We start from the raw sequence: 113449 nt of genomic DNA, 5'->3' as shown, positions 1-113449 counted from the left end.
GCTATAAACCGCGTAAACACAACAAAACCCGCTATTTAAGCGGGTTTATTAGCAGAGAGGATGGGATTCGAACCCACGATACGGTTACCCGTATACTACCTTTCCAGGGTAGCCTCTTCAACCACTCGAGCACCTCTCTGTTTAGTAGAGCGCAAATATAGAAATATTTTTAAATTGAACCAACTATAATATAATCTTTATTAAAATTAAGTTTTATCGGGATGAACGTTTAAATTTATATTTCATTAAGAAATTAATAATATAGATATAAAACTATAATCGGATCAATACTCTGTTTCTTCTTATACTAATTATAAACAAAAAACAACTAAGATAATCTTAGTTGTTTTTTTATAATAATAAGAATTTATTTACTGTTAACTATACATATCATCGATTAGAAATTTAAATTTTTCCAATACAATTTTACGTCTAACTTTTAAAGTAGGAGTGATCTCACCGGAATCCATGTTAAAATCCATAGGAAGCAATTGAAATTTTTTAATTTTTTCAAATCCTGCTAAATGTTGCTGAATATGATTGATTCTCGCAGTGAATAAATCTTTAATTTTTTGATGAGATATAAGCTCCTCAAAAGAATTAAAATGAATATTTAAATTTTCTGCAAAATGTTTTAAAGCCTCAAAGTTAGGTACTAATAAGGCCGTTACATATGGTTTATTATCACCCACAACCACAGCTTTCTCAATATAATTATCATTGGTTAAAAGATTTTCAATCGGCTGCGGACAAATATATTTACCGTTAGACGTTTTCATTAAATCTTTAATGCGATCAATAATAATTAAATTTCCGTTTTCATCAAATTTTCCTGCATCACCGGTTTTGAACCATCCATCGGCAGTAAAAGCATCTTTAGTCTCTTTTTCCTTCTTATAATAACCTTTAAAAACACCGTATCCTTTAATTAAAATTTCATTCTCATCGCCTATACGTATTTGTACTCCTGTCATGGGTTTACCAACCGAATTATACTCATAGTTTTTCAGAGGAAAAGCTGCCACAGTCGCAGTGGTTTCAGTTAAGCCATATCCCACGCATAAATGAATTCCAATACAATCCAAAAATTCTGTTATTTCAGGACTAATCGAAGCTCCTCCCACAGGAATAAATCTAAGATTACCTCCCAATTGTTTCTTAACTTTTTTGAAAAACAGTGTATCAACGATTTTATACTTAAGGGCAAAAAACCAAGGGATTTTTTTGTCGTTTCTTTTTAGATTGGAGTATTTTTGACCAATTTTTAAAGAAGATGTAAATAATTTCTTTAAAAATTTGGGACTGTTTTGGATCTTTTCATTAACAGAAATATAAATCTTTTGGAAAAGGCGAGGAACCGAACACATGGTTGTCGGTTTCACTTCTAAAAGAAATTGTGATATTTCTCTAGGATTTTCACAAAAGCTAAGCTGCCCACCACTTGACAGTACAAAAGAACTCCAACATTTTTCGAATACATGACTTAATGGTAAAAACACTAATGAATTTTCATTTTTAGGAGTAAAACCAAAGAAACTTTCATGAGCTTTACAAGCTTCGATAAAATTTCCGTGAGAAAGCATTACGCCTTTAGGTTCTCCGGTTGTTCCGGAAGTATATATTATAGAAGCGATATCGTCTTTATCTTTAGAAACCACTTCACAGTCTGTTGACTGATCTTTAATCAAATCATAAAAATGATAGGAATATTTACTTTGTAATTCAATAAAATTCTTAGCAACTAAAATATGTTCAAGAGAAGTTCCTTTAGAATAGATCTTTAAACAATTCGTATATTGTTTTTCATTTCCGGCAAGAATAATTTTTACATTAGCATCATCTATGATGTATTCAGCTTGTTCAGAAGTTAGAGTAGCAAAAATCGGTACAGTAACAGCACCAATAGTAAGAATCGCTAAATCTAAAATCATCCATTGCGGCATATTATCAGCATATATGGCAATCTTGTCATCAGGTTTAGCACCTAAAGACTTTAGAGCATTGGCTGTTTGTTTAACTAAATTAGTAAACTCTAACCAAGTATACGATTTCCATTCATGATTTTCTTTAAAATTTAAGGCTACTTTAGAAGATAATACTTTATTATCAAGTATGATTTGCGAAAAATTCATATATAATTTTTTTTATCGAAATTTAGAATAAGATAAGCCTAAATCTCGAAATGTAAAGTTAAGAATAATATAATTCTTATGAAATTAAGGTATGTTAATTATTTCAAAAATTAGTTAATTTTTGGCTAGATTTAGTAATATATGTACTTTTATATCCTAAAATTAGTAAAGAAATGGTATCAGGAATTGTAAATACCTTTATCCAGTGGTATGTAAAGAAAAGGGTTAAGCAAATGGAAGTGTTCATTAATAATCCTGAAGATACCCAAAATGCCGTATTAACAGCTCTTTTATATAAGGCAAAAGATACCGAATACGGGAAAAAATATAAGTTTAATCAAATAACTTCATATAAGGATTTCAAAAATCAAGTTCCATTAGTACAATATGAAGATGTCGAACCTTATATAACGAGAGCAAGAAAAGGCGAAAAAAATGTTATATGGCCCGGAATAATTCAATGGTTTGCTAAATCATCCGGTACAACCAATGCTAAAAGTAAATTTATTCCAATTACAGAAGATAGCTTACAAGAATGTCATTATAAGGCAGGAAAAGATTTATTTTCAATGTATGCTTTCCATAATCCAAATACAAAAATTTTTCAATGTAAAAATTTAAGGTTGGGAGGAACCCGAGAAAATTACGCCGGTTTTGATTCGAAATATGGAGATTTATCTGCCGTTTTAATAGATAATCTACCCTTTTGGGCAGAATGGAAAAGCACTCCAAATAAAGAAGTATCTCTTTTAAAAGATTGGGAAATCAAATTACCTGCAATTGTGGAACAAGTCATTACGCAAGATGTGGGAAGTTTTACCGGAGTTCCTTCCTGGATGATGGTATTATTACGAAAAGTATTGGAAGCTACTGATAAAAAATGCATTGATGAAGTATGGCCGAATGTTGAATGTTTCTTTCATGGGGGAATAAGTTTTACTCCTTATATTGAGCAGTATGCATCCATATTTTCCAAACCGATTAATTATTATGAAATTTATAATGCTTCCGAAGGGTATTTTGCCATGCAAGATACGAATGAAAGTAAAGATATGCTCTTAATGCTCGATTATGGTATATTTTATGAGTTTATACCTATGGATGAATTTTATTCGGATAATCCGACAGTTATATCCATTGAAGATGTAAAGTTAGACACCAATTATGCATTGGTTATAACAACTAATGGCGGATTGTGGAGATACATTATAGGAGATACGGTAAAGTTTGTTTCTAAAAATCCGTATCGAATAAGAGTTACGGGAAGAACCAAATTTTATATTAATGCATTTGGTGAAGAATTAATGGTTGAAAATGCTGAAAAAGCCTTAAAAGAGGCGGAAAAAGAAACCCAAGCGATAATATCCGAATATACGGCCGGGCCGATATTTATGAAAGGAAAAGAAAAAGGTTCGCATGAGTGGATTATAGAATTTGCACGACAACCGAATTCTCTGGAAAAATTTACGGAAATTTTAGATAATGAATTGCAGAAATTAAATTCTGATTACGAAGCCAAAAGATATAATAATATGACATTAACAATGCCCAAAGTACATTCAGCAAGACCTCATCTTTTCTATGACTGGATGAAGCAAAGAGGTAAATTGGGTGGTCAAAATAAAATACCCCGTTTAGCTAATGACAGGGAATATTTGGATTCATTGCTGAACTTAAACCATAAATAATCTAAAAACTTTAATAATGAAACAATTTTTTTTAATTTTAGGAACTACTTTAAGCTTAATTGCCTGTTCATCTAAAAATAACACCCATTCGGTCATTGTAGGAAATGATGCAGACGAACACGGGTGTAAAAGATCTACCGGTTCTCAATGGTCGCAAATTAAAAGAGATTGCGTTCAACCGTTTAGTGTAGGAATTAAATTAAAACCTGTTTCTACAACCTCTACTCAAGCAGCTTATATACTTGTAGATAAAGATCGTATAGAAATATTTTCATCAGAGATACCCGGTTCAGTGATCGCACAAAAGATAAATGATACTGAATGGAAAAATGGAAATTGGGTAGTAAAAAAAATTAATGATATCTATGAATTAGAAAAAGACGGTAAAACGCTTTACAAAAATAACTAATAAGGATTTCTATTCAATATAATATTAGTTTACTAAAGATTATATGGTAAAACTATACAAACTTTAGGTAACTCTATTTTTAATAAAGTAGGATTTTTTAAAAGTTTTAATTTCAAAACTATAAAGCATATATATACTAGAAAATGTGAAAATTTATTGCCTTTGATCCATAAAATTTGAAAATAAATAATTACATTTAGAAACAGTATTAATACATAAGAGGATGATCCAGTCACCTTTAGCAGAAAGAATGCGTCCGAAAACCCTTGAGGACTATCAATATCAAAATCATTTAATTGGAAAAGACGGTCCCATTAAACGAATGGTGGAAAGTGGAAATCTGGCTTCCATGATTTTTTGGGGTCCTCCGGGAACAGGAAAAACAACTCTGGCAGAAATAATAGCCCATGAATCTCAAAGAGACTATTATACACTTAGTGCCGTAAGCTCCGGAGTTAAAGAAGTAAGAGAAGTAATAGAAAAGGCTAAAAATCAAAATTTATTTACCGGAAAAAGTCCTATTTTGTTTATTGATGAAATCCACCGATTCAACAAGTCGCAGCAAGACAGTTTATTACAAGCCGTTGAGAAAGGATGGGTCGTATTAATTGGAGCAACCACGGAAAATCCAAGTTTTGAAGTAGTATCAGCACTATTATCCAGGTGTCAGGTATATACCCTTTATCACTTAGATAAAAAAGCGTTGTCTAATTTATTGCACAGAGCTATAACAGAAGATGAAATTTTGTCCCAAAAGAAAATAATCATAGATGAAGAAGAGGCCTTATTGCAATATTCAGGAGGCGATGCCAGAAAACTGTTAAACAGCTTGGATTTAGTAGTACAACAATTCAGTGATCAGGATGAAATCCATATCAATAATGAAGAAATAAAAAAAGTCATTCAACAAAATATGGCTTTGTATGATAAAGGAGGAGAACAACATTACGATATCATTTCCGCCTTTATAAAGTCGATTCGAGGTTCAGATCCCAATGCAGCCGTATATTGGTTAGCTCGAATGCTGGATGGGGGAGAAGACATTAAATTTATAGCCCGAAGGATGGTTATTTCCGCTTCAGAAGATATAGGTATGGCCAATCCTACAGCTTTAATATTAGCAAATAATACCTTTCAAGCGGTAAATGTCATTGGAAATCCCGAAGCAAGAATTTTATTAAGTCAGTGTGCCATTTATTTAGCAACCTCTCCTAAATCAAATGCTTCCTATTTAGCAATAAATTCAGCCTTAGCATATGTTAAAGAAACAGGAAATTTGCCCGTTCCTCTACCAATAAGAAATGCACCCACTCAATTAATGAAAGAGCTGAATTACGGTTCAGGATATAAATATGCCCATGATTATCCGGGAAATTTTGTATATCAAGAATTTTTACCCGATCAAGCTTCTCATCAAAGTTTTTATCAACCCGGAAATAATCCGAGAGAAAACAAACTCAGAGATTATCTTAAAAATTTGTGGATGGATAAATACAATTTTTAATATGTTCACAGAATTAACTAAAATTCAGTTATATTAAAGATGTAGTAAAAATATAATAAATCTCCCTTTTAGTCCAATTTTAATTTTTCCAACCTTACCATTCAATGGTTGCAACTAAGATAAGAATCTTAGTTCGTCTCTATTTTTGAATCATTAATTAATTTAGTTATACGTATTTTTGTATAGGAAATTTCAGTAACAGATATGTCATTAGAACTTCAGTTAAAAACATTACCTAACAAACCGGGAATTTATCAGTTTTTTGATGAAAACCAGAAAATTTTATATGTTGGAAAAGCTAAAAACTTAAAAAAAAGGGTTTCATCCTATTTCAACAAAGAACATGTAGGTAAAACTAAAGTTTTAGTTTCAAAAATTAAAAATTTAAAAATTACGATTGTTGATACTGAATACGATGCCTTATTGTTGGAAAATAATCTGATTAAAGAATTTCAGCCGCGATATAATATTCGTTTAAAGGATGATAAAACCTATCCTTGCATATGCATTAAAAATGAACCCTTTCCAAGAGTTTTTTTAACCAGAAAACTAATAAAAGACGGTTCTGAATACTATGGACCCTATAGTTCCGTAGTAGTTGCCAAAGCACTGTTAGAGTTAATAAAAAGTATCTATCCCTTACGAAGTTGTAATTTAGATTTAACTCAAGAAAAAATTGAATCACATAAATTTTCCGTTTGTCTGGAATATCATATCCATAATTGTTTAGGTCCCTGTGAGGAATATCAAACGCTTGAAGATTATTTAGAAAATATCAAAGAAATACGGGATATTATCAAAGGTAATATATCCGAACCTTTAGCATCCTTACGAAAAAAAATGATGCAGTATTCTGATAAAATGGAATACGAAAAAGCACAGCAAATAAAAGAAAAATTAGATATTTTAGAAAAATATCAAGCGAAATCAACTGTTATTTCACCCACTATATCCAATGTGGATGTATTCGGTATTACTTCCGATGAATCGGCTGCTTATGTTAATTATTTTAAAATTGTAAAAGGTAGAATTATTCAATCCTATACAACTGAAATAAAAAAACAGTTGGATGAATCGGATGAAGAAATATTACAAAAAAGTATAATTGAAATACGAGAAAAATTTAATTCAGTATCTAAAATCATTTATATTCCTTTTCCTGTAGATATAAAAATACCGGATGTAAAATTATATATTCCTAAAATAGGGGATAAAAAGAAAATATTAGATTTATCTGAAAGAAATGCCAAAGAGTATAGGTTAGAAATGCTAAAACAGGTTAAAATTGTAGATCCCGAACGACATTCCAACCGAATTATGGCTGAAATGAAAACGCTTTTACATTTACCGGAAGAACCACGATTAATTGAAGGTTTTGATAATTCCAATATACAAGGAACCAATCCGGTTTCTGCCTGTGTTGTCTTCCGCAACGGCAGACCGAGTAAAAAAGAGTATCGTATTTTTAATGTTAAAACGGTAGAAGGACCTAATGACTTTGCTACTATGGAGGAGGTAATATATCGCAGATACAAAAGGCAATTAGAAGAAAATAACGAATTACCTCAACTTATATTAATCGACGGAGGAAAAGGTCAGTTAAGCTCTGCCTATAAATCATTGGAATTACTGGGATTGGCGGGAAAAATACCTATTATAGGGATCGCCAAAAGGTTGGAAGAACTCTATTTTCCCCATGATTCCATCCCTTTATATTTGGATAAAACTTCAGAAACCCTAAAAGTGCTGCAAAAAGTTCGAGATGAGGCGCACAGGTATGGAATAACGAGGCACAGAAATAAAAGAAGTAAAAAAACATTCACGACTGAACTGGAAACAATACCCGGAATTGGAAAAAAAACCATTGAAATACTTTTAAATCACTTTAAATCCGTATCAGCCATAAGACAGGCTAGCGAAGACGAAATTCAAAAGCTTATTGGTGATAAAAGAACTTCAATAATCGTAAATTATTTTAAAACGGATAAATAAGTTTTATTAAACCTCTTAAACTCGATAAAAAAGTTAATCGGATAAAATCGTTACTATAATTAAAAGATAATAGTATTTTTGCTTGTTATTTTTAATTATAAAAATTTATGAATTATACATTTTATTCTAAAATTGGATTGCTTTTTATTTTTATATTGAGTTTTCAACTATGTATCTGTCAAAAAAGATCATCCAATCATTTAGCCGCCTTACATGCCGTAAAAAAAATTTTAACTGCAAGTACCAATGAAAGTTTTTCCGTACTAAAAGATACAGGATCATTTCTGATCAATACGAAAATGGAAGAAGCTTTACCCGATGAACTTAAGGATATTAATACGAAACTCGAAACCTTAGGCTTATCCAGTATCGTTGAAAGTGAAAAGCAAAACATCGGAAAAGCAGCTCAATCTTCGGTTAATTTATTTAAGCCTATCATTAATTCTGCAATTAAAGACATCACGCCTTTAGAAGCTGCTAAAATTATTGCAGGAGGAAAGGGAGCAGCCACTCAATTTTTGAAAAAGAAAACGGAAGCGAAACTTTTTGAAGCAATACAACCTGAGGTTGAAAATGAATTAAACAGCAGTGGAGTAAGCGCATTGGTTAATTCTGCATTAAACAACAAAACAATTCAAAATGCCTTAGCCATGATTACGGGAAACCCTGCTTCAACAACTGAAAACGGAGCTAATTCGATTGCAAAGTACGCAACTAGTCAAATTGTTAATGGATTTTTTCAAGTAGCAGAAGAATATGAAGTAAAAAATTCCAATCTTTCTACAGATCTTATTAAATCGTTAGTTAAATAAGCTAAAAAGAAAGTTATTTTTGAATTAAACAGTATCTATCACTTAATTTTAGTCATCCGGAAAAAAGTAAAGAAATGGTTAAAATAGAGGATTAGATAACTAAAATAAGTTTTATTAAAATAAAATTAAAAAAAGCCATTCTGATTAGAATGGCTTTTAATGTATCAAAGATAATTTATTACTTTATCATTTCGTAACTTCTCTTAATAAAATCAGTAAGATCTTTACCTTTTAGTATATTTTGAGAAAGTTTAGCTAAGTCTAAAGCTTGTTTAATAATGGAAGCTTTTTCGTCTTTGTTTTCCTTCTTTAATATCTCGGAAGCAATAGGATTATTGGTATTAACGACAAGATTATAAGATTCAGGGAAATTACCCATCATGCCGTACATTCCACCGCCCACTTGTTGCATATCTTTCATTCTTCTCATAAATTCCGGCTGAGTCAAAATAAAAGGAGCGTCATCCTTGCTTAAATTTTCTAACGAAATGGTATACGTTTTAGAATCTACATTTTCCTCAATCTCTTTTTTAAGGGTTTCTCTTTCTTCATCGGTTAAAACAGATACGGTGTTTTCGTCTTTCTTGATAAGATTATTAATATGATCTGCATCTACTCGAACAAAAGAAATATTTTCTTTAGAAGTTTCCAATTTTTGAATTAAATGAGGAACTATCGGAGAATCCAATAATAAAACTTCATAGCCTTTTTGTTTAGCCGTTTGAATGTATTGATCTTGCTCATCTAAATTGGAAGCATATAGGATCACTAATTTTCCATCTTTGTCGGTTTGGTGATCTTTAATCTTATCTTTTAACTCGTCAAACGTATAATATACATGATCTACCGTAGGATAAAGCGCGAATTTATCTGATTTTTCATAGAATTTTTCTTCGGAAATCATTCCGTATTCTATTACTATTTTAATATCATTCCATTTCTTTTCAAAATCCTCGCGGTTTTCATTAATTAAAGAAATCATCTTATCAGCCACTTTTTTAGTGATGTAAGAAGAAATTTTCTTAACAGCGCCGTCAGCTTGTAAATAAGAACGAGAAACGTTTAACGGAATATCGGGAGAATCAATAACCCCTCTCAATAACATTAAGAAATCGGGAACGATGCCTTTAACCTCATCGGTAACAAAAACTTGATTTTGATATAATTGGATTTTGTCTTTATCTAAATTCAGGTTATTGGCTAATTTAGGAAAAAATAAAATTCCGGTTAAATGAAACGGGTAATCTACATTCAAATGAATGTAAAATAAAGGTTCATCAAATTGCATTGGATAAAGCTCATGGTAAAATGCTTTGTAATCCTCATCTTTCAATTCAGAAGGAGACTTTGTCCATGCCGGATTAGGATTATTGATGATATCATCAACGATTACTTTTTCAGGTTTGGCATCTTTATCAGCACCATCAGGTAGCGGTAACATTTCTTCCTTAGTTCCGAATTTAATCGGAATAGGCATGAATCGATTGTATTTTAACAGCAGCTCGCGAATTTTGTATTCTTCTAAAAATTCAGAAGAATCTTCGGCAATGTGTAAAATAATTTCAGTACCGCGATCTTTTTTATCCGCAGGACCTAAATCGAATTGAGGACTTCCGTCGCAAACCCATTGCACGGCCGGAGCATCTGTATAAGATTTAGTTATGATTTCCACTTTATCGGCAACCATAAAAGCAGAATAGAAGCCTAAACCGAAATGACCTATAATACCTTCTTTTTCAGCATCTTTGTGTTTAGAAATAAAGTCTTCAGCTCCAGAAAACGCTACTTCATTAATATATTTCTGTACTTCTTCTTCTGTCATACCGATCCCTTGATCGATAATATGAAGAGTTTTATCTTCTTTGTTTATTTTAATTTCAATAATTGGACTGCCGTATTCAACGTTAGCTTCTCCAATATTCGATAAATGTTTAAGTTTTAAAGTAGCATCGGTAGCATTAGATACCAGCTCACGTAAAAATATTTCGTGATCGTTATATAAAAACTTTTTAATCAGTGGAAAAATATTTTCAACCGATACATTAATATTTCCTTTTGCCATATATTTTTTTGTTTTTTACGATTAATTAATGAAAATTAATTTTCAAAAGTCAAAAAAAGTACCAATGAAAATCTTATGACAAAATGACGGGAAACAAAGGTAAAAGGCTTATTAGCATTAGATAATTTTTATTTCCATTATTAAAAAAGCATTTACAATTGAATTTACTATATTCTATCCAATTTTATTTTCTAAAATAAGATAAATTTATTTTAATTTTTTATCTTTAATAGTTTAAATTAAAAATTATTATAAACTTAATTTTAAGTGTAAACACAATGATAAGAAAAGCTGTTAAAGGAGATTGTAAAAGATTAATGGAATTAGTACAAGAATTAGCCGATTTTGAAAAAGCACCGGATGAAGTTACCGTAAATCTATCCCATTTTGAAGAAAGCGGATTTGGAGATCATCCCTTTTGGTGGGCGTTGGTCGCTGAAGATGAAATCTAAAATCCTTATAGGTTTTGCTTTATACTATGTGCGATATTCGACATGGAAGGGGCAACGCCTGTATCTTGAAGATCTGTATGTATGCCCCGATTGGAGAGGAAAGGGAATAGGAAGTCAACTTTTTGAGGCTGTGATTAAGGAAACTAAAGATAAACAATTAAACGGGATGGTGTGGCAGGTATTGGAATGGAACGAAACGGCGATAGAATTTTATAAAAAGTATAATGCAAAATTTGATGCAGAATGGATCAATTGCAGTATCGATTTATAGTTTCAAGCGTTAAAAAAATGTATCAATTGGTTTATTTTATACAGTAAAGTTTATAATTTACATTTTTTAGTATTGAATTTTTATTTTTAGTTATGAATTAGTAAAAAATCATGGTTAATTTAGGAATAGATTTATCGAAAATGTAAGATTTTAACAGATATATATAATTAAAAAAACAGTTATTTTTCGAATTTCATTATATTTGTAAAATTTATTAAATTCCGTATAAAATAAGATAAATTTTATCTGAAATTATGTATTATTTGAAAATAGAGCAAAAATAATTACAATTTCTTATACTAATACTAAATTACTAACTGTAAAGAATTAATTTTGAAGAATTTAAAGTCTGATAGAACAAAGAAAGATTTAAAAAGAGGATTATCTAATCGACATATACAACTTATCGCTTTAGGCGGCTCCATAGGTACCGGTTTATTTTTAGGAATCGGACCGGCTGCTGTCATGGCAGGACCATCCGTTATTTTAGGTTATACCATTGCCGGATTTATAGCATTTATGATTATGAGGCAACTGGGAGAAATGGTAGTTGAAGAACCGGTATCGGGAAGTTTTAGTCATTTTGCCAACAAATACTGGGGACCTTTTGCAGGTTTTGCTTCCGGTTGGAACTATTGGTTGTTATACACGTTAGTAAGCATGACGGAATTAACCGCCATAGGAACCTATGTACATTTTTGGTGGCCGGAAATTCCATTATGGGTATCGAGTTTATTCTTTTTTGTGGTTATTAATTTAATTAACCTGGCTAATGTAAAGATTTACGGAGAAGCAGAATTTTGGTTTTCTATCATAAAAGTTATTGCAATCATTGCTATGATTGTTTTTGGAAGCTATCTTTTGATAAGTGGTTCGGGAGGCCCCAAAGCTTCCATAACTAATTTGTGGAACGACGGTGGTTTTTTTCCTAAGGGCTTATTTAATTCAGATGGAGCAGGAGGTTATCAAGGGTTACTTGCCGCAATGGCTTTCATTATGTTTTCTTTCGGAGGGTTGGAGCTGATCGGGATCACTGCTTCGGAAGCAGAAAATCCTGAAGTAACTATCCCTAAAGCAACGAATCAGGTAATATACAGAATCCTTATTTTTTATACCGGAGCTTTACTGATCTTATTTTCACTTTCTCCGTGGAGAGAAATAACAACAGGAAGCAGTCCGTTTGTAACCGTTTTTGATACCCTTAACGGTTTTAGTTTTACATTATTAGGTCATACTTTCTATTTTACAAGCATCATTGCAAATGTTCTGAATGTGGTGGTTTTAACTGCAGCCCTATCTGTTTATAATAGCAGCGTGTACAGTAACAGCAGGATGTTATATGGTTTGTCCGTACAAGGAAATGCTCCTAAATTTTTATCGAAACTGAATGCCAATCATGTACCGATAATGGCCATATTGGTTTCCGCCTTATTTGCTGCTGTTTGTGTTATTGTAAACAAAGTAATGCCGAAAGAAGCTCTCAATTATTTAATGTCGTTAGTAGTTTCTTCTTTAATCATCAATTGGATAATCATCAGTTTAACCCATTTTTATTTTAAAAGAAGTAAAAATAAAGAAGGAGTGTTTAAAACTAAATTTCCTTCTTTATGGTTTCCGCTGGGAAATATTATTTGTTTGATTTTCTTAGTTGGAATTTTACCCATTATGTGGTTTACCGGTATGGAATTATCTATTGAGCTGATTCCTGTATGGTTGTTTGTTCTGTATTTCTGCTATAGATTTCCTAAATATAAATGGATCTTATTAATTATATTTTTAGCCTATTTTCTCTGGAGAATTTACTGCTTAATTTAGTGGGTTATTATATTTTCAAACATACAATGATTAAGAAATAGATTAGGGTTCTAATTAATTTAAAAAAATTAATTAGAACTTGTAAGCTTTTCTAAAGCATATTGTATCATTTTATCTATAGAGGAATAAGGATCTTTACTAAAAGTACCTGCATAACGGTTAGCTACAATAGTGTTTAATGATAAAGCACGATGCCCCATCAATTGAGATAAACCGTAAATGGCTGAAGTTTCCATTTCAAAATTGGTAATTCTGTGATTTTTATATTCGAATCGATTAAGTTTTTCGTTCATCTTTTCATCATCTAAGTCCAAACGTAAAATTCTTCCCTGAGGACCGTAAAAACCAATAGCGGTTGCAGTGATACCGGTTCTGACGGCTGAATTTACACACATAAGGTCCAATAATTCTTGAGAGCCGTCTACAACATAAGGAGCTGCTCTTTTTTTATTCCAGTTGGTTTGCGATGTAAACGCTTCTGCAATTTCATTGGTGTAAAAATTTTCAGTATTTGCGTAAAAGCTCATTAAACCGTCAAATCCTAATCCTTTAGATGAGGCAACCATCGTATCTACCGGAATATCGGACTGTAAAGAACCGGAAGTTCCTAATCGAACAAAAGTAAGTCGGGTAGGGGTAGATTTAATTTTCTTATTAACTAAGTCAATATTGGCAAGAGCATCCAACTCATTCAAAACGATATCAATATTATCGGTACCCATACCTGTGGATATTACAGTGAGCCTTTTTCCGTTAAGTGTTCCCGTATGAGTAACAATTTCTCGTTTTTGAGACGCAACTTCAACGGAATCGAAATATTGTGACACTTTAGGTACACGTCCCGGATCACCAACCAGTATAATGGTATCTGCCAGCTCTTCGGGTTTGATATTGCAATGATAAATACTCCCGTCGGGATTTAATACTAATTCTGAATTTGATAATTTAGAAGCCATAGTTTGTAAAGCTAATTTTTTTAAATTTTATATCTTTAATTTATCCGCCCACTCGTTTTACGGAAAATCCTTTTTCTTTTAAAATATCCATTATTTTATCTCGATAATTTCCCTGAATAACAATAATTCCGTCTTTGGCAGATCCGCCCACACCTAATTGGGATTTTAGTTGTTTGGCAAGTTGTTTTAAATCTTCATCTGCTCCGTTATAATTTTCCAAGATAGTAACGGGCTTTCCATTTCTTCCTTTTTTTTCATATTTACAAATAATAGGGTCCTCCTGCATAAATAATTCTTTTTCAGGGGTGGAAGATGATTCTTCAGGTTCTTCAAAATGATGATTCGGAAATAATTTCTTAAGCTGATCTTGCAAATCCATGGTGTTGCTTTATATATACAATTACGAAATTAGTAATTTTTTATTGTAAGAAATTGATTTTACTTATCTATAGTTTGAAATTATTATAAGGAATTGTTTCAATTGATAAAAAATTTATACGATCGTGTATGAATAGTAATTTTAGTTTAATTTTGAATTTAAAAGAATTCAGGTAAAATGCTTGAGATACGAAAAATAAGTGAAAGAGATATAGAATCATTGGTTCATATAAGTTATAAAACTTTTGTTGAAACTTTTGGAAGTTCAAATACCCAAGAAAATATGGATCGTTATTTGGAGGAACATGTAAATTCAGATCAATTGAAATCCGAGTTAGCTGATTCCAATTCTGAATTTTATTTTGCCGAAATCGATCAAAATCCTGTAGGTTATTTTAAAATTAATTTTGGAGAAGCTCAAACGGAAATTAAAGAAAATGAGGGAATGGAAATTGAACGGATATATGTTCTTAGGGATTTTCAAAAACAATTTATAGGACAACAATTATTTAATCAAGCCATTGCCATAGCTAAAAAAAGAAATTGCACTTATGTTTGGTTAGGAGTTTGGGAGAAAAATATTAAGGCCATAAAATTTTATCAGAAAAATGGACTCAAGGTTTTTGATACGCATTTTTTTGTATTAGGAGAAGACAAGCAAACGGATCTTATGATGAAATTGGAATTTTAATATACGTATTTGATCAATTATAATTTATTTGAATACGTTGAAGCATATAAACAAAAAAATACTATTTAAACATTAAATAGTATTTTTTTATACTTTTTAATCTATTATTATATTGATTTTATAATCTTGTCCATTTCCAATCTGGATTTTGGAGTTTTAGAAGGTTGATTGTTGTCATCCGGATTTCTATATCCAATGGCTACAGCGAAAAGGGTTGTATAATCGTTGAGTTTCAATATTTCATTATATTTTTTAGGTTCAATTCCTTCCATAGGAGTACTGTCAATACCTAAGGCGGTACAGGCACTTAAAAAGAACCCTAAGGATAGATATACTTGTTTTTGAAACCAAGATTTTATTTCAAATTCTGATTGCGGTTTTAGTACTTGATTATAATAAACCATGCTTCCTTCAGGTAAATAGTTTGGCATTTCCTCTTCAAATTTTTTAACATTATCCAGAGCAGTAAACACTATGATATGGCTGCAATCTTTTATTTTTTGTGAATTAAATTCAGAAGCTTCCGCTAATTGATCTTTAAATGACGGATCTGATATAAAATAAAATTTCCAAGGTTGGCTGTCGATGGAAGAGGGACTAAGCCTCAATATTTCTTTTAATTTTTGAATATTCTCTTCAGATACTTTTTTAGTGGGATCGTATAATTTAGTAGTATACCTGGTTTTTGCTAATTCCAAAAAATCCATATTTTCTAATTTTAAAATTTAAATAATTATTTATTCTGTTACTAAGTTATGAAGATATGACGAATTAATAAAATTATAGGGTTAATACAGAGATATTTTTTACTATTTGTAAAAAATCTTACAATAACAAAAAATTTTATTTAGCATTATTTTAAATGCTTTTTAAAAAATCGTTCCAACGTATCAAAAGGGATGATTGTTACGTTATCATATAAATCCACGTGAACAGCATTTGGAATTAGTAGTAATTCTTTAGGTTCTGAAGCCGATTGATAGGCATCTTCACTGAAATATCGTGAATGTGCATTTTCTCCGGCAATTAATAATATCGGACGAGGAGAGATTTCTTTAATATAGGTTAAGATTGGCATATTCATAAAGGAAAGGGGATTGGTAGCATTCCAAGCTCCCGTTGAATTCAAAGACCGTTCATGAAATCCTCTGGGTGTACGATAGTAATCGTAATAATCTTTTACAAATTGCGGTTCATCGCCATTCAATTTCACAGGATTTAATAAAGGGCCTGCATGAAAAATGCCATCTTCTGCATCTTTCCATCGTTGCTCACTCAATTGCTTTAAAATGTTGGTTCGTTCTTCTAAAGTCATTTTATCAAAATATCCTTTGGACATCACCCGGGACATATCATACATACTCGTTGTGGCAACAGCTTTTACTCTTTTGTCTACTGCCACAGCATTTAGGGCAAATCCCGCCCATCCGCAAATACCAATAATTCCAATTTTATTTTTATCTACATTTTTTTGAATTCCCAGAAAATCAACGGCTGCACTAAAATCTTCAGTATTAATATCAGGAGATGCTACATTGCGAGGTTCCCCGCCGCTTTCTCCTGTATAAGAAGGATCAAAAGCCAATACAATAAAACCTCTTTCTGCCATTTGATTGGCATACAATCCCGAAGCTTGTTCTTTAACTGCTCCAAAAGGTCCACACACAGCAAGTGCGGGTAGGGGGATGTTAGTGTGTTTTTTAGGGATATATAAATCTCCGATAAGAGTAATTCCGTAACGATTTTTAAATGTAACTTTCTGTCTTGTGACCCTATCGCTTAACGTAAACGTGTAATGTTCGGTTTGTTTTGTCTGATTCATTTCTACTTGATGTTTATTTTGCTGACCTGCTGCCCAAATAACTAGGTTCATAGTCAGTAACAGGATTATTTTTTTCATTCGTTGAGGATTAATGGTATTAATAAAATCATTATTTCAACCTTATTAATGATATAATTGTATGGTTTGAATGATATTTATTTTATCAAGTAAAAATATAATGGGATTTCTTTTTTTATTTTGTTGTACGGATCATTTTACTATTCTGTAAGGCTCAATTCTTTTTATTTGCCTTGAAATAAAAAATTCCTAAGAAATCATCAATATGCACGTTTTCTGAAATACGTTCAACTTAAACTTAAATTTGTAAAGTAACGAAACAAAAGTTAAAGAATTATAAAATTCATATTATATCTAACTGTTTAAATTATGTTTATATTGGATAAAATATAAAAAATTTATTACATTTGTAAATAAAAATATTTAATCATGAAAAAGATCATTATTGCTTGCCTGGTATCAATTTTTCTGGTATCGTGTTCAAATCCTTTAAATAAAAAATTTGATCCCAAAACATTTGATACAGATTATGAAGCTATTTTAAAAAGTAAAAAACTAGATAAAGAAGATGAAGAATTACTTGCAGCAATGGCATTTTTTGGAAATCGATCTTCAATAGGCAAAACATATAAGCAAATTTTAAAGGAAGCTAAAGAAAAAGAAAAAGAAAGAAAAGAATTAGCAGAAAAATCTGCAAGAGAAAAAGCAGAAAAGGAAGAAAAGATTAATAATGCTATAACTATTTCGTTTTATGATTATTATTTTAAACCTACGGATGTTGATCATTTATTTACCTCTTATCATGTTTTTAAATATGCTGTTCAAAATAAAACAGATAAAGAAATTGTTGGAGTTAAATTTACTTACACAATTTATAATACTTTAGGTGAAATGATTGGTTTATCTAATACGGTTAGTTTGACCGACAAAAGAATACCTCCCAAAGAATCTATTCAAGCTGAAACTGAGATTGCTAAAGGACGTAGTGAAAAAGAAAAAGATATTAATGAGTCCAATTTTCGAAATTTAAAATTTAAAATTACTATAGAAAAAATTGTTTTTGCCGATGGTACTCAAATAGAAAATTAAAGATATATTACCTAATGTTAAAAGCCTGATAATTAATACTATCGGGCTTTTAATTTTGTATTTTATAATGTTCTTGTATTAGTTACAAGCTTTGAGATATTTAATTTTTAAAGAGAGGAATTAAAAATTTTTTAAATATTCTCTAATTGATACCAAGGTAGAATTTAATATGGAAGAGTCTTGATTATTTATTATTTTATCATAACTTACAATATTCAAATTTCTAACATCAACCGAAGTACAGAATTCAGAACTAATTTTATAATCATTAGAATAATGATGCTCCAAATATCTGAATAATGCCTCGGCAAAAATACCTAATTCAGCAGTATTATATTCTTTAAGTTTTGAAACAAACCAAATAGCACCAATTTTATTTATATTATTATCTTCATAAGTAAATACGTGATTGGGTAGGATTTGAATAGGTATTCCCTTTATTGGTATAATAGATTTATCTTTAGGTTTAGGTAAATACTGTAATTTAAATTTTGGTTTTAAATTTGAAAAATTGAAATCTTCAAAATTATGAAGTATTTCAATATTTCTTTGAAACATATCTTTAGATATTTTAGCAGTAGCTTTATCTATTTTTTCATTTAAGATATACAATTTATTTTTGATTAGATCTTTATTCTCAGAAACAAAGGTTTTTCTTATTTCACTTAAGGAATGAATCCAATAATCTCCACCACCTTTATCATGTTTCTGTTCAGGTTTTAATTTAGGTTTAAATATCTTATTAATAAATTTTGATTTAGATTCTTGGGGTTTTCTTTTAAACTCTATTACATTACTTATAGAAATTTTTTCCATAATATTTATGTTTCTATAAAGATAGCAAAAATATATTTATATTTTATCTTAATTAAATTTATAATTTATTATAATATTTTCTCTTGATTCTTGTTGCTACTTTTTCTGCGATTTCTTCAATGAAGAAATCGGTAGTGTTTATTTCAAACATATCTGCATTTGCAATGGTTGAGCTTTAGCTCATACCTTATTTTTGAAATTTTGTGCCAAATGGAAACAAAACTCGGTTTTAAGAACTAGGGACTAGATAGTTATTAAACAGTAATAAAAATTGTGTAATTAATATAGTTGAAATAGTGATATTATGTTAAATAGAAAAAGAAAAAGTAATGGAAATAGTAAAGAGGTTTAACAATCTTTCTTTTTAAAATATTCTTTTATCTAGATACAAAAGCTTTGTATACTTGAACTCCATATAATTTATTGAAAAAGAATCAAAAATTTTAGTAAATAAAAATTCGCTAGTGCTCAAACATTTATTTTTCTTCATGTATGGAAATCATAGTTTTTCACATACATAAATTCAAAGACATTAAAGACATAAAAATAATATTTCTTTTCACAGATGTTAGAAAAAAAACTAAATAATACAATCACAATCTGCCGATTTAGGATTTTTTTAAATAATTTACAAAATAATATTAAAGCCACAGCTCGAAGCTTTAACAGAGACATAAAATAACATTATAGAAAATGTATGAAAAACATCTTTAATTTAGAAATATTTAATTTTCCTATAATTTATATTATGTTAAATAGAATATTTAATACTGTTATTTAAGTGTATCGATTCTATCTCCAATTTTCTTTTTTAAGTTCATACACATAATTAATATAGTAACTCTTTCCATCAGTAACTGTGATTTCTCTAGACGTTTTGATTGCATTTATTTTAGCTATAGCTTTTTGTGATCTAAAGTTTGTAGAACCTATATGAAAATAAATCTTGTCAACATATTGGAAAATATAATCAATCATCAATTTTTTAATTGAAGAATTTATACCTGTTCCCCAATAATTCACTGCTATAAAAGTATATCCGATTACGATGCTTTTGTCATTTTCCGAATAATCATAAAACCGAGTACTTCCGATTAATTCTCCGGTTACTTTATCAATAATTTTAAAAGCTCCTTTACTTTCAACTGCTTCTTTAAAAAATACTTTGAATACGTCTTCTTTCCAACGATTATGACAAGGATGTTGTTCCCAGATTTTTTTATCTTTTGCTACTTGATACAAACTCTCAAAATCGTTGATTTCTAAGGGTAATATTTGTACATAATCATTTTCTAAATTGGGTTGAATTGAAAAATTCATTGTATTAATTCTTAAGGTTTAGTTTTTTATAAATTTTTTTAGGAATGGCTTTTTTGTTTACTAAAATTGCGGTGGTTTTAAATTGAACGTAATTTTTTGTGACGTATAAATATCCTTGATAATCATTACTAATTCCCCAAGAATTTTTAACTAAATAATATTCCTTTCCGTTTTGGTCTTTAGCCAAGCCCACTATATGCATGGCATGATCATCTGTTGTAGTTTTATTGTTAAAGGCTTCCTGACGTAATTCTTCAGTGATAACCTTTTCCGGCTTGGGATAATTGAATAAATTTGCTTTTTCTTCGGAAGAAATGGAATAAATATTCGTATCGGGAACATAAGCGATACCATTTTTCCAACTGAAATACGGCTCGCTAACATCGCTGGCCCATCCAATCGTATATCCCGTTGATAAAGCATGATCTATAATTTCAGTCAATTCCTTCATGGGAACATTGTACATCTTATCTCCACTCCAATTATCAGGTAATGGCGGATAAAATGGTGTATAATATTCGTAATCTTTAAAAGATGAAATTTCTATATAATCCTTTGGATTTAAATCAACAATTTCTTCTGCAAATGTTTTAGGTGTATATTCTTTACCCTTATAAATAAATGTTTCAGGAACTTTTCCAATGTATTTATCTAAAATAGATGAAAAATTTTGCGTCCATTGGGTATTAATAGGTGCTTTTTGAGATTTTACCGTATCTAGATACTCTTTAAGTTCTTGCTGCATTTTACTGAAATTATTCTTTATAGCACCATTAATTAGTCCGGTATAGGCTTCCTGAGGAACCATTCCATATTTTTTGTACATATTAATAACATCGTGTAAAGAACCGCCATCACCATAATTAACGAAACCGTCCATTAAAATATAATTTTTGGCTTTATCCTCATAGGTTTTTCTGGCAGTGTATATTTCTGCTATATCTAATACCCGATGATGTTTTTTATATATTTCAGATTCTAAAAAAGAATTTCCTGCATAACTCCAGCAAGTCCCTGAAGATCCTTGATTTTTTACGGAAGTATTATCCAGTTGTTTTATGATGGTAAAACGAAAATCGGTATAGGTTGACTTATTATCTTTAATTTTATTGATTAAATCATCTTGAGCATAACTTATTGAAGGTAAGATCCATAATGCTATTACAAAAAAGATGGTTTTCTTCATAATTTGATAATTATTTTTTATCGCTTGCTTTCTTTTTCTTTTTATTAAAGTAATCGTATGCAAAATATCCTCCTAACAATAAGATAAATACAGGTATATAATTAGTTTTATCTTTAAGCGGAACATTTGTGTTAACGGTACGAAACATTCTATTCCATCTTATTTTAAATTTGGCAGGATGCCCGAAAGGATCATTTTCGAATAAACCTTGAATGCTTAACCAGGTAAAAATAGGAGTTCCAATAATATGATCTTCCGGTACGTATCCGAAATAACGGCTGTCTAAAGAATTATCTCGGTTGTCCCCCATCATCCAATAATAATTTTGTTGGATGGTATAGGTATTAGTTTCCTTACCGTTTATGTAAAATTTTCCTTCCTTTTCCTTCAAATCATTATATTCATAATTTTTAATGATTCTTCTATATTGATCTATATTTTGACGGGTCAACGTAATAACATCCCCTTTTTTAGGTATCATGAGAGGTCCATATTGAGAGCCGTTCCAACCACTATGAAGGGGAAAAATGGAATTAGTTGTATCAATTTTCGTTTTAGCTATATCTCTATAATGGATGCCCTCCTCTCCTTTGTTTGCATATAAAATCTGAATAGAATCTACTGTATCAAAATTTTTTATTTTGTTTGCATTTTCTTGGGTAAGCCCTTTGAAATAATAAATAGTATTACCCTGTTCGTTCATTCCTTCTTGATAGGTGGCATATCCCAATAGATCTTCAATTTTTCTTTGACTGATTCCGGCTTGGGTTGTATATACTAAATAGTCTCTTTGTTGTTCTTCATCTTTTTTTATTTCTTCAGGTTTTCCATTGATAAATAAATTTCCATCAATCAATTGAATTTTGTCTCCCGGTAAACCCACACAGCGCTTAACATAAGGATCTTTCCTATCTATGGCAGTATGCAAAGAATCTGTAGGATAATTAAAAACAACGATATCATATCTGTTAACCTTTGTCCAACCGGGAAGTCTCATATACGGCAAACGAATTTTATCAACATAAGAATTTATTTGATTTTGAGGTTGTTGATTGTTTCCCAACGGAATTTTATTTTGTAAAAAAGGCAACGCTACCGGAGTCATTGGAATTCTTATTCCATAATTTAACTTACTGACAAAAAGGAAATCTCCTACCAGCAAGGTTCTTTCCATAGAAGCTGTTGGAATGGTAAACGGTTGAATGACAAATGCATGGATGACTGTGGCAAATATAACGGCAAACAATACGGCAGATATAAATGTTTCTTTTCGTTCTTGTTTACCACTGTATTGTGTTTCAGGTGAATAGTTTATATATGCTAAAAAAATAAATGAGAAGAATAAAACTAAAACGGCATCTAAATATGAACGACGATTGTAATGTCTTATAAAATCTACTAGTATAATAGCTCCCATAATTGGACCGACAATCGGGATAAATACTATAATAAGCCACCACCAAGGTCGATGAATAATTTTTAAAGTAACTAAAATATTATAAAAAGGAACTAAGGATTCCCATGCTTTTCTACCTGCTTTTTGAAATAGTTTCCAAGCAGTCAGGAAATAAAATATATTTGAAAGTAAAGCGAATAGTAAATAATAAGTTAAATAATGCATGAGATAATCTTTAAATCTTTTTAATATTTAGTTATTTAGTAGCCTAAAATAAAATAGTTTTTATCTAAAAGCCTAATACATCTTTCATGGTGAATACCCCTTTTTTTCCGATAAGCCATTGGGCTGCAATTAATGCTCCCATAGCAAATCCTTTTCTAGAATGGGCTACGTGTTTCAGTTCAATATCGTCTATAGGCGAATTATAAATCACAGTATGTGTTCCGGGAACATCATGAACTCTCTTAGCTTCAATTCCCAATAAATTATTATTGGTTTTATAGGATAAATTCCATCCGTCAAAACCATAAATCGGTATGATTTCATCGGCAAGCGTTATGGCAGTACCACTCGGTGCATCTTTTTTTTCTGTATGATGAATTTCTTCAATGTGAACCGTATATTCTTGGTACTTCTGCATTATTTCAGCCGCTCTTTTATTTATTTCGAAAAATAAATTAACGCCTAAACTGTAATTGGAAGAATATATAAATCCCCCGTTATGCTTTGCGCAATATTCTTTTACTTGAGGAAGCTTATCTAACCAGGCAGTTGTTCCACAAACAACAGGTATACCCAATTCTAAACAAGCAATTACATTTTCATAAGCAGTAGAAGGAGTTGAAAATTCAATAGCTACATCCGCACCATTTAAATTTTTTTGAGTTGGTTTTTCTTCTAATCGGGCTACAATTTCGTGATTATGATTTTTAGCTATTTCTTCAATGGCTTTACCCATTTTACCATAACCTACTAAAGCTATTTTCATAAGAATATATATTATTTTTTATAAACATTAATCATTTTAAAAAGACAAGCAAAATGAAAGTCCTACTTTTTGATTAGTAAACCAGGTATCGGCGTCTTCCATAATAACGGGTCGTACGGCAAGATCTTTATCTTTGTCGAATATTGAAAGATGGGCGTCAACGGTGGCATCAACAATATTTAAAAGATAAGCCAGAGAAGTCAGCACAATCGCATAATCTCTGTTTCTCCTTTCCGAATCTTGAGCGTTAGCTAAAACTTTAGGACTGATTCCTGCTACATCTGAAAATTGATGCTTTTGTCCGCTAAGTTCCGCTAAATAGGCTTTGTGATATTTATTATATCGATTGTCGTAATATTTTATAAAACCAATCCCCGCACCAATAACTCCTAACACAATAGGAGCTTTAATATATTTTTTATTGTACAATTGTCCTAAACCGGGAAGTATGGCAGAGTATAAAGAAGCTTTCAGAGGGCTTCTTAACATCGTTTGAGTCAGAGAATCTGTATGATTAATATTGCGTATTATAACGCCATCATCACTAATGGTGGCATGGTTTGTTTCTTGATTTTGCGCTAAAATAAAACAAGTAAGAAATAATGAAAGTATAACCAATATTTTCTTTCGTATCATTCTAATAATTTCTGAATTCTTTCAAATTCTTCCGTGGAATCAAAATTAATGATAATTTTTCCTTTTCCTTTTTCTGTAGCCTTTATTTCAATAGTTGTTTCGAAATAATCCTCAAAATTTTTCAAACCCTTTTTTAAATGATTGGGTAATTCTTTTTCTTTGGAAACTTTTTTACTTTTAGGATTTTTAAAGGTTCGAATGAAACTTTCGGTTTGTCTTACGGATAATTGTTCACGTACAATTTTTTCATAAACAAATAATTGTTTCTCTTGCTCTTCCAAGGATATGAGCGCTCTTCCATGTCCCATGGAAATTATCCCGTCTCGGATTCCTGTTTGGATAATCGGAGAAAGTTTTAAAAGTCTTAAATAATTGGTTATGGTGCTTCTGTCCTTCCCTACTCTGTTACTCAAGTTTTCTTGAGTTATATTGATTTCTTCAATTAATTTTTCAAAGCTTAAGGCAATTTCAATAGGATCCAGATCTTTTCGTTGAATATTTTCAACTAAAGCCATTTCTAAAAGTTCCTGATCGTTAGCTAATCGAACAAATGCAGGTAATTTTTTTAAACCGGCCTGTTTGGAAGCGCGATATCTCCTTTCTCCCGAAATTAAATCGAATTTGTCTCCATTTTTACGAACGGTTATTGGTTGTATTAATCCTAACTGTTTAATAGAAATAGATAATTCATCTAATGCTTTTTGATCAAAATTAGTTCTGGGTTGATTGGGATTGGTTATGATATCATCAAGTGAAATTTCCAAAATGTTACCTACTAATTCTTCTGCTCCTTTTTCTTCTGCAGAATTAACTTTTTTAGAATTCTCACTTAAGATTGCGGATAGACCTCTACCCATAGCTCTTTTTTTGTCTATAGCCATAATTTATTTAACTTCAGCCTTGTTTTTATTTAATACTTCTTCAGCAAGTAAGATATAGTTTATAGCACCTTTGCTTTCTGCATCATATTTTAGTATGGATTCTCCAAAACTCGGAGCTTCACTTAATCGCACATTTCTTTGTATGAGACTGTCAAACACCATATCCGGAAAATGAGTTTTGACTTCTTCCACCACTTGGTTCGATAAACGTAAACGGGCATCATACATAGTTAATAATAACCCTTCAATAGTTAGATCCGGATTGTGCAGTTTTTGCACGCTGTTTATCGTATTAAGGAGTTTTCCTAAACCTTCTAAGGCGAAATATTCACATTGGATGGGAATTATTACAGAATCGGCAGCAGTTAAAGCATTTAAAGTAATTAATCCTAATGACGGGGCACAATCAATGATTATGAAGTCATATTCATCTTTTATATCTTTTAAAGCTTCTTTTAACATGTATTCTCTATTGACCTTGTCAACCAATTCAATTTCAGCAGCAACAAGATCTATATGAGCCGGTATTAATTCCACATTTGGGGAAGTAGAAGGTTGTATGGCATCTTTGGCAGAAGCACTGTGTTCCAACACTTCATATGTACCATATTCTACTTCTTCGATATTAATACCTAATCCGGAACTGGCATTTGCCTGAGGGTCTGCATCGATGAGTAAAACTTTTTTTTCAAGCACCCCTATGGCCGCAGCCAAATTTACGGCTGTGGTGGTCTTTCCAACTCCTCCTTTTTGATTAGCTATAGCAATAATTTTTCCCATCAGTATAATAAAATTTCAAGCTGTAAAAATACAATTTTTAAACGGTATATTCAGAAAAAATTATCAACATTAGAGGGATTTATAGCAGGTTATTGACTATTTTTTTGGTATTATTATGCTGTTTTTTCTCTCTAATTTAATTATTTTACTTTGAACTTTATTTTAATTTTATTTGGTTTTAAACATTCATCGCAAAAGTATTACAAGTTAAAAAGTTTGCTCTTTATTATATATTAAAAAAATAGTTTAGAATATATAACTTTAAATTAAACCTTTTAAAATATGCTTTGTCAATAAAGTTGTAAATCTAAAGTTATATGAAAAAAATAATTTTTGTAGGAGCATTAGTATTTTCCTCTACTTTTGCTTTTACACAATCTAAATGTGAGGATCCTAAGGATCATGATAAAAAAGAAGAAAAAGTGAAAGAGATGAGGGATAGGATGGCTAAAGAACTTAATTTAACGGAAGATCAAATTAAAAAGATTAATTTAATTGAGGATAAATATAAAAGCCGTGAAGATGAGTTGAGGAAAAAATCAGAAGAATTGCGTCAACAAATTCATCAATTAAAAGAAGATAAAAAATCTGAAATAAATAAAGTTTTTACTGAAGAACAAAGACAAAAGCTTAAGAAAATTAAAGAGGATATGCATAATAAAAAGCATTTACATAAACAGGGTAAAAAATTTCATTCCTAGAGAAAATAGTATATAATACAATTCTTATTTCAATTAAAAAGAGCTTCTATCTAATAGAAGCTCTTTTTAATTTTATAGTATATATATTATTATCAAAAAGTTAAGAAAAATTTTGCATGTCAATTAATTTTTTATAAATACCATTTTTCTCCAATAATTCAGCATGAGTTCCTTGTTCCATTATTTTTCCTTTATCCATCACCACAATCATATCTGCATTGACAATGGTTGATAATCTATGAGCTATAACCAGGGATGTTCTGTTAGACATAAGATTATCTAAAGCATCTTGTACCAATCGTTCACTTTGAGTATCTAATGCAGAAGTTGCTTCATCTAAAATCATGATAGGTGGATTTTTCAATATAGCTCTGGCAATAGCAATTCTTTGTTTTTGTCCACCCGATAATTTTCCGCCTCCTTCACCAATGGTTGTTTCGAAACCTTCCGGCATTTGCTCAATGAATTCCAGTGCATTGGCAACTTTAGCAGCTTCTATAACTTCTTGCATGGATGCATTTGGATTGCTTAATTTAATATTATTGGCAATGGTATCATTGAATAATATGGATTCTTGGGTAACCATGCCCAGTAATTTACGGTAAACTTTTAAATTTAAATCTCTTAAATCATGACCATCCACATAAATCACGCCGCTGTCTACGTCATAAAATCGTGCAATTAAATTGGCTAAAGTAGTTTTACCGCTACCGCTTTGTCCCACTACTGCTATTGTTTTGCCTTTAGGTATAAATAAATTTACATCTTGAAGAATGGGATGTCCGTCAACATATTGGAAATTAATATTTTTCAGTTGAATTCCTTCTTTTATTTCGGATAATTCTATGGCATGTTCCGGTTCGTAAATCTGTATGCTGGTTTCTAATGTTTCCACCAAGCGATCTGTAGAGGCCGTACCTTTATGTAAATTCGTAATGGAAGTTGATAAGGTTTTGGCCGGTTCCAATAATTGAAAAAATAGAGCTATATAGACTAAAAAGGAAGGAAGATTTAAACCTTCACCGTCTAAAATAAGAACTCCGCCGTACCAGGTTATAAAAATCATGGCAACAGAACCTAAAAATTCAGAAGAGGGCGAAGCAAGTTCATATTTTTTCATCATATTTATAGATAGCCTTCTGAGATTAAGAACGCTATTCATAAATCTGTTTTTCATGGATTCTTCGGCATTGAAAATTTTGATTATTTTAGTTCCGTTTAGCGTTTCATCAATTACTGAAAGTACATTACCCGATTCGGCTAATCCCTTTTTAGCATCTTTTTTCAAACTTTTTCCAATTGCGGAAATAATCCACGCCATAAAAGGCAGAACAATAAATGCTATTAAAGTTAACGAAGGGCTGATGGTGATCAAAGCAATAAGAGTAAAAAGAATGGAAAAAGGCGTTCTCCAAAGCTCTAAAATAGAAGTTAAAATATTGCCTTCCACCTCTCCTACATCTCCGGAAAGTCGTATCATAATATCCCCTTTTTTTCGATCAGTGAAATAAGAAACCGGAAGCGTAAGGATTTTATCATACATAGCAACCCGCAAATCTTTGGAAACTCCGCTACGTAGCAGTACAATAAAATATTGAGCTAAATATCTGAAAATATTTCTAAATAAAAATAAAACTATAACAGTAACACAAAGATAAGCTAAAATCGTTTTAGGATTGGTTCCTTCAAGGGAATGATCTAAAAATACATAAAATTTATATTTCAGCTCAGCCATCATACCCGTTGAGGCTTGCATTTCTTTTTTCGTTTGTTCAATTAAAATTTGATTTTTTCCTCCTAAAAGCATTTCCAAAATAGGCATAATGGAAAAAACGGAAACTATTGAAAATAAAGAATATAAAACGTTAAATAGAATTCCTAATATAAATTCTTTTTTGTAGGGAGAGGCAAATTTTTTTAGTATTTTTTTTAATGATTTCATGCTACCTTGAGATTAATACAAAGGTAAACAAAAATTCGATTCTATTTTGTCAAAAAGTAGCTTGTATTCCAATATGAATTTTAGAATCTGAAAAATTTACAGGTTCAGAATCGTATTTACCAACGGCATAGTTCAATGAAAAAATTCCGAAACGTGTTAAAAAGCTAATTCCTACTCCGGTTCCCAATAAAAAGGGGCTTGTATTTTGATTTTTATTCTCAATCCATGCAACATCTGTAAATAAACTTAAATACAGTTCTTCAAACGGAACGTATCTGTATTCTAAACTTCCGATGATATACGCATTGGCATAAATGGATTGTTCATTGAATCCGCGAATAGTTTTCAAACCACCGATTTTAAATAATTCATTTACTGTCAACGTATCCGAAAGTAAGGTTGAAGCATTTATTTTCGGTTTTAGATAATGAGAAGCAGATAATTTTATTAGTTTCTCTAGGGAAGCACTTACATTATACTCAGTTAAATTTTTTCGATTTTCCGGTATATTCCTATATGCAATTCCTTTTATAGAGTATAAATTTTTAGGACCTAAAATTTCGTTTTCATTTCTTTCTTTGTATTGATAACTTATGCCTAATCCTGTTTTGGAAAAGTTGTTATTATTATCTAATTCCGATACATATCGTGAGTTTTCATATAATCCTTCTATACCTAACCGTTGATTTACGGTATATTGATAATATATATGTTCATTCAGTCGAATGGTTGCATACGTGCTGTCTTGTTTAAGTATAGTTAACGATGTTTCCGATCCGAATTTAGATTTAAAAAGATAGGGCACGTTTACTTGAACTTCAAAGTTTTGAGATTTATCCGGTGTAGATAACCAATTTAAGTTAATGGTTTCAAATGAATTCAATACATTACCCAATGAAAGCTGAAGCTGGCCGTTGACTTTGAATTTACCTTTTTCGTCATTACCAAAGCCTACCATGCCGTCCAATGAACTGGCTTTTCTTTTTTTCAAATATAAATAAATTTTGGTGGAATCGGGGGTGAATAATACTTGCGGATTTTTTTCTTCAGCTATAAATGCTGTTCCTTGTAACATTGCTGAAATTTCTTTAAGTCGCTCGTCTGTATAGGTTTTACCAAGAAATCCATATTCTAATTCTTTTATTATTCCTCGAGGGATTTTGGTATATCCGTTTAAAACAAATGAATTGATGAGCCTTTTTTGATGAAGTTCAACATGTATGGATGCTTCTAATGGTTCATTTGCAAGGAATAATTGTGTGTGGACTTGGTTAAATGCATATCCTTTTTTTATATAATAATAATGGATTACTCCTGCTAAAGAATCAATATTATCTGTTTGAAAATAATTTTTGTTAGTAATTGCCGCTTGTGAAAGAGAGTCTAATTGTACCCATACTTTTTTGTAAAATTTTCCTCTGTTAATATAAACTAAGGTTTCTTTTTTATCTTTTTTTAAAGAATCCAGTTTTAAGGTATAAAAACCTAGATCTACTAAAGAATCCAAAATTGAACCTACTTTATTTTCTGAATAGGTTTTTGAAAACCAAAGTTTTTGATTATTATATATCTTAATGAAATTTTTTTCTACTTGGCCATGAAGCAAAATGGGAAAAATAATTATATAAATATAGAGCAGCTTAAATTTCATAAGTTGTACTAACAAAAAAGCTCAATGGTAAGGTACAAATTTAAAACTAAATTATTTTATATTTTTATTTAATAAAGTTCTTTAGTTTTTTGTAGGCTTCAATATAAATGATGCTATTAATGGGAAAATAACAGATATTTTACTATAATCGTCTTATAATGAATTATATAAATAAATATATACTATCTATTTAATTATGGATATGCATGCATTTCCTCTAATTAAATCTAAAATATTTTGTGAATTTTTTATTAACTAAAATTTGAAAGAAAATATAAGAGGTTATATATCAAAATTTTAAGATTTAAGGTTATTTGAGTTAATAATTTCTAACATATGCTCTTTACCTATAGTATGGGCTGCTTTAAGTGACAGAATCCATTGGATGGTATGATCCAGCTTTTCTTGTTTTTTTATACTATCTTTTTGATTGATATAATGAAGAAGCATAAATAGTATTGAAAAAATAAGTAAAATAATAGTCAATGCAAAAGCGGGATTAAATTGTTGATAGGCGGAAGATGATGGGTTTACATCATAGATACAATTAACTAATAAAACAAGGGCGGAAATTATAAACAATCCAATAGCTGTCATATAATTAAGCAATGATAATTGTCTTACTTGCTTTATTTTTTGTTCAGAACTAGCTATCCATAATTTAAATTCTTCTTCTATGTTTTTCCAAGAATCAGAAGTATTGTTTTGTTCTTTATTAATGAGCGTAAATTCATCGGTAGTAAAATGAGTGAATACCCAATATTCCCATCCCAAGCCTAAAGCCAAAACAATTACAATAAAAATTATAGAAAGAAAACTGTAAAATATCTCTTGGATGATATGATAATAAAATCCTAAACCTACTAAGACTAACACTAATAGGGTAACTAAAAAATACTTTAAGGATCCTGAATTTTTTTTCTTCTTTTGATCATTATCTTTTTTATCGATATTATCAATAGTATTTCCTATATTTTGTTTATCTGATATATTTTTATTCATTTTATAAATTTATTAACAAAATTATATAATATTTTAATAAATTCATAAAAAATTAACGTAAAATACCTCCGGTTACCATTCTACCGGAATTTATGGTTTGCCTTCTTGCCGAAAAAAATAAATGAGGTTGAGTAACCGTACATAAATTTTTTATTTCAATATGATGAGCGATACAACCTGCTTGTTCCAGTAGCAACTGATTTGCTTTTCTAAGATCAATATGATATTTTCGGGTTTCTTTATTTTTAAAACTAATTAGATTACTATCAAAACCTTCTTTAATAAAATCTTCTATGACATGATCTCCTACTTCAAAACAGTTCGCGCAAATGCACGGACCAATTCCTACTCTGATATTTTCAGGTTTGCAATTAAAAAGACGTACCATTTCCGACAGAGTTTTTAAAGCAATTTTGCTAACGGTTCCTCTCCATCCTGCATGAATGGCTGCCAAAGTTTGGGTTAAAGGATCATAAAGTACTATAGGTACACAATCGGCTGTAGTTATTCCTATGCAAATTTCCTTTTCTTGAGTCAGTAAAGCATCTTTATTTTGAAGAATTTCAGATTGTTTATCACTTGTTAAATCTAAAAAATTTCGATCAATAAGTAACACGTGATTGCTGTGAGTTTGAACAGGTATAAATAATTTATGGTTTGAAATACCTATCTCATTACAGAGTCTTTTTCTGTTTTCAATCACATTTTTCGGATCATCACCGGAAGTAGTTCCTAAGTTGAACGATGCATAATTCCCGATACTTACTCCTCCTTCAATTGTAGTTGTAAAGTGGGTTAATTCTCTGTATGCAGATAAATTATCAAATGTCAGAAAATTCATATAGTTAAAAGAGAATATTTATAAACTCATCAATTCTAGAGTGTTCTATATAAATTCTTAATGGGCTTCCAGCCAATTGGGGCCCACTCCAACATCTACTATTAAAGGAACTTCCATACGTACGGAGTTTTCCATTGTATTTTTAATCAGTGTCGATACTTCCTTAATTTCTTCATCGGGAGCATCGAAAACCAATTCATCGTGCACTTGTAACAAAAGTTTGGTTTGAAATTTTCTTTCCTGCAACAGTTCATGAATTTGTATCATGGCAATTTTAATTACGTCTGCTGCAGTTCCCTGAATGGGTGCATTTACTGCATTTCTTTCTGCATGAGAACGCACTACGCTGTTTCCGGAATGGATATCCGGCAAATATCTTCTTCTTCCCAATAAGGTTTCTACATATCCGTTTTTTCGTGCTATCTGTACTTGTTCCGAAATGTATTCTTTTAAAACGGGATAAGCCTGATAATAAGCATCAATCAAACTTTTAGATTCGGATCTAGATAATCCGGTTTGTTCACTTAATCCGAATGCAGATACTCCGTAAATGATACCAAAGTTAACCGTTTTCGCTTGAGAGCGCTGCTCTTTAGTCACTTGATCCATAGGTACATGAAATACTTTTGATGCGGTAGCCCTATGGAAGTCCTCACCGTTTTTAAAGGAAGTGATCATGGTGGGATCTTTACTCATGGCTGCAATGATTCTCAATTCAATTTGGGAATAATCGGCAGAAATTATTTTATGTTTAGAATCCTTTGCTATAAAGGCTTTACGTACTTCTTGCCCTCTTTCGGTTCTAATAGGAATATTTTGAAGATTGGGATTATTAGAAGCTAAACGACCGGTAGCAGCTACAGTTTGTGCAAAGGTTGTGTGTACTCTTCCCGTTAGTGGATTTACCTCATTGGGTAGGGCATCAACATAGGTAGATTTTAATTTTTGCAGCTGTCTGTATTCTAATAATAAATCTATAATTTTATGTTTATGCGCCAGCTTTAATAAAACATCTTCGCCGGTTGCATATTGACCTGTTTTGGTTTTTCTGGGCTTAGTACCTAATTTTAATTTATCAAAAATAATATCTCCTAATTGTTTGGGTGAACTGATATTAAATTCTTCTCCGGCTAGAGAATAAATTTCTTTTTCCAACTTAGACAGGTCTTCAACTAATTCTTTAGACATTTCGCCTAATGCTTTGATATCTAAATTGATACCTTCCCATTCCATGTCTTCCAACACCTTCATTAAGGGCATTTCTATGTCATCAAAAAGCTTTTTAAGATTATCATGTTTGAGTTGAGGTTCAAATTTGTCTTTAAGCTGTAAGGTAATATCAGAATCTTCAACCGCATATTCTTTTTGCAATTCAATAGGAACGGAAGAAAACAATTTTTGATTTTTTCCTTTTTTTCCGATTAAAGATTCTATGGGAACAGGCTTGTAATTAAGCTCTGTTTCAGCCAATAAGTCCATATTATGCCTTGCATCGGGGTTGATTAAGTAATGTGCAATCATGGTATCAAAAAGTACCCCTTTAACTTCTACCTTATATTTTCTTAAAACTTTACAATCATACTTCAAGTTTTGGCCTACTTTATCTATATTTTCATCTTCGAAAACCGGTCGGAGAAGTTCTATAAATTTTTGTGTTTTTTCTTTGTCCTTAGTACTAAAAGGTACATAGTACCCTTTTGCCTTTTCATACGAAAATGAAATACCGACTAATTCCGCGATCATGGAATCAGTTGAAGTAGTTTCCGTATCAAAGCATACAATTTTTTGCTTTAAAAGCTTATCTACCAACAATTTTACTGCCACAGGCGTTTCTGTCAGTTGATAGAGATGATCTGTATTTTCAATAGTTTTCCAGTTGGCGCTTTCTTTCATTTCAATGTCCTGATCGGTTGTATCAAACAACGATCTTTGTCCATTTACCGGAGCTTTACCGGAAGAATTTTTTTCTAAATTAGATTCGCTTTCAGAGATAATATGATACGTTTTCTGAAAATTTGTAATCATATTTCTAAACTCTAATTCTTCAAAAATTTTAATGACCTCATCAACATTCGGCTGATCCACCGTTAAACTTTCATAATTAAATTCGATAGGAACATGAGTATCAATGGTTGCCAATTTTTTTGATAAAAGGCCTAGTTCCTCATTTGCTTCCACTTTTTCTCTCATTTTTCCTTTTAATTCAGAAGAATGAGCAAATAAGTTTTCAATGCTTCCGTATTCTTTAATAAATTGTCTAGCCGTTTTTTCGCCTACACCGGGTATTCCGGGTATATTGTCTACACTGTCTCCCATCATGCCCAAAAGGTCAATAACTTGAGACGGATTTTTAACTTCGAATTTTTCTTTAACAGATTCTACATCCCAAATTTCAATATCGTTTCCTCTGGATGCCGGTTTAAAAACAAAGATATTTTCGGAAACTAATTGCGCATAGTCTTTATCCGATGTCATCATATAGGTTGTATATCCCTGCTTTTCCGCTTTTTTTGCCAAAGTTCCTATAACATCATCGGCTTCGTACCCTTCTTTCCAAAGACAAGGAATATGTAATGCTTCCATCAGTTTATGGATATAAGGAACAGCTATGCGTATAGCCTCCGGTGTTTCTTGCCGATTGGCTTTGTATTCTTTATAAACCTGATGACGGAACGTTTCTCCCACATCAAAAACTACTGCCAGATGTGATGGCTTTTCTTTTTTCATTAAATCGAAAAGCGTATTGGTAAATCCGAAAATAGCTGAAGTATTTAACCCTTTTGAATTGATTCTTGGGTTTTTTATAAAGGCATAATAAGCTCTGAATATAAGAGCATAGGCATCAATCAGAAATAGTTTTTTATCGCAATCTTGACTGGTCATTCTTTAGGGTTATCTGTGTTTTTATTTTCAAATATAAGATATTTGAAGTTAACACTTGTTGCAAAATGTAAAAAGAAAAACCTTTAAGATATTAATTGAAAAAATGTTTATATTGATTTTAAAGTAGTAAATCCTGAAGAATTCTAAAATATCAATGATTTATACCGATAGTAATTTTAACACGTAAAGGATTTATTTAACAGATAAATAGAACTTTATAGAGTAGTATCTTTTTAAAATGATTTATAAATAATAAACTTTATATAATTCATTAAGATAAAATGGTAGTTAATAGCGAATTATATAAAGTTTATTATGTAAGAATTTAGTCTTCTTGACCTTTTAGTTTTTCTGCATTTTCGGCAATTTTTACCGCTTCAATCATTTCATCAATATCTCCATTCATAAAGTTATCTAAGTTATAGATGGATTTATTAATACGATGATCCGTTACACGACCTTGCGGGTAATTATAAGTACGAATTTTAGCCGAACGGTCTCCGGTGGATACCATTGTTTTTCTGTGTGCCGAAATTTTATCAAGATGCTCTTGCAACTTCATATCGTATAATTTGTTACGAAGCATTTGTAACGCCATCTCTCTATTGGCATGTTGTGAACGTGCTACCTGACATTGAATCATTATTCCGGTGGGCTTATGCGTAAGCTGAACTTTGGTTTCTACTTTATTAACGTTCTGTCCTCCTGCTCCACTAGATCGAGCGGTTTGATATTCTAAATCTGCCGGATTAATTTCAACATCTACTTCTTCAGCTTCGGGTAAAACAGCTACGGTTATGGCCGAAGTATGTACTCTTCCTTGTGATTCAGTTTCGGGAACCCTTTGAACTCGGTGTACTCCCGATTCAAATTTCATGGTTCCGTAAGCTCCTTCTCCACTAACATTAATAATCATTTCTTTATATCCTTTAACGCTACCTTCCGTAGCGTCTACTACTTCAAAGTTCCAACCCTTTTGTCTCCAATACATGGTATACATTCGGAAAATGTCTTCCACAAAAATAGCCGATTCATCACCCCCCGTTCCGGCTCTTAATTCAACGGTGATATTTTTGTCGTCTTCAGGATCTTTTGGAATTAACATATATTTTATGTTTTCTTCCATTTCAGGAATTTTGGCTAAGGCATCATTTTTTTCTTCTTTTGCCAATTCAACCATATCAGGATCAATGCCTTCTTTAATAATTTCATCGGCATCGGAAACTGTATTAAGTAAGGATTTGTATTGATGATAGATTTCTACTATTTTATTTAAGTCTTTATATTCTTTGTTTAGTTGAGCATATCTTTTTTGGTCTGAAATAACATCCGGTTGAATGATTAAATCTGATACTTCATCAAATCTTTGTTTTATAGCCTCTAATTTTGATACTAAATCTGACATATATACTGATGGTTTAAGTTTGCAAATGTACAACTTTGATAGAATATTTTCAGCTTCTTACTTTTATATATATTTTTTTAAAAATTACTTTTGAAAGTTTCAAGTAAGTATTTTAAATCAATAATGCTTTGAAAGTCGATTAAACCGGAAGTTCAGTTGTTTAATTAATTATTCTGAATATAAATTCTTTGTTTAATTTTCTGTTATTTGATGTTAAGAATTCCATTATTTAGCAAATAAAACTACTATTTTTTGGATGTATGGTAAAAACGTGAATTTTCAATCACCGCATCTTTAATTACACTAAAATCAACGGTATTTTCTTTTACCGGATTTAATTTTTTATCGACTACATCATACATTCCCGAGGAATAAACATTAATAATCATATTTTTTTCAATGATAGCATATTTTTGATTATAACCGCAGATAAACCATTTTCTATTCTTGCAATCATATAAATTTTGGCCTACGCTATAATCGTAATATTGATTTGTAACACCCAAAACGGTATTCATAAGCGTTGGAATAATATCATAATGTAAAGTTAAATGAGTATAAGTTTTTGCCGGTCTGGAAGTATCAAATACAATTAGAGGTGTGCCAATTTGATAATCTGAAAAATTTCCTCCGTGTTGCCAATATCCTTTTTTATTGTCATTAAATTCTTGTCCATGGTCTCCTGTAATGACTACAATTGAAGATTCTAAGAGCTTTTTCTCTTCTAATTTTTTCAATATGTTGCCGATGAGACCATCAATATAATTTAATGAATTTTTATATCTGTTATAAAAAGGGATTGGATTGTAATCATCGTTTAAGGCAATATAATTTACTTCATCCAACGTCGGTTTAAATTTCACCTGAAAATCTGAAGGATAATCAAAGCCATGGGCAGAATCAAAAAATAAGAAGCTAAAAAACGGAGTATTTTCTTTTGAATCATAGCCGTTTATAAATTTTATCCATTCATTATAAATGTCTTTATCTCTTTCTGAGGGAGAATTTCCATTCGATTCCAGTTTCAAATTTTGAATTCCCGAAAATACATTTTTATTAAAAGGGGGATTTTCAAGCGTTGAGCTGGACAAAATTGATAATGTATAGCCTTGCTTGAGTATTTCATTGAAAAAAACCGGAGATATTTGCAATCCTGTAAAATTATCATAATAAGTAGCAGGTATGGCATAAAATAACGAAAATATACCTCCTGTGGTCATATTTGATCCGCTTTTATGGTTTTGAAATACTTGTGATCTTTTGGACAACTCAAAAATATGCGGAGTTATATTTTCGGTCATGCAATTGAATCTCCAAGAGTCTATAACGATAAAAATTATATTCTTTTTTTGGCTATTTTCAGATAGAATGGGCTTTAAAGGATAATTGATCAATGATTTTGAGTACGAGCGACTAAGTAAAGTATTTTTTTCAATTTCTTGTTTATTAATTAAATTAAGTTTGCGAAATAGTGATTCTGAGGTTAACGGATAGAAGACAGGATATATATTTTTCATTTGAGCAATAGGCCTGTATCGACTCGCATCAGCCCAAGCATATATAAAGTTTGTACCAACTAATAAAAATCCTATAATCACTAAGATTAGCTTAATTTTCAAATTAGGTAATTTTTTGGATAGTTTGGAAGAAAAATACAGTATTAGTATCTCAAGTAAAATAAGTCCAATTAGGTAAAGTATTGCAATGGTAGTATTTATAGTTGAAAAATGAAAAATATCTGTAGCTCTTTTTCCAAAGACTAATTTAAATACTATAGGGGATAAATGATACCTAAATTGGCTAAATACTAGTATATCTATTTGCAGATATAATATAATAAGAATAGAAAGTAAGCTAAAAATAAGTTTAGATAGTAATTTTGATTTGGTTAAAAATAAGAATAAAAGACTCAGTAACAGTGGAACACAATTAAGAATAAAAAAATGTGTAATAAGTGAAGAAAATATATAAAAATATGTAATGAATCCGCTTAAATTTTCGGTATATTTTAAATATTTAATCCCTAAAAAAATTACCAGTAAAAAATTAAAAAAATTGGCTAAACATAATTGTTTACTAAACAAATTAATTTTCATTATATATATTTAAAAACAACAGTTTTGAATAAAGATACAAAATTTAATAAATTAATAGAACAATTTTCTTCAGTTAATATATTTAAATAGTATAAAAAACAATAAATCATCATTATTAGTAAGAAATATTTTAAAGCACCCAATGCCATTCCTGCTAGTTGGTTAGTGAAACCTAAACCTAATTTTTTTAAAATTTTTTCAATAATTCGGGATAAAAATAGAATACTTATAAATAAAATGATGAAAACGCAGACATAGCTGACCCAAGCCGATGTTTCTTCTGAAATTATTTTATTTTGTAATAAAATTCTATGCATTTGAGATAAAAACAGAGAAGAAAATAAATATCCGACCGTGAGTCCTGCGATTGAAGAAATTTGTTTTAGAAAGCCTTTAATATATCCTATAATTGCACCGATTAGAGTGCCTCCCAATAAAATATATTCATAGTTCATTTTTAAATTTTATCTTCCTTATATTCCCCTAAGATATGTAAAAAATTAGTATTATTTTTTATCTCTTCCAACGCCCTGCGGTAATTGTCATCATTTCCTCCGGGTGTAATAATATCCGCATGAAAAGAATATTGGAAAACCGATCCTGATAAAGGCACGGATTGTATTTTAGTGATGTTCATTTGATGGTTTGCAAGAATATTTAAAACTTTTGCTAAACTACCCATCGTATGATCTGTAGTGAAGTATAAGGATGCTTTCGTAAAATTTTCAACTTTTTCCGATTGAGGAGATAATAAATAAAAACGGGTGTAATTATCAGAAACATCATGAATATTTTCAGCCAATACTTGTAATTGATACATTTCTGCTGCCAATATTGAGCCAATAGTCGCTATACCTTTCATTTTTTTACTGTGAATGTTGTATGCACAAGTTGCGGTATCGTCTTTAGATAATAATTTCCAATCAGGATATTTTTCAAGAAAATTTTCACATTGTAATAAAGCCATAGGATGGGTTCTAACTTCAGAAATTGAATCTAATGTTTCTCCCGGTAATGCTAATAAATGATGTTTAATCGGTAAGACCACTTCACCGACTATGTGTAACCCGTGTTTGGTAATTAAACTATAATTGGGTAAAATAGCTCCCGCTATTGAATTTTCTATGGCCATCATTCCATAGTTTGCTTTCCCATTAATTACATCCCTTACTACGGTTTTAAATGTAGGACTATCAATTATTTCCACTTTTTCATTTTGAAAAAAACGGTTTACGGCTTCATGATGAAACGATCCTTTAATCCCTTGTATTGATATTGACTTCATAAATTAATGGTACTAAACACCCAATTTTTTTTATTTTTATTAATTATATTTACATAAATTTAATGGAACAGCTTTGTTCAAGCTAGAAATAAAATGTCTGTAAAAATACAAAATCTATCTAAACATTATAAAGGACAAATTGCTTTACATGCTATTTCTCTGGAAATAAAAAAAGGTGAGATTGTCGGCTTATTAGGTCCAAATGGAGCAGGTAAAACAACCATGATGCGGTCAATTACAGGATCGTTATCTTTTGACAAGGGAAAAATTTGGATCAATGGTATGGATAATCAAGAGTTTCCATATAAAACCAAATCGTTAATTGGTTATCTTCCGGAAAATAATCCATTATATTTAGATATGTATGTTAAGGAGTATTTAAGCTTTGTTTCGGATATTCATCATACTCCCAAAAGCGAGATTTCCGACATTATTGAAAAGGTGGGCCTACAAAAGGAACAAAATAAGAAAATCAGTCAATTATCTAAAGGATATAAACAACGAGTGGGACTGGCTCAAGCAATTCTCTTTGATCCTGAAATTTTAATTTTAGATGAGCCGACTAATGGTTTGGATCCCAATCAAATTATTGAAATCAGGCAATTAATTCAGGAATTAGGTAAAAAGAAAACCGTTATTTTATCTACTCACATTATGCAAGAGGTTGAAGCCTTATGTTCAAGAGTCATACTTTTAAATAAAGGATCTATTATTCAAGATAGAAGCATTGAGGATTTTAAAGGTAAATATTTAAGTTTGGAAGAAGCTTTTTTCGAATATACCCATCATTAATTATTGAAAAAATAACAACTTTACTTTTTCTAAAATAAAACAAAACCATCCTGTGAAATTTCTTCATCGTATAAATTGGTAGTTTCCTCATTGGTAAAATACAAATCATAGATAACATTTGAAGAAGAAATTATCTCTTGTTCAATCATTTTATCTTTACTAGATTCCATTTTTTTTGGAATTCTTTTAGGTGAACGTTTAGGAATATTGTTCGTTGAACCGGAAGTTGATACAAACGAATCCGACGGTTTAGGTGCATATAAATTATCTGTTAAAGCTAAATGGTTTTGATTTTCTAAGTTAGCACTTGTTATCGAAGAATCAGTAGTGTATTGATTTTTAGTACTATATATTCCCACCATTACAGCGAAAAATAAACAGGCTGCTGCCGGAATCCAATATATTTTTTTAGAAAATAAAGTAAAAATTTTTGGCTTATCAGGATTTATTTTTTCAATCGTATTTGATACAATTTTCTTGTCCAAATTTTCAAAATAGTTATTTGGAATTTTGTAAGGAGATTCTGAAGGGTTATTAATTAACGATTTGGAAACAATACGTTTCTCCAACTGAGCAAAATAATTTTCAGGGGTTTGGAAAGGAGTAGATTTATTTTTATTAACGTTATTCATATAAGGTTTTAAATAAACTATTTTTCAATATTGGCTAAAAGAAATTGTTCAACTTTTTTAGAAGCATGATGATAGGAAGACTTCAAAGCCCCTACAGATGTTTCCAGAATTTCCGACATATCTTCATATTTTATATCGTCAAAATACTTCATATTAAATACAATTCGTTGTTTTTCGGGTAATTCGGCTATGGCTTGTTGCAATTTGAACTGAATTTCATCTCCATCAAAAAAATTATCATCTTTGAGTTGAGAAGACAACTGAATGACTAATTCATCGCTTCTTATATTTTTTTTCTGAGCAGCACTATTAATAAAATTCAATGATTCATTAGTTGCTATTTTGTATATCCAGGTTTTAAGACTTGAATTTCTTTTAAATCCGGATAAATTTTGAAAAACTTTGATAAATACATTTTGAGTTATATCGTCTGCATCTGCATGGGTATAGACAATTTTACGTATATGCCAATATATGGGTTGACTATACCTTTTTACCAGCAGCCTGAATCCGTTGTTAACATCTTTTTCTAAAAGAAGTAAAAGTTCTGTTTCGTCCATTTTTATTTCTTATTATTTAGACAATAAGAAATTAGAAAAGTTTAATTTCAGTTAATAATTTCATGCATTATAATAAAAATATTTTTTATTAAAGGAATGTTATTTCAAAAAAATTAGATTTTATTTTTAAATATATAAAATAAATTATGGGATTAAACCAACGGCCTGTTATTTGATATAATAGTTTGATAACTAGCAGAATATTATTTTGTTATCGCAATTACAACGATTACCGTTAAATACTAAAAAATGGAAGGAAAAGAAATTATACTAATAACCGGCGCCCACGGAGCGGTTGCCAACCAATTATCGACACTCTTAAAAAATTACTCTCTCCGTTATCTTACCAGAAAAAAAACCAAACCGAATGAATATGAATGGGATATTAAAAAGCAATATTTGGATACCAACGCTTTGGAGGGAGTTAAACATATTATTCATCTAGCCGGTGCAGGTATTGCCGATGAAAGATGGTCGGATGAAAGAAAAAAAGTTATACTTTCCAGCCGTGTAGATTCGGCCAAACTTATTTTAAAAACTCTAAAGGATAGGAATCAAAAAATACTCACCTTTATCAGTGGTTCGGCTTCCGGCTATTATGGCAATACCACTTCAGACAAGATATATAAAGAAACAGATTCTAAGGGTAATGATTTTTTAAGTGAGGTATGCTTTCAATGGGAATCAGCAGCTGATGAATTTTTATCGGAAGGCGTAGCCGACAGAGTTGTAAAAATAAGGACAGGTATATCCTTATCTAAAAATAAAAAAGGCGTTTTATATAAAATTAAAAAAATGGTAAACTATTATGTAGGCGCTTGTCTAGGTTCTGGAAAACAGTATATTCCATGGATACATATTGATGATTTATGTTCTATATATAAATATATGTTGGTAAATGAAGGTTTACAAGGCACTTACAATGCGGTGGCTCCTTCCTACACAACTAACAAAGATTTAACCGTTGCTATTGCCCGAAAGTTAAATAAACCTCTTTTTTTACCTAATGTGCCCGGTTTTATACTGCGCTGGTTATTTGGTGAAGTGTCTACACTTTTATTGGAAGGCAGCAGAATTTCATCGGAGAAAATTCGCACATCCGGATTTACTTTTAAGTATCCCGATTTAGATAGTGCTTTAGATTCTTTATTATAGTTTTAATATAGTTTAAAGAATAACGTTTGTGGTAGATAAAGGTTTTAAAGAAGTGGCAATCTTTTCATATAAAAAGTTTGTGCTCAATTATAAATTTTATAATTGAGCACAACACAAATTTTTATTAATTATTTATTGTAAATAGTCTAAAGACTTTTTAATAGCAATTTCCAATCCTGATAAATCGCTTCCTCCTGCTGTAGCAAAAGAGGGTTGTCCTCCACCGCCGCCTTTTATTTCTTTGGATAAAGCTTTTATGATCGTTCCTGCATGTAAATTTTTAGTTTTAACTAAATCTTCAGAAATTCCTATGGAAAGTGTAGGTTTTTGATCTGTATGAGTACCTATGATAATAAACAAATTGGAAATTTCATTCTTTAGTTGAAAAATTAAATCTTTTACCGATGCATTACTTAAGTCGGTCTGTAATCCAAGGTAGTTTACTCCATTCACTTGAGTAATTGAATTTTTCCAAAATATTTTTTCATGATTTGCTTTTTCTTTGTTGAGTTGCTCAACTTGTTTTTTTAGTTGATCATTTTCCGAATATAATTTCTCAATGGATTTAATAGGATCATCCGGCTGTTTTAAAAAGCTTTTTAAACGATCATATTGACTGAATTGATCTTTTAAAAATGCTATTCCCGTTTCGCCGGTAATCGCTTCAATTCTTCGCACTCCTGCGGAACTGGAAGATTCACTCATAATTTTAAAAAATATGATTTCATGCGTATTTTTTACATGGGTTCCTCCACATAATTCAACCGAATTTCCAAATTTAATTACCCGTACTAAATCGCCATATTTTTCGCCAAAAAGAGCCATAGCTCCCATATCAATAGCTTTTTTAAATGGGACTGCCCTATTTTCGTCTAATTCGATTCTTTCATATATTTTGGTGTTGACCATCATTTCAACTTTTTGTAGTTCTTCCGGACTCATTTTGCTGAAATGGGAAAAGTCAAAACGTAAATAGTCCGGTCCTACATAAGAACCTTTTTGTTCAACATGTTTACCAAGTACTTCACGCAATGCTTCATGTAAAAGATGGGTCGCCGAGTGGTTTTTGGTTATAGCCTCTCTTCTTTTGCTGTCTACCTTTGCATTAAATGGAAATTCAGGGTATTTCGGAAGTTCTTTTACCGTATGAATAATTAAATTATTTTCCTTTTTAGTATTTAAAATTTCAATTTTTTCATTTAAATTTTCAATATACCCTATATCCCCTACTTGTCCTCCACTTTCGGCATAAAACGGGGTAATTTGAAATACTAATTGATAAAATTCTCCTTCTTTATTTTCTACCTTACGATATCTTGTTATTTTAACATGAGTTTCCAAAAAATCGTAACCTACAAATTCTTCTACATCATCTTCTTGTAAGATAACCCAATCATAATTTTTAAAAGTGGAGGCAGATTTGGAACGAGCTTTTTGTTTGCTCATTTCTTCATTAAAGCCATTTTCATCAATGGTTTTTCCATGATCCTCTGCAATTATTCGAGATAAATCTGAAGGAAAACCATAGGTATCGTATAATTCAAAAACAACATCTCCGGGTATGATTTCTAATTTCGGATTGTTTTCCATAAAATTAGCCAATCGTACCAATCCCTGATCCAACGTTCTTAAAAATCCAATTTCTTCTTCTTTTATAATTTCTGATATAAGACTTTCTTGTTTAGAAATTTCGGGGAAAAACTCTCCCATTTGAGTATTTAAAATCGGAACCAGCTTGTATAAAATAGGTTCTTTGATATGCAATACTCGGTATGCATAACCAATGGCCCGTCTTAAAATTCTTCGTATTACATATCCTGCTCCGGAATTAGAAGGTAACTGTCCATCGGCTATAGAGAATGTGATGGCTCGTACGTGATCTGCCAAAACTCGCATGGCTATATCAACGTTAGTGTTTTCGCCGTATTTTAGTTCGGATATTTCTTCTATTTTTTTTATTAAGGGAGTAAATACATCCGTATCGTAATTAGAAATTTTGCCTTGTAACACCATACAAAGTCTTTCAAATCCCATTCCTGTATCTACATTTTTTTTAGGTAGTTTTTCTAAACTGCCGTCTGCTTTACGGAGAAATTCCATAAAAACCAGGTTCCAAACTTCAATGACTTGGGGATGGTCATGATTAACTAAATTTTTACCATCAATTTTTTTTCTTTCTTCATCCGAACGGATATCAACGTGTATTTCCGAACAAGGTCCACAAGGTCCTGTTTCGCCCATTTCCCAAAAGTTGTCTTTTTTGTTACCTAGAAGTATTCGATCTTCTGAAATATGTTCTTTCCAAAAGTTGTAGGCTTCCCTATCTTTTTCTAAGCCTTCTTCTGCATCTCCTTCAAATATGGTAACATAGAGCCTGTCTTTTGAAATTTGAAATACATCAGTTAACAATTCCCAAGCCCATTCAATAGCTTCTTTTTTAAAATAGTCTCCAAAACTCCAGTTTCCAAGCATTTCAAACATGGTGTGATGATAGGTATCTTTACCTACATCATCCAAATCATTATGTTTTCCTGAAACCCGTAAACATTTTTGAGTGTCGGCCGTACGCTTATTTTTAGGTTCTTTATAGCCTAAAAAATAATCCTTAAACTGTGTCATTCCGGAATTGGAAAACATGAGTGTAGGATCATCTTTTAAAACAATCGGAGCAGACGGAACTATACTATGTTGTTTAGATTTAAAAAAATCCAGAAAAGTTTTTCGTATTTCTTTAGAAGTCATTTTTACTACTTGGTTTTTGGAGCTACAAAAATAAGAATTTTAAAATTTCGTTTAAAAAAATTAATTTATTTCTGCGTTTTGTTTAAAATTTATGATATCCTTTAAATCATTCATGGTGTATTGCATCCACTCGATTTGTTTTTTAATCTTTCCCTCTTTATCAAAATAGAACCATGAAGTGAATTTCATGGAATGTATTAATTTATCCTTATAATAATAGGGATTATATTGCCCACTAACTGCTACGATGCTATCATTCGAAACTATTTCTTTAATTGTTACGCTTTCGGGATAATCTTGATGTTTTTTAAAATTTTTGTCATTCCAACTGTTCTCATACATATCCAAAATTATATTTTTGCCTTCCAATAAAGATTGCGAAACGGCATCTACCCATTTAGGATTGTTGTCCGTATAAAAGCCTATAAGTTGTTTAGCGTCTTCTCTTTGAGCATATATTTTATAAAATTCTTCTACATTTTTTATATTTTTCTTTTTCTCAATTGAAGTACACGATAGTAAGACGAGGCATAAAAGAAAATAAGAAACAATTTTTTTCATTATATAATTACGTTTAGTTGTCAAAAATAATACTATTAATTTATATTTATTTATCAATAAAACATTTGTTTTTAATAAAGTGAATTTCATTTATGATTAAAAGTGAAAAAAATTAACAAAATCAATATAATTTAACATTTTTTTAACTATCTCATTGAAACCCTTTATTTAAAATAAATATAGAAGTTTTCATATGTATGCTTACCATATGTGAAATGTATTTAAGAATATTTTAGATAATGAGATTGTAATTTTGCAGCACAAAAGAGTAAAACTAAAATATGAAGAAAGTAACTTTAGCATTGATGATTATTTTATTAGTGTCTTTATCATTTACATTTTTTCACAGTGAAGAATTGGTAAAAGCTCCTTCCCTTTCTCATGTATCCGGTGACACTATTAAAGTAAATTACCAAAATGACAGTTTGACAAGTAACGTTTCCAAAGAAGAGGTAGATAGTAATGAAAAATCCACTCTTTCCGGGCGTGTTTCTTGGTATGGAGGAAAGTTTCACGGTCGATTGACTTCAAGCGGAGAAAGATATAACATGAATGATTTTACTGCTGCACATAAAACATTACCATTTGGGACGAAAGTTAAAATTATAAATCCAAAAAATGGTAAAGAAGTTATTGTACGAATTACTGATCGTGGACCATTTGTACCTAAAAGAGAATTTGATTTAAGTAAAGCTGCTTTTGCAGAATTAACAAGCTTAAATGCAGGAGTCATAAAAGTTAATTATGAAATATTGTAATTTCATTACTTAAAAAAATTTTAATTATAAACTCCGGTTATTGTTAACCGGAGTTTTTTTGTTTATAAATAGGGAATCTTTCTTTTAATTATTTTAAAATAAAATGGAGTAAATAAATTGTATTTTAAAAGATATTTTATTTGATAAGATTTCAATTGATTTTCTTTATTTACGTACAAGCTATTAGGTAGTTAATTGTTTAAATTTGAATATCCAATACTTACAAAAATTTTTAATTGATATTTCTATATTCATTAGGAGTAATACCTAATTGATTTTTAAAAAATCGGGTAAAATGTTGAGGATATTTAAATCCAAGTTCATAAGCGATTTCAGAAATATTTTTATTCAGATCTAAAATTTTTTCTTTAGCTAAATAAATAACTTTTTCTTGGATATATTCTTGAGCTGATTTTCCGGTTTCTTTTTTAACTAAATCTCCAAAATAGTTGGATGATAAATTTAATTGTGAGGCGCAAAAGGCTACCGAAGGTAAACCCAAATTTTTTGAATTATCTGAAGAAAAATATTCATAAAGTAGTTTTTCAAATTTTTCTAAGATCCCTTTATTAATATCTTTTCGTGTATCAAATTGACGATCAAAAAAACGAGAACTATAATTTAATAGTAATTCAATATTGGTCGTGATCAGTGTATTACTGTGTTTATCAATAGGTTGTTCAATTTCATATTGAATATTCTTAAAACACTCTAAAATCATTTGTTTTTCTTTGTCGGATAGATGTAATGCTTCGTTACTGTCATAAGAAAAAAATGAGTATTTTTTTATGTCTTTACCTAATTGAGTTCCAAGTAATAGGTCGGGATGGAACAATAATCCCCATCCTTTAGGTGCATAGGTGGTTACATTGGGCTCCACTTTCATAATTTGTCCGGGTGAAATAAAAACGAGAGAGCCTTCTTGGAAATCATACGTATTTCTTCCATATTTTAATTCACCGCATTTTAATTCTTTTAAAAATATGGCATATAAACCGTAATTGAATGTTTGAGCTGTTATCGGTTTAGTTTTTGATAAATCAAGTACGTTAACTAATGGATGAGTGGTTTCAACTCCTCGCATGGTATTATAGGTTTTAACACTATCTATAGAAATAATTTTTTCCATTTTAGATGATCATTAGATTCATTCAAATTTACGTAAATCATGTTTTTACTCGTATAAGAAATTAATAATCAGTAAAATTGATAACAATTTCAGTAAATTATATAAAATTAAAGCTACCTTTTAAAAGTATCTTTGTTGATATAAATTTACTATTAAATATTTTTAAATGAAAACAAGAATATTAGGAAAAAATGGACTTGAGGTTTCCGAATTAGGTTTGGGTTGTATGGGATTAAGTTTTGGTTTAGGTCCGTCCACTGAAAAAAAAGAAGCAATAAAAGTAATTCAAACTGCTTACGATTCCGGAATAACTTTTTTTGATACAGCTGAAGTGTATGGCCCCTTTACGAATGAAGAACTGTTAGGAGAAGCGGTAAAAGATTTTAGAAGTAAAATAAAAATAGCCTCCAAATTTGGATTTAAAGATGGAAATTCTGCCAATCCTCCCGACAGTAGACCCGAAAGTATCAGAAAAGCTCTGGAAGGCTCACTTAAAAGATTAAAAACCGATTATATTGATTTGTATTATCAACACCGAGTTGATAAAAATGTACCGATTGAAGAGGTGGCAGGAACAATCAAAGATTTAATGAAAGAAGGCAAAATTAAACATTGGGGATTATCGGAAGCAGGTCCTCAAACGATAAGAAAAGCCCATGCCGTTCAACCGGTTACTGCTCTGCAAAGTGAATATTCCTTATTTTACAGAGATCCTGAAAAAGAGATTATTCCTACACTGGAAGAATTAGGGATAGGATTCGTTACATTTAGTCCACTTGGCAAAGGTTTCTTAACCGGAACCATTAATGAAAATACCCGGTTTGACAAAAATGATTTTAGGAATATAGTTCCTCGTTTGTCGGCTGAAAACAGGAAAAAAAATTTTGTATTAATTGATTTTATAAAATCTATCGGTACAGAACTTAATGCAACACCTGCCCAAGTTGCTATTGCTTGGTTATTAGCTCAAAAGCCGTGGATTGTTCCAATACCGGGTACTACTAAATTAAATCGTTTGAAAGAAAACATAGAAGCTACTTCTCTAAAATTAAGTCCTGAAGTTTTAAATCGGATCAATGAAGGATTGTCTAAAATTAATATTGTTGGAGATCGATATCCGGAAAATCTTAATAAAATGATTGATAAGAATTAAAAGAATTATAGTTGGATAGGGTTTTTAATGAGTTAAGATTGCTAAACAATTTTATATGAGTTAATAAACGCCGAAAAATCAATCAATTATATTATTTTTTTTTTGCTTATTTGTGACAACCGTTGATTGTCATATAATTTAAGTAAATGTAACTTTATATAAGGGACTGATATAAATTATATATCAGTCCCATTTTTATATTGTTTACCAATATGTAGAAGCAAATGCGTAAATAAGAATTTTTTTAATCAAATGAATCGATGATAAAAACGATTATTGATAGCCGGCAAAATTTTAAATAAATAGGATTACTAAACTAATTCGCCATAAAGGTCAAAATCTTCTGCACGATTAATTTTAACAGATACAAAACTTCCTACGGATAAATATACATCATGGGCTGAAATTAAAACTTCATTGTCCACATCCGGTGAATCGTATTCTGTACGGGCAATATAATAATCTCCTTCTTTTCTATCTATAATACACTTATAGGTTTTACCGATCTTTTCTTGATTTAATTCCCACGAAATTTGAGATTGAATTTCCATGATTTCGTTTACTCGATTCATTTTTTCTTCTTCAGTAAGAGAATCTTCTAATGAATAAGCGGACGTGTTTTCCTCATGGGAATAAGAGAAACAACCTAAACGATCAAATCGTTGTTCTATAACCCAATTTTTTAATTCTTCAAAATGTTCCTGAGTTTCGCCCGGATAGCCTACAATTAAGGTTGTCCTAATTGCCATGTCGGGAACTTTCGAACGGAAATCAGTCAACAATCGGTTAGTTTTTTCTTTGGTAGTTCCTCTTTTCATGGATTTTAATATATCGCTTGAAATATGTTGGAGAGGAATATCAATATAATTGCAAATTTTAGGTTCATTTTTCATAAGTTCCAGAACGTCCATAGGAAATCCTGTAGGGAAAGCATAATGCAGACGAATCCACTCAATACCTTCCACTTTAATAAGCTCTTTTAATAAATCTGCGAGAGCTCTTTTTTTGTATAAGTCTAAACCGTAATAAGTTAAATCTTGAGCAATTAAAATTAATTCTTTGGTTCCACCTCGAGCCAACGATTGAGCTTCTTTTACCAGTTCTTCAATGGGAGTTGAAATATGCTTTCCACGGATTAAAGGAATTGCACAAAAACTACACGGTCGATCGCAACCTTCCGAAATTTTTAAATAGGCATAATGTCTAGGAGTGGTAATTAATTTTTCTCCTACTAATTCATGTTTGTAATCAGCACCTAAAGCTTTCAACAATAATGGCAATTCACGAGTACCGAAATATTGATCGACATTAGGAATTTCTTTTTCTAAATCGGGTTTATATCTTTCCGAAAGGCATCCGGTAACAAAAATTTTTTCAATAGTTCCTTCTTCTTTTTGTTTGACACATTCTAAAATAGTATTAATACTTTCTTCTTTGGCATTATCTATAAATCCGCATGTATTAATTACTACAATGTCTCCATTTTGTTCATGAACAACCTCTTTGTTATTGGCTTTTAATTGATTGATGAGAACTTCAGAATCGTAAATATTTTTAGAACAGCCTAAAGTTATTACGTTAATTTTTTTTTTCCCAACAGATTTTGTTCGCATTCGCTGTTATTTTTAATAAGGCAAATTTATTTATATTTTTATGAAATGTATAGGACAGATTACAATCAAATAGTATTTTGATCAATTTAATTCTAAAATTTCTTTAACCCATGTTTTAACATGGTATTTATTAAGAATATGATCCGGAACTTTCTCATACTTTGAATATAAAAATTCATCCGGTATTTCAATATTTTCAGGGTCTATAATCAAAATATTCGCAGGATTATAAAAATCGTAATTGACAATGTCTTTATTGGTAGTTATCAATTTTTTATGATGTCCTAAAGCTTCAAATACACGAAATGTCAAGCCTATTTGTTCAGGCCTTTGTATGTCAACCATAAGATTAGATCTTTTAATTTTTTCAAGGACTTCATCTCTGGAAACCATTTTATTTAAATATTTAATCTTGGTTTTGAATTTTTGAGTGTAAAAATTAAAATGGTTACGATTTACAACCAGAAATTCATAGGGATAATTTTTATTTTCTAAAATTTTTGCAATTTTTTCTAATATGGGAGTTCTATTATCTAATGATGAAATATTGAAAGCTATTTTTTGCTCATGAAGATTTATATCTTCCATTTGCTCATAAATATAATTGGGTATAAATTTTAAATTATATTTTTTGGCATCATTTCTATCATAACTGTAAATTTTATCAAAATATTTAAAAGTATCTGTAATAGAAGGCATACGCTGAATACCATCGTAATGGTAAGCAATCATTTCATTACTTGTATGTTTACAAAATTTTAAAGTTTCAGGAGATAACCATTCTGCATGAATTATAACGATCTTATCAAATTTATCGTTTTTAGATAAAGCATTTTTAATTAATTTTTCCAGATGGGTTCTTTTGATATTAGCATTAAAAAATGATTTAGTAATTAAATTTTTTAATCGAACCCATAGATTGGGATACCTATATCTGTTTGCATAAATATCAATATGAATTGCTTCTATATCTAGTTCTTTCATTGCAGAGATAATATATTTATCATATCTATAATAATCTAAAGATATTAAAGCGATTTTCATAATTTACTATTATTATATAACCGTTTTTAGTTATTAAAATATAGCAAATTTAACTGTATGTACTAAATTATTATATTATAATCATCAATTTTCACTAATTTTTAACTTATTATCTTATTTTTTTTACTTCCTTCATAAATATCATATTGAAAAAAACGACATTCCAATTTCCCGTTATAAATTTTAATTTTTCTTGAGGGACGTAAGCCGATTTTTTTATAGGCTTCCAGATCTGAAGTAATGAACCAAGCTAATGTGTTCTTATAATTATTTTTTAATGTATCGCCGATATTTTTATAAAAATGATCTGTAGTAATGGATAGTCTTTCATCGTAAGGAGGATTAAAAACAACTAATAAGGGAAATAGTACTTTTTGTGAAGTAAAAAAATCCTGATTTTTTAATTCAATAAATTCTGACAAATCTGCTGCTTCAATATTATTCTTTGCAGAAACTAAGGCTTTATCAGAAATATCATATCCGACTATTTTACCTGAAAAATCTCTAATCCTGTTAATTCGAGTATCTTTTATTTTGTTAAATAACTCCAAATCGAAATTTTTCCAATTCATAAATCCAAATTGTTTTCGATGCAATTGCGGAGGCATATTTAAAGCGATCATGGCGGCTTCTACTAACAAAGTGCCCGAACCGCACATCGGGTCAAGAAAATTTCCTTTTCCGTCCCATCCTGCTAAATTCAATAATCCGGCAGCTAATACTTCATTTATGGGAGCTTCAAAATGAGATTTTCTGTAACCTCTTTTAAAGAGTGGATCTCCACTACTGTCTAAAGATATAGTAACTTCTTGGTTACTGATATGTAAATGAAATTTTATATCCGGATTGAATCTTTCAATGTCGGGTCTTTTGCCAAATTTTTTTCTGAAACGATCAACGATTCCATCTTTCATTTTTAACATAATGTATTGGGAATGTTTAAAATAATCGGAATATACCGTTGCATCAATTGCAAAAGATTGCGAATTGAAAAAATAATTTTCCCATGGAATTTTATTTATTTCCTTTTCAAAAATAGTTTCATTTTTAGCTTTAAAATGATGTATGGGCACCAAAATTTTCAAGGCTGTTCTTAAAGAATAATTCGCTTTGTATAAAAATCCTAAATCTCCAAGGAATTCAACTGCTCTGTTTTTTTTAACTATTTGAGAAGCACCTAATTGTTTTAGTTCTTGTACAAGCACATCTTCTAAGCCATAAAAGGTTTTGGCTTGCATCGTAAAGGAATCGTTATTAGCAAACATTATAATATTTCAATTAAAATGAAGTTAAATGTGTTAATAGGAATATATTAAATTTTATTTAAAATATTTTTTAAGATTTTATAGATTCTTAAAATATTTTTCAAATATAGGATTACTTTTTCTAGAAATTGGTAATTGAGTACAATTATTAGTTAAACCGAAATAATTATTCAATCAATGGTTATTGATTTCAGATAAATTATAAAAAACATTCGCATATACTAATGAAGTTTATTGAAAAAAATAAAGCCCTGTATTACAGGGCTTTCTAACTAATAGTTTACTAATTATCTATTTTTATTTTGTAACCAATCGATAGAAAAGTTACATTTTTTATATTCATCTTGAACTGTTATAAATGTTGAAGGAATTTGCGCTTCTACCCATTTTTCAATTACTTCATTTTCTTTAGTTTTCTGAGCAAAGCCTTTGATTCTGTTATAATCAATTTCTAAATTCATTTTGTGAGCCGGAATAACATCGGTTATTTTCAATAGTTTCACTACCGTTCGGTTATTTTCTTTATCTTCAAATACTTCGGATAAATCTCCTTTTCCAAGTCCTGAAAGGTTATAAAGCACTTTGGTAGGTAGTTTTATTTTTTCAAATCTGTTATCACCGGTTTGAGAATTTGATAATAAACCGCCATTGTATTTAGTATATTTATCGTCAGAATATTTTAAAGCAGCTTGATTGAACGTTATTTTTTCTGATTTAATATCTTCCCTGATATCTTCCAGTTTTTTTATAGCTGCTTTAATTTCTTCTTGATTAGGAACAGACATTAATAATATATGTCTTAAATCAATCACTTGACCTTTCTTTTTTTCAAGATAAACAATATGGAATCCATATTCAGTTTCAAATGGTTCGGATATTTGTCCTTCTTCCAATCCAAAAGCAACCGCATCGAACTCTTTTACCATTTGTTCTCTTCTAACATTTAAAATTTGTCCACCATTAGCAGCTGAACCCGGATCTTGTGAATATTTTTTAGCCATGTCAGCAAAACTGGCTCCTTCTTCAATTTGTTTTTTTATAGATTTTAATTGATCAATCAATTCTTGTTTATGGCTTTCTGTTAATTTAGGATACATATAGATTTGACCATATTCGATTTCTTCATTTAAAGTAGGAAATTCTGATTCATGAGCTTTGTAAAAATCTTTTAAATATTCTGGAGAAACGTCTACATTTTTGGTTATGTCAGCCATTTTCCTTTGAGTATACATTTGATTTTTAATCATTGTTTCGAGTAAACTTCTTAGCTCACCCATAGTTTTAAATTTAAAATTGGTTAGAATATTAACATCTGAACCAAAATAATTTCTATATCCTTCAATACGTGATTCAGCCTCTCTGGCTACTTCATCTTTATTAACAGTTATAAGAGTATCTTGTTTAGCTTTATATAAAATAATTTTTTCTTTCATCATATTTTCTATAAAGCTGCATCTATCAGTTACGGTTTGTCCTTCAGATCGAGCGTAATTTTCACCTTCTTTAACATCAGTTTCTGTAATAATTTCATTTCCCACGACAGCTACAATTCCATCAATTTTTGTTTCTTGCGCAAAAATGAAGGTAGCTATAAAAAAGGTTACAACTATAAATAATCTATTCATTTTAATTTTTATATTCTGCAAATTTAAAATTCTTTTATGAGTAATTAGTGTTTATATTAGTTTTTAACGTTATCATTTATAAATATCTTTTAATCTTTTTACTTGATTTGAATCCATTGTGACAACAGCTTTCTCTTTCAATAATTTAATTGTTTGTGACGTTTTATAATCAATGAATTCATTTAAATAATATTTTTGAAGATCATCAAAACTCATTTTATCATTTTTAATTATTTTTTTAATATTTATTATCAATCTTCTATTTTTACTGTCAACGACATATAATCCTTTGGTTAATTTTTTATTTACAGGCAAATTAAGAGATTCTCGAGTCTTTCTACCTTCTTCAATTATTAATTCTTCACGTTTATCTTCAAATTGATTTTTTATAAAGTTTATTGACTTTTTATTTTTTAACCAGTTAAGGACTTTAGTTTCTATATCAGAATTGAGACAATAATAAAAAGTACCTTCAATTCTTTCCTTCCAGGTCAATCGAGCAGCTTGATCATGTAAAAATTTTTTTTGACCGATTTTATCGTTTTGAGCTTCGTAAGCAATTAAATTAAGTGCATATTTAATAAGAAGTTGATCTTTAATATTCTCATAATTTTTTTTAGCTGTGTTGAATTCGAAAAAGTGTGTCGTGTAAAACTCCAAAATATTATCTTTCCCCCATTTATTTAAATAATCAAAAATTAATTGATTTCTTTCATAATAATTTTCAGAATTTAAATATTGTTTAAGATTTACCAGTATATCATTTAAGGTAAGTGTATAGGAATCTCCAATAGTAATAATTGTCTCATTATTTGGAATAGTAAAATCAGTAAATTGATTATAAGTTTGAGGTAAAGAAGAAATAAAATTACTTAGATGGATAAAATTTTCTTTATAAAAAGGTTGTTTTTTTAATTTCAAAACTAATAAATCGTTTAACCGTTTGATTTCTTCTGATTTTTTTAAGCTGTTGTATATTTTATTTCTAGCGATTGAATATGAATCATAATTATCATTAAAATAATATTCACAAATAACATAACCATCTTCTAATTTAATGGGTTGAGAATAATCCGGGATATTATTAGGTTCGGATTTAATTTGATTAACCACATATGTATATACTTCCTCATTAGAAAGAATATTATTTTTATTTAAAACATTATAATTTTTAAAGATTTCATCTTTAATTTTAGAAAAGCTTTCTCCTTGTTTAAGTTCTTTATAAACTTTATCGATCTCAATTTTACCTAATCGAGAAGTATCCGGAATATATATTTGGCCTAAAGATACTTCACCTAAGTATTTTCTTTCATTGGAAACCAAAATAAGATATATATTATCATTTTCATCTACAAATGTAGTTACCTGATTAAGCGGTGCATTATATATAGCATCAACCACATTTTTATTTAAAGCGAATATATTTAAATAAGAAGGTTTTTTAAAATCCGAAAGTATTGAATATTTTGATACGGCTTTTTCAAAGCGTAAGGGATCATTACCGATGCTATCTATAATTGAATTTATAAATTTGCTTTTATAAGTTTCATTTTTGTTGGTTAAAAATTCATTTTTAAAAACCAACAATTGAAATTTTTTTTCAACCAGAATTTTTTTATAATAATCACGCAGTATTGGTTCAAGAAATTCAGAAGGATAAAATAAGCTGTTTTTTAATTGTTCAGCTCCTTTTGCTAAGTCTGTCTGAAAACCTATAGAATTTTCTATGTTGTTTGCAAGTGCGTATTGTTTAAGAAGGTTAAAGTCAATATAATTGTCTATGGTCTTGTCCGTTCCAAGCAGTTCTAAACTTTTTCGATAATTATTTTCGAAATTATTGGTATAAATAATTTCATTATTAATGGTCATTAAAACCGATTGTGAAAATACAATACAGGTAAAAAAATATAAACAAACACTTATGGATTTTTTCACTTTTACTTATTTTATATGATACAAAAATATATAAAGAATTAGTACTCAGAAAATATTTTTAACTCTTTAAACTATGGACTATTTTGATTGTAATTACTTTACAACTTTTATTCTATATATAAGATAGGTTAAAAGGTTAGATTTTCAAGATATTCATAGACTATATGAGTAGGTAATCCCATAATAGTAAAAAATGAACCGTTTATTTTATCGATTTTAGCCAACCCTATCCAGTCTTGAATACCATAAGAACCCGATTTATCATAGGGTTTGAAATGGGATAGGTAAAATTCAATTTCTTTTTCATTCATAGGTAAAAAATGAACTTCTGTACAATCCGTAAAAACCTTAAAATCATTTTTGGTTGAAAATCCAACAGAAGTATACACTTTATGTGAATTTCCTGATAATTCAAACAACATTTTTTTTGCTTGTTCGAAATTTTCAGGTTTTTCCAATGCATGATCTTTCATCCAAACAATGGTATCCGCTGTGATCACAACCGTTTGATCAGCTACTTCTCCATAATGTTTTGATTTCTGTTCTGCTAAATATTCGGTAATTTGATTTTCTTTTAATAAGGAAGAGTAACTTTCATTTATATTTAAATGTAGGGTCTCGAATTTGTAATTTAAACTTTTTAAAAGTTCTTGTCTTCGTGGAGATTGAGAAGCTAAAATAATTTTAAATGTATTCATATAGTTGTAATTCGATAATCAATAAGTTAAAAAATAAAAGACTATCTTATAAATAGATAGTCTTTTATTTTAAAATTATATTTTGCATCCATTATATATTTATTTAAATAGAATAAGAATTCATACTATTTAAACAGAACTATATAATTAATAAACAATATTATAAATCGATTGCTTCTCCATATGCCGCCTCTGTTGCACCTTTAAATGCTTCTGAAATAGTCGGATGTGGATGCACAGTAGTCAAAATTTCATGTGAAGTAGCTTCTAATCTTCTCACAGCTACAGCTTCCGCAATCATATCAGTAACTCCGTTACCTACCATATGACAACCTAATAACTCACCGTATTTGGCATCATAAATAACTTTTATAAAACCATCAGTGTCACCGTTAGCAGTTGCTTTTCCGGATGCTACAAAAGGAAATTTACCCACTTTAATATCATAACCTGCTTCTTTGGCTTTTTTCTCTGTCATACCCACAGAAGCGATTTCAGGAGAACAATAAGTACATCCCGGAATGTTTCCATAATCAATAGGTTCAACATTCATTCCTTTAATTTTTTCAACACAAAGAATTCCTTCTGCAGAAGCTACGTGGGCTAAAGCAGGGCCGGGAATAACATCACCAATGGCATAATAACCCGGAATGTTTGTATTGTAAAAACTGTCTACAAGGATTCTTCCTTTATCTGTAGATATTCCTACCTCTTCTAATCCTATATTTTCAATATTTGCGGTAATACCTACTGCAGATAAAATAATATCTGCTTCTAAAGTTATTTCTCCGTTCGCTGTTTTAACAAAGGCTTTAACTCCGTCTCCCTGAGTTTCAACTCTTTCAACTGAAGAATTAACCATAACTTCTATACCATGTTTTTTAATAGATTTTTCAACATGTTTGGAAACTTCTTCATCTTCAACAGGGACAATATTAGGTAAAAATTCAACTACGGTAACTTTAGCTCCCATAGTTGCGTAGAAATATGCAAATTCAATACCTATAGCTCCTGAACCAACTACAATCATAGATTTAGGCATTGTTGGAAGAGTGAGAGCTTCTCTATAACCGATTATTTTTTTACCATCTTGAGGTAAATTAGGTAATACTCTTGATCTTGCTCCGGTAGCAATAATAATGTGAGATGCTGAATATTCTGTTACTTTACCTTCTTTATCAGTAACCTCTATTTTTTTTCCGGGCTTAACTTTGGCATTTCCGTTAATTACATCAATTTTATTTTTTTTCATAAGGAAGCCAACCCCTTTATTCATTTTATCGGCTACTCCCCTACTGCGTTTAATAACATTAGAAAAATCAAAAGATGATTCGGTTTTATTCAATCCAAATTCTTCAGCATGATTTATTTCTTCATATACGTGAGCACTTTTAATAAGAGCTTTAGTTGGTATACATCCCCAGTTTAAACAAATTCCTCCTAGATTTTCTCGCTCAACTACAGCTGTTTTAAAACCTAATTGAGCGGCTCTAATAGCAGCAACATATCCACCGGGCCCGCTACCTATAACTATAATATCATAATTCATGGTACAGATTATTTTGTTGACAAAAATACTATTTTTTTTCCAAAAAGAAGATTTATATATATAAACCCAAAAAATGCATAATATTTGTTTATAATTTAAAAAATATTATAAGATTACGGTTTTATTAATATTTAATATAAATAAAAATATATGCAAGAAACGAATCAAACTTATAGTAATTCATATGAAATTTCACAAGATCAACTTAAAGATGCTAATAGTAAAAAATTAATAGCCGGAATTTGTGGTATTCTACTAGGTAGTTTTGGTATTCATAAGTTTTACTTAGGGTATAATAAAGAAGGCTTAATTATGTTATTAATCACTTTATTAACTTCATGGTTTACTTGTGGTGGAGGCGCAATTGTAATGGGTATTATTGGATTAATTGAAGGAATTTTGTACCTTACCAAATCTGATAAAGAATTTTATAAGACTTATATTTTAAATCGTAAAGGGTGGTTTTAATAAAATTTATAATAATTTATAACGCTATAATTAATTTTGGAATCCATTAGTGAGTACTAATGGATTCCTTTTTATCCTTTACAATTTCTTTTTTCTTTCTCTTTTTACTAAACAAATCACTGAATTTATTAAAAGATTTTTTGTAAACAATCCCCCCGCCATACGATTGATTATTTGCCCCTGTAGTGGATAATACCGAAGTTTCCAACCCAAAAGTGGAAGGTTTTGAAAAACCATTGATAATTAGCGATTTATCATTGTTTTTTGATATGTCATAATTAATTTTTGCACCATAGGTCCATACGTCGGCAGCACTTTTTTGTTCCAGAGGCATATTAACTGATCCAACTATGGATAACCTTTGATTCACTTTAAATGTAGGGTCTAAAGAGATCCGGTCACTTGTATCGTCGACTCTTGAACCGGCATTAAAATTAGCATCCAGAGAAAATACTCCACTTATATTATTTATTGCAGAAGTTAATTGTTTCAATACTACATCATAAGCAGAAGAAGCATAACTGCTACCTCCCATTTTATCGGATAAAAAGCTTCCAAAAACAACAATTCCGGCTACTTGATTGTATTTTTCCCCTTCATTATTATTTAGTTTAGTATTGAGTTGATCACGAACCGAAGAAGAAGCATCTGCTTGTATATCAAAAGTCAAACTTGGTTTAGATAAATAACCGGTTAATAACGCCGAAACTGTTACATTAGAAGCGGGAACTGTAGAAATACCCAAATAATCGCCAATATTACTTACTAATCTGGTATAGGAAGCGCGAATATTTAAATCGGCTTCGGTAGGACCACGATTTTCCCATCGGATAGTACTTCCGGGAACAATAGTAAAGTCCTTATTAACAAACATATTATAATAATATTTACTATCACCGGTTATTGTGTAAGTACCGTCCATAGAAATAACTCCTGCTTTTGACATATCAAATTTTAGATGTTTTGCATCTCCCCGAACCACTATTTTATCTCCGGTTTCTTGACTAATAATTAAATTAACCACAGATTTATTGTCTGCTGTAACGTCTGCACGTATGGATAATCCCATAGGTGGTTTAGTTTCTTTTTCATCTCCTTCTTTATGTTGTTCAGGAATGAATTTGATAAATTGAATGTCGGTAGCATTAGTTGTACTACTGCTGTTTATTGTGAGGCTGCTTCCCTCAAGAGCCATGGCAGTTGCTGAAATATCAATACCTTTATCCGTTGTTCCTGTTATGGAAAAATTACCTGAAGCATAAATAGTTCCATAAAAAAGATCATTTTCTTTCATGGTAGTATTCAACACTAAAAGTTTATCCGAAGTAAAGTCTAGGTTCATTCCCCATTCTGAAAAATTTTTAGTCATTAAAGGTCCAAAAACTACTCCCTTAGTTTTTCTTTGAGTATCCATCAACTCAATATTATCAAATAAAAATATGCCGTCAGATATTTGTAAGTCTTGATCTTTAGTAAGTTGATAATCAACCCCTAAAAAGTTAACTTTAAATCCAACTTTAGACATTGTAAGGGATCCTTGATATTTAGGAGAAGTTATATCTCCTGAAATTTGAACATTTCCTGTGGCAGTTCCTCTGAAATTTGAGAAGATACTTTGTAAAAAAGTCCCTATAGGAGCAATGTTCATTTGATTGGCTTGCAAATCTATATTCAATTGAGAAGGCTTACCATTTTGATTGGCTATATATCCGTCAGCTAAAAAACGATCTTGTCCGGAATCTTCTAATTTACTTTGTAATAAATATCGGTTGGTTTTAGCATCGTAGATTGCTCTCATGGCCAAATTCCCTAAATTTTGACCATTAAATTTCAATTGATCGATATAAAGATCCACAAGAGGTTTAAGTTCACTTGAATTTTTAAGTACTTTGGCAGATCCATTGGCAACACCCTCAAAAGACATATCTTTAAGTAAGCTGTGAGGTAATATTTTTTCTAATTTAACATCTTTTAAATTCAAATCAAAAGTATATTCGTTTTTGGTGGTATATTCTCCGGACAATAAAATTTCAGAATTTTCAGATGTTAATTCAATTTTTTGTAAAACTAATTTGTTAGTTAATAAATTATATTTCGCAATGGCTTCATCCGATTTAAAATTAGGATTCAGTTTCCATTTTGCTTGTGCCAAATTAATATTAGAAGGTTTAAACCCAATAATAATATCATTATTTTTTTGAGTTTGATATAAATTTAAATCAAAATTAGTTTGTTTTTCTTTATATTTTCCATGATAAAAATTAGTGGAAACAAATAGGGAATCATTTTTATTATATCCGGAAAAATTGATTTTTTCAATATTCGTATTGTCTATATTTAGAGAAGATAAAGATCCCATAAATTGTCGTAAGGTATCTTCTGTATTTAAAAATATATTCGGATTGGTTAGTTTGATATTTTTATAATATATATATTCTGAAATCATTTGTGCCTGTAACTTATTTCCATTGCCAACATACCTTCCTGTAATAGTCGTTCCCGGGGATAAGTTAACATCCATCATTAATAAATCAAATAAATCCTTTTGTATATCCAAAATAAATGAAAACTCTTGATTGTCAAATCGTTTATTAGTTTTAAAATTAGCTACCAGGTTCCCAATTCCTTTCTGTAACATATCAGGAATATCTTCTAATTTGTATTTACCATAAATATTGGCAGTAATCATGTTCGGAGAAAAAATATCTAAATTTCGATTTCCTTCCTCAAAACTTGTTTTTATTTGTATATCATTATAATTAGTAGTTTTACCATTATCTTCAATAGAAATTGAATTAATGTTGATTTGTCCAATTAAATCATCAATGGAGCTGAATTCAATATCTGCTTTGACTATTCCTTTAAATGATTTATTTTTATCGGCTAGAGAAGTAAAATAGCCTAAATTTAATGATTTAATATCTGCATCAAAGTTGGTTTTAATATATTTTTGAGCAAAATTTATTGTACCATTAAAGTCAAAATTAGCGTATTTGTCATCGGAAATAATTTTACCTTCAAAAATTTTATCTCTTAAATTACCCACAGCTGAAATATCATTAATCGCTTTACCATTAATAACTAAACTATTCAGTTTTGCATCAAATTTAGTATCCATATGGTCCAGATTAAATCCGCTGCCGTCAAATTGAATTTTAGCGGATATAGGACCTAGTGTTGTTGTTTTAATAAAAGAAGCTAAATTTAATTGGTATGTTTCTAATTTTCCTTTATATCTAGGTTTTTGGGAAGCATAATCTTTTAATTGAGCATCCGCTGTTACTGTACCTAAAGAGCTAATCATTTTACCATTTATACTAAGGTCTTTTTTATCAATTAAAAATGAACCCATATAATTCATAGTTCCAAATTCTGCTACTATTTTGGGTATTTCCTTAGAAATAAATTTCGGTAACCATGAATTAAGAGAGGCATATGAAGATTGAAGATGCGTTTCTTTGGTTTCTATATTAAAAGATTGGGAAGGATCATTACTAACTAAATTTTTCAACACTAAGCTAGGGGAAGAATAAAAAGTACCGTTAACCGATAAGATTGGATTAGTTAATGTTAAATTATTAAGTGTACCATTAACTTTCGAAGAAATGTTAAGTATAGAATTAGTATCCCAGTTTTTTACAAAATATCGTATGTCTTTACCTGATACTTTACTTCCTTTGTTTACTTCCATATTCCATGCTACCTGATCAGAAAAGTTACTCAATCCATTTTCTTTGGTGTGATTAAAAAATAAAGAACCTAATAACAATGAGGTATCTGATTCAAAAAGAAGGTCTTTGAAAGAAAGTTCTGTTTCTGAATAATGAATATCGGATGAAAATTGGTAAACCGTATAATTTTCCTTATGCCTTTTAGCTTTGAAATTAAATTGCTCAACTAAAACCCTTACATCCGAATTAAAAACATCAACGCTCGAAGCTTTTAAATTTAATTCAGAAGTATCTAACCAGACTTGATCTTCTAATGGTAAATTTTGATTTACAATTGAAAATCGACCATTGATTATATCTACCCTTCCGTTTAATTTAAAATCTTTTTTTTGAGAAGGTTTATCTGAGTTAAAATTATCTATGAAAATAGAAAAATTATCATGATTTTCATTTTTATAAGTAATTACTTTGATGACAGGATCTTGTAAACGCAATTGATCAATTTTGATATCATCAACATGCTTAATTACCAAATTTTCAATTAAAGATATGGTATTTAAATATCCTTTTAATTCTTTTACAGTTAGTAAATTATTCTGATGATGATCTTTAATAATTACATCATGTAAAGTAAGATTTCCAAAATAATCAACTTCAATTCTTTGAGCAGAAATCGAAGTTTTGAATTCTTGGTTTAAATAGGAAAGTGCCTCTTTTGCTATTTTATCTTTAATAGATGGTAAATTTATAACAATAATTAAAGATAGAAGTAGTAAAAATAAAATGCAAAATGCATAGAGAATTGCCTTGGATGACTTAAAAAATATTTTTTTAATTAGTAACTTTGTCATAAATGAAAACACCCATTATTTTAGGAATAGAATCGTCATGTGATGATACATCAGCAGCTGTAATACAAGGTAAAAAAATACTATCTAATGTAGTATCTACCCAAAAAATACACCAAAATTATGGCGGTGTAGTTCCGGAATTAGCCTCTCGTGCTCATTTACAAAATATTATCCCCGTTGTACATCAAGCAATTCAATTAGCAAATATAAATAAAAAAGCAATTGATGCGATATCTTTTACCCGTGGTCCGGGTTTATTAGGATCCTTATTAGTAGGGACCAGTTTTGCAAAATCATTATCTATGTCATTGAACGTTCCTCTTATTGAAGTTAATCACATGCAAGGGCATATATTTGCACATTTTATTGAGGATGAATCTAAAGAAAATATATCATTTCCATTTTTATGTCTTACGGTAAGTGGTGGACATACCCAAATTGTTCAGGTAAATGATTATTTTGATATGGAAGTATTGGGAGAAACTTTGGATGATGCGGCGGGTGAAGCTTTTGATAAGATAGGTAAAATTTTGGGACTTGAATATCCGGCAGGACCTACAATTGATAAACTTTCTCAAAATGGAGATAAACATAAATTTAAATTTCCGTTGCCAAAATTGGAAGGAATCAAATTTTCTTTTAGTGGCATAAAGACTTCCGTGCTTTATTTCATACAAAAAGAACTACAGAAAAACCCGGATTTTATAAAAGAGAATCTTGAAGATATATGTGCATCCGTCCAAAAAACAATCCTATCTTCATTGTTAGATAAATTAAAGTTGGCTATTCAAATTACGGGAATTAAAAATGTAGCAATTGCCGGTGGTGTTTCGGCGAATTCGGAGTTAAGAAGAGAGATAAAAAAGTTAGAATTAGAAAAAAATTGTAAAACTTTTATCCCCAAATTCGAATATACTACAGACAATGCAGCCATGATTGCCGTGGTTGGAAGCATTAAATATAAACATAATAAATTTTCTGATCTTAAAACTATAGCTACCGCTAGATATAAAATGTAAGATTATGATTGGTAATAACTTTTATAAAAAAAGCTTACTATTTATTTTAAGTTTATTAATTTTTAATTCCTGTAAAAAAGAGTCGCTATTGTTTAACGATGATTTTCATACCAATTCCAATCATTGGGACACGATATCTACAGATGCACTATATACTAAACTTGAAGAAGGAAATTTATTGATGAAGGCTGATTTGAAAAATGTTTTAAATTATTCTTTGCTCTCCCTTCCAATATCCGATCGAAATATAACCTATACTACTTCATTACAAATTAATAGTTTTTATGAACCTAATGGCGTTGCGGGTATAATTTTATATGCTGATGATCGGAAATATCCTGAAAATTATCTCCTATTTGGAATTAATGCAGAAAACGAAGTAGTTATATCTTACGAGAGCAAAAGAGAAGGAAAATCACAAATTTATTTCAAACAAAAAATTCAAAAATATAATAAAAAGGAAAAGAATAGTTTTTCAATCGTAACAGACAAAAGTTCTATTCAATTCCTTTTGAATGGTAAAATATTGACAACCATATCCAAAAATAAAGAATTAGGTTCAAATTTTGGTTATATGGTAATCAATTCGAATATATCTGTTTCTTCTCTTCAAATTAAAAGTCATTAGTCTATGCCAAATTACATGCCATAAAGACTAATTCAAATTAATTAGCTTTATAAGCTTGATAATATTGTAATGCTTTGGGCATTATTTTATTTATATCTGCAATTCTATTTTGAGGATTCGGGTGCGTGGAAAGAAATTCAGGTGTATCGGTACTTCCTGTAGCGTCAATCATTCTTTGCCAAAATAAAGGGGCTTGTCTGGGATCATATCCTGCCATTGCCATAATATATAAACCCATTTCATCTGCATCAGATTCTTGTTTACGACCATAACGTAAAAGAGTGATGCCACTGGCTACGGGGTAATATTGATTAATTGCCGAACGCAAGGCTTGGTTGTTGGTAACCCCTCCTAATACCTGTCCACCGATTTCTGAAATATATGATTGTGAAATTTTTTCAGCTCCGTGACCTGCCAGAGCATGGGCAATTTCATGTCCCAAAACAACTGCTAATCCTGTGTCGTCTTTACAAATAGGTAAAATTCCTGAATAAACAGCCACTTTTCCTCCGGGCATACACCATGCATTAACTGTTTTTGGATCATCAATTAATACAAATTGCCACTGATAACCGTTTAAAGCCGAAGACTTACCAATGGATCTATAATAATCTTCTGCGGCCTTTTTTATTCTGTTACCCACTTCTTCCACCTGCCTTGCTTGAGGAGTTCCTGTGATAATTTTATTGGAAGATAAAACCTCTTGATATTGCTGAAATGAAGATGGCAATAATTGAGAATTGGATACAAAATTTAACGATTTTCTTCCGGTTAACGGATTAGTTGCACATGCTACTGTTAATAAAGATACTAGCGAAAATAATAAGCATTTTTTTGAATTCATAAACTCTGTAATAATTTTTGAAATATAGTAAATTTATTAATTAATGTTCTTAAATTTGCAATGATTATAATAAAATAAAAGCAAAAAATATGCCTTACTTATTCACATCCGAATCGGTTTCGGAAGGCCATCCAGATAAAGTTGCTGATCAGATTTCAGATTCGATATTAGATAATTTTTTAGCATTTGATCCCAATTCTAAGGTAGCTTGTGAAACTTTAGTTACCACAGGTCAGGTAGTATTAGCCGGAGAAATTAAATCCAACACGTATATTGATGTTCAGTATATTACCAGAGATATTATAAAAAAAATAGGCTATACGAAAAGTGAATATAAATTTGAAGCCGAATCTTGCGGTATTTTATCCGCTTTGCATGAACAATCGCAGGATATCAACCGCGGGGTGGATAAACAGAATAAAGAAGAACAGGGTGCAGGTGACCAAGGGATGATGTTCGGATATGCCACCAATGAAACGGATAATTATATGCCTTTGGCTTTAGATATTTCACATAGCATCTTACGTGTGTTAGCTCGAATAAGAAAAGAAGGTCAAATAATGACCTATCTTCGTCCGGATGCAAAATCTCAAGTTACTATTGAATACGACGATAATAATAAGCCGATACGTATTGACACGATAGTTCTTTCTACACAACATGATATGTTCGATGAGGATGAAAAGGTTGTATTGGACAAAATTGCCAAGGACATTATTTCAATAGTTATTCCTGAAGTTAAGGCAGAATCAAAAGATGAAATAAAAGCATTATTTGATGATAATATCACTTACCATATAAATCCAACCGGAAAATTTGAAATCGGAGGACCTCATGGAGACACCGGATTAACCGGAAGAAAAATAATTGTTGATACTTATGGTGGTAAAGGAGCTCATGGCGGTGGCGCATTTTCCGGAAAAGATCCTTCTAAGGTGGATCGTTCTGCTGCCTATGCTACCAGACACATAGCTAAAAATTTAGTAGCGGCAGGGGTTGCTGATGAAGTTTTAGTACAAGTTTCTTATGCTATTGGTATTACCGAACCGTGCGGTGTTTATATTAATACTTTTGGCAGTTCAAAAGTTAACCTGTCCGATGGAGATATAGCATTAAAAGTTGAAAAATTATTCGATCTAAGACCTTATGCTATAGAAAAAAGATTGAAATTAAGAAATCCAATATATACGGAGACAGCAGCCTATGGCCACATGGGAAGAAAGAACGAAATCGTTACAAAAAAATTTGTAAGAAATCGTGAGAATGGAAAGACAGAAATAAAGGAAATCGAAGTAGAATTATTTACTTGGGAAAAATTAGATTATTTAGATCAAATTAAAGAAGCTTTTAATCTGTAAACTAACATTTATTTTCATGTCAAAAATACTGGCCATCGATTATGGTGAAAAAAGATCCGGATTAGCAGAAACGGATGATATGCAAATTATTGCCAGTGGGTTGGCCGGAATTATGACTTCTAATCTGATTCCATTTCTTGAAAAATATATAGCTGAAAATTCTGTCGAAAAAATAATTATTGGTTTACCTGTTCGATTAAACGGAGAACTTTCAGATGTTGAAATTTCAATTCAAAAATTAATCAAGAAGATTACTTCTCTTTTTCCAAATATTCCGGTTGAAAGAGTGGATGAGAGATTTACTTCAAAAATTGCTTCTCACTTTATAAGTTTGAGTGGAAAAAATAAAAAAAATAGAGAAAATAAGCATTTATTGGATGAAGTAAGTGCTACTTTAATTTTACAAACCTATTTAGAGAAAAAATAAAATTATGATTTTACCTATTTATGGCTATGGAGAACCTGTTTTAAGAAAAAAAACAGTTGAAATCGGTAAAGATTATCCCGATTTAGATCAATTAATTGAAAATATGTATGAAACCATGTATAAAGCACATGGAATTGGTTTAGCAGCCCCACAAGTAGGATTGAATATACGTTTATTTGTTATTGACGCATCTCCATTGGCAGAAGATGAGGATTATGTCGACATAAAAGACGAGTTAGCCCTTTGTAAAAAAGTTTTCATAAATCCGAAAATAACTAAAAGAGATGGTGAACTTTGGAAGTTTAACGAGGGTTGTTTAAGTATTCCTGATATTCGAGAAGATATTAAGAGATTGGAAAATATTACAATTGAATATTTTGATCAAAATTGGAATAAAAAAACTGAAAATTTTGGTGATGTTCGTGCGCGTATTATTCAGCATGAATACGATCATATTGAAGGAATTCTGTTTACAGACTTATTATCTCCGCTTAAGAAAAAATTACTAAAAGGTAAACTTGCCAATATTAGTAAAGGAAAGGTGGAAACTGAATACCGAATGAAATTTCCGTCTCATTAAATTTTAAAATAAATTAATTAAAAATATAATTACAATATTGATATGGATCTTACTAAAATCATTGCAATTACAGGGAAATCCGGTTTATTTGAATTATTATCTCAAACTAAAGGAGGTTTCATTGTTAAAGATTTAGTTGCTCAAAAGAAATTGTCTATTAATGCAAATAGTCAAGTAAGTTTACTGCAAAACATTTCAATTTATACTCAAGATTCTGAAGTATCATTAATTTCAGTTTTAGTTTCAATTTCCAAAAAACATCAATTTAAAGAAATTGAATTTGATAAAAATGATACCAATACGTTAAGATCTTTAATGAAAGATGCTCAACCGGATTATGCAGAAGACAGAGTATATAATTCAGATCTTAAAAAGCTTTTTACTTGGTATAATATATTGGTTAAAAATGGTATCATAACTGAAGAAAGCGTAAAAGCTTATGAAGACAATCTAGCTAAAGCTTCGAATGATAGCCAAAAAGAAAATTCAGAAGATTGTAACATTTCACAAAAAACAGCTACTAATGAGGTATCAAATGATGATACTAAAGATGAAGCCGGTGTAACTAAAAAATCTACGAAAAAAACACCTGCTAAGAAAAAAGCTGAATAGTATAAATAATTTTAAATATTATTAATGAAAAGGTATCAATGTAAAGTTGGTACCTTTTTGTATATTAACTATAAAAAAATCTTTGAGTATATTGATACTCAAAGATTTTTTCTATATATAAATTCCGGTTAACTTTTTACATGAACATATCTTTGATCTTTTCAAAAAATGTTTTATCATTTTTTGATGGTTTAGGATGAAAATGTTCATTATCTAACATAGATTCAAAAAATTCTCTCTGCTCTTTAGTTAATTTATTCGGATTAGGTGTCCAAACATTGATATGAATAAATAAATCCCCGTATCCATATCCTTGAACTTGAGGCAATCCTTTATCTTTCAATCGTAGAATTTTCCCTGATTGAGTTCCGGAATCTACTGTAATTTTTACTTTTCCCGTGATCGTAGGAATTTCTTTTTTCGTACCTAAAATAGCTTCGGGTACAGAAATATATAGTTCATAATGAAGATTATCCCCTTCCCTTTTTAAATTTTCATCCTCAATTTCTTCAATCACAACGATTAAATCTCCGGGTATTCCTCCAAATGGAGCATCATTTCCTTTTCCTCTAACTTGCAGTTGAACTCCTTCTCTAACACCGGCAGGAATTTTAATGGATACTTCTTCTTCAACTTTAATTAAACCATGATTATTAGCACCCGGCGGTATATGATCCGCAACTTTACCGGTACCTCCACAAGTATTACATACTGATTGAGTTTGCATTTGTCCAAACGGAGTATTCATGATTCTTCTCGTTTGACCGGTCCCGTTACAGGTAGGACAATTTTTTGAGGTAGCTCCCGGAGCTAATTTAAATCTTTTTACTTTAACGGTTTTTTCAACACCGTTAATAATTTCTTTAAGAGTTAATGATAAACGGATACGTAAATTGGAGCCTTGAACTTGTTGAGGTCTTGAAGAATAGCCGCCAAAACCGCCTCCGAAGGCACTACCGAAAATATCACCAAAATGGGAAAAAATATCTTCCATATTCATTCCCCCTCCAAAGCCACCACCGGCAGCCCCTCCTACTCCGGCATGACCGTATTGATCATACCTTGCTCTTTTTTGAGGATCACTTAAAACTTCATAAGCTTCAGCAGCTTCTTTGAATTTTTCTTCAGCTTCTTTATCACCGGGGTTTTTATCCGGGTGATATTTGAGTGCTTTTTTCCTATAGGCCTTTTTTAACTCTACTTCAGTTACACTCTTAGAAACCTCCAATACTTCGTAATAATCTCTTTTAGACATAATTTTTTATATAAACCTCTTTGAGTTCTTAATTTCCAATAACTACTTTTGCGTATCTAATAACTTTTTCATGCAATAAGTACCCTTTTTGAACCACATCTATAATTTTACCTTTTAGACTTTCATCAGGAGACGGGACTTGGGTAATTGCTTCATGATAATCAATGTTAAAATCATCACCGGCCTTTACATCAATAACAGTCAATCCTCTATCTTTCAAGGTATTGAACAACTTATTATAAATAAGTTTCACTCCTTCTAAAACTGAAAGATCATCCTCCTTTTTTTCAAGTTCGGTAATTGCGCGATCAAAATCATCCAATACCGGAAGTAATGATTCTAAAATATCTTTATCCGAGTATTTAAGAAGATCCTGTCTCTCTTTAATTACACGTTTTTTATAGTTATCAAATTCAGCAAATAAACGGATATATCTGTCTTTTTCTTTTTCAAGTTTTTCTGTTAAGTCAGAATTATTGTTAGGTTCTGACATATTTTCAGTATCCTTTAAATTTTCTTGATTGTTATTTTCTTCAATTAATTCGTTTTCTTCGTTATCACTTTGAATTGACATGGTTAAATTCTTTATTGGTTACTGATATTTATCAATTTTATTGCCATAGTAAAAATGCTGTCAAATCGACCTATATTTAAAAAATTATTTAAATACTTCTTATTAAATTTGCATATAAAGTAAATATATTCAAATGTTGAAAAGTTTTGATATTTTTTCAATCAAATCGGAGGAAGAATTTAATTCACTCGCCATCCAAATTTTTTTGTATCAATATAAAAATAATATACCCTATAGAACTTTTGTTGATTTATTATCTATAGATTGTAATAAAATTCTCAATTATCGGCAAATACCTTTTTTACCGATTGAATTTTTCAAAACCAATACAATTGTTGATAAAAATTTCTTACCGAATTTATATTTTCAAAGTAGCGGTACTACTTCCGAAAACCTATCCAAGCATTATATAGCAAATGAAGATATTTATAAACAAAGTATTTTACATTCATTTTCAATTTTTTTCGGAGACCCTTCCGAATACATATATTTAGGTTTGCTTCCTTCTTATTTGGAGAGAAATAATTCTTCACTTATATATATGGTAAATTATTTAATGGAGCAATCGGGAAAGGTGGAAAATGGTTATTATCTACATAATTTTGATGATTTACATGTTATTATAAATCGACTGGAAAAAGAGAATAAGAAAGTTATTCTTTTTGGTGTTTCCTATGCTTTGTTAGATTTTGCAAATTCTTATTCTCAACAATTGAGAAATACTATAATTATCGAAACAGGAGGAATGAAGGGAAGAAAAAAAGAAATGACAAAAGATGAGTTGTTAACAGAATTAAAAAATTCTTTTCAGACCGATAAAATTTATTCGGAATACAGTATGACGGAATTATTGTCTCAAGCTTATTCTTTATCTAATAATGTTTATAAATGTCCTCCCTGGATGAAGATTTTAATTCGAGATGTGGATGATCCTTTTGAATATGTTGAAACAAACAGATCGGGAGGTGTCAACATAATTGACTTGGCAAATATTCATAGTTGTTCATTTATATCTACCCAAGATATTGGTAAAGATGAAGGTAAGAATGGTTTTAAAATTTTGGGAAGAATGGATAATTCCGATATTAGAGGATGCAGTCTTTTATTATTATAAAATATAAAATTTATTAATTAAGCTTTTTTTAACTAAAATTTGTATTTAATTTTAAACTTTTTTTATAAAAAAAATAATAAATTTAATAAAATTATATATATAAGTTTTATTTTTCGGAATTGTTTATTGTAATATGTCTTATTACAGAAAATTAATAAAATATATTATTACAGGAATTATACTTTTATTCTTGTGGTTTATTCTTCATACCGTTGCTATTATTATTGATGGGAACCAAGAAGATACCAGGGATGCAGACGTAGGAGTTATTTTTGGAACAAAAAATAAAACAGACGGTTCTATGCCTATGTCTTTAATACGGAGGCTAAATATTGGTTTAAAATTATATAACGAAGGTCAAGTTCAAAAATTAATTGTTTCCGGAGGTTTAGCTAATAAAAACTTTTGTGAAGCTGATCTCATGCAGGAATATTTATTGGAACACGGCGTGCTTTTATCTGATATTATTTTAGATAATAAAGCCTTAAATACTGAAGAAAATGTTGAGAACTCATTAAAAATAATGAAAGATAATAATTACAGAAAATTAATTATTATATCACAATATTATCATATTTCACGTATTAAGCTGATGTATTATAAGCTAGGCTTTTATAATTTAGGTTCTGCAAGTTCTCATCACTATAGTAAAAGGCATCATTATATGTCATTAATAAGAGAATTTTTTGCCTATTACTATTATTATTTTTTTAAATAAATTAATTCTTTAACAAGCGCTTTTTATATATTTATGCATACAAATTTTATAGAAAAAGTAATTGATGAGTTATTGGAAAAAAATAATGATTTATCTAAATTTACTATCATTATTCCCGGAAGAAGACCTATCATATTTTTTAAAAAATATCTTATTAAAAAAGGGTATAACGGATTTTTGCCCACTTTCTATACCATTGAAGATTTTATATACAAACATTCCCATTTAGTTAAAATTGAAAATATTCCTCTTTGGTTGGAAGCTTTTCAAATACAGAAAAAATTCGTAAATGCAGAGGAAACTCTTGATGAATTTTTAAAATGGATACCTACTCTTCTTAAAGATTTTAACGATATAGAAATTTTCTCTGATAATCCTCATAGGGTTTTAGAGCATATGGCTTCCATTGAAAGAATAGAAAATTGGGTGAATAAGCTGGATACCACCAGTGAAAAAAAATTATATTATAAAAATGTAAAATTCTGGGAAAATAATATAATTTTATATAATAAATTAAAGGATTCTTTGGAAACTAAAGGATTGGGCACGTATGGAATGATTCTAAACCATGTGTTAAGCCAATTAACATCTATTCATATTCCTGCAAATGAAAAGTATGTTTTTGTCGGATTAAATGCCTTAACGTCCAAAGAAGAAAAGCTGATTAAACATTATATATCACATGCCGAAACGTATTTATATTGGGATGCCGATAAATACTATTTAAACAACAGTAATCAAGAAGCCGGAGATTTTTTAAGGAAATATAAAAATTGGAATTATTATGCAACTCGAGATTTCAAATGGGTAACTGACAATTTCAATCAAAAAAAAAAGATACATGTAGTTAGTACTTCTCAAGACGTAGCTCAAGCCAAATATATCAGTTCAATCTTATCTACCCTTCCTGAAGAAGAGTTACACAATACCGCATTAGTATTAAGCGATGAATCAATTCTTCCGGCAATATTGGAAAGCATACCTAAAAATATATCCCGAGTTAATATAACTATGGGATTTCCTCTTAAAAATTCATTTTTAGCATCATTATTTAAGCAAATTTTTAAATTACACATATTTAGAGAAAAAAATACATCCAAAGGATATTACTATAACGATATCTTATCCCTTCTTCAGAATCCATTACTACATAATACTATATCTGTTATTGAATTTATATCTGAAATAAAAAGGAATAATCTTATCTATTTAACTGATTCTCTCATATATAAACGTTTAGGTAGTTCTTACTATTATTTTATATTTAAAGAATACGCAAATCCTATCGATTTGATACATAAACTTTATGAATTTTGTACTGAACAATTTTGGAAAACAGATTCTGATCATCAGGTGTTAAAAGAAAATTATTTAAAATTTAAAAATCTTTTCTCCATTTTACATACACAATTATCGCAAGATCTTTCCATTCAAAGTTTTTCTCTTCTTTATACATTTTATCAGCATGTAATCAATAATGAAACTATTGATTTTATTGGCGAACCGGTAGAGGGACTTCAAATTATGGGAGTTTTGGAAACTCGTTTGCTAAGCTTTAAAAATATACTAATGACCGGAGTTAATGAAGGAATTTTGCCGGGTGGAAAAAATGATAATTCTTTTATTCCTTTTGATGTTAAGAAAAACTACGGAATCAACACTTTTCTTGAAAGTGATGCCATCTATGCGTATCATTTTTATAGATTAATACAACATGCACAAAACATTACCTTAGTTTATAATAATTATACTGAAGGTATTAACTCCGGAGAAAAAAGCAGATTTATTAATCAATTAGAATTTGAGTCTCAACATACCATAATAGAATCTGTAGCTACCTATGGAGGGAATTTAAAACAATCGAAGGAACTAATTATTGAAAAATCACCTGCTGTATTGATTTCAATTCAAGATTGGCTAAAAAATCCTATTTCGCCAACTCATTTAACCAATTATCACTACAATCCAATCAATTTCTATTTGCAAAAGATTTTAAAGATTAACGAACAACAAGAGATGGAAGAGGAAATTTCTGCTTTAAATTACGGAAATTTGATTCATCATACTTTAGAATCTATTTATTCCCCATGGCAAGGAAATAAACTAACGGAAAAGGATTTACTTGCAGCTTTAAAAAATTATTCTGTTTATTTAAATAAATATATTGAAAAAGAATTAAATCCCGACTTATTTAAAAAAGGGCAAAATTACTTACAAAAGCTGCTAGCGGAAAAAACCATTGAAAAAATATTATTAAGAGATTTAACCGACATAAAAAACGGTAATATCATTATCTTAAAAGAAATTGAAAAAGAACTTAGTTCCACTATTAATTTACCTGAAATAGGCACCTTATTTTTGAAAGGATTTGTAGACCGATGGGATAGTTTTAATGGCCGGGACCGAATTATAGATTATAAAACATCATCTATAGATACTCTTATATTTAAGTCAGATAGATTTAATCAAATACAAGAAGATAAAAATTATAAATTTTTTATTCAGCTTGTTTTCTATGCTTATATGATTTTACATGAAAAACTTTCAGAATCGGTAAAGGTGGGAATTTGGAGTTTTAAAAAACCTTTTCGAGGATTGGAGATTTTAAAAATTGATTCTTCTGAAAGTTTAAACGAATCTCAAGCTACTATTTTATTTGAGGAAGTTTCCCGATTGATCTTAGAAATTGCTGATCCCGATATTCCATTTGTAGAAAAATCTTCTTTTGTTAAATTATAACAAAAAAATAATTTTTAATTCAATTTAATCATTTAATTTTGAAGTTTAACTTTCTTACCATGAACGAAGATTTAAAAGATATAAAAAATATTTTTCCTATACTGAATCAGTTAGTAAATGGCAAACCTTTAGTCTATCTTGATAATGCTGCAACTACTCAAAAGCCGATTTCCGTAATAGAGGCAGAAGAAAAATATTATAAAACTATAAACTCTAATGTTCATAGAGGAATTCATACCCTTAGTCAATTGGCTACCGTGGAAATGGAAGAATCCCGAAAGTCTGTGCAACAATTTTTAAATGCAAAAAAGGATTACGAAATTATTTTTACTAAAGGAACGACCGATAGTATCAACTTAGTAGCTACAGGAATAGAACCCTTACTTAACGAAGGCGATGAAATAATTATATCCAACTTAGAACATCATTCGAATATCGTTCCATGGCAATTATTAGCCGAACGAAAAAATTTAAAAATTAAAGTTATTCCTGTGGATGATAACGGAGATTTGATGATGGATGAATATGATCGACTCCTTTCTGAAAAAACTAAAATAGTAGCTGTAAATCATATTTCCAATGCATTGGGAGTAGTTAATCCAATAGAAGAAATAATTTCCAAAGCCCACAAAATGGGTTCGTATGTGCTTATAGACGGAGCGCAAGCCGTATCTCATAGAAAAGTTGACGTGCAAAATTTAGATGCCGATTTTTATGTATTCTCTTCACATAAACTTTATGGCCCTACGGGAGTGGGTATTTTATACGGTAAAGAGAATATATTAGAATCCATGAAACCCTACCAGGGAGGTGGAGAAATGATTAAAGAAGTTACTTTTGAAAAGACGACCTACGCAGATTTGCCTTTTAAATTTGAAGCAGGTACTCCGAATATTTCCGGTAATATTGTCTTAAAAACTGCTATAGATTTTGTGCAAACTATAGGTTTTAAAAATATTAGTAAGCATGAAGACGAAATTATGAAGTATGCTAAAAATAAACTTTCGCAATTAGATGATATAATCATCTATGCTCAAAATGCAAAACATACTTCCGGAGCACTTTCTTTTAATTTAGATATCGAAAATATTCATTCGTCAGATGTCGGGTTTATTCTAGATAAACAAGGGATAGCAGTTAGGACCGGACATCATTGCGCTCAACCCATTATGCAACGCTTGGGAATAAAAGGTACTGTTCGAGCATCATTTGCCATCTATACAACTAAGGAAGATATTGATCAATTAATTGATGGGATGTATTTAGCTCAAAAAATGCTTAGATAAAACTAAATTATGATTAATTAAACAGTTATTTCAATCGTCTAATAAGGATGACAATATTTAATTAGAAAAGTCTGGCCGGCGATTATATAGTATTATTATATTCCTATTCATTTCCATATAAACACGAATAAATAATGAGGAAAATAATCGATAACTAATAGTTATATTTTTTAAATATTACCAACTACCACTGGCACCGCCTCCACCGAAGCTTCCTCCGCCGCCAAAACCTCCAAAACCACCACCTCGGGAACTACTGCCGCCACTTCCGCCAAATATACTTCCGCCGATAAATCCACCTAATCCACCCCAAAAATCATCATCATTATTTCTTCTCTTACCGTTACGGTCATAATATGTGTTGTTTCTATTGTTTTTATGCATTAATATATACAGTAGTATAATGAAAAATATAAATACGGCTACTATAATCCCTGAAGTAGTATCATCAGTATCTTCCGGGTTATCTGCTTTAAATTTCCCTTGAAGAACCTTTATGATTTGATCCGTACCGGAGTTTATAGCACCGTAATAATCATTTTGCTGAAGATAAGGAATCATATATTGATGAATAATAGTACTGGAAGTATAGTCAGTCATGGCATCTTCCACTCCTCGCCCATTCTGTATAGCTAATTTATGATCATCGGAAGCAATTAATAATAAAATACCATTATTTTTATATTTTTGTCCGATTTGCCATTTTTCACCCCATTTGGCTCCCACGTAATTGATATCGTCACCATTTAATGTTTTAACAATACAAACAATTATTTCCGTGGAGGTTGAATCACTATAAGATATTAGCTTATTATTTAATTTATTTTGTTGCTCTTCCGTAAGAATTTTAGCATAATCATTAACGGGGTAAATTATATTTGGTTTTTCCGGGATTTTAAATTCCGTTTGGCCGTAAATGAAATTATTTAAAAATAATACGCCAAAGAGGACTAAAAAAATTTTAACGGGATATTTCATTGGGTAATTCATTTTCTATATTTTTTCCATCTCTTGGAAAAAATTTTTTCAATTTCGTTCCGGTTTTTAAAATTGCGTTGATTAATCCTTCTTTATAATTATCTTTTTTAAATGAAAATGTAATTTCCTTTAAAAGTCCATCCCAAAAATTTTGATGTACATATTTATGAATGTTGACATCTCCAATTACAGCAATTTTTTTCTTATTTTCGGATACATAAAATAAGACACCATTTCTATCTTTTGTTTTTTCCATACCCAATTTGGTAAAGAGGGATTGCGCCGTGGCTAACGCATCCCCCGTTAGGTTTTGGTCTAAATGTACCCTAATTTCCCCTGTAGACATCGCTTCGGCTTGTCTAATGGCTTCAATAATATCTTCTTCGTCCCGGGGTGAAAATAACATTCTAAAAGTAGTTTTTAAAATTATTTACCGTTTAACAATTGATCGACATTTGGGGCTTTTTCAGCACCTGCATCGGCTTTAAATGTTCCTTTTTCTTTAAAATTTCTAAAATTAGCAACAATACTTGCGGGAAACTTTTGTATATAGTTGTTATAGGTTGTAACAGATTGGTTGAAGTTATCTCTATCGATTTTAATTCTATTTTCAGTTCCTTCCAATTGATTTTGAAGTCCTAAAATATTTTGATTAGCTTTTAAATCAGGGTATTTTTCAATAGTAACTAATAATCTTCCTAAAGCAGAACCTAAACCGGATTGTGCTTTTTGATATTCAGCTAATTTTTCAGGAGATAAATTTGAAGGATCAATCTGTACTGAAGTTGCTTTTGCTCTGGCTTCAATTACAGAAGTTAGAGTTTCTTTCTCATAATTGGTTGCTTTATTAACGGTTGCTACTAAACCGGGTACTAAGTCAGATCTTCTTTGATATGAACTTTCTACAGCACTCCATTTTAAATTTACATCGTTATTTAGTTCAATCATATTATTATTAATGCTTACCCCCCACATAAATACTCCGATTACAATTATAGCGATTAATCCTATAATACCACCTCCGATTAAACATCCTTTTTTCATAATTTTTACTTAAATTTATATTTACTATTAATTATATTATCCAATATCAAATATTATTCCTAAAAAGTAAGGGAAGTTTTCTACTACTTCCCTTACAATATGTTGTATTATATTATTTTCTTTATAAAGCAGATTCTGCTTTTTTCATTTCTTCCATTTTATCCTTCATTTGTAAAACTCTATACGCTTCTATTAACGCTTGAATAATACCTTTATCTTTTTGATCATAACTGTATGCTTTCTCCATATAAGGTAAAGCCTGTTTGAACATTGACTTTCTTTTTTCGACTAAAGCATCATATTTTTGTTGATCAGCTCTTGAAGATCCTAAGGCTTTCATTTTTTCTGCAATTTCTTTATCAGAAGCTAATAATAAAGCCGCCAAATTCAGATATGCTGCCGGATAATCAGGCTTAATAAGTATAGTCTTATTATAATATTCTTTAGCTAATTCAACTGTTTTAGGATCTTTGCTGTATAATACTCCTAAGTTATAATAAGAAATATAATCATTAGGTTTTTTTACAATAGCTTCTCTTAATTTAGCAATGTATTTATCTGTTTGACCGGTTTGATAGTATAATTCTCCTATTTGAGAATTTAAATTAGTATCATTCGGAAATTTTTTCAATCCTTTTTCAGCTAAAGCCATAGCTTCATTATACCTTTTATCTGCAACTAATAAGGAAATTGCATAATTATATACATCTGCTTCAACGGAAGGTGATTCCTCTTTTTTAAAGTCAGAAAACCCGGAATTAGGTGCCGATTTGAATAAATTGTATTGTTCTTCGCTTAAACCGACTCTTTTACCGTTTTGTAAAGCTGTATACGTGGTTGTCTTACCAGTATAGCCTTCATTTAGTAATTCTAAGTACAGTTCAAGAGCTTTTTTATTATTATTGGCTGCATGATAAGAAATTGCTGCATAATATTTAAAAACTTCATCCGCATTTCCTGCTGCTTGAGTTAAATAAAAGGATTCTAAGAAATCATCAGCCGCTTTCGAAAATTGTTTTGCATTATATTCAGAAGTTGCCCTGCCGGATAATTCTTGTCTTTTTTGTTCTAAAATCGGAATTATTTTTTGAATATAGTTTGTACCTGATTTAGTTTCTTTTAAACCTGTAAAACCTTCGGATTTAAGTTTTTCTGCTTCTTCTTTAGTAAGAACAAAAGCCTTTTCTTTAGTATTTTTATTTTTTAAAGAATAAATAGGGCCTTTTTCATAAAGGGCTAATTTGGAAAATATTTTAGCAGATTCAAGAGTTTTTCCTTGTTCCAATAAAGAATTTCCTTTTACATATAAATATTTAGCATATACGTCGGGATTGATTCCGGATATATTAGAACTAACCGTTGGTTCTACTTGCTGTATTAATGACTCTGCCTGAGTTTTATTTCCTTTCTCTAATGCATTAAAAGCATCTTTTATTTCTTTCTCTTGGCCAAAAGACAAAAAACTAACTAATATAAATAGAGAAACTGATATTTTTTTCATATGATGATTTTTAATACTCTGATTCTGAATTATTTTCTTCGTTTGATTCATTTAAATCATTTTCTGAATAGTCAGAATCATTTAATTTTTCATTTATTTCTGTAACGTTAAGCGAGGTTTCACCATTAATAGTATTTCCATTTTCATCATATTCTTCTTCATCAACCCCTTCTTCTTTTTCAATTTTAGTTATGGCAGCAATTTCATCGTTCTTTTTAAGATTAATTAATTTAACTCCTTGTGTATTCCTGCTCATAACTCTAAGTTGTTCCACAGACATTCTGATGGCTACACCGGATTTATTAATGATCATTAAATCGTTATCATCGGTAACTTTTTGGATAGCTATCAGATTACCGGTCTTATCAGTTATATTTAAAGTTATGACTCCTTTTCCTCCTCTGTTAGTAATACGATAGGCATCGGCGTGAGTTCGTTTTCCATATCCTTGTTCTGATACAACTAAAATAGTGTCATTTTCAGGATCTGAAATAATAACCATTCCAATTACTTCGTCATCCTCATCGCCCAAAGTAATACCTCGTACACCTGAAGCATTTCTACCGATAGGTCTTAATTTTTCTTGAGGGAAGCGAATAGCTTTTCCATATTTGGTAGCAATCATTATTTCATCATTACCGGAAGTTAAACTTGCGCTTACCAAAGTATCTCCTTCCCTGACATTAATTGCATTAATTCCGTTGGCACGTGGTCTGGAATAAGCTTCCAATGTTGTTTTTTTGATGGTTCCTTTTTGGGTAACCATAACTAAAAACGTATTATTTATATATTCCTCATTTTTTAAGTCATGAGTTAAAATATAAGCTTTGATTTTATCGTCTGATTCGATATTTATTAGATTCTGAATAGGTCGTCCTTTAGCTATTTTGGAACCTTCAGGAACTTCAAATACTCGTAACCAGAAGCATTTACCTTTTTCTGTGAAGAAAAGCATGTACTGATGTGCAGTAGCGGAAACAACATATTCAAGGAAATCTTCATCTCTGGTAGATGCTGCACGGTTTCCAACGCCACCTCTTGATTGGGTCTTATATTCAGAAAGAGAAGTTCTTTTGATATATCCCATTTTAGAAATAGTTAAAACAACTTTTTCATCAGGAATAATATCTTCAATACTCATTTCACCACCCGCAAAATTGATTTCGGTCTTACGCTCGTCACCGTATTTTTGCTTGATTTCTTCTAATTCCTCTTTAATGATAGAATATCTTAGTCCTTCGTCATTTAAAATAGTCTTAAGGTATTCGATCTCTTTCATAATAGCATTGTACTCATCTCGGATTTTATCCAACTCCATTCCGGTTAAACGAGCCAATCTAAGATCCAGGATCGCTTGAGCTTGTATTTCCGTTAATTCAAATTCTTGAATTAAGCCCGTTTTTGCTTCGCTGGGACTAGAACTTTCACGGATAATTTTAATGGCTAAATCTAAAGTATCTTGAGTAGCAATAACTTTCATAAATCCTTCCAAGATATGGGCTCGTTCTTTAGCTTTCTTTAGAAGGTATTGAGTACGTCTTACTACTACGTCATGTCTGTGCTCAACAAAATGATGAATGATATCTTTTAAATTAAGCTGAACGGGTCTTCCGTTTACTAGTGCAATGTTATTAACACTAAACGAGGTTTGTAATGCTGTATATTTGTATAAAAGATTTAAAACTACATTCGGGATGGCATCATGTTTAAGCTCATAAACTACTCTCATTCCATTTCTGTCAGACTCGTCTCTGATTTCAGAAATACCTTGTAATTTATCTTCTTTGATTAACTCGGCCGTACGAGCAATCATATCGGCTTTATTTACTTGATATGGAATTTCTGTTACTACGATGGCTTCTCTTCCGTGTACCTCTTCGAAATTGGCTTTTCCTCGTAAAATGATTCTCCCCCTTCCAGTTTCAAACGCAGATTTTACCCCTTCATAACCGTATATGATACCACCGGTAGGAAAATCGGGAGCTTTAATGTGCTGCATTAATTCATCAATAGTAATATTTCTGTTATCAATATACGCACAAATGGCACTAATAGATTCAGTAAGATTATGAGGAGCCATATTGGTAGCCATACCAACAGCGATTCCTGATGCACCGTTCACTAACAGAATAGGAATACGGGTAGGCATTACTTTAGGCTCTTCTAACGTATCGTCGAAGTTAAGTTGAGTATCAACCGTATCTTTATCTATATCCGATAATATTTCTTCGGAAATCTTTTTTAATCGGGCTTCAGTATACCTCATTGCTGCAGGCGGATCGCCGTCTACGGAACCGTAGTTACCTTGACCGTCTACCAGCTGATACCTCATAGACCATTCCTGAGCAAGCCTTACCATAGTGTCATATACTGACGAGTCTCCATGAGGATGGTATTTACCCATAACCTCCCCAACGATTCTTGCAGATTTTTTGTAAGAACTGTTGGCAGTAACTCCCAATTCATACATCCCATATAAAACCCTTCTATGTACGGGTTTCAAACCATCTCTTACATCGGGTAGAGCCCTGGAAACTATCACAGACATTGAATAATCAATGTAAGATGATTTCATTTCATCTTCAATATTAATAGGAATTAATTTTTCCCCTTCTCCTATCATAAGTGTACTTGTTTATTTTTTCTTTAGTATATAAGACCGTAAAGATAATGAATTTTTATCGAACACGCAATTAGACATGCCTTTTAAGGATTTTGTGCGATTATAGTTCGTATTTATATATCAATTTGGATTCAAATGAATTTATCTCAATGGAATATTTACTTATTAAATTTTTATATAAATTGGTTCTCTCTGATTACAATACTTTTATGTAAAAGTGTTTTTTGGACATCAATTATTCTTTGATTGGTACTTCCTCTAAATGGTAATCCATCTTCGTATAAAGTATTCACGTATTTACCGTCTACAAGTACGTCTATATAAGGTAAAATTTGTGATAATTTTTTGGATTTATGTATTTGCTCAAAGGTAAACCCGGTGTAACACCAAATATTTTTATGCGAAGTAGCTTTAATTTCTTTGGCTAGTTCGGTAAATTCTTTTACTTGTATTAACGGGTCACCGCCCGTAAAAGTTACATTTGAAAATTCTGATTGATTTATAATCTCAATCAGCTCATTAATCGTATAGGGCTTTCCATTATCAATATCCCAAGATTCCGGATTGTGACATTCTACACATTTATGAATACATCCTGCGGCATAAATTGAAGTCCTAAAACCGGGCCCGTCCACCGTTGTATCCTGTATAATATCTAGTATAGATAGTTTAGTCATGAATAATTCGGTCGTTTAATTCCGCTAACTTTGCATAATTCCATCTATCGGTTGTTCCTACTAAATATCCCGTAATTCGTTGCAAACGGTCAATATGGGTGCTTCCACATTTTGGGCATTCGTCTAAATGGGCAGAAGCATTTTCATACCCGCAAGGTAAACATCGGTTTCGAGTGTGATTCACAGAAGAATAGCCGATGTTATATTTATCCATCATATCTACAACAGTCATGATTGATTCGGGATTGTGAGTGGCATCTCCATCTATTTCAACATAGAAAATATGTCCACCGCGAGTTAAATCATGATAAGGTGCTTCAATTTTTGCTTTTAGGTGAGCGCTGCATTTATAATATACCGGTACGTGATTAGAATTAGTATAGTATTCTCTGTCCGTGATACCTTTAATGCTTCCAAAGTCTTTTTTATCTTTACTGGTAAACCTACCTGCTATGCCCTCTGCCGGTGTGGCTAGAATACTATAGTTATGTTTATAATTTTCTGAAAAAGTTAAAGACTTATCCCTCATAAATGTAACTATTTCCAGTCCTAATTTTTGAGCCTCCTCATCTTCCGCATGATGTTTTCCTATTAAAGCTACTAATGCTTCGGCAAGTCCTATAAACCCGATTCCCAAAGTACCTTGGTTGATTACTTTTTCTACTGTTTCTTCAGACTTTAGTTCTTCGGATCCATTCCATAATGTCGACATTAATAAAGGAAATTGTTTGGGAGCTGCTGTTTTTTGAAATTCAAAACGTTGATGCAGTTGCTCGGCAGCTATTTGTAACGTATGATCCAGCTTTTGGAAAAATTTACGTTTTCTTTCAGTTTCATCATTTATTTCGCGGGTTTCTAATGCCAATCTAACTAAGTTGATTGTTGTAAAAGATAGATTACCTCTACCTATGGATGTTTTTTCTCCAAATCTGTTTTCAAACACACGCGTACGACATCCCATAGTGGCTGTTTCGTATTGATATCTTTTAGGATCTTGTGCATTCCATTTTTCATGATGATTGAATGTAGCATCTAAGTTCAAAAAGTTTGGAAAAAAACGTCGGGCGCTAACTTTGCATGCTAATTTATACAGGTCATAATTCGGATCCTCCGGTAAATAACTTACTCCTCGCTTTTTCTTCCATATTTGGATAGGAAAAATCGCAGTTCCACCGTTTCCAACACCTTCATCCGTACTTGTTAAAAGTTCTCTTATCACACATCTTCCTTCCGGAGAAGTATCCGTACCGTAATTAATGGAACTGAATACTACTTGATTTCCTCCCCTGGAATGGATCGTATTCATGTTGTGGATAAATGCTTCCATGGATTGATGAACTCTGCTTACGGTTCTATTGATGGCATGTTGTACAATTCTTTCATCACCTTGTTTTTGTCCAAGTTCTTCCTTAACATAATCCTTAATCGCGTAGTCATACAGGTGTTCATAATTTTGACCGTTTATATTTTCAAGAATTTTTATTTCCTCGATATAGCTTTTTCTAACAAACGGCGCTAAATAAAAGTCAAATGCCGGAATTGCCTGTCCTCCGTGCATTTCATTTTGAGCGGTTTCTAACGAAATACAAGCCAACATGCTGGCAGTTTCAATTCTTTTTGCCGGTCTTGATTCTCCATGTCCTGCAAAAAGACCGTTTTCTAAAATTTTATTTAATGGATGTTGTACACAAGTTAGACTTTTAGTCGGGTAATAGTCTTTATCGTGAATGTGTATATAGTTGGAAAGGACCGCTTCTTTGGCTTCAGGACTTAAAAGATAATCATCTACAAAGGGTTTGGTGGTTTCACTGGCAAATTTCATCATCATTCCTGCAGGTGTGTCTGCATTCATGTTTGCGTTTTCCCTTGTAACTTCATTGGATTTGGTTTCAATAATCTCTAAAAACATATTGCAAGTTTTAGCCTTTCTTGCAACATTTCTTTGATCTCTATAGGAGATATATTTTTTTGCCACTTCTTTACGGGGACTGTTCATTAATTCCATCTCTACCATGTCTTGAATGGCTTCAACCGTCATTTCTACATTGCCTGTTTGGGATATATCTTCAGTAATTTTTTGTATTAAAAAAGAATCCACTCCATTTTCTGTATTTTGCATAGCTTTGCTAATCGCATTAAAAATCTTATTTTTATTAAACTCGACAATGCGTCCATCTCTTTTAATAACTGTCTGAATCATTTTATGTTTACTTTATCTATTGCACTTTATGTAAGATGAAAACCTTATACTTGGAGACATAAAATTTAATTGTCGCCAAATACAGGGTTATATATGAAACTTGGAATACTAATAATTGTAACGTAATTATTGAATATTCAATAATTTAAGGTAGTAAGAATACAGGATTTTTTCCTGTTATTGGTCATGTATTCGATAAAGCTTCATATGTTAGTACAAAGATAATTTTATTTTTACTTAGCTTTTTTTATTTAAGAATTTAATTTTCAACATAATTATTTCTTATGATATTATTACTAAAATTTATAGAAAAATATCAATTATTGATCGAATCGTCTAAAAAAATAAATAAGTCAAAATAATAAATAATCACATTTTAAAAGATCAGCATTTAGGTAGTAAAGTTATTAACAGGGACTTAAATTTGGAGATATTATTTTACTATATTTGAGACATGAAAAAACTATCAGTACTTTTATTTTTATATACTTCTTTTATCTGCTATGCTCAGGAAAAGAACCTTACCTGTCTTGACTTTAATCGGGGTGAATTCAGAAATATTAGCGAAAATTCCAATTTAAGTTCTCTTATTGTGAGAAATGGCAATAAACAGTTGGAAGTTACCAACGGAGTTGAATCTTTTAAAAGGATTGAATGGTTAAATGATTGTGATTATATATTATTTTTCTCTAATCGAGACGCCAAAAAGGACGGTTTTAAAAGATTTATCAATAAAAATGGAGGGATAAAAGTAAAGACTGTTAAAATTGAAAAAAACATTTTATACTATAATACCTATTATTTTGACGGTAAAAAAGAAATTATAGGAGAAGGAAGATTACTTAAAACAAGTAATCATGCTTCATTTAAATAAAACTAATAAAAGTGTGATGGAAATGCCTCTTTAGGTTCCCTATTTAAGATATTTAATTTTATATAGGATTGTAAAAAGCCAAATCCATAGGAAAAAAATTGAATAAATGTTGTAAGTAAAGATATGAGACCGATTTTGATGCTCCTGTTTTTATAGCTTGAATCAAGGAAAATAGCACAGCAATAAAAAAGCAAAGGAAAGATACATCTATAATTAACTATCGATAAAACTAAGGACAAAACAGTGAATATCAAAAAAAGAGAAGGAAACCAAAAAGTAATTTTTGAAAAGTTAGGATGTCTTTGGTTCAATATGGGACGGGCAATTCCAAAATGATATACTTGATTAGCAAATTTCTTAAGGGAAGTTCTTCTTTTATGAAAAACCTTGCATTCAGGAAAAAATCGGGTTTTAAACCCTTTTTCCCAAAGAGTAAGACTTAAATCGGGGTCTTCTCCTACCCTCAATTCCGAAAATCCGCCAACACTTTTAAATGCTTCTTTGGATATACCCATATTAAAACTTCTAGGCTGGAATTTATTTATCGCTTTTTTATTGCCACGAATTCCTCCCGTGGTTATTAAAGAAGTCATGGAATATGAAATTGCTTTTTGTAAATCATTAAAATTTTTATCGGCCGAATCAGCTCCTCCAAAAGCGTCCACATAATTAAATCTTAATTCTTTACGAACATTTTCTATATAATGAACCGGAGCAATACAATCTGAATCTAAGAAAATATAATAATTTCCTGAAGCGTGTTCCGCTCCGTAATTTCTTGATAATCCTGCTCCGGAATTTGATTTGTAATAATATTTAATATCCAATACTTCTGCATAAGTGGAGACTATAGGTTCTAACTTTTCTTGAGATCCATCGTCTACAATAACAATTTCAAAATTTTTATCCCTTTGATTAATTAAACTAAACAGTAATTCCTGTAGTTCATCTTTTCTATTATAGACTGCTATAATAATTGAAATTTTTAAATGTAAATCTCCATGCATAGTTTTGTTTTATAGATTATAGATCCATCCGAACAATATCGGCGCCCAAGGCCCTTAATCTCTCATCGATGTTTTCATATCCTCTATCGATTTGATAAATATTATGTATTCGGCTGGTTCCTTTTGCAGACATGGCGGCAATTAGTAAAGATATGCCGGCTCTGATATCCGGAGAAGTCATTACTGTTCCTCGTAAAGGAAGTTCATGATTTAATCCGATAACTGTTGCTCTGTGCGGATCACAAAGAATTATTTGTGCCCCCATGTCAATGAGTTTATCAACAAAAAACAGTCTGCTTTCAAACATTTTTTGATGTATTAAGACGCTTCCTTTGGCTTGTGTGGCTACTACTAAAATAATACTTAATAAATCGGGGGTAAATCCCGGCCAAGGAGCATCGGAAATCGTTAATATAGATCCGTCTATAAAATTTTGAATTTTATAATGTTCTTGTGAAGGAATATACAGGTCTTCACCTCTTTTTTCGATTTGAATACCCAATCTTCTAAAGGTATCCGGTATATTACCTAAATTTTCCCAGCTAACCTCTTTAATGGTAATTTCCGATTTAGTCATGGCAGCCAAGCCAATGATGCTTCCAATCTCAATCATATCTGGAAGTACAGTGTGTTCGGCACCGTTAAGTTCGGAAACGCCATAAATAGTTAAAAAATTAGAGCCAATTCCTTCAATCTTTGCGCCCATTTTAATTAACATCTTACATAATTGCTGGATATAGGGTTCACAAGCTGCGTTATATATTTGAGTTTTTCCTTCTGCCAAAACTGCAGCCATAATGATGTTTGCAGTACCTGTTACGGAAGCTTCTTCTAAAAGTAAATAATTACCATTTAATTTTTTAGCTTTTACGGAATAAAACTTCTCTTCTTCGTCATACTCAAATTGAGCACCTAAATCAATAAAGCCTTTAAAGTGAGTATCTAATCTTCTTCTACCGATTTTGTCACCGCCGGGAACGGGAATATAAGCTTCTCCGAATCGACTTAAAAGAGGACCTAATAGCATAATGGAACCCCTTAGCTGAGCTCCGTTTTTTCTAAATTCTTTACTTTTCAAAAATTCAAAATCAATTTCTTCAGAACAAAAGGTATAATCTCCCTTAACGTTTCGGGTAACTTTTACACCCACTGTTTTTAATATTTCAATTAGTATTAAAACATCTTGAATTTCGGGTATATTTTTTATCCTAACTGATTTAGATGTTAAAAGGGTTGCACAGATAACTTGAAGAGCTTCGTTTTTGGCACCTTGCGGAAAGAATTCACCATGAAGAGGCTTTCCACCGCAAATCTGAAAAGTATTCATTATTTATTTTTATTTTTAGAAAAATTATTTTTCTTTTGATTTCTATAGTTACTATTGTTGTTTCTATTCTTGTTTTTATAAGAAGTATTTGAATTAGTCTGAACCGGCACATTCATTAAAGCTTCTTTTGAACTCAATTTTAAGGAACCGTTAGATAATTCTTCTAAATGATTAAATATTACTTCATCTTCTACCTGATCTTTGTTCCATTTCAGGTAATTTTTTTTCATTTGATTAGCGATCACATATTTCAATCCTTCTTTCTTATCACCTTCTTCCCATGACTTTGCTATTTCAATCATTTTTTTCACATTCGTTCCATAATATCTGTATTTAGATTCATTGGAAGGATAAGCCATTTTTTTGGGAGCCGTATTCATTTCTGCCTTGGTAGGAATCGGGTAAGGTGAATCTACTTTTAAATCAAAATTGGCCATTATAAAAAGTTGATCCCATAGCTTATGTTGAAAATCCGGCACATCTCTTAAATGAGGATTTAAATCTCCCATAACATCAATGATTGATTTGGCAAATTTATTTCTTTCATCATCGTCCTCGATCGTAATACAATGATCAACTAATTGTTGAACATGTCTTCCATATTCCGGGATAATTAATTTTTTTCTTTGAGTATTATACTCCATATTTTAATTTTAAAATTAATAATACAAATATTATTTTGTGTAAAATTTACTGTAGAAAAGACTCCTTTTTTCCGACCTATTAGGTAAGCTAATGGTTTATATATAAACCGTGTAATTTACATTAACATAAACAAATTGCCATAAAGAAATTTTTGTCATAAAATTTCTGAGTCTCTATTTATTTAGCTTATACTTTAGTCTTATAAAGTATATTTTTGTTTTTATTATATAGTAAACTGTAAACTCCTGACTAAATCATAAACATTTATGCGACTTATAAATAATGTCATCGGAAATTTTTTTTAAAAGGAACAATAGTTTTAGTAAATTATAAATCTACTATTTGTAGGTTGCAAATGTAATCATAATTCTTGATATTTTCCTTGTAATTAGTATTTATTTATCATATAGTTATTTTTTTTTCATTAATAAATAATTAATTGATGTAAATAATTTTATTTTTATGCAATTAATAAGGTTATCTAGGAATGTAATTGATTTTAACAAGCTTGATTCTCTATTAATTTATCTTTTTAGAATATTTATAACTATATTTTATATTTTGTTTATTTATTTAACTTTTTTAGGAATTGAATTTTCTTTTTTGGGCTATATATGAAGTTAATCCTAATATAGCAACCAATAATAGTACAATATATACCCATAAAGGTATAGGAACCGGATCTCCTTGTGCGTAAGAGTGTAAACCCGATAGATAATAATTTACACCAAAATATGTCATTATAATGGTCGAAAAAGCTACTAAAGATAAAAAATTAAATAGGTATTTACCCCTCCAATTAGGAACTAATCGCAGATGTAAGACAACCGCATAAACTATTACGGAGATAAATGCCCAAGTTTCTTTAGGATCCCAACTCCAGTACCGCCCCCAGCTTTCATTTGCCCAGATACCGCCCAAAAATGTTCCGATGGTTAATAAAAAAATACCAATCGTCAATGATAGTTCATTTACAATAGTTAATTCTTTAATTGAATTTTCAACTTTATAAGAAATATCTTTACGGTTTATTATAAACAAAAATAAAACTACCGTTCCTATTAAGGCACTCAACCCAAAAAAACCATAGCTGGATGTAATTACCGCAACATGGATCATTAGCCAATACGATTTCAATACAGGAACTAAGGGCGTAATTTGTGGATTCATCTGATCTCCTCCATGAGCAAATCCCATTAAGATAACTGCAACTAAACAACCCGCCGCAGGAATAAATCCATTTCTGTTTCGATATAAGAGAAAACCGGCCAATACACTTATCCAACTTATGAACAGTACCGCTTCGTATCCGTTAGACCAGGGTTCATGTCCCGAAACATACCATCGAATCCCTAATCCCATTCCATGTATAAGAACAGTTAGTACAACTAGACTTAACAAAATCCACTCCAACCAAGAATAAAGCTTATAGTTTTCAGTAAATAGCTTGGTAAATGCCAATATTAGTAATACAAATCCCAATACGGCATATACTATCATTATTTTAAAAAATACATCCCAATTATTGTATCTTAATTCCCAATTGATCTTAGCTTGAGAAGGTATAATTTCTTTCCCCCATTTGAGTTGATAATCGGATATTTTTTTCAGGGCTTCATCCGCTTGATTCCAATTATTATTATTTTCGGCGATAACTATCGCTCTAAAATATCCTCCCAACAAGTTCAAAGCAATGCTATCAGTTTTCATGTCGGGTAAAATCCAGGAAGTCCAGGTATGATTTTTATCGTTGGGTATCGGAATAAATTTTAAATAGTACCCGCTGATTAATCCTTGCATTACTTGGAGTTTATCATTTAACTCAATTATTTCTTTATCATAATTTGATCTTTCTGCCGGCTTTTTTCTAAAAGCTTTTTTAAAATCATTTTCTAAAATAAAATCGGGAGATCCATCCGGTTGGGTAGTAAATAAATTCATTAAGGAGGTATAACCTTCTGTATTTGCTTTAGTAATTTTTTTTAATTGGTCCCCTCCCTTAGTTCCTATTTTGAGTAAAGGAACATTTGCCCAAAGCATAGGATTAGTAGATATGGAAATAAAAAATTGATTAGCGTCCAACTCATAAAATTTTTCGCTTTTATGTAATTTTCGTAAAATTTCTAAAGCCAATGTATTCACCGGTTCAATTCGTCCCTCGGATGATTGAACCAAAAGTGCCCCAAATTTATCTGAATGTGATTTTGGAATGTGTATACTTTTACTAAAAGATTCCCCGTCTACTACTTTTGAATACGTTGTATTTTTACTATGGGTATGCTCATGAATTTCCGATTTATGGACGGAAGGTTTTGGTAAGGTGTCCGGATCGTTCTTCTCCGGATTTTGACTAAAAGCATATTGACTGAATAAAATAAATAATAAAAGATATGATTTTTTATGAGCAGCTATTTTTTTAAGTTGAACATTAAGTTTAGAAAATCTTGTTCCCTTCCAAAATAAAGTCATAAACATTCCCACTATTAATAATGCATAGCCTATATAGGTAAAAGTTGTCCCCCAGAAATCATGATTAACGGAAAGGACGGTTCCTTTTAAATCTGAATCAAAACTGGATTGAAAAAATCGGTATCCTTTGTAATTGAGTATGTGATTCATATAAATTTTAAAAGGTGTTTCTTTTCCATTATCTAAAATGGATATATCGGATTCATATGAAGAAGGACTGTTACTTCCCGGATAATGTTCCATAATAAATTTATTCAGTTTTAATGAAAATGGAGAAGTGGTATAGATTTTAGAACCATAACCTATAGAAATGAGCAAATTATCTAGGGCTACTTGTTTTTGAACCCCGGTTAACCCTTTTTTTCCATAAAATAAAAATTCTTTAGATTGTTGATTGGTTGAGGCTTTCATGTAAATAAGATCGGGATCCTCTGAATTTTTATTTTTATCCCCTTCATAATAAATAATTTTTCCCGATTGAGGAGTAATTGGTATCACAAAACTTACATTGGGAAATTGATAGAGACTGGCAAAATGTAATTTTTGTTTTTTATCGCTTCCTTCAACCGGAAGTTCTTCCTGTGTTGTCATAATCATACGCCTTCCCTTCATGGGCGAAGAAATATAGATTTCTTCATTTTCTGTGGTAATATTTATGGCTCCTTGAAGATAATTATTGAAACTTAGGGTTGAATTTTGAACTTGTCGGGCACTTCCTTCTTCAATATAAATAGTTTCTCTTCCCTTTGATCCTGAATAGATTACTTTTAATATTTTTTTACCTGAAGGTGCTATTTCTACTGAATCTTGAGCTCTTGGAATAAATTTTACAGATTCTAATTTTACCTTTTGACCTAAAAAATCGTAATTGGCAGAAAATTTCTTTTGAAACGGCTTAAGTAAAAAAGGAATATTTTCTGAGGTTAAAGTGAAAGGAATATCCTTATATGCTCTGGTTTCTCCTTGAAAATTTGAAATTTGTACTTTAAAGTAGGTTGCATCTGATATTATTTCATTATTTGTCTCTCCTTCTCTAATATGCATTTGTCCTTCATAGCTAATATATCTTGTGATAGCACCTCCTAAAAAAATAAAGATAAAAGATAAATGAAAAGTTAAAATGGGCCATTTTTTTAAAGACCAAAGCTTATATTTTTTAATATTTCCTATGAAATTTAAGATTAAAATGAGCATGATCAGTTCAAACCATTTCGAATTGTATATTAATGCCTTGGCAACTGAAGTACCGTAATCATTTTCTACAAAAGTTGCCCATGCCATAGAGAGGGCATAAATGACCAACATAATCGCTGTTGTTTTAGTAGAAAACAACAAGTCAAGAATTTTCTTCATTGGTTTTTTTATATTATTTTATATAAACTCCCAAAAATACATCAACTTACCTCTTCATCAAAATGTTTATAAAATAAATAGTTAAAACATGATTTTTTTAATTTTTTAATCATTTGATTCATTGGGCGGAATTAACTCACCACGTTGAAAAGCTCTTTGAAGTATCGATTCTACAAAGGCATCATCACGGATATGATAAGGATCAAAAGGTTCTTTTAAATCAATATCGAAAGCTCCCGCTTTTGCATTCCACCAAAAAGCCGACCAACCGTTCCTTAATTCTTTAATAATTTCATAAACGGTTTTACCGGTGTAACGATACATTAATTTGGAAAATATTCTGCCTTCTGTTTTGGTTAATCCTTTTAGTTTACCTTCATATTCTTCGGACAGTTGCTTTTGCCTTTTTTTTAAATATTTACGAAAAGCAGCATTATTTAAATTCAAGTTTAAGGAATCGTGTAAATTATTGTATTGTTTGAGTGCAATAAGAAAATAGGGATATACTCTAAAAACTCTTTTTTTAAGCCAGTTGTACTGATTCTTATCTAAGTTGTTGTTAAACTTAGGCATACCTTCTACTTGTATTGTTTTTAAGTCAATTAATACACTGTCTTCCGTAATGCTGTATTGGGATGATTCATTACGCATTACTGAATCAGAATTAAAATGAATAGTAGTTTCTAATGAATCTGTTTTTTGACATAGAACGATGTTGAAAATCAAGATAAATAAAAGAGTAAAAATTCTTAAGTTCATAAATTTTATCCCGTCAAAAACTATTCCCAAATTTAGTACATTTGTAAAAAACAGGTTAATATGAAAAATTCAATTATAAATGAAAATTCGTTGAAATTTTTAGAAAAATATATTAATACTCCCTCACCCACCGGAGCCGAAAGTAAAGGACAAAAATTATGGATGGATTATATTACTCCTTATGTGGACGAAGTCCGAACCGATAATTACGGAACTTCTTATGGAATTATTAATCCCGAATCAAAGTATAAGGTGGTAATAGAAGCTCATGCAGATGAAATATCATGGTTCGTAAATTATATCACTGATGACGGCTTAATTTATGTTATTCGCAATGGGGGATCCGATCATATGATTGCTCCTTCTAAAAAAGTTCATATACATACTAAAAAAGGCATCGTAAGCGGTGTATTCGGTTGGCCGGCAATTCATACCAGAAATTATACCGGAGTTGAAGAACCGCCTAAAGTAGAAACTATATGGGTTGATTGTGGTGCCTCCACTAAAGAAGAAGTTGAAGAATTAGGGATTCACGTGGGATGCATCATCACATATCCGGATGAATTTTTTATATTAAATGATACGTACTTTGTCGGCAGAGCTCTAGACAACCGTGTCGGCGGATTTATGATTGCAGAAGTAGCTAAGCTTATTAAGGAAAATAAAGATACACTCGATTATGGTTTATATATCACTAATGCTGTTCAGGAGGAAGTTGGATTGCGAGGAGCTGAAATGATCACGCAAACCATTAAACCTGATGTAGCTATAGTTACGGATGTTACTCATGACACTACTACTCCCATGATAAATAAGATGAAGCACGGAGAAATAAAATGTGGTAAAGGTCCGGTAATTTCCTATGCGCCGGCCGTACAAAATAATTTAAGGGAATTAATAATTGATAGTGCAGAAAAAAATAATATTCCTTTTCAGAGACAAGCTTCCAGTAGAGTAACCGGAACCGATACAGATGCTTTTGCTTATTCGAACGGAGGTATTCCATCTGCATTGATCTCTCTTCCTTTGCGTTATATGCACACAACGGTTGAAATGGTGCATAAAAAAGATGTTGAAAACACTATTCTTATGATTTATAATGCTTTAAAAGCAATAAAAAATAATCAAAGTTTTAAATATTTGTAATATAAATTTAAAAAGGAGCTATAAAAATAGCTCCTTTTACATTCTTTGTTATTTCCATTGTATGATATCAATGGTTTTAAATAGTTTATGATATTTTGGAAAAATAAACAAAGTAGGTCTCTGATAATTCAAAGACATCTATTATATATAATTTATAGTTAGTTACCATTTGAGTTTTGAATGGGTTTACTTTAAAAGCACGGGTTGTAATGCCTTTATTAGTAGATGAAGTGTTGAATATATTTTGATTATATAAATCGCGGAAACAGCATAGAAAAATATCTTTAATTCCGTAATTCCTTGCTAATTTTTTTGAGGTGGTTGAAACAAAATTTTCAGTATGAATTTTTAAATCTGTTGATTTCTTATTTTGATGTAAATTATTGAAGTAAAGATTAGAATATGACTTACCAATAGTTTGCCCATTGAAATAATTTATTCTATTAAAACAGGCAAAAATTATCAATATTGAAATTAATAATAAATTGTGAATTTTCATGATAATATTGGTCAGCTAAATAAGATAATGTTAACTTATCTGCAAAAATATTAAAAAAATTGTTAAAATTCATAATTTTATTATAACTTTCATTTTTATAAGGTTAGTTGGAAAAAAATTAAAAATTAAACAAATAATTTTTTATTATTATATCATATCATTGTTTTATAAAAAAATATTTATATTAAAGTATATTAATTTAATTTTGGATTTTTAGGAGAATTTATCCAAATTATATTCTTTTTATCTACTTTTATCAGTTGGTTTTTCCATAAATGATCTTCCCATTTTAATACATTTAACTCTTTATTATCGCTTACCAACCAATCATCATTTTTAATTTCATTTTCTAATTGATTAGCCTTCCAACCTGAATATCCGATAAAAAAACGAATTTCATTCGGTTTTATAAGACTATCTTTTAAAGCTGTTTTAATATCTTCAAAATCTCCGGACCAATAGTATTTTTCGTTTATTGAAATACTGCCTCCAATTACATCAGGTCGAGAATGGATAACAAAAAGATGATCTGAATCGACCGGTCCTCCCACATAAACATCCATATCTATATCAATATCAGGAACTAACTCCGATAATTTTTGATGATATATTTTTGTAAGAGTGAAGCCTATAGTTCCTTTTAACATATCATAATCAGTAATAAAAATTACACTTTTAGAAAAAAAAGAATCATAGCTGATAGGTTTTGAAATTAAAAATTTACCTTTGTAATCCATTTTTATCTTCTTTTATAACTTAGAGACATAAAATTACATATTTTTTACTAATGGAAGACTTATCTGATTGCAGAAAAATATACAAACTAGGTTCGCTAACCAAATCGGATATAACAGACAATCCGATGGAACTATTCAGAGAATGGTATTTACTGGCTGAACAAAGTGATCAAGCTTCTGAAGTCAATGCTATGGCTCTTTCAACTGTTGAAGATAATTTGATTCCCCGAACCCGCAGGGTTTTATTAAAACAATATACTTGGGAAGGATTTATTTTTTATACTAATTATCACAGCAGGAAAGGCAGAGCAATAAGTAAAAACCCGAATGTCTGCTTAAATTTTTATTGGGAAAGTCTTGAAAAACAAGTTACCATTAATGGAATAGCAGAAAAATTGGCACCCAATTTATCTGACGGTTATTTTCATTCCCGTCCTTTGGGTAGTCAATTAGGTGCAATTGTATCTCCTCAAAGTGAAGTTATACCTAACCGAGATTATTTGGAAAATAAATTAAGAGATTTAGAACTTTCTACTAAAACTAAGGATGAAATCAATAGACCCGAACATTGGGGAGGATATTTAGTAAAACCGTTTCAAATTGAATTTTGGCAAGGCAGACCTAATCGCCTACACGATCGGATTGTTTATACATTGCAAGATATGGATTGGATTATCCAAAGGTATGCTCCATAATTCTAATTATAACTATTCCTGCTTTTACTCAAATTAAAATTCACTTTGCTATTTGCTGTATTTTTAAGCTATAATTTAATTGTAACTCAAAAATAGTATATCAAAAATTGATTAAGAAGGATCAACGTCTACATCAATTTTTACCGAACGAAACGACGAGAGGTTTTGCAATTTTGAAATAGCTTCTTTTATAAACTTTTTACTATTTTTAGTAGATTTTGTAGATGGTATTTTTAAAAGAATTTTATATATAAATTGATTATTTATCCTCGGTATCAATCCTTCTTCCGGTCCTAAAATGAACGGTTCATGAATAAAATTTTTCAGATAATCTCCTACCATTACAGCTGCTTTTTTAACCTTTTCATTATTTTTATGCTTGAAAGTCAATTCAATCAATCTAAAGTAAGGAGGATATAAGTATTCTTTACGTTCTCTTAAAATACCTTCTTTTGCTAAATTATAGTTATTCTCTTTAATAAATAAATAAAACGGATTTTCCGGGTCAAAAGTTTGAATTAATACTTTTCCTTCTTTTCGTCTTCCGGCTCTACCACTTACCTGAGTCAAGAGTTGCAACGCTTTTTCTTCTGCTCTGAAATTGGGTAAATTTAATAAAGAGTCCGAACGTATGATTCCTACCAACTGAACGTCATCAAAATCAAGTCCTTTGGTTACCATTTGTGTGCCGATAAGGATATCAATTTCTTTAAGAGCCATGTTTTCAAATAATATTTCATAGGCATGTTTGCGTTTCATAGTATCAACATCCATACGGGCAATGTTAGCATCGGGGAAAAGCTGTTTTACCTCTTCTTCGATTTGCTGGGTTCCGATTCCCTTCGTTTCTAAAGCATGGGAATGGCAGCTTGGGCATGATTGGGGAAATGCCATAGTATATCCGCAATAATGACAACGAAGGGTTGAGCTTACCTTATGATATGTAAGGGTAACATCACAATTAGGACACGACGGTGAATGTCCGCAGTCATTACATTCCAAAATAGGTGAAAATCCACGTCGGTTATGAAAAAGAATAACTTGTTTTTTCTGAATTAAACATTGATGGATTTCTTCTTGTAACCGATACGATATATTGGTGGTTACTGTGGGTTTACATAAGGAAACCATTTCTATTTCAGGAAGTTTTACATTGCCAAACCTTTCCTTAAGCTCTACTAAACCAAATTTTCCCTGCTCATGATTATAAAAACTTTCCATCGAGGGAGTGGCAGATCCTAATAGAACTTTTGAATTATTTTGTTGCGCTAAGATTTGTACACAATCTCTTGCTTGGTAAAAGGGTTTTGTGTCCGTTTGTTTATATGAGCTGTCATGCTCTTCATCAACAATAATTAATCCTATGTTAGATAATGGTAAAAAAATAGACGAACGAGCTCCGATAATTACTTTATACTTATTTTTTAAAGTATTTTTCCAAACTTCCACTCGTTCATTTTGATTGAGTTTAGAATGATAAACTCCTACTTCATCGCCAAAACGTTTTTTTATTTTACTTACCAGTTGCGTTGTAATGGATATTTCCGGTAATAAAAAAAGGGAATTACGAGAATTAGAAATTTGTTTTTCAATCAATTGAAAATATAATTCGGTTTTTCCGGAAGAAGTTACGCCATGTAATAAAACTGTCGAAAACTTTTGAAATTGTTTTTCAATCTCTCTTAATGCTATATCTTGAACGTTAGAAAGTTTATAAGAATCTTCGATATGATCATCATATTCTTCTATACGATCTTTTTGGAGTTGAAATTCTTCTAAATATTTTTTTTCAATCAGAGATTTAACGACAGAGGGTGATGATATTTCAATCAGCTCTCTTTTTTGTATGAATGTTGCTCTCTGTTGTTGCATTTTAATAAATAATAGTAACGCTTCTCTTTGTTTTTCCGCCCTATTAATATCGACCAATGCTTTTTGAAATAGTTCTGAATCTTCAAATAAAGGATTTAATTTGATATAAGTTAGTTTCTTGGGTTTATATTTATCAATGATTTGCTCATCTAATTCAATTAATTTTTTATCATATAAAGATTTTATGGTAGAAATTATGTATTTTTTCGCTAAAAAAGCTTCTATTTCTTTTAAATTAATTGCAGTTTTAATTTCGAGATTCTGCATAATGAACGTTTCCTTTTCGTCCAACTCTTCGCAATTTATATTTTGAGAAGTTTTTCGGATAAATGTTTCACTTTCCAATTTTAAAGCTGAAGGAAAAGCATTTCTATATACATCCCCTAAAGAGCACATATAATAATCAGCAATCCATTTCCAAAATTCAATTAATTTTGGAGTTGCTAAGGGGTAATCTTCAAGGATAGTATATATTTCTTTGGTTTTATATAGTTCCGGCTTCTTATTATGGAGACTTTCCACTATAGCCGTATATAATTTTTTTTCTCCAAATGAAACAACCACCCGTTGCCCGATTTGAATGTGGTTTTGTAATTCTATGGGTATGTGATAGGTGAAAACACCCTCTAATGAAAGTGGAATAATTACGTTTGCAAACTCCAATTGATGTATTTTTTAAATAACAAAGATACAGTATTTAATATTTACAGTTTTTTATTTTAAACCCATAGATAAGAATAATTAAGTAAATACGGTTATGTTTTTTTGTTAAAGAGAATATTTCTTTGAAAACCTGAAAATTTGGTTCGTTTAACAGCTGAATTTTTAAATAGTATTTTAAAGGCTTCTTCACTAATATCATTCCAATCATTTTTAGTATAGGATAACAAATCGGGATGCGGATTAAATTTTTCTTCTGTATGCGGTGTAGAAAATCTATTCCACGGACAAACATCCTGACAAATATCGCATCCAAAAATCCAATCTTTCAATTTTCCATCAAACTCCTTTCCGATCTGATCTTTTAATTCTATGGTTAAATAGGATATACATTTTGTGGAATCTATGACCCTTTCAGATATGATGGCTTGGGTGGGACAAGCATCCATACAACGGGTACAGCTTCCGCAATGATTGGTTGGAAAAGCTTCATCATAGTTCAATTCGAGGTCGCAAATGATTTCAGCAAGAAAAAAAAATGAACCTTTTTGTTTGGATAATAAGAGTGAGTTTTTTCCGATCCAACCTAAGCCGGATTTTTGCGCCCATGTTCTTTCCATCACGGGAGCCGAATCTGTAAATACTCTATAGGAAAATTGACCGACTTTATCTTGGATTTCTTCTACAAATTTTTGTAATTTTTCACGTATTACTAAGTGATAGTCTTCTCCATATGCATATTTAGCAATATGGTAACTTTCTGTGTTTTGTTTTTCTTGCGGGTAATAATTATATAAAAAGGAAATAACTGATTTTGCACCGTCTACAAGTAATCCGGGATTAAGCCTTTTATCAAAGTTATTTTCCAAATATTTCATGTTTCCATGATAACCTTCTTTAAGCCATTTTTCTAATTTTGGAGCTTCTTCTTCCAAAAATATTGAACGAGAGATCCCACATCCTATAAAAGAATATTCTTTGGCTTTTTCTTTTATGAAATATGTAAGTTGCTCTTTATTCAATTGGTTTGTAGTATAGATAAATTATAATAGTGAAGGTCAAGTACATAAAAAAAGACTCAAAATACTGCAAACAATAGATTAAGTCTTTTCGTAGTAGCCCCAGCGAGGATCGAACTCACATCTAAAGTTTAGGAAACTTTTGTTCTATCCATTGAACTATGAGGCCTTTTTTTAAATCTTTTGCAAAAATATGAAAAACTAAGGAAATTTTGTACTATAAATTTATTCCATAATTGTATAACATATTCCAATACTTTTCAACCTACTTTTGTATAGGTAAATAGATAGTTAAATTTATATTCAGTCTGAAATAAAATTATGAATTCTTCTAAAAAAAATAATCCGGTATATTATTACATACCCTTCAATAATAACATTGATGAATCTGATGTTTCCAAGATTACCCAAGCTTTACAATCTATAAAAGAAATTGATACATGCAATTTAGAATTAAATAATCAAAGGATCCGTATAACCAGTAAATACCCTGATGAAGCCATAGCCAAGGCTGTTCCGATTCTAACAGACTTACAAGTTAAAGTTCCGGTTACTAAAAACAACTTTCCTTTACTCAACTTAAGTTGCGCATCTTGTGCCAATAGCAGTCAAAATATTCTAAAAATGCAACCGGGCGTAATAAACGCCTCGGTAAATTATGCAAATGAAATGGCATACATTGAATACATACCTTCAATGATAACCCCGCAAAAATTGAAAGACTCTCTCCAAGAAGCAGGTTATGATTTGATTATCAAAGAAAATGATGATTCGCAAAATTCATTGGAAGAAATACAAAAAAATCATTACAAAGCTCTAAAAAGGAAAACCATCGGTGCCATGATTTTTTCCATTCCTTTACTAATTATAGGAATGACACCGTCACTCATGCATCAACATTGGGCAAATTACATCATGTGGATCTTAGCTACACCGGTTGTTTTTATTTTTGGAAAACAATTTTTTAAGGGAGCTTATAAACAAGCAAAACATAGATCCGCCAATATGGATACCCTGGTAGCGGTAAGTACGGGAACCGCATATATTTTTAGCGTTTTTAATACATTAATTCCTTCGTTTTGGATTAAACGCGGATTGCAACCGCATGTATATTTTGAAGCTTCAGCTGTAGTTATTGCATTCGTTTTATTAGGTAAAATATTAGAAGAAAAAGCAAAAGGGAATACTTCTTATGCCATCAAGAAGTTAATAGGTTTACAACCTAAAACAATTACTGTAATTCAAGGAAATGAGCAAAATGAAATTCCTATTAAGTCAGTTTCAATTGGAATGACCATTTTAGTAAAACCGGGTGAAAAGATTGCGGTGGATGGAACAGTTCTATCGGGTAATTCGTATGTTGATGAAAGTATGATCAGTGGTGAGCCCATTCCAATTGAAAAAGTGAAAGGTTCAAAAGTATTTGCAGGAACGATTAATCAGAAAGGAAGTTTTCAATTTCATGCAGATAAAGTGGGTAAAGATACTCTTTTATCTCAAATTATTCAAACGGTGCAAGAAGCACAAGGCAGTAAAGCTCCTGTTCAAAAATTGGTTGATAAAATTGCAGGAATTTTTGTTCCTACAGTTTTTATTATTGCTTGTTTATCGATGATTGTTTGGATTATTTTCGGCGGTAAACAAGGGATAATTTATGGTTTTCAAAGCTTTGTAACCGTATTGGTTATTGCTTGTCCGTGTGCTTTAGGATTAGCAACTCCAACAGCCATTATGGTAGGTATCGGTAAAGGTGCGGAAAAAGGTATCTTAATTAAAGATGCAGAAAGTTTGGAAAATACAAAAAATATAAATGCGATAGTTTTGGATAAAACCGGTACGATTACAGAAGGTAAACCTCAGATTGAAGATTTTAAATGGTTTAGTTCAACGCATGATCTAGAAAAAAATATTTTATATAGTATTGAACGATCCTCTGAACATCCTTTAGCCGGGGCTATTGTTAGTTATTTGAATGATAAAAGCATAACTTTTATTCCTGACATGGAAATTACAAATGTATCGGGGCAAGGAATTATTGGTATTTACAATAATCAAAAATATTTTATTGGAAATCTTTCTTTGTTATCTATACATTCAGTTCCCATTGATAAAGAAGTTAAAAATTGGTTAGATAATAAGTTTAAACAAGCTACTACTACTATTTTATTTGCTAATGAAAATACTATACTTGCAGGAATATCTATTTCAGATAAGATTAAACCAACTTCCCTAACTGCTATTAAGCAGATTAAAATGTTAGGAATTGAGGTTCATATGTTAACGGGAGATAATCCTACTACAGCTAATTATGTAGCTACTGAAGTAGGAATTAACAAATTTAAAGCCGAGGTTTCTCCACAGGATAAAATTGATTATATAAAAAAACTTCAAGCTTCGCCTAAAAATAAAATTGTGGCTATGGTCGGAGATGGTATTAATGATAGTGCTGCCCTCGCCCAAGCGGATGTTAGTATCGCAATGGGTCGTGGATCTGATATTGCCATTGATGTTGCTAAAATGACTATAATTTCAGGAGATCTTCAAAAAATAACTGAGGCAATTAAACTTTCCAAGCAAACGGTTAAAACTATTAAACAAAATTTATTTTGGGCGTTTATTTATAATATAATAGGTATTCCTATCGCTGCGGGTATATTATATCCTATCAATGGCTTTTTATTAAATCCAATGGTTGCCGGTGCTGCCATGGCTTTAAGCAGCGTTAGTGTGGTTAGTAATAGTTTGCTTTTAAAATTAAAAAAATAAATGTTGAATAATTAATTCCTTTTTTAACAAATTAAAAGAGCCTCCTATAATAGGAGGCTATAATACAAAACTCAAAAAATAAAATTAATCTATAATTATTTTATTATCTAATTAAAATACGTATACTAACATATACAGCACAAATCATTGCTATAAAATAAATTAAGGTGAGTAATGAAATAGAGGGTCTAATATGCTTCATAAAGTTTAGTGTTTAAGGTTTATACTAAATTAGGTTATATAAAAATTAAAATAAATTAACTATCTGTTATTTTAATACTACAAATATATAAAATTATTTTATTTATATAAATATAATATTTATCATATACAAATATTATAAAATTTTAGTATGATTTAATCAAAAAATATTTATTTTTTTTTATATAATTCATATTATTATTTTATTTATTAAAACTGTAAAAATTATTAAAAATAAAATTTAGTTTTTTTATGATAAAATGCAGTGAAGAGTGTTAAGTATTAATTTAAAATAGTGAAGGTATATATTTAACAAAATTGATCCTCTACTACCCAGAGAAGATTTTTAAAAATATTAGTTAACAGCTTTTTAAGCTTACTTTATTAATAAAAAAATTTTATCAATATTTAAAATTAACTATGTAATATAATATTAAATTATCCTATCTAATAATATAAATGACTTATAGTAAAAAATATGTTTTTAAAAAATAAATAACACATAAAAATATCACTTCCATAGTAAGAAAAGCCTAATTTACTATAATATTATTTTTTATTTTACGGAATTCCGTAATCTAACCTTTTTATTTTTTTATAACTTCAAAAAATATCATATACAAGTTATTTTTCAATAGTAAGAGTTTTATATATATAATTTGAATGTTAATCTAAAATATATCACTTGCAGAACCATCTGATTAGTCTTTAAGAAATCCTGAGATAAAAACTCAGGATTTTTTTATTTAATAATTGTTACTTATATATACAAATATAATTCCATGTTTTTGTCAAAATGTTATGTATCCAACTTAGCTATCTTAATTTTATATGTATAGTATTTAATTGTTAGATTAATAAAATATAAAATTAATTTAAGTTCAGATAAGATTTTTCTTACCTCTTTTTTAAACTTAAATTGTATATAATCAATTATTTTAATTTAATCAATATATTTTAATAAAACGTTTTAAAAATATTTATAAGTTATATTAAATTTTTAAAATAGTTAAAATATGATTTATCTCTTATGAATAAAGCAATGTATAAGAGATCATAAAATATTTATATTAAAAGAAAATAATTTTTTTCTTTTATTAAGCTAAATAAATAAAATAATTTATATATTTGAAAAAAAATAAGAATATATATATTAAAAAGAGATTTATTTTTAAAATGATAATATATAGATTCTTTAATTCAAATTATATTATAAATATCTTATAATAAAAAATTGTAAAGCTTTATTATTTATTAAATAGAAGAATTGCTCTTCAAAAAATTGGTTCTTAAAAAAATATAATATAATTGAAATTTTATTTAAAATTTATGAATAACCTTATATCTTTTTATTAAAAATTACTAAAAAATTTAGATTAGGGATTATGGTCTTTCATAAATGTTTGAATGAACATATTAAATCTTAATTAGTTAGAAATAAAAAAATAACAATAATATATTAATTTAATTAAAATGAAAATTTTTATTATCATTATTATAACATTAGCAATTTTGTATATTATATGGAGATATTATGAAATATCTCAATGCCGTATTGACGAAGATAATCCTTTAAAATCTAATAATAATTTTACTCCTTCAAAAACGATTATTGGTTATAGTAAATTTTACACATTTAATGTAGATGATAAAAGAAAACAGATAGCTATTTTAAAAGGTAAATCTGAACCTATATATATTGATTTCAAAGATATTTTAGGTGTTAAATTCATTGAAGATATAACATATTTTAATTTATCAAATAGGAAATTTGTAGCAGGAGGTTTTTTTAGCCGTATTTTTTTTGGTTTGTTTGGAACAGTTGTAGGAGGTTCAACCAAGTCTCATCATAAACAAAAATATGTTACAAAAGTATGTGTTAAAATATTTATTAAAGATATAAATAATTCAGCGGTACTAATTGATTGTTTTGACCCTGGTACAATGCTTTTTTTTAAAAGACATAGAGTTGATATAAGTAAATTATTTATTAGAAAAGTATATCAAATAGGAGTTCGAGATGCTAATGAAATAAAAGATACCATAAATATGATCATTAAACATACTCCAAAAAATTTATCTGAAGATATTTCTTTTAAAATTTCAAATCAATTATTGAAATTACATGAATTAAAAGAAAAGGGAATTTTGACAGAAACAGAATATCTTTCTCAAAAACAAAAAATATTAAATACTTAACAAATCTTTATTTAAAAATATATTTTAAACTTTTTTATTTAAAATGATCTATTGATCTATCTAGAATTAAAAAAGTTTTAAATCATACTATAAATGTGAAAATTCATTTTAGGTAAAACTATTATTCGTAAATAAAGATTGAATGCGTCTATAAACTATACAATTAGTGAAAATTAGCGTTATATAGAGAAAGAGGTTATCCTGAAATAAACTATATGTATTTTAAACTAAAATAATTAAGATTGAAAAACTGATTCAAAATATTATTAGGATCCAATCCTCAATCAAGCTTATTCTTATTATTCAAATAGTTTAGATAATTCAGGATTCATATTTATTTTACCTATTTATATTTTATCTCATGGTTCTTACTTACATTTTGAGAACGATTTTATTCATATTTCCAAGTAAGATATAAGAAACAAATAAAAAAGTTTAATTTTTTAATTTATTACTTCTAATATTCTGTTTTTTATAGGATGCTTATATTGTTCTGTACCATAATAAGTTAAATGATTCGTATCATACATATAAGGAATATAATTAGGAGATATCTTATTAATTTTATAGTTCATTAAATCAATATATTTATTACCCAAATAGTGTTTTAAGAAATTATTAATTTCAATTAAATTTTCTTTATTTTTTATATCATTTTTATATTCATTACCATAGGTGGTTTTTAAATAATAATAGGTTGGATAATCTATTGGATAAATATCTGTTTGACCTAAATAAAGTACTTTAATATTGTATTTGTTAAAATACGTATCAGTAAAATTAATTTTTTTTATTAATTCATCTTTAGAATATGCTGCATAATTAGCACTTATTAAAACTAATTTAATTTTTTCAAGATTTAAAGGGAAATATATCTTAAAAAAATAGTTAAAAAAGCTAATTGGCCCCTTAAATTGACTCTTCGAATGCAACATGGGATATGTAGCATCTGCTGTCACTTGTATACAATTTATATTATTTTCTTCTAAAAGATTATTGATTGTTTTGGAAAACATTCCTGCATGGCTATCACCCAATAATATAACATTTAATCTATCATTTTTTACTGCCCAATATTTTATATTATAATCTTCAAATTTTTGAGTAGATAATAGATGTTTTTTGCCCAAATTGTACTGTTCATTAGCCTCATTACTATATTTATAATTAGCTGTTATGTTAATCAGATTTCCAATTTTGTTAAAATAAATATTAGCATCAAGTTTTGTTAAAACAAATGAAATACAAAATAATATAAAGCTGCCTGATAACAAATATTTAACTTTTTTATCATATTTTCTTTTTTCAACAAAATGAAAAGATAAAATTGAAATTATAATTGACAATAAAATAAATAATAGTCTGTATCTAACCCGTGTATCTAAAGCAAAGAATAAACTTAGAACATAAAATGGCCAATGGTATAAATATATGGAATAGGATAAATCTCCAATGTGATTAACCATCTTACTTTTGTATATACTAAAATCATAATTTATAGAAATTATTACTGAAATACAAAATACCGGAATAATAGTTATTAAATTCGGCCAAATACCATTGAAATCATTTATACAAGTGAAATAAATAATCACGATAAAAGAAAGAATGGTGATCAATATTTTATATTTTTCAGATATTTTTTTTAATTTATTTTCATTTAGAAAAGCTGCTCCTCCCAACATCATCTCCCAGGCTCTTGTATAAAAAATATAAAATGATAAGGAATTACTATTACTGTTATGATATAACATTGAAATAAGAGAAAATAATATTAATAAATAATAAAATTTTTTAAATAGGCATCTATTGGTTAAATATAGTTTTCTTAGGATCAACAAGAGAAGGGGATATATAAGATAAAATTGCCACTCAACAGCTAAAGACCATGTATGAAGTAAAAAATTATATTGAGAAGATTGATCAAAATACCCACTATTCAAGTAGTAATAAATATTAGAAAAAAACAAACTACTGGAAAATGCACTTTTTAAATAAACTAAAAATTGAGTTGGTAAAAGAAAAAATACGATTATTGAAAAAAACAAAATCATTACTAATAATGCAGGAAATATTCTTAAAACTCTACTTTTATAAAAATTCAATAAATTAAAATTATGCTGCTCAAATCCTGATAAAATGATTTTTGACATTAAATAACCAGATATTACAAAGAAAATGTCAACTCCAATAAATCCTCCTTTGAAATAAGAAAATTTAAAATGGTATAATAAGACTGAGATAACAGAAAAAGCTCTTAAAAAAGAAATATCGTATCTGAATTTAGTAATCATTTTCAAAAATATAAATTTCCTATTAATTTTTATTTTTTCTTACGCTTTCATTACCAACAAATCCATAATAATTTACCGAAAAAAATTTTTAAAACTTAAAGCAGGCATTATGTAGATGCAAGTTTCGATTATTTGCCAATATGCTATTTCCGATAATTAAAAAAATTTTGATAATACAGATTTTATAAAAAATTTACCTACCTATCCTATATCTGTTGACAGAAAATTAAAGGGATATTTTATTATGATTGAAGTTAAGGGCAATAGTATGGATAATAGTAATAAAGAAAGTCTTCAAGAGGGGGATTTGATATTGAGCAGAAACATTAAAAAGACTATTGGAAATTAGAAATAGTAAATAAAACGGAAGTAGTAAAAATTTAATGTAAAATTGTATTAACTAGTTAAATTTTCTTAGTACCCTCTCTTTTTTAATAAATGAGTATTTTATAAAAATTTAATTTATTCTTACTACTTTGTATTTCTTGATTTAAAATATTTCGTTAAAAGTAGTTGCCTATACTCTTCCATTATCTTTTGTTTTTCTGTCATAGGCTTAGGTTTTAATTTTTTTTCTTCCTTTTCTTTTACTTTAACATACCCCATTTTTTTCAATATTTTTTTCAAATCTTCTTCTGGGATTGCATTTAATATTTTTTCGTATGGATCTGACATTTTNACTTTTTTTTATTTTAGAACAAAAAAAATTCTTGTTCTATATTCTGTTCTAAAAATTTAAAAAAAAGCCAAATTATAACTCAACGAATTTTACTTATATACCCTATTATNTTCAGTAGGTTACTTGAATTTTAGTGTTTTTTTTTTCTTGTTTTGTGACCACGGAGGGATTGAAAAAAAGAAATTACAATACTAAAATTCAAGTATATATAAATATATGGGTTATGGAATTGTTCTATTTTTTATCTGTTATTTTTAAACGCTTCTCTATAAATTCAATTCTTTGTAACAATGACTTGTCGCTATCTTTTGAATTTTCTGCATTTTTTTCAACAACAGCTGGATTATTTAATTCTTCCTTTTCTAACAAGGTCCCCTCTCCCATGAATATAAAGTTTCGGTTAAATTCCTTAAATCTTGAAGCTATATGACGTAAGTGAATAATAGATACTTTCTTTTTTCCTTTTTTAATATCATTCCAACCAACCTTTGATTCACCTATGATTTCGGCAAATTCTTTTTGGCTTCTTATAATTTTATTATCAAAAAGGTATTCAAAAATTTTTAATAAAATATCTATATCATTCATTATTAATAGATTATATAAATAAAGTATGAGAAAATCTTATATTTTTTTTGTTTCAGTATGAAAATATCTTACTTTTTTCTTTCTAGTATGAAAATATCATACTATATTTGTTCTCAAATAAAATATAAGTCGATATACTTTTTAATTATGAACAACAAATCTAGCAAAAAAAATGAATGGAATATTCTATTAATTAAAAGAATAGCAGCAAAGTGGCAAGTCACAGAAACTTTTGTTCGACAAATTTTGTCAAAAAAAGCGAAAAGTACAACGGCCGAAACTATTAGTAAGGACTATTTTGAATGTCAAAATAAAATAAAACCGCATTTAGATAAAATAAATGAAATTTTAGAATCTATAAAATAGATAGTTTATAGTTAGTGATCTTTTTTTCTTGTTTATAAGGAATCCTTTTATAAGGATTCCTTTAAAAAAAATAAAATATGAAATATATAAAGAAAGAGTGTATAGATAAAATATTGGATGCTATTGATGTAGTTAGTGTTATAGAAAAATATGTTAACATTAAAAAATCAGGTTCAGGATATAGCGCTTTATCTCCCTTTGGCTCAGAAAAAACAGCTTCTTTAATGATCTCCCCGTCTAAACAAATTTGGAAAGATTTTTCAACAGGGAAAGGAGGTAGTGCCATTAATTTTATCATGGAATACAAATCTATAAGTTTTTATGAAGCATTGTTAGAGGCGGCCAAACTAAATAATATTGCTATAGAATACGAAGAATTTACCAATGATGAGGAGAAAAATAAATATGAAGATTATCAAATAAAAAAAAGAATAACACAATTAGCCTGTGATAAATATATTAAGTTTTTCTCTGAATTGCCTCCAACACATTGGGCACAGAAGATGATCTCTAATAGAAAATGGGATGATTCAACTATACTTCAATTTAAAATTGGATATGCGCCTAAAGAAAAAAATAATTCTTTTTCGAAAGAAGCCATCGAATTAGGCTATTTAGCAGCAGCAAAAGAATTAGGTCTGACAAAAACCAATGAAATAAATCAACTAGCTTATGATTTTTTTATTGACCGTCTTGTTTTTCCAATACAAAATTTTTATGGAGAAGTCATTGGTTTTGGTGGCAGAAGAAATGATGCTCCGGAAAATTTAAAGTATGCCAAATACTTAAATTCGACTGAATCCATACTTTATAATAAGAGTAAGGTCCTTTATGGTCTTTACCAGGCTAAAGGAGAGATAAGGAAACAAAATAAAGTTATTCTTGTTGAAGGATATTCAGATGTAATTTCTTTACATCAAAACGGGGTGTCTTTTGCTGTTGCTACTTGCGGTACGTCTTTAACTGTTGAACACACCAAAATATTAAAAAAACTGTGCGCCCATGTAATAATATGGAGAGATGGAGATGTAGCCGGACTTAAAGCTACATTTAGAGATATTGATATTCTTTTAAAGGAAAGCTTTAAAGTTTCTACTATTATTTCTCCCGAAGGCAAAGATCCTGATGATCTTGCGCGTGAAAAAGGAACTGAATTAATCCAATGGGTAGAAGATAATTTGACTGATGCCGTAAACTGGAAGGCTGTAAATTTGATTAAAAATTGCGAAACGCCTGACGATATATCTTTTGCGGTGCAAAAAATATGCGATACTCTATGTGTTATTTCCGATGAAATTAAAAGAGATCTATATATTAAAGATCTTTCTAAAGTTTTAAAACAAAAACAATCCGTTTTAAAAAAAATTGTAGATGAAAAGCTTGATAACTTAAAATCAACTAAAACTGATTTATCTACTACTACTAATGTAAAATTAGATGTTCTTCTTCCTCCCGGGGCGAATCAAGAACAATACATTAAAGATAGATTTTGTGAAATAGATAAAGCCTATTTTTTCCAATCAAAAGATGGTAATTTTTTTAAAGGGACCAATTTTGTTATTCAAGCCTTATTTCACATCTACGGAAGAAATGATAATAAAAGGCTTTGTGAAATCACTAATGAATTAGGCCATAAACGCTTAATTGATTTTGATTCTAAAGATTTTGTTAATTTTTCTAAAATACAAGAAACATTAATTCAAGAAGGATTTTTTTTCTTTGAAGGTAATGTATCTACACTGCATTTTAAATTGGTTACAAAAAAAATATTAAATGATTTCATAATGGCCTATGAGTTAAAAACATTAGGCTGGCAAAATGAAGGTTTTTTTGCTTTTGCTGATGGAATTTATTTTGAAAATCAATTTAAAAGAACCAATAAATATGGAATTATTCAGATTGAAGGATTGGATGAAGAAAATTCAGAATATAGAGAAAACATTAAACATTATTACTCCCCTGCTTTTTCTGAGATATATAAATATAACAGAGAAGATGATGACCCGTACGAAAACGACAGATGTTTTGTTTATAGAAAGTCCCCGATAAGTATAAATCAATGGATGTCTCAATTGGTAAAAGTATATGGAGATAAAGGAATTGTGGGGATAGGCTTTGTGTTTGCTTCTTTATTTCGCGATATTTTAATTAAAAGATTTTCTTTTTTTCCTCATTTAGGATTATTCGGAGAAAAAGGATCCGGAAAATCAAGATTTGGAGACTCTTTGCATAACTTTTTCTTCTATAAGATGAATCCATTTGATTTAAACTCGGGAACCGTTGTAGGATTTACCAGAAGACTGGCTCGAACAAAAAACGCAATATCCTTTTTAGAAGAATATCACGATAATATACACGATGTTATGTTTCAATCGATGAAAGGAGCTTATGACGGACGAGGACGAGAAAAAGGGCAAGCTACCGTTGATAATCGAACTTCAATTACAAATGTTAATTCATCTTTAATATATGCCGGTCAATATTATCCGGTACGCGATGATAATTCCTTAGCTACCAGATCTTTACTTTTATCTTTTATTAAAAAGCCTTATACAACGGAAGAAATTCAAGAATATAATTTATTAAAGAGTTGGGAAGAAACCGGTTTGTCCTCGCTTATTTTAGATATTATCAGGTATAGAGAAGTTGTTGTAACTAAACTTGATGAAATATACTCATCAATTGCCAAACAACTTAAAAAAGATCTTGCCGGACTAGAAGCTCAAGAACGTATGATCAATAATTACCTGGCAATATTAACACCGATTTATATTTTATGGGATAAGTTCAATTTTCCTTTTACGCAAGAATATTTTTACAGTCTTTGTAAAGAATTGATTATTAATTCTTCAGACGTATTAACAGAAAGTAAATCTTTATAAATAAATCAAGATAAAAATAAACTAAATTATAAAAAAATGGAATACTCAAAAAAACAAATTACAAACAAAAATAATAATCCTACTATCGGTTATGATGATTATACAGAGTATATAACTGAAGGAAAAGA

At 30.0% G+C, this 113449-nt stretch carries 91 protein-coding genes and 2 tRNA genes; 33 read left to right on the top strand and 60 right to left on the bottom strand.

Annotation, left to right across the window (positions count from 1 at the left end):
* Window positions 1-52: 52 nt before the first annotated feature.
* Both GFU93_RS00795 and GFU93_RS00790 read right to left on the bottom strand, forming a co-directional pair.
* Window positions 53-139 (bottom strand) — tRNA-Ser (locus tag GFU93_RS00795).
* A 238-nt stretch (window positions 140-377) separates the two neighbouring features.
* Window positions 378-2132 carry a long-chain fatty acid--CoA ligase gene (locus GFU93_RS00790; RefSeq protein ID WP_160566220.1) on the bottom strand — a complete coding sequence of 585 codons (1755 nt, stop codon included), beginning with the start codon at window positions 2130-2132 and terminating at the stop codon, window positions 378-380.
* A 173-nt stretch (window positions 2133-2305) separates the two neighbouring features.
* Between GFU93_RS00790 and GFU93_RS00785 the strand changes: the two genes are divergently transcribed.
* The 5 genes from GFU93_RS00785 to GFU93_RS00765 all read left to right on the top strand — a co-directional run bounded on the left by GFU93_RS00785 (window position 2306) and on the right by GFU93_RS00765 (window position 8537).
* Window positions 2306-3820, top strand: coding sequence for a GH3 auxin-responsive promoter family protein (locus tag GFU93_RS00785; RefSeq protein ID WP_160566217.1), 1515 nt, complete (start codon window positions 2306-2308; stop codon window positions 3818-3820).
* A gap of 16 nt (window positions 3821-3836) precedes the next feature.
* The gene (locus GFU93_RS00780; RefSeq protein WP_160566214.1) at window positions 3837-4229 is read left to right on the top strand and encodes a hypothetical protein; all 393 of its coding nucleotides are present in this window, start codon (window positions 3837-3839) and stop codon (window positions 4227-4229) included.
* A 226-nt stretch (window positions 4230-4455) separates the two neighbouring features.
* Window positions 4456-5733, top strand: coding sequence for a replication-associated recombination protein A (locus GFU93_RS00775; protein ID WP_160567182.1), 1278 nt, complete (start codon window positions 4456-4458; stop codon window positions 5731-5733).
* A 204-nt stretch (window positions 5734-5937) separates the two neighbouring features.
* Window positions 5938-7725 (top strand): excinuclease ABC subunit UvrC, encoded by a 1788-nt coding sequence (gene uvrC / locus GFU93_RS00770; protein ID WP_160566211.1) that lies wholly within the window; start codon window positions 5938-5940, stop codon window positions 7723-7725.
* Window positions 7726-7832: 107 nt separating this feature from the next.
* The gene (locus tag GFU93_RS00765) at window positions 7833-8537 is read left to right on the top strand and encodes a DUF4197 family protein (protein WP_160566207.1); all 705 of its coding nucleotides are present in this window, start codon (window positions 7833-7835) and stop codon (window positions 8535-8537) included.
* Window positions 8538-8715: 178 nt separating this feature from the next.
* Here GFU93_RS00765 and htpG read toward each other — a convergent pair whose 3' ends face one another.
* Complete coding sequence (htpG, locus tag GFU93_RS00760; RefSeq protein ID WP_160566204.1) at window positions 8716-10599, bottom strand: molecular chaperone HtpG; 1884 nt, start codon at window positions 10597-10599, stop codon at window positions 8716-8718.
* 278 nt (window positions 10600-10877) lie between these two features.
* Between htpG and GFU93_RS10080 the strand changes: the two genes are divergently transcribed.
* The 3 genes from GFU93_RS10080 (at window position 10878) to GFU93_RS00750 (ending at window position 13137) form a co-directional block, all read left to right on the top strand.
* A complete protein-coding gene (locus GFU93_RS10080; protein ID WP_255448632.1) occupies window positions 10878-11051 on the top strand; it encodes a hypothetical protein in 174 nt (57 codons plus the stop codon).
* Window positions 10987-11322, top strand: a complete 336-nt coding sequence (locus GFU93_RS00755) for a GNAT family N-acetyltransferase (protein ID WP_255448631.1) — start codon at window positions 10987-10989, stop codon at window positions 11320-11322. The genes GFU93_RS10080 and GFU93_RS00755 overlap by 65 nt, the downstream gene beginning before the upstream one ends.
* Window positions 11323-11655: 333 nt before the next feature.
* Entirely contained in the window at window positions 11656-13137 is a 1482-nt protein-coding gene (locus GFU93_RS00750) for an amino acid permease (protein WP_160566201.1), read from the top strand.
* Window positions 13138-13205: 68 nt separating this feature from the next.
* Here the strand turns inward: GFU93_RS00750 and GFU93_RS00745 are convergent, their stop codons facing one another.
* Both GFU93_RS00745 and GFU93_RS00740 read right to left on the bottom strand, forming a co-directional pair.
* Window positions 13206-14093 (bottom strand): nucleoside phosphorylase, encoded by an 888-nt coding sequence (locus GFU93_RS00745; protein WP_160566198.1) that lies wholly within the window; start codon window positions 14091-14093, stop codon window positions 13206-13208.
* A 40-nt stretch (window positions 14094-14133) separates the two neighbouring features.
* Window positions 14134-14472: a translation initiation factor gene (locus GFU93_RS00740; protein WP_160566195.1), complete on the bottom strand. Its 339-nt coding sequence runs from the start codon at window positions 14470-14472 to the stop codon at window positions 14134-14136.
* Between the two features lie 177 nt (window positions 14473-14649).
* Between GFU93_RS00740 and GFU93_RS00735 the strand changes: the two genes are divergently transcribed.
* Window positions 14650-15162, top strand: a complete 513-nt coding sequence (locus tag GFU93_RS00735) for a GNAT family N-acetyltransferase (RefSeq protein ID WP_160566192.1) — start codon at window positions 14650-14652, stop codon at window positions 15160-15162.
* 107 nt (window positions 15163-15269) lie between these two features.
* Here the strand turns inward: GFU93_RS00735 and GFU93_RS00730 are convergent, their stop codons facing one another.
* Window positions 15270-15869, bottom strand: a complete 600-nt coding sequence (locus GFU93_RS00730; RefSeq protein WP_160566189.1) for a nitroreductase family protein — start codon at window positions 15867-15869, stop codon at window positions 15270-15272.
* Window positions 15870-16015: 146 nt separating this feature from the next.
* Entirely contained in the window at window positions 16016-17062 is a 1047-nt protein-coding gene (locus GFU93_RS00725; protein ID WP_160566186.1) for an alpha/beta hydrolase, read from the bottom strand.
* Between the two features lie 369 nt (window positions 17063-17431).
* Between GFU93_RS00725 and GFU93_RS00720 the strand changes: the two genes are divergently transcribed.
* Window positions 17432-18091 carry a hypothetical protein gene (locus GFU93_RS00720; RefSeq protein WP_160566183.1) on the top strand — a complete coding sequence of 220 codons (660 nt, stop codon included), beginning with the start codon at window positions 17432-17434 and terminating at the stop codon, window positions 18089-18091.
* A 120-nt stretch (window positions 18092-18211) separates the two neighbouring features.
* On the opposite strand, the gene GFU93_RS00715 is transcribed toward GFU93_RS00720, so the two are convergent.
* From GFU93_RS00715 to GFU93_RS00680, 8 genes are all read right to left on the bottom strand, one after another.
* Window positions 18212-18907 carry a hypothetical protein gene (locus GFU93_RS00715; RefSeq protein WP_160566180.1) on the bottom strand — a complete coding sequence of 232 codons (696 nt, stop codon included), beginning with the start codon at window positions 18905-18907 and terminating at the stop codon, window positions 18212-18214.
* 792 nt (window positions 18908-19699) lie between these two features.
* The gene (locus GFU93_RS00710; RefSeq protein ID WP_160566178.1) at window positions 19700-20227 is read right to left on the bottom strand and encodes a GNAT family N-acetyltransferase; all 528 of its coding nucleotides are present in this window, start codon (window positions 20225-20227) and stop codon (window positions 19700-19702) included.
* Between the two features lie 4 nt (window positions 20228-20231).
* On the bottom strand, window positions 20232-21413 hold the full coding sequence (locus GFU93_RS00705; protein WP_160566175.1) for an aminopeptidase C: 1182 nt from the start codon (window positions 21411-21413) through the stop codon (window positions 20232-20234).
* 10 nt (window positions 21414-21423) lie between these two features.
* Complete coding sequence (gene lepB, locus GFU93_RS00700; RefSeq protein WP_160566171.1) at window positions 21424-23034, bottom strand: signal peptidase I; 1611 nt, start codon at window positions 23032-23034, stop codon at window positions 21424-21426.
* A 64-nt stretch (window positions 23035-23098) separates the two neighbouring features.
* Window positions 23099-23800, bottom strand: coding sequence for a 4-hydroxy-tetrahydrodipicolinate reductase (gene dapB, locus GFU93_RS00695; RefSeq protein WP_105297600.1), 702 nt, complete (start codon window positions 23798-23800; stop codon window positions 23099-23101).
* Window positions 23801-23836: 36 nt separating this feature from the next.
* Window positions 23837-24436, bottom strand: coding sequence for a DUF5683 domain-containing protein (locus GFU93_RS00690; RefSeq protein ID WP_160566168.1), 600 nt, complete (start codon window positions 24434-24436; stop codon window positions 23837-23839).
* A complete protein-coding gene (locus tag GFU93_RS00685) occupies window positions 24433-25317 on the bottom strand; it encodes a ParB/RepB/Spo0J family partition protein (RefSeq protein ID WP_105297598.1) in 885 nt (294 codons plus the stop codon). The genes GFU93_RS00690 and GFU93_RS00685 overlap by 4 nt, the downstream gene beginning before the upstream one ends.
* A gap of 3 nt (window positions 25318-25320) precedes the next feature.
* The gene (locus GFU93_RS00680; RefSeq protein ID WP_160542095.1) at window positions 25321-26097 is read right to left on the bottom strand and encodes a ParA family protein; all 777 of its coding nucleotides are present in this window, start codon (window positions 26095-26097) and stop codon (window positions 25321-25323) included.
* A gap of 317 nt (window positions 26098-26414) precedes the next feature.
* Between GFU93_RS00680 and GFU93_RS00675 the strand changes: the two genes are divergently transcribed.
* On the top strand, window positions 26415-26798 hold the full coding sequence (locus GFU93_RS00675; RefSeq protein WP_160566165.1) for a Spy/CpxP family protein refolding chaperone: 384 nt from the start codon (window positions 26415-26417) through the stop codon (window positions 26796-26798).
* A gap of 100 nt (window positions 26799-26898) precedes the next feature.
* On the opposite strand, the gene GFU93_RS00670 is transcribed toward GFU93_RS00675, so the two are convergent.
* The 9 genes from GFU93_RS00670 to GFU93_RS00630 form a co-directional block, all read right to left on the bottom strand.
* On the bottom strand, window positions 26899-28740 hold the full coding sequence (locus GFU93_RS00670) for an ABC transporter ATP-binding protein (protein ID WP_160566162.1): 1842 nt from the start codon (window positions 28738-28740) through the stop codon (window positions 26899-26901).
* A 49-nt stretch (window positions 28741-28789) separates the two neighbouring features.
* Entirely contained in the window at window positions 28790-30391 is a 1602-nt protein-coding gene (locus GFU93_RS00665; RefSeq protein WP_160566159.1) for a BamA/TamA family outer membrane protein, read from the bottom strand.
* Between the two features lie 297 nt (window positions 30392-30688).
* On the bottom strand, window positions 30689-31393 hold the full coding sequence (locus GFU93_RS00660; protein ID WP_160566156.1) for a hypothetical protein: 705 nt from the start codon (window positions 31391-31393) through the stop codon (window positions 30689-30691).
* 52 nt (window positions 31394-31445) lie between these two features.
* Window positions 31446-32234, bottom strand: a complete 789-nt coding sequence (gene pgeF / locus GFU93_RS00655; protein WP_160566153.1) for a peptidoglycan editing factor PgeF — start codon at window positions 32232-32234, stop codon at window positions 31446-31448.
* 57 nt (window positions 32235-32291) lie between these two features.
* The gene (gene polA, locus GFU93_RS00650) at window positions 32292-35117 is read right to left on the bottom strand and encodes a DNA polymerase I (RefSeq protein ID WP_160566150.1); all 2826 of its coding nucleotides are present in this window, start codon (window positions 35115-35117) and stop codon (window positions 32292-32294) included.
* A 325-nt stretch (window positions 35118-35442) separates the two neighbouring features.
* Window positions 35443-36522, bottom strand: coding sequence for a peptide chain release factor 1 (prfA, locus tag GFU93_RS00645; protein ID WP_105297590.1), 1080 nt, complete (start codon window positions 36520-36522; stop codon window positions 35443-35445).
* A 245-nt stretch (window positions 36523-36767) separates the two neighbouring features.
* On the bottom strand, window positions 36768-38618 hold the full coding sequence (locus tag GFU93_RS00640; protein ID WP_160566147.1) for a DUF3413 domain-containing protein: 1851 nt from the start codon (window positions 38616-38618) through the stop codon (window positions 36768-36770).
* Entirely contained in the window at window positions 38618-39073 is a 456-nt protein-coding gene (locus GFU93_RS00635; RefSeq protein ID WP_160566144.1) for a CvpA family protein, read from the bottom strand. Before GFU93_RS00635 ends, GFU93_RS00640 begins: the two co-directional genes overlap by 1 nt.
* Window positions 39074-39075: 2 nt before the next feature.
* Entirely contained in the window at window positions 39076-39903 is an 828-nt protein-coding gene (locus GFU93_RS00630) for a prephenate dehydratase (protein WP_160566140.1), read from the bottom strand.
* Between the two features lie 93 nt (window positions 39904-39996).
* Between GFU93_RS00630 and GFU93_RS00625 the strand changes: the two genes are divergently transcribed.
* Complete coding sequence (locus tag GFU93_RS00625; protein WP_160566137.1) at window positions 39997-40695, top strand: ABC transporter ATP-binding protein; 699 nt, start codon at window positions 39997-39999, stop codon at window positions 40693-40695.
* Window positions 40696-40724: 29 nt separating this feature from the next.
* Here the strand turns inward: GFU93_RS00625 and GFU93_RS00620 are convergent, their stop codons facing one another.
* Both GFU93_RS00620 and GFU93_RS00615 read right to left on the bottom strand, forming a co-directional pair.
* Window positions 40725-41327: a hypothetical protein gene (locus GFU93_RS00620; RefSeq protein ID WP_160566134.1), complete on the bottom strand. Its 603-nt coding sequence runs from the start codon at window positions 41325-41327 to the stop codon at window positions 40725-40727.
* A 17-nt stretch (window positions 41328-41344) separates the two neighbouring features.
* Entirely contained in the window at window positions 41345-41887 is a 543-nt protein-coding gene (locus GFU93_RS00615; RefSeq protein ID WP_160556641.1) for an RNA polymerase sigma factor, read from the bottom strand.
* Window positions 41888-42136: 249 nt separating this feature from the next.
* Between GFU93_RS00615 and GFU93_RS00610 the strand changes: the two genes are divergently transcribed.
* Window positions 42137-43042 carry a TIGR01777 family oxidoreductase gene (locus tag GFU93_RS00610; RefSeq protein ID WP_160566131.1) on the top strand — a complete coding sequence of 302 codons (906 nt, stop codon included), beginning with the start codon at window positions 42137-42139 and terminating at the stop codon, window positions 43040-43042.
* 132 nt (window positions 43043-43174) lie between these two features.
* On the opposite strand, the gene alaS is transcribed toward GFU93_RS00610, so the two are convergent.
* Both alaS and GFU93_RS00600 read right to left on the bottom strand, forming a co-directional pair.
* On the bottom strand, window positions 43175-45784 hold the full coding sequence (gene alaS, locus GFU93_RS00605) for an alanine--tRNA ligase (RefSeq protein WP_160566128.1): 2610 nt from the start codon (window positions 45782-45784) through the stop codon (window positions 43175-43177).
* A gap of 60 nt (window positions 45785-45844) precedes the next feature.
* The gene (locus GFU93_RS00600) at window positions 45845-46345 is read right to left on the bottom strand and encodes a hypothetical protein (RefSeq protein ID WP_160566125.1); all 501 of its coding nucleotides are present in this window, start codon (window positions 46343-46345) and stop codon (window positions 45845-45847) included.
* Between the two features lie 281 nt (window positions 46346-46626).
* Between GFU93_RS00600 and GFU93_RS00595 the strand changes: the two genes are divergently transcribed.
* Window positions 46627-47103 (top strand): septal ring lytic transglycosylase RlpA family protein, encoded by a 477-nt coding sequence (locus GFU93_RS00595; protein ID WP_220264894.1) that lies wholly within the window; start codon window positions 46627-46629, stop codon window positions 47101-47103.
* 232 nt (window positions 47104-47335) lie between these two features.
* Here the strand turns inward: GFU93_RS00595 and GFU93_RS00590 are convergent, their stop codons facing one another.
* Entirely contained in the window at window positions 47336-48232 is an 897-nt protein-coding gene (locus GFU93_RS00590; protein WP_160566122.1) for an AraC family transcriptional regulator, read from the bottom strand.
* Between the two features lie 166 nt (window positions 48233-48398).
* On the opposite strand from GFU93_RS00590, the gene GFU93_RS00585 reads away from it, so the two are divergent.
* Complete coding sequence (locus GFU93_RS00585; protein ID WP_160566119.1) at window positions 48399-49385, top strand: aldo/keto reductase; 987 nt, start codon at window positions 48399-48401, stop codon at window positions 49383-49385.
* A 311-nt stretch (window positions 49386-49696) separates the two neighbouring features.
* Here the strand turns inward: GFU93_RS00585 and rimO are convergent, their stop codons facing one another.
* The 7 genes from rimO to lpdA form a co-directional block, all read right to left on the bottom strand.
* Window positions 49697-50998, bottom strand: a complete 1302-nt coding sequence (gene rimO, locus GFU93_RS00580) for a 30S ribosomal protein S12 methylthiotransferase RimO (protein ID WP_160566116.1) — start codon at window positions 50996-50998, stop codon at window positions 49697-49699.
* An 81-nt stretch (window positions 50999-51079) separates the two neighbouring features.
* Window positions 51080-52042 carry a hypothetical protein gene (locus GFU93_RS00575; protein WP_160566113.1) on the bottom strand — a complete coding sequence of 321 codons (963 nt, stop codon included), beginning with the start codon at window positions 52040-52042 and terminating at the stop codon, window positions 51080-51082.
* Window positions 52043-52143: 101 nt separating this feature from the next.
* Window positions 52144-53307, bottom strand: a complete 1164-nt coding sequence (locus GFU93_RS00570) for a class I SAM-dependent RNA methyltransferase (protein ID WP_160566110.1) — start codon at window positions 53305-53307, stop codon at window positions 52144-52146.
* A 287-nt stretch (window positions 53308-53594) separates the two neighbouring features.
* On the bottom strand, window positions 53595-54932 hold the full coding sequence (locus GFU93_RS00565; protein WP_160566107.1) for a peptidylprolyl isomerase: 1338 nt from the start codon (window positions 54930-54932) through the stop codon (window positions 53595-53597).
* Window positions 54933-55004: 72 nt separating this feature from the next.
* On the bottom strand, window positions 55005-56870 hold the full coding sequence (locus GFU93_RS00560) for a hypothetical protein (protein WP_160566104.1): 1866 nt from the start codon (window positions 56868-56870) through the stop codon (window positions 55005-55007).
* A 128-nt stretch (window positions 56871-56998) separates the two neighbouring features.
* Entirely contained in the window at window positions 56999-57568 is a 570-nt protein-coding gene (locus tag GFU93_RS00555; protein WP_160566101.1) for a Maf family nucleotide pyrophosphatase, read from the bottom strand.
* Between the two features lie 160 nt (window positions 57569-57728).
* Window positions 57729-59117: a dihydrolipoyl dehydrogenase gene (gene lpdA / locus GFU93_RS00550; RefSeq protein WP_105297572.1), complete on the bottom strand. Its 1389-nt coding sequence runs from the start codon at window positions 59115-59117 to the stop codon at window positions 57729-57731.
* 150 nt (window positions 59118-59267) lie between these two features.
* Here lpdA and GFU93_RS00545 point away from each other — a divergent pair, with 150 nt between their 5' ends.
* Window positions 59268-59585 (top strand): TM2 domain-containing protein, encoded by a 318-nt coding sequence (locus GFU93_RS00545; RefSeq protein ID WP_185150444.1) that lies wholly within the window; start codon window positions 59268-59270, stop codon window positions 59583-59585.
* A gap of 46 nt (window positions 59586-59631) precedes the next feature.
* On the opposite strand, the gene GFU93_RS00540 is transcribed toward GFU93_RS00545, so the two are convergent.
* Window positions 59632-64107, bottom strand: a complete 4476-nt coding sequence (locus GFU93_RS00540) for a hypothetical protein (RefSeq protein WP_160566097.1) — start codon at window positions 64105-64107, stop codon at window positions 59632-59634.
* Between the two features lie 2 nt (window positions 64108-64109).
* On the opposite strand from GFU93_RS00540, the gene tsaD reads away from it, so the two are divergent.
* Complete coding sequence (tsaD, locus tag GFU93_RS00535) at window positions 64110-65126, top strand: tRNA (adenosine(37)-N6)-threonylcarbamoyltransferase complex transferase subunit TsaD (RefSeq protein WP_160566094.1); 1017 nt, start codon at window positions 64110-64112, stop codon at window positions 65124-65126.
* Between the two features lie 4 nt (window positions 65127-65130).
* Window positions 65131-65754 carry a hypothetical protein gene (locus GFU93_RS00530; protein ID WP_160566091.1) on the top strand — a complete coding sequence of 208 codons (624 nt, stop codon included), beginning with the start codon at window positions 65131-65133 and terminating at the stop codon, window positions 65752-65754.
* 37 nt (window positions 65755-65791) lie between these two features.
* Here GFU93_RS00530 and GFU93_RS00525 read toward each other — a convergent pair whose 3' ends face one another.
* On the bottom strand, window positions 65792-66598 hold the full coding sequence (locus tag GFU93_RS00525) for a M48 family metallopeptidase (protein WP_160556622.1): 807 nt from the start codon (window positions 66596-66598) through the stop codon (window positions 65792-65794).
* A gap of 89 nt (window positions 66599-66687) precedes the next feature.
* Here GFU93_RS00525 and metK point away from each other — a divergent pair, with 89 nt between their 5' ends.
* From metK to GFU93_RS00505, 4 genes are read left to right on the top strand one after another with little or no spacing between them, the layout of a single operon-like run.
* Entirely contained in the window at window positions 66688-67956 is a 1269-nt protein-coding gene (metK, locus tag GFU93_RS00520; protein ID WP_160566088.1) for a methionine adenosyltransferase, read from the top strand.
* Window positions 67957-67972: 16 nt separating this feature from the next.
* Entirely contained in the window at window positions 67973-68383 is a 411-nt protein-coding gene (gene ruvX / locus GFU93_RS00515) for a Holliday junction resolvase RuvX (protein ID WP_160566085.1), read from the top strand.
* A gap of 4 nt (window positions 68384-68387) precedes the next feature.
* Window positions 68388-68963: a peptide deformylase gene (gene def / locus GFU93_RS00510; RefSeq protein ID WP_160542125.1), complete on the top strand. Its 576-nt coding sequence runs from the start codon at window positions 68388-68390 to the stop codon at window positions 68961-68963.
* Between the two features lie 42 nt (window positions 68964-69005).
* Complete coding sequence (locus GFU93_RS00505) at window positions 69006-69575, top strand: DUF5606 domain-containing protein (protein ID WP_160566083.1); 570 nt, start codon at window positions 69006-69008, stop codon at window positions 69573-69575.
* Between the two features lie 136 nt (window positions 69576-69711).
* Here the strand turns inward: GFU93_RS00505 and dnaJ are convergent, their stop codons facing one another.
* Both dnaJ and GFU93_RS00495 read right to left on the bottom strand, forming a co-directional pair.
* Complete coding sequence (gene dnaJ, locus GFU93_RS00500; RefSeq protein WP_160566080.1) at window positions 69712-70830, bottom strand: molecular chaperone DnaJ; 1119 nt, start codon at window positions 70828-70830, stop codon at window positions 69712-69714.
* A 28-nt stretch (window positions 70831-70858) separates the two neighbouring features.
* Window positions 70859-71404, bottom strand: a complete 546-nt coding sequence (locus GFU93_RS00495) for a nucleotide exchange factor GrpE (RefSeq protein ID WP_160542128.1) — start codon at window positions 71402-71404, stop codon at window positions 70859-70861.
* Between the two features lie 133 nt (window positions 71405-71537).
* Between GFU93_RS00495 and GFU93_RS00490 the strand changes: the two genes are divergently transcribed.
* The 4 genes from GFU93_RS00490 to GFU93_RS00475 all read left to right on the top strand — a co-directional run bounded on the left by GFU93_RS00490 (window position 71538) and on the right by GFU93_RS00475 (window position 77261).
* A complete protein-coding gene (locus tag GFU93_RS00490) occupies window positions 71538-72518 on the top strand; it encodes an acyl transferase (RefSeq protein WP_160566078.1) in 981 nt (326 codons plus the stop codon).
* A gap of 133 nt (window positions 72519-72651) precedes the next feature.
* Window positions 72652-73236 (top strand): YdcF family protein, encoded by a 585-nt coding sequence (locus tag GFU93_RS00485; protein ID WP_160556616.1) that lies wholly within the window; start codon window positions 72652-72654, stop codon window positions 73234-73236.
* A gap of 33 nt (window positions 73237-73269) precedes the next feature.
* The gene (locus GFU93_RS00480) at window positions 73270-75975 is read left to right on the top strand and encodes a PD-(D/E)XK nuclease family protein (protein WP_160566075.1); all 2706 of its coding nucleotides are present in this window, start codon (window positions 73270-73272) and stop codon (window positions 75973-75975) included.
* Between the two features lie 59 nt (window positions 75976-76034).
* Window positions 76035-77261: an aminotransferase class V-fold PLP-dependent enzyme gene (locus GFU93_RS00475; protein ID WP_160566072.1), complete on the top strand. Its 1227-nt coding sequence runs from the start codon at window positions 76035-76037 to the stop codon at window positions 77259-77261.
* Window positions 77262-77438: 177 nt separating this feature from the next.
* Here the strand turns inward: GFU93_RS00475 and GFU93_RS00470 are convergent, their stop codons facing one another.
* The 7 genes from GFU93_RS00470 to GFU93_RS00440 form a co-directional block, all read right to left on the bottom strand.
* Complete coding sequence (locus tag GFU93_RS00470) at window positions 77439-78251, bottom strand: YgcG family protein (RefSeq protein ID WP_160566069.1); 813 nt, start codon at window positions 78249-78251, stop codon at window positions 77439-77441.
* Window positions 78223-78645 (bottom strand): TPM domain-containing protein, encoded by a 423-nt coding sequence (locus GFU93_RS00465; protein WP_105297556.1) that lies wholly within the window; start codon window positions 78643-78645, stop codon window positions 78223-78225. The genes GFU93_RS00470 and GFU93_RS00465 overlap by 29 nt, the downstream gene beginning before the upstream one ends.
* 20 nt (window positions 78646-78665) lie before the next feature.
* Complete coding sequence (locus GFU93_RS00460) at window positions 78666-79283, bottom strand: LemA family protein (protein ID WP_105297555.1); 618 nt, start codon at window positions 79281-79283, stop codon at window positions 78666-78668.
* Window positions 79284-79404: 121 nt separating this feature from the next.
* Window positions 79405-80784 (bottom strand): tetratricopeptide repeat protein, encoded by a 1380-nt coding sequence (locus tag GFU93_RS00455; protein ID WP_160566066.1) that lies wholly within the window; start codon window positions 80782-80784, stop codon window positions 79405-79407.
* Window positions 80785-80794: 10 nt separating this feature from the next.
* Window positions 80795-83407, bottom strand: a complete 2613-nt coding sequence (gene gyrA / locus GFU93_RS00450) for a DNA gyrase subunit A (RefSeq protein ID WP_160566063.1) — start codon at window positions 83405-83407, stop codon at window positions 80795-80797.
* Between the two features lie 173 nt (window positions 83408-83580).
* Window positions 83581-84084, bottom strand: a complete 504-nt coding sequence (gene nrdG, locus GFU93_RS00445) for an anaerobic ribonucleoside-triphosphate reductase activating protein (protein WP_160566060.1) — start codon at window positions 84082-84084, stop codon at window positions 83581-83583.
* Window positions 84077-86284, bottom strand: coding sequence for an anaerobic ribonucleoside triphosphate reductase (locus GFU93_RS00440; RefSeq protein ID WP_160566056.1), 2208 nt, complete (start codon window positions 86282-86284; stop codon window positions 84077-84079). Before GFU93_RS00440 ends, nrdG begins: the two co-directional genes overlap by 8 nt.
* A gap of 454 nt (window positions 86285-86738) precedes the next feature.
* Between GFU93_RS00440 and GFU93_RS00435 the strand changes: the two genes are divergently transcribed.
* The gene (locus tag GFU93_RS00435) at window positions 86739-87158 is read left to right on the top strand and encodes a hypothetical protein (protein WP_160556606.1); all 420 of its coding nucleotides are present in this window, start codon (window positions 86739-86741) and stop codon (window positions 87156-87158) included.
* Window positions 87159-87160: 2 nt separating this feature from the next.
* Here GFU93_RS00435 and GFU93_RS00430 read toward each other — a convergent pair whose 3' ends face one another.
* The 5 genes from GFU93_RS00430 to GFU93_RS00410 all read right to left on the bottom strand — a co-directional run bounded on the left by GFU93_RS00430 (window position 87161) and on the right by GFU93_RS00410 (window position 94718).
* Window positions 87161-88165, bottom strand: a complete 1005-nt coding sequence (locus GFU93_RS00430) for a glycosyltransferase family 2 protein (protein ID WP_160566053.1) — start codon at window positions 88163-88165, stop codon at window positions 87161-87163.
* Window positions 88166-88181: 16 nt separating this feature from the next.
* Window positions 88182-89495, bottom strand: a complete 1314-nt coding sequence (gene murA, locus GFU93_RS00425; protein WP_160567176.1) for a UDP-N-acetylglucosamine 1-carboxyvinyltransferase — start codon at window positions 89493-89495, stop codon at window positions 88182-88184.
* Window positions 89492-90136: a DUF4290 domain-containing protein gene (locus GFU93_RS00420; RefSeq protein ID WP_160566051.1), complete on the bottom strand. Its 645-nt coding sequence runs from the start codon at window positions 90134-90136 to the stop codon at window positions 89492-89494. Before GFU93_RS00420 ends, murA begins: the two co-directional genes overlap by 4 nt.
* 583 nt (window positions 90137-90719) lie before the next feature.
* Window positions 90720-93959 carry a c-type cytochrome biogenesis protein CcsB gene (gene ccsB, locus GFU93_RS00415; RefSeq protein WP_185150442.1) on the bottom strand — a complete coding sequence of 1080 codons (3240 nt, stop codon included), beginning with the start codon at window positions 93957-93959 and terminating at the stop codon, window positions 90720-90722.
* A 105-nt stretch (window positions 93960-94064) separates the two neighbouring features.
* Window positions 94065-94718, bottom strand: coding sequence for a DUF4294 domain-containing protein (locus GFU93_RS00410; RefSeq protein WP_160566048.1), 654 nt, complete (start codon window positions 94716-94718; stop codon window positions 94065-94067).
* A gap of 60 nt (window positions 94719-94778) precedes the next feature.
* On the opposite strand from GFU93_RS00410, the gene GFU93_RS00405 reads away from it, so the two are divergent.
* Window positions 94779-95864 carry a M42 family metallopeptidase gene (locus GFU93_RS00405; RefSeq protein ID WP_160566045.1) on the top strand — a complete coding sequence of 362 codons (1086 nt, stop codon included), beginning with the start codon at window positions 94779-94781 and terminating at the stop codon, window positions 95862-95864.
* An 85-nt stretch (window positions 95865-95949) separates the two neighbouring features.
* On the opposite strand, the gene GFU93_RS00400 is transcribed toward GFU93_RS00405, so the two are convergent.
* Both GFU93_RS00400 and GFU93_RS00395 read right to left on the bottom strand, forming a co-directional pair.
* Window positions 95950-96363 carry a hypothetical protein gene (locus GFU93_RS00400; protein WP_160566042.1) on the bottom strand — a complete coding sequence of 138 codons (414 nt, stop codon included), beginning with the start codon at window positions 96361-96363 and terminating at the stop codon, window positions 95950-95952.
* Between the two features lie 194 nt (window positions 96364-96557).
* Window positions 96558-97100, bottom strand: coding sequence for a YqgE/AlgH family protein (locus GFU93_RS00395; protein WP_160566039.1), 543 nt, complete (start codon window positions 97098-97100; stop codon window positions 96558-96560).
* A 50-nt stretch (window positions 97101-97150) separates the two neighbouring features.
* On the opposite strand from GFU93_RS00395, the gene pdxH reads away from it, so the two are divergent.
* Entirely contained in the window at window positions 97151-97795 is a 645-nt protein-coding gene (gene pdxH, locus GFU93_RS00390; protein ID WP_160566036.1) for a pyridoxamine 5'-phosphate oxidase, read from the top strand.
* Between the two features lie 111 nt (window positions 97796-97906).
* Here the strand turns inward: pdxH and priA are convergent, their stop codons facing one another.
* The 3 genes from priA to GFU93_RS00375 all read right to left on the bottom strand — a co-directional run bounded on the left by priA (window position 97907) and on the right by GFU93_RS00375 (window position 101515).
* Window positions 97907-100330, bottom strand: coding sequence for a primosomal protein N' (gene priA / locus GFU93_RS00385; protein WP_185150441.1), 2424 nt, complete (start codon window positions 100328-100330; stop codon window positions 97907-97909).
* Window positions 100331-100422: 92 nt separating this feature from the next.
* Window positions 100423-101349 (bottom strand): tRNA epoxyqueuosine(34) reductase QueG, encoded by a 927-nt coding sequence (gene queG / locus GFU93_RS00380; protein ID WP_160566033.1) that lies wholly within the window; start codon window positions 101347-101349, stop codon window positions 100423-100425.
* A gap of 94 nt (window positions 101350-101443) precedes the next feature.
* A tRNA-Arg gene (locus GFU93_RS00375) sits at window positions 101444-101515 on the bottom strand.
* A gap of 152 nt (window positions 101516-101667) precedes the next feature.
* Between GFU93_RS00375 and GFU93_RS00370 the strand changes: the two genes are divergently transcribed.
* Window positions 101668-104112, top strand: coding sequence for a cation-translocating P-type ATPase (locus tag GFU93_RS00370; RefSeq protein ID WP_160566029.1), 2445 nt, complete (start codon window positions 101668-101670; stop codon window positions 104110-104112).
* Window positions 104113-105786: 1674 nt separating this feature from the next.
* Entirely contained in the window at window positions 105787-106512 is a 726-nt protein-coding gene (locus GFU93_RS00365; RefSeq protein WP_105297537.1) for an SHOCT domain-containing protein, read from the top strand.
* Between the two features lie 443 nt (window positions 106513-106955).
* Here GFU93_RS00365 and GFU93_RS00360 read toward each other — a convergent pair whose 3' ends face one another.
* From GFU93_RS00360 to GFU93_RS00350, 3 genes are all read right to left on the bottom strand, one after another.
* On the bottom strand, window positions 106956-108806 hold the full coding sequence (locus GFU93_RS00360; RefSeq protein WP_160566026.1) for an acyltransferase family protein: 1851 nt from the start codon (window positions 108804-108806) through the stop codon (window positions 106956-106958).
* 471 nt (window positions 108807-109277) lie between these two features.
* Window positions 109278-109481, bottom strand: coding sequence for a hypothetical protein (locus tag GFU93_RS00355; RefSeq protein ID WP_160566023.1), 204 nt, complete (start codon window positions 109479-109481; stop codon window positions 109278-109280).
* A 238-nt stretch (window positions 109482-109719) separates the two neighbouring features.
* Entirely contained in the window at window positions 109720-110073 is a 354-nt protein-coding gene (locus GFU93_RS00350) for a hypothetical protein (RefSeq protein WP_160566021.1), read from the bottom strand.
* A gap of 147 nt (window positions 110074-110220) precedes the next feature.
* On the opposite strand from GFU93_RS00350, the gene GFU93_RS00345 reads away from it, so the two are divergent.
* Both GFU93_RS00345 and dnaG read left to right on the top strand, forming a co-directional pair.
* Window positions 110221-110439: a hypothetical protein gene (locus tag GFU93_RS00345; protein WP_160566018.1), complete on the top strand. Its 219-nt coding sequence runs from the start codon at window positions 110221-110223 to the stop codon at window positions 110437-110439.
* A 77-nt stretch (window positions 110440-110516) separates the two neighbouring features.
* Window positions 110517-113321 (top strand): DNA primase, encoded by a 2805-nt coding sequence (gene dnaG, locus GFU93_RS00340; RefSeq protein WP_160566015.1) that lies wholly within the window; start codon window positions 110517-110519, stop codon window positions 113319-113321.
* Window positions 113322-113449: the final 128 nt, after the last annotated feature.

The organism is Apibacter sp. B3546, assembly GCF_009827885.1.
Classification (GTDB): domain Bacteria; phylum Bacteroidota; class Bacteroidia; order Flavobacteriales; family Weeksellaceae; genus Apibacter.
Note: the sequence above shows the minus strand (reverse complement) of the source record. Positions and strands in the feature narration are given on the sequence as shown.

Bases quoted from the DNA above. Each gene is read 5' to 3' on its own strand.
- GFU93_RS00790 (WP_160566220.1), bottom strand. From the start codon at position 2,132: ATGAATTTTTCGCAAATCATACTTGATAATAAAGTATTATCTTCTAAA.
- GFU93_RS00785 (WP_160566217.1), top strand. From the start codon at position 2,306: ATGGTATCAGGAATTGTAAATACCTTTATCCAGTGGTATGTAAAGAAA.
- GFU93_RS00780 (WP_160566214.1), top strand. From the start codon at position 3,837: ATGAAACAATTTTTTTTAATTTTAGGAACTACTTTAAGCTTAATTGCC.
- uvrC (WP_160566211.1), top strand. From the start codon at position 5,938: ATGTCATTAGAACTTCAGTTAAAAACATTACCTAACAAACCGGGAATT.
- GFU93_RS00765 (WP_160566207.1), top strand. From the start codon at position 7,833: ATGAATTATACATTTTATTCTAAAATTGGATTGCTTTTTATTTTTATA.
- htpG (WP_160566204.1), bottom strand. From the start codon at position 10,599: ATGGCAAAAGGAAATATTAATGTATCGGTTGAAAATATTTTTCCACTG.
- GFU93_RS10080 (WP_255448632.1), top strand. From the start codon at position 10,878: ATGATAAGAAAAGCTGTTAAAGGAGATTGTAAAAGATTAATGGAATTA.
- GFU93_RS00745 (WP_160566198.1), bottom strand. From the start codon at position 14,093: ATGGCTTCTAAATTATCAAATTCAGAATTAGTATTAAATCCCGACGGG.
- GFU93_RS00740 (WP_160566195.1), bottom strand. From the start codon at position 14,472: ATGGATTTGCAAGATCAGCTTAAGAAATTATTTCCGAATCATCATTTT.
- GFU93_RS00735 (WP_160566192.1), top strand. From the start codon at position 14,650: ATGCTTGAGATACGAAAAATAAGTGAAAGAGATATAGAATCATTGGTT.
- GFU93_RS00730 (WP_160566189.1), bottom strand. From the start codon at position 15,869: ATGGATTTTTTGGAATTAGCAAAAACCAGGTATACTACTAAATTATAC.
- GFU93_RS00725 (WP_160566186.1), bottom strand. From the start codon at position 17,062: ATGAAAAAAATAATCCTGTTACTGACTATGAACCTAGTTATTTGGGCA.
- GFU93_RS00720 (WP_160566183.1), top strand. From the start codon at position 17,432: ATGAAAAAGATCATTATTGCTTGCCTGGTATCAATTTTTCTGGTATCG.
- GFU93_RS00715 (WP_160566180.1), bottom strand. From the start codon at position 18,907: ATGGAAAAAATTTCTATAAGTAATGTAATAGAGTTTAAAAGAAAACCC.
- GFU93_RS00710 (WP_160566178.1), bottom strand. From the start codon at position 20,227: ATGAATTTTTCAATTCAACCCAATTTAGAAAATGATTATGTACAAATA.
- GFU93_RS00705 (WP_160566175.1), bottom strand. From the start codon at position 21,413: ATGAAGAAAACCATCTTTTTTGTAATAGCATTATGGATCTTACCTTCA.
- lepB (WP_160566171.1), bottom strand. From the start codon at position 23,034: ATGCATTATTTAACTTATTATTTACTATTCGCTTTACTTTCAAATATA.
- dapB (WP_105297600.1), bottom strand. From the start codon at position 23,800: ATGAAAATAGCTTTAGTAGGTTATGGTAAAATGGGTAAAGCCATTGAA.
- GFU93_RS00690 (WP_160566168.1), bottom strand. From the start codon at position 24,436: ATGATACGAAAGAAAATATTGGTTATACTTTCATTATTTCTTACTTGT.
- GFU93_RS00685 (WP_105297598.1), bottom strand. From the start codon at position 25,317: ATGGCTATAGACAAAAAAAGAGCTATGGGTAGAGGTCTATCCGCAATC.
- GFU93_RS00680 (WP_160542095.1), bottom strand. From the start codon at position 26,097: ATGGGAAAAATTATTGCTATAGCTAATCAAAAAGGAGGAGTTGGAAAG.
- GFU93_RS00675 (WP_160566165.1), top strand. From the start codon at position 26,415: ATGAAAAAAATAATTTTTGTAGGAGCATTAGTATTTTCCTCTACTTTT.
- GFU93_RS00670 (WP_160566162.1), bottom strand. From the start codon at position 28,740: ATGAAATCATTAAAAAAAATACTAAAAAAATTTGCCTCTCCCTACAAA.
- GFU93_RS00665 (WP_160566159.1), bottom strand. From the start codon at position 30,391: ATGAAATTTAAGCTGCTCTATATTTATATAATTATTTTTCCCATTTTG.
- GFU93_RS00660 (WP_160566156.1), bottom strand. From the start codon at position 31,393: ATGAATAAAAATATATCAGATAAACAAAATATAGGAAATACTATTGAT.
- pgeF (WP_160566153.1), bottom strand. From the start codon at position 32,234: ATGAATTTTCTGACATTTGATAATTTATCTGCATACAGAGAATTAACC.
- polA (WP_160566150.1), bottom strand. From the start codon at position 35,117: ATGACCAGTCAAGATTGCGATAAAAAACTATTTCTGATTGATGCCTAT.
- prfA (WP_105297590.1), bottom strand. From the start codon at position 36,522: ATGTCAGATTTAGTATCAAAATTAGAGGCTATAAAACAAAGATTTGAT.
- GFU93_RS00640 (WP_160566147.1), bottom strand. From the start codon at position 38,618: ATGAAAATTAATTTGTTTAGTAAACAATTATGTTTAGCCAATTTTTTT.
- GFU93_RS00635 (WP_160566144.1), bottom strand. From the start codon at position 39,073: ATGAACTATGAATATATTTTATTGGGAGGCACTCTAATCGGTGCAATT.
- GFU93_RS00630 (WP_160566140.1), bottom strand. From the start codon at position 39,903: ATGAAGTCAATATCAATACAAGGGATTAAAGGATCGTTTCATCATGAA.
- GFU93_RS00625 (WP_160566137.1), top strand. From the start codon at position 39,997: ATGTCTGTAAAAATACAAAATCTATCTAAACATTATAAAGGACAAATT.
- GFU93_RS00620 (WP_160566134.1), bottom strand. From the start codon at position 41,327: ATGAATAACGTTAATAAAAATAAATCTACTCCTTTCCAAACCCCTGAA.
- GFU93_RS00615 (WP_160556641.1), bottom strand. From the start codon at position 41,887: ATGGACGAAACAGAACTTTTACTTCTTTTAGAAAAAGATGTTAACAAC.
- GFU93_RS00610 (WP_160566131.1), top strand. From the start codon at position 42,137: ATGGAAGGAAAAGAAATTATACTAATAACCGGCGCCCACGGAGCGGTT.
- alaS (WP_160566128.1), bottom strand. From the start codon at position 45,784: ATGACTTCTAAAGAAATACGAAAAACTTTTCTGGATTTTTTTAAATCT.
- GFU93_RS00600 (WP_160566125.1), bottom strand. From the start codon at position 46,345: ATGAAAAAAATTGTTTCTTATTTTCTTTTATGCCTCGTCTTACTATCG.
- GFU93_RS00595 (WP_220264894.1), top strand. From the start codon at position 46,627: ATGAAGAAAGTAACTTTAGCATTGATGATTATTTTATTAGTGTCTTTA.
- GFU93_RS00590 (WP_160566122.1), bottom strand. From the start codon at position 48,232: ATGGAAAAAATTATTTCTATAGATAGTGTTAAAACCTATAATACCATG.
- GFU93_RS00585 (WP_160566119.1), top strand. From the start codon at position 48,399: ATGAAAACAAGAATATTAGGAAAAAATGGACTTGAGGTTTCCGAATTA.
- rimO (WP_160566116.1), bottom strand. From the start codon at position 50,998: ATGCGAACAAAATCTGTTGGGAAAAAAAAAATTAACGTAATAACTTTA.
- GFU93_RS00575 (WP_160566113.1), bottom strand. From the start codon at position 52,042: ATGAAAATCGCTTTAATATCTTTAGATTATTATAGATATGATAAATAT.
- GFU93_RS00570 (WP_160566110.1), bottom strand. From the start codon at position 53,307: ATGTTTGCTAATAACGATTCCTTTACGATGCAAGCCAAAACCTTTTAT.
- GFU93_RS00565 (WP_160566107.1), bottom strand. From the start codon at position 54,932: ATGAATAGATTATTTATAGTTGTAACCTTTTTTATAGCTACCTTCATT.
- GFU93_RS00555 (WP_160566101.1), bottom strand. From the start codon at position 57,568: ATGAATACATTTAAAATTATTTTAGCTTCTCAATCTCCACGAAGACAA.
- lpdA (WP_105297572.1), bottom strand. From the start codon at position 59,117: ATGAATTATGATATTATAGTTATAGGTAGCGGGCCCGGTGGATATGTT.
- GFU93_RS00545 (WP_185150444.1), top strand. From the start codon at position 59,268: ATGCAAGAAACGAATCAAACTTATAGTAATTCATATGAAATTTCACAA.
- GFU93_RS00540 (WP_160566097.1), bottom strand. From the start codon at position 64,107: ATGACAAAGTTACTAATTAAAAAAATATTTTTTAAGTCATCCAAGGCA.
- tsaD (WP_160566094.1), top strand. From the start codon at position 64,110: ATGAAAACACCCATTATTTTAGGAATAGAATCGTCATGTGATGATACA.
- GFU93_RS00530 (WP_160566091.1), top strand. From the start codon at position 65,131: ATGATTGGTAATAACTTTTATAAAAAAAGCTTACTATTTATTTTAAGT.
- GFU93_RS00525 (WP_160556622.1), bottom strand. From the start codon at position 66,598: ATGAATTCAAAAAAATGCTTATTATTTTCGCTAGTATCTTTATTAACA.
- metK (WP_160566088.1), top strand. From the start codon at position 66,688: ATGCCTTACTTATTCACATCCGAATCGGTTTCGGAAGGCCATCCAGAT.
- ruvX (WP_160566085.1), top strand. From the start codon at position 67,973: ATGTCAAAAATACTGGCCATCGATTATGGTGAAAAAAGATCCGGATTA.
- def (WP_160542125.1), top strand. From the start codon at position 68,388: ATGATTTTACCTATTTATGGCTATGGAGAACCTGTTTTAAGAAAAAAA.
- GFU93_RS00505 (WP_160566083.1), top strand. From the start codon at position 69,006: ATGGATCTTACTAAAATCATTGCAATTACAGGGAAATCCGGTTTATTT.
- dnaJ (WP_160566080.1), bottom strand. From the start codon at position 70,830: ATGTCTAAAAGAGATTATTACGAAGTATTGGAGGTTTCTAAGAGTGTA.
- GFU93_RS00495 (WP_160542128.1), bottom strand. From the start codon at position 71,404: ATGTCAATTCAAAGTGATAACGAAGAAAACGAATTAATTGAAGAAAAT.
- GFU93_RS00490 (WP_160566078.1), top strand. From the start codon at position 71,538: ATGTTGAAAAGTTTTGATATTTTTTCAATCAAATCGGAGGAAGAATTT.
- GFU93_RS00485 (WP_160556616.1), top strand. From the start codon at position 72,652: ATGTCTTATTACAGAAAATTAATAAAATATATTATTACAGGAATTATA.
- GFU93_RS00480 (WP_160566075.1), top strand. From the start codon at position 73,270: ATGCATACAAATTTTATAGAAAAAGTAATTGATGAGTTATTGGAAAAA.
- GFU93_RS00475 (WP_160566072.1), top strand. From the start codon at position 76,035: ATGAACGAAGATTTAAAAGATATAAAAAATATTTTTCCTATACTGAAT.
- GFU93_RS00470 (WP_160566069.1), bottom strand. From the start codon at position 78,251: ATGAATTACCCAATGAAATATCCCGTTAAAATTTTTTTAGTCCTCTTT.
- GFU93_RS00465 (WP_105297556.1), bottom strand. From the start codon at position 78,645: ATGTTATTTTCACCCCGGGACGAAGAAGATATTATTGAAGCCATTAGA.
- GFU93_RS00460 (WP_105297555.1), bottom strand. From the start codon at position 79,283: ATGAAAAAAGGATGTTTAATCGGAGGTGGTATTATAGGATTAATCGCT.
- GFU93_RS00455 (WP_160566066.1), bottom strand. From the start codon at position 80,784: ATGAAAAAAATATCAGTTTCTCTATTTATATTAGTTAGTTTTTTGTCT.
- gyrA (WP_160566063.1), bottom strand. From the start codon at position 83,407: ATGATAGGAGAAGGGGAAAAATTAATTCCTATTAATATTGAAGATGAA.
- nrdG (WP_160566060.1), bottom strand. From the start codon at position 84,084: ATGACTAAACTATCTATACTAGATATTATACAGGATACAACGGTGGAC.
- GFU93_RS00440 (WP_160566056.1), bottom strand. From the start codon at position 86,284: ATGATTCAGACAGTTATTAAAAGAGATGGACGCATTGTCGAGTTTAAT.
- GFU93_RS00435 (WP_160556606.1), top strand. From the start codon at position 86,739: ATGAAAAAACTATCAGTACTTTTATTTTTATATACTTCTTTTATCTGC.
- GFU93_RS00430 (WP_160566053.1), bottom strand. From the start codon at position 88,165: ATGCATGGAGATTTACATTTAAAAATTTCAATTATTATAGCAGTCTAT.
- GFU93_RS00420 (WP_160566051.1), bottom strand. From the start codon at position 90,136: ATGGAGTATAATACTCAAAGAAAAAAATTAATTATCCCGGAATATGGA.
- ccsB (WP_185150442.1), bottom strand. From the start codon at position 93,959: ATGAAGAAAATTCTTGACTTGTTGTTTTCTACTAAAACAACAGCGATT.
- GFU93_RS00410 (WP_160566048.1), bottom strand. From the start codon at position 94,718: ATGAACTTAAGAATTTTTACTCTTTTATTTATCTTGATTTTCAACATC.
- GFU93_RS00405 (WP_160566045.1), top strand. From the start codon at position 94,779: ATGAAAAATTCAATTATAAATGAAAATTCGTTGAAATTTTTAGAAAAA.
- GFU93_RS00400 (WP_160566042.1), bottom strand. From the start codon at position 96,363: ATGAAAATTCACAATTTATTATTAATTTCAATATTGATAATTTTTGCC.
- GFU93_RS00395 (WP_160566039.1), bottom strand. From the start codon at position 97,100: ATGGATTACAAAGGTAAATTTTTAATTTCAAAACCTATCAGCTATGAT.
- pdxH (WP_160566036.1), top strand. From the start codon at position 97,151: ATGGAAGACTTATCTGATTGCAGAAAAATATACAAACTAGGTTCGCTA.
- GFU93_RS00370 (WP_160566029.1), top strand. From the start codon at position 101,668: ATGAATTCTTCTAAAAAAAATAATCCGGTATATTATTACATACCCTTC.
- GFU93_RS00365 (WP_105297537.1), top strand. From the start codon at position 105,787: ATGAAAATTTTTATTATCATTATTATAACATTAGCAATTTTGTATATT.
- GFU93_RS00360 (WP_160566026.1), bottom strand. From the start codon at position 108,806: ATGATTACTAAATTCAGATACGATATTTCTTTTTTAAGAGCTTTTTCT.
- GFU93_RS00355 (WP_160566023.1), bottom strand. From the start codon at position 109,481: ATGTCAGATCCATACGAAAAAATATTAAATGCAATCCCAGAAGAAGAT.
- GFU93_RS00350 (WP_160566021.1), bottom strand. From the start codon at position 110,073: ATGAATGATATAGATATTTTATTAAAAATTTTTGAATACCTTTTTGAT.
- GFU93_RS00345 (WP_160566018.1), top strand. From the start codon at position 110,221: ATGAACAACAAATCTAGCAAAAAAAATGAATGGAATATTCTATTAATT.
- dnaG (WP_160566015.1), top strand. From the start codon at position 110,517: ATGAAATATATAAAGAAAGAGTGTATAGATAAAATATTGGATGCTATT.